Below are 113010 nucleotides of genomic sequence, written 5' to 3'. Positions count from 1 at the left end.
CGACCTCCAGGCCGTCCCCGGGGCCGTCCCCGGCCGCCATATCCGCCCGCGCCGCCTGCACCAGGCCGGTGATCTCCTCGGCGTCCTCGCCGCGAAACCGCAGCAGCATCAGCAACGCACCCACCTGGTGCGGATCCACCTCGCCGCGCAGAATCATCCCGAACGCCATCCGCGCCTCGTCCCGCGTCAGTGCCCGCGACCGGCCGGGCCCGCGCCCCAGCGTGGCGATAAAACCGGCGAATTGAGCTTCGGACGACAAAACGATCAACCCTCCCCCATGCGCGGACGACGAATCGCCAAATGGCACCGACCCCGAAGCGACGCCACCTGAAAAAAACATGCCAGCACAGCACGAATTGACGCCGCCGGACGCAGAATTCACGAACCTGTGACTTTATCGCGACGGCGCCAGCGTATTCAGTCCCGGCGTATTCAGTCACATACGCGCTGCAAACCACCATCCAACCAGCCCGCGCCAAAAGGGACCCCGCCAGGTTGATCTCAGACCGATCCACCCGCTCGGACGCCAACGCCTCGCTCGGTGACCTATTGCGCGACTGGCGCCGCCGGCGCCGCATGAGCCAGCTCGACCTCGCCTGCGACGCCGACATCTCCACCAAGCATCTCAGCTTCCTGGAAACCGGCCGATCCAAGCCCAGCCGGCATATGCTAATGCACCTGGCCGCCTGCCTCGAGGTCCCACTGCGAGACCGCAACGTCATGCTCGGCGCCGCCGGCTTCGCCCCGTCGTTCCAGGAACGCGCCTTTGATGAACCCGCGCTCGGCCTGATCCGCCGCAACGTCGAAATCGTGCTCGGCGCGCACGACCCCAACCCCGCCCTGGCGGTGGACCGGCACTGGATCATGCTGTCAGCCAACCGGGCGGTGGCGCATCTGGTCGGTGGCGCCGAACCGACCCTGCTGCGCCCGCCGGTGAACGTGCTGCGGCTGTCGCTGCACCCGGGCGGCCTCGCCAACCGGATCGTGAACCTGGCGCAGTGGCGCGCCCACGTCATCGCCCGGCTGCGCCGCCAGATCGACACCACCGGCGATGCCGTGCTCAGCGAACTGCTGGAAGAACTGCGCGACTATCCGTGCCCGCCCGCCGCCGGCCCGCCACCGGCCGATGACACCGGCATGATCGCGATCCCGTTCCGGCTGGCCACCATCGACGGCGTGCTGTCGTTCTTCAGCACCACCACACTGTTCGGCACCCCGATCGACATCACAGTCTCCGAACTGGCGATCGAGGCGTTCCTGCCGGCCGACCCCGAAACCGCCGAAACCATGCGCCGTCTCGCCGCCCGAGCCGACCCCCGCCGCGACACCGCCACCGTCCGCGCCGATCGTGCCGTGCTGGTGCCCTGAGCAGCGGATAACCATGCCCTGCGCAAGCCGCCCGTCTGAAGCGACAGCGCCGCGCCTCATGGAGTGTGATCGCTTTTGGTGGCATCACCAAAAGCATGAATCGAACCTCGAACAATGAGTTGCAAAGCATTATCGGTTCAACCTGAACCGATAATGCTTTCACTTCCGAAACACTAAAGCGGGTTTGGTCCGACAATTATCCAGTGATGCCGGGCAAAAAATTGCGCACGTTCATCGTCATTCATCGGCTTCCGCTCCGCGCACCCAGCCGTAGGTGGCCCATGACAGACGTGTCGTCATGATGACCCGCATACGCCCTGCTCGAAAAAACGACGCCGCTCTCCTGTCCGCCGTTGAGCGTTCGGCGGCCCAGCGCTTCCGGATGGTGCCCGGTCATGAGGGGGTCGCCAAAGGCAGCACGCTTGGCGAAGCCGTTCATCTCCGCTGCATTCGTGCCGGAACCTGCTGGGTGGCCGTCGATGAGCACGACGCTCCCATTGGATTCTTAAGCGCTGAGGCAGTAGCAGAGCGCGACCTCCATATTCACGAGACGTCTGTGGATGAGGCATTCCAAGGATCCGGCATTGGGCGAGCCCTCCTTGACGCGGCAATCGAAGGGGCGGTGACCCATCATTTGGCGGCTTTGACGCTGACGACTTTCCGCGATGTCCCGTGGAATGCCCCTTTCTACCGCCGCATCGGTTTCAAGCTGCTGGCCATGTCTGGCCTCGATGAGCGTCTGTCCATGCTGTTGCGGAAAGAGGTCGAGGAGGGATTTGCCGAAGCCACGCGATGCGCAATGCGCCTCCCTCTCGACCATGCCAAAACAAATTTCCGGGTCTAGTAAAACCCGGACGTCTCGGCGGATGCTTTTTTCCCATTGGTGGAGTCCACCCAAACCACCGGCATGAGTAGTGCATTTGTTCCCGAGAGCGCGAGCTTGCCGACCACTTTCACGCAGTGCCCTTGCTCGCCAGAAACGGCCGGGGCGCAAGTCCCGGCCGTGCCGTTGCCTTCTATCCGAGCGTGATTTCGGCCTCGATCACCTCCAGGTCGGCGGTCATGACCATGCCCTTGGTTTCCGGCCCCAAGTAAACCGCGATGATATACACCACCATCGAACCAATCGCGCCGTACATCATCGGCTTGGCAAAACCCATGCCCTGGTTCACCGCGAAGTAAGTCAGGATCGGCGCCACGGCCGCGCCCCAAACCGCGCCCTGGTGATAGACGAAGCCGGCGGCGGTGGCTCGCACCTCGGTCGGGAAGCGTTCCGACAGCCAGCCCGGGTTCAGCGCATCCTTGCCGCTAAAGAAGCAGATAAACAGTAGGAAGAACCCGAGGAAGGCTGTTGGATTGACCTGCGTGATGTACAGCGGAATCAGGAACAAGGAGATGATCGTGGGGATCATCAGCGCCCAGCGCCGTCCGACGCGTTCCGACACCGCGCCCCAGAAGCTGCACGCGAGGAACGTGAGGATGTTGCCCCAGAACACCGGGACTGCCACCTGCGCCGGCGTCCAGCCCAGTTCTTTTGTCAGATAGGTGCCAAGCATCGCCCAGACCGCGTAGTAGACGCAAAAATTCGCGGCCATCCACAGGCAACCCGTCAAGGTGTTGAAAAGGTATTTGCGCTTGAAGATGGCGAACAGCGGCAGAGTCACCTGCTTTTGCGTCGCGTCCTGGATCTTCTTGTTTTGCGTCCAAACCTCCGGCTCTTTCACGTACATCCGGATCCACACGCAAGCCAAGGCAGGCAGCACCCCCAGAATCAGCATCCCGCGCCACCCGTAGCCCTTATGCCATGCTTCCAACGGTCCATACAGGAAGCCATAGGCCAGTCCGGACAGCGCGAAGCCCAACCCCCAGGACCCTTGCAAGACCCCGGACATCAGCCCGCGAGACCGTGCCGGCCAGGATTCCATCGCCAGCGCCGCGCCGGCCGGCCATTCCGCCCCCATGCCGATGCCCAAAATCGCCCGGATCACGAACAGGAAGGTAAAATTGGGCGAGAAGCCGGCGAGGAAATTACAGATTGAATACCACAGAATGGAGATCATCAGTGGCGCCCGGCGCCCCAACCGATCGGCCAACCAGCCGGACGCCGTCGCTCCGCCCAGCCGCATGACCAGCGTGACCGAGAAGATCGCGGTCACATCGATCAGTGGAACCCCGAACTCCTTGGCGATCGGCGCCATGATCAGCAGGAAGACGGTAAAGTCGAAGGCATCAAGCGTCCAACCCATCCAGGCGGCGCCATAGGCGTACCATTGGTCCCGGGTGGGTTCTTTCCACCACGGAACGTTTGCCGCGTATCCCGACATTGTTTGATCTCCCTGTTTATGGCCTGCCTGTCGGATGAGCTTATATTTACCCATTCCGAGCTCAACCTATCAGCGAGTTCAAACCTGACGCAATCAGCCCCATCGTGAGGCCGATGTGGATTCGCCGTGCGCCAGTTCTAAAACCAGCGTCCGACAGAGCAAACGCCGGCGTCGAAGTCGAATCTGTCGACGCTTTCCAACTGTAGATACCGCGCCGCCCGAATAAGCAGAAAGCCTGGCTACAACGCGCGGACGTTTACGCCGCGGCCACCACTCGAACCGAGTCCGATCAGATTCCCAATACATCGGATGGCGCAGTGTTTTTCGTCAGGCTGGACCACGCTCCGTTGGCAGACCCGGCGGAACCGAATAACCGCTTCAGGTCAAAAGCCGCTCTCGGCATCCACTCGCTCGGCGCCTCGCGGATGATTTCCCGCGAACTTTTAGATATACCCAGGAATTTTCGAGGTCCCATATTTCTTGAATATACAAAAGTCTGGTCTCGAACGGACGGACGCCGTCGCAGGTCGCGCGTCGAAACCAGAGAGATGCGACCCCTCTGATCCATGCCCATGGCATGCCCGGCCGGACTGTCTGCCGAGCGCCAGGGTCAAGCCCCACAGCCGCGAACCGATCCGCCACCGGCGGCCGCCGCGAGCTCGGTCATCGGCAGCGGCACAATCGAGTGCATCATCGGTTCGCCAGATCGGGCAACACTGTCCGTCAACTCAAGTCCCGACGTTTACACTTGATATCGGCAAATCGATTGGCAACGCCAATCATGCAGTCGCGCCGCTCACCGGCCAACGACACGCCACCAAACCAACCGTTCGAGCCCGCTGGTCATCGACCCCTGCGCCATACCTCGTCCCAGGTGAAAACCGTCCCCCTACCCAGGCGCGGCCAGCAGCAGACGGTTGATCCGTTCCAGCGCCTCGAACGTCTGCCGCCACGCCTTGGCAAACGCCTCCGGCTTGGTGCCGCGCCCCGCCAGGATGGCGCCGATCTGGCCCACGCTGCGCGCGCCATCGATCAGCGGCAGGATCGCCGAGGCCAGCGGCGGCAGCGCGATCGGCAGCCGCAGCCCGTCGAAGTTGATCAGCATGGTGCCGTCCGGCCCAATCCAGCCCGCCATGGTCTCGCCCGAGGTCTCACGGCACACCGGCACCGCGCTCTCGACAGACGGATCCGGCCGCTGCGGCGCGGCCCCGTCACGCACGCAATAGGCGATGTGCACCGCCATGTTGCCGGCCAGCGCCTCGGCCAGCGCGGCACGCTCGGTCGCATCCATCGCCTCCAGCCTGGCGCGCAGCTTCGGGTCGGGCAGCAACGGTGCCGGGTCGTAGCGGATCGGCTCCACCCAGCAACTCACCCGCAGCCCTGCAGCGGCCAGCAACGCGCTGAACGCCGGCACGGTGAACGCGCGATCCCTGGGGTTGAGCAACAGGTCGTAAAGCCCCGCGTCGCCGCCATTGACGTGATCGTCGAAGTTGCGGTTGATCCGCAGCCATTGCGTCTCCGGCAAATGCCGCATCACCCGCCTGGCCACGTCCAGCCTTTGCTGCGGCGGCTGCTCCGGCGGCGCCAGCCGGCCCAGCGCCTCCTGCACCATGTACACACCAGTGCGCCCATGCGGCGCATACACCATCAGCCCCATACCGCCGCCCGGCGCTAGCACCGACAGCAACGCCCGCAGCCCCGCCGCCGGATCGGGCAAATGGTGCAGCACCCCGCAGCAATCGATGTAATCGAACGGCCCCAGCCCCGACCCCGGCAACTCCAGCAGCGACCGCTGCTCCCAGGCGATGTTGGTCAACCCGCGCGCCTCCGCCCGACCGCGCGCGATCGCCAGCGCCGACGCCGACCGATCGAGCCAGGTCACCCGCCCCGCCCGACCCAGCCGCGCCATCTGCTGCGCCAGCATGATCGTGCCATCCCCGGTGCCGCCCCCGGCGAACAGCGCGTTCAACGCCATCGACGCCGGCCGCGCCGCGCCGAACACCCAGTAATCCACCTCACGCAGGTGACTCGGGCTGCCGACGATCAGCCGTTTCGCCTCCTCCCGAGGATCGCGCTTCGGATACGGATAGGCTTCGTACTGCCCGGCAAGGCGAAGATCGGTGGCGTCGGTCATCGTGTCCGCACTTAGAGTATCCGGCTCCGCCCGGCTACCTCCGCCGCTACTCCATGCTAAATCATAACAAAAACCAAAGCCGCCGAGCCTTCACCGACAATCAGCGCCTCAGTGCGCATCCGCGGGCAGCTTCTTGGCGGGCGCAACCCTGCGCATCCAAGGAACCAACAAGGTAGCAACGACGAAGGCCAGCATGATGGCGCGGAAGGCGTCGGCGAATGCCAGGGTCGACGCTTCTCGATAAGCCAGTGACCAGAGTTGATGCAGCGCCGCCTCTTTGCCGTCGTCAGCGGCACCCGGCAGGGCGCCGTAGCGATCTGCCGTCGCGGAGACAAATCGGGCCATGGCGTCGTTCGCCGGGGAAAGATGCGAGGCGATCCGCAGAAAGTGCAGATTTGTCCGGTCGTTGATGATCGCCGCCCCGACCGCGATCCCAACGGCACCGCCCAGATTGCGCATCATGTTGAACAGACCGCTGGCGTACTTCAAACGATCGGGCGGCAAGCTGCCGAGGCCCAGCGTCACCGCCGGCGCCACCGCGAAAACTTGCGGGAACCCGCGCAGCACCTGTGGCAGCAAGAGCTGGTCACCGCCCCAGTCATCGGTGATATAGCTGTAGCTCCACATCGCCACACCGAAGCTGGCAAGCCCGAACATCATCAGCCAACGTCCGTCGATACGCCTGGCGAGCCAGACATAGATCGGCACGCCAACCAACGAGGCAGCACCGGTGGAGAAAATCGCCAACCCGGTCTGCCAGGCGCTGAACCCGCGCACGTAGCCGAGGAACAGCGGCGTCAGATAGATCGTCGTGAAGATGCCGACCCCGGTCACGAAGGACAGCAAACAGCCGATCGCGAAGTTGCGGTCGGTCATCGCGCGCAGGTCGACGACCGGATTCGAAAAGCTCAGGCTGCGCCAGCCGAACAGCCCGAGCGAGATGGCGGCAATCCAGGCAGTATCGCGAATCGTCGCGTCGTCGAACCAGTTCCACCGCGTGCCTTCCTCAAGGGTATATTCAAGTGTGCCGAGCCCGATAGCCATCAGCAAAATGCCGAGGTAATCCGCGCCGCGCAGCAGCGAAAGATCCGGCTCGTCGATCCTCACCAGGAATGCGGCCAGCACGGTGACCGCAATGCCAGGGACCAGGTTGACATAGAACAGCCAGTGCCAATTCAGGGTATCGGTGATCCAGCCGCCGATGACCGGGCCGAGCGTCGGAGCGATGGAAGCAATGGTACCAACCACCGCCGCCGCATAGACCCGTTTCGGCCCAGGAAAGAAATGGAATGAGGACGTGAATACGGTCGGGATCATCGACGCGCCAAGCAGACCCTGGAGCGCGCGGAACAGGATCATGCTCTGGATATTCCAGGCGATGCCGCACAACATGCTCGCGGCGGTGAAGCCGGCCGCCGAAATGGTAAACAACCAGCGCGTCGACAGCACGCGCGTCAGCCAGCCCGACAGCGGGATCATGATGATCTCCGCGATCAGGTAAGCCGTCTGCACCCAGCTGATCTCGTCCTGCGCCGCGGAAAGACCGCCGCCGATGTCCTGCAGCGAGGACGCAACGATCTGGATGTCCAGCAAGGCCACGAACATGCCGACGCACATCACCACGAACGGCAGCAGCGACGGTGACTTCTCTTCCGGGCTCATTTTGCCGCGGCTTTCACGTTCACCGAGACGGTGGTGGACAGTCCTGGGCGAAGCATCGACAGCGCGCTATCGTCGGCGTCGAGCACGACGCGCACCGGCACGCGCTGAACGATCTTGGTAAAGTTGCCGGTCGCGTTCTCCGGCGGAATGATGGAAAACACCGCCCCGGTTCCCGGCGTGAAGCTCGCAACGTGGCCATGAAATTCATGCCCCGGCAGGACATCCGCGGTCACCTCCGCCGGCTGACCGGGCGCCATATGAGTAAGCTGGTCTTCCTTGTAATTGGCCTCGACCCAAAGCCCCTTCGCCGGTGTGATCGAGATCAGATAGGTACCGGCCTTCACATAGCCGCCGACCTGGGCCGCGCGGTTGCCAACTGTGCCGTCGATCGGCGAGCGGATTTCGGTGTAATCGAGATCGAGGCGAGCCGTCTGCATGTCGGCACGCGCCTGGGCGACCGCCGCATCGGCCTCGGCGATCTGGGATTGCAGGACCGTCAGCTTTTCTCGCGCAGCCTGTAGCCCAGCAACCGCGAACGTAACCGTCGCCCGGGCCTCTCGGTCGAGCGATGCGGACCGTTGCGCGTCCTGCCGTGACCCGGCTGCCGTGACGGCGAGGTCGGCATAGCGCCGTGCGTCCTGCTCCGCGAACGCCGCCTGCGCGCCTTTTGCGACGACATCCGCCTCACTCTGGCGAATCACCGCCTGCTGCAGCGCCGATTGGGCGCGGAAGCTGTCGGCGGCCGCATCGCGCGCCGTCAGCACCGCTCGAGCGTGCGCGAGCGCGGCCTCGGCGTCCCGCGGATCGATCCGGATCAGCACCTCACCGGCGTGAACCGCGGCGTTGTCGGCCACCAGAATCGTCTGAATGAAGCCCGCGACATGCGGGGCGATCGGCGTCACGTTGCCGCCCACATAAGCATCGTCGGTGGTCTCGACGAAGCGTCCGGTGGTCCACCACTCTCGCCCATACAGACCAGCACAGACGAGCAGGACCAGGCCGCCAGCGACCAACAGCACAGGCTTCAGTCGGCTGCGCGGGCGCGTTCCGGCCGCGATGGTATCCTCGTATGCCGCACTAGACATTTTGACTTCCATCGCAGGACAAACCGTCGGCGCAGGACACACCGGCAGAAGACGCCGCCCGCGCGTGACGAGAACGGGTGGTCGCATCGGCGGCGGGGCCAGCAGCGCTGCGAAACTCCGGCGAGCGCAATGGGCGCAGCGTCGCGCGATCGACCAACACAGGGTCCGCGACAGCACCGGTCTCGGCGTCAACCACCCGCACCGCCGGGCCTTCCGGAGCAAAGTGCTTATTGCCCCAGGCGAGCAGGGCCCACATCACCGGCCGGAAGTCGCGTCCGGCCTCGGTCAGCGCGTAATGATCCCGCGGCGGTCGCTCGCTGTAGCGCCGGCGCTCGAAAACACCAGCCTCAACCAGTGCGTTCAGTCGTTTGGTCAGAGTGTTGGGAGCGATGTTCAGGTTCTTGCGGAAGTCATCGAAACGCCGCGCCCCCAGAAACGCCTCGCGAAGAACCAGGATACTCCACCACTCTCCGACCCGCTCCAGGCTACGGGCAATCGGGCATTGCTGATCGCTAAAGCTCTTGTGGCGCATTCGACCCACCAGTCACTTCATTGATGGAAGCGACGTAGGCTGCTTACTTGCATAATGCAAGCCTTTATCGGGACGCGGCGCGCAGCCGCGGAAGCGCTGCGTCCATGAGCCGGACTTGAAAACCATTAAAACGAAGGTCTGTGAGGGCAACCGAGTGCCCAAAGAGTTATCCAGCCGGCCGAGGCCGCACCACAACCATGGCTAGAGATGTTGCGTCGAGGCCACCGCCGTTCACCGACCAGATACGCCCGTCTCGGACACTCTTTCCACCTCAGACGACGAACCGCCGCAGCCCATCGACCAAGCGGGAAGAATGAAAGTTAAACAACAACCCGACGCCAAGCCGGCTCATTCGCAGGTAGCTCAGGATCTGTGCCTCATGCGCCGGGATCAGCGCCGGCACCGCCTTGACTTCAACGATCACCGCGTCCTCAACCACGACATCCGCACGAAACCCTAGCCCGATCGGTATGCCCTTATAGGTCACCGGGATCGCGACCTGACGCCCGAATGCAATCCCCGCCTGGTTCAGTTCCAGGCAGAGACAAGCAGCATAGACCGACTCCAAAAGCCCAGGCCCGACCACACGATGCACCTCAATCGCCAACCCAATGATGCGTTCCGTCAGTGCGCCATGCCGCAACACCATAGATCTCCGTGGCACTCAGTGTCCTCGTCACTTTCTCCGTGCTAAACCTTAACAAAAACCGAAGCAGCAAGGCTTTGTACCGGCGCGTTCCGAACGGATCCGCCACACCCGCACCGACCAGGCCCGCGAAAGCCGTCCGCTCCATCCGCCAGGCGGACCAAATCGCCAGACGGACCAAATCGCCGTGACGCACTCAAATCCCCCCGGACAGATCAACAATCGCTCCGCGCCCACCGATCCCTCCACCGATAACATCCCACCCGAATCCGCGCTAAACCACCGCCATGGTTGAACCCAGGACCCGCGGCTACTTCGGCATCGGCGCCGAGGGAGTCTCCAAGTCGGCCAATATCGGCGCCCTGCTGCGCACCGCCCACGCCTTCGGTGCGTCGTTCTGCTTCACCATCGGCACCGGCTGGGACTCCCGCGCCGCGCGGACCGCCGACACCGCCGATACCCCGCTGCACGTGCCGACCTGGCGCTACCCGACCTTGGACGACCTGTCGCTACCGAACGGCTGCGCCCTGGTCGGGGTCGAACTGCTGCCCGACGCCGTCGATCTGCCCAGCTTCCGCCATCCCTTGGCCGCCGCCTACGTGCTCGGTCCGGAACGCGCCGGCCTGTCGGCCGACCTGCTGGCACGCTGCGATCACGTGATCCGCATCCCGACCCGATTCGCCCTCAACCTCGCGGTCGCCGGCGCGCTGGTGCTGTATGACCGGCTGCTGCAGCACGGCCGATTCGCCGAACGCCCGGTCGGCTCGCGCGGTTCGGCTGTTCCCCTCGCACCCACCGGCCACGGCGCGCCCCGCTTCCGCAGCACCATCCCCGACTGGCTGCACCCCAAGGCCCCATCGCCCGACCCGCCACCGCCCGACCCGGAACCCCCGGACGCGACGCACAATAACGCGAAGAAGCCATGACCGCGCCGCGCTTGGCAGGCGTCCCCGCCGGCCTTATTGCTGCGCCGATGAACACTCGCTCCCGCCGCCTGCTGACCGTTGCCCTGCTGCTGGCCGTGCCGGCCGCCGCCGCCGAGACCAGGAAGACGCCGCCTCCGGCCCACAAAACCACCACCCCAGCCGGCCCGAAAATGATCGGCCGCTACGATGACTGGACTGCCGCTACCCACACCGAATCCGGCCAGCCCGTCTGCTACGCCTTCACCCGAGTGCAAAGCTCGGCGCCCGCGCTGCCCGGCCGCGGCCCCGTCGTGCTGACCGTGACCGAGCGTCCCTCGGGCCGCGACGCCGTCGCCATCGAGGCCGGATTCGCCTACGCCGCCAACGCCACCGTCACCCTGCAGGTCGATCAGAAAGGCCTCGACTTCTACACCTCCGGCCGCAACGCATTCGCCCGCGAAGGCAAGGCCGCGGTCGCCGCCTTCACCAAGGGCAGCCGAGCCATCGCCCGCTCGCCGGCACCGCATGAAGTCACCGATAGTTTCAGCCTGAAAGGCTTCAGCCAGGCCTACGCCGCGATCGTCAAGGCCTGTCCGGCGAAATGACCGACCTGTCCCCCGCCGATCGCGCCCGCATCCTGGCAAAGTCGGCTCTGTTCGACCCGCCGCCGGCCGCGCTGGAAGACGGCCGTCGCGACCTCGTCGGCCTGGACCGCGCCGAACTCGCCGCCGAGATCGCCGCGATCGGCGAACCCGCCTTCCGCGTCAAGCAGTTGTGGCACTGGATCTACCACCAGGGGGCCACCGATTTCGCCGCCATGTCATCGATCGCCCGGCCGCTGCAGGCCAGGCTGGCGGAAAACTTCACCATCGGCCGGCCCGAGGCCGCCATTGTGCAGACCAGCACCGACCAGACCCGCAAGTGGCTGTTCCGCTTCCGCGATGGCCAGGAAGCCGAGACCGTCTACATCCCCGACCCAGCCGAGGATCGCGGCGCGGTCTGCGTTTCCAGCCAGGTCGGCTGCACCCTGTCCTGCCGGTTCTGCCACACCGGCACCCAGACCCTGGTGCGCAACCTCGGCGCCGCCGAGATCGTCGGCCAGTTCATGGCCGCCCGCGACGCCTACGGCGAATGGCCCTCGCCCAAGGGCGAGACCCCCCGGCTGCTGTCCACCATCGTGCTGATGGGAATGGGTGAGCCGCTGTACAACTACGCCAACGTCGCCAAGGCGATGAAGATCGTCATGGACAATGAAGGCATCGGCCTGTCCCGCCGCCGCATCACGCTCTCCACCTCCGGCGTGGTGCCGATGATGGACCGCACCGGGGCTGACCTCGGCGTCAATCTCGCGGTCTCGCTGCACGCCGTGCGCGACGACCTGCGCGACGAACTGGTGCCGTTGAACCGCAAATACCCGATCGCCGAGCTGCTCGCCGCCTGCCGCCGCTACCCCGGCTCCTCGAACGCCAGGCGAATCACCTTCGAGTATATCATGTTACGCGGAATTAACGACTCCGCCGCGGATGCGCGCGAACTGGTGCGCCTGATCGCCGGCATGCCGGCCAAGGTCAACCTGATCCCGTTCAACCCGTGGCCCGGTTCGCACTACCAGCCCAGCGGCAAGGCCGCGCTCGACCGCTTCGCCGCGATCGTCAACGCCGCCGGCTTCGCCGCCCCGATCCGCACCCCAAGGGGTCAGGATATCCTGGCCGCCTGCGGCCAGTTGCGCACCGACACAAGTAGGGACAGCAAACCACCCGGTGCTCGATTATCCCAACCGCTGCGCCAAAGTTGAACCGGGTCCAGCCGCACCCATTGGCAATTGCTCAAGCGCGGCGCGGTGCTTGGTTTCGTCATCTGCTAAACCTACGTCAACCACAACGATCCCACGGCGAGCTTGACCGCGCTCGCCGCCTCGCGAAGCACTTCTCCGCCCCTGCCGCACGAAGTCGGGCAACCTGCGCCGCCACGCCTTGCCCGTCCGTTGGCACCGGCGCACAAGGCCGAACGGAAATGGAGCAGGTAATTTGCGACCGCTGGTTCTGACGTTCGGTCTGCTGCTGGCGCTGTCGCGTCCAGCCTTGGCGACGACCAGTTGCGGTGCGCCTGGGGATAAGCCTGACGGCTGGGAGACGGCTGAACCGGCGAGCGTCGGCATCGATCCGGATATGCTTTGTAGGCTCGCTTTGCGCTTCGGCGAATGGAAGGAGGCGGATTTGCACGCCATCCTCATCGCCAGGCATGGCAAGTTGGTCTTTGAGCAATACTACACTGGCTCCGACCAAGCCTGGGGCAAACCGGCCAAAGTCGTAACCTTCGGCCCAACGGTTTCGCATGATCTCCGCTCGATCACAAAGAGTGTCGTGGCTCTCCTTCTAGGCGTCGGGATCGAAAAAGGTTGGGTGCATGACATCAATCAACCGGTTCTGTCACTTCTTCCCGGCTACTCCGATCTGCGGACACCAGAGAGGGACCGAATAACGGTGCGAGACTTGCTCACCATGTCAGCCGGCCTCGCCTGGAACGAACATCTCCCTTACGGCGACGCTTTGAACAGTGAAACGCGAATGGATAGTGCATCCGATCCATGCCGTTTTGTGCTTGAGCAGCCTGTCGCGAATCCGGCCGGATCGGTTTGGACATATAGTGGCGGCTCCGCCGCACTCATCGCCTGCGTGCTCCGCCAGACAACCGGACAATCGATTGACGAACTGGCGCGTGTAAACTTGTTCGAACCTCTCGGCATCTCCACAGTAAAGTGGGCTCGCTATCCGCTAACCGGAGACCCCGTCGCTGCCTCGGGACTTCGCTTGCTCCCGCGTGACACCCTGAAGTTCGGCAACTCGTTCTGAACAAGGGCAATTGGCACGGTGACCAAGTGGTGCCAGCCGCCTGGATCGATGCGGCGACCACGCCACAGATTAATGGTCCGGGCCTCATGTTTTACGACTATCAATTCTGGCTAGGCCGGTCGCTGGTCGCTCGGCGTGAAGTCGATTGGATCGCCGGGATCGGTTATGGGGGACAGCGATTGTATGTCGTCCCATCGCTCGACTTAGTGGTTCTTATCCACGCTGGCCTTTACACCAACCTAATGCAGGAATGGGTCGGCAACATGCTGCTCAATCGGTTCGTGCTAGCCGGAACCGCTCCTTAGCACCCACCTTTTGCGCCAGCATAAACCGACTGGAAAAACGCAGCGTGCACCGGTCTCGGGAATTTCTTGATTTATGGACAACCGCCTTGCTTGCGTTGTCCTCGGCCACACCAACGCTGCGCAAGGTGTCATTGATTTCGACGACCATGTTGGCCATTTTGCAGCCAATCCCACTCCAACCCTACCGGCTCCATATCGAATAGGTAATTGCTCCCTCCCACCTCACCTGGCGCCGCGATCCCGCCGCGCGCAGTCGAGCTGCTGCACCCCGACCCGCCATCCGGTTCACCCCTCCGCCACACCACCGTTGAACCAACCCACCCCATCGGTCTACCCTTCCACCCATGGCACGCCTCAGCGTCAACCTGAACAAGATCGCCCTGCTGCGGAACTCCCGCCGCACCGGCGTGCCCGACCTCGCCCATTTCGGCCTGCTGGCCCTGCGCGCCGGCGCCCAAGGCCTCACCGTGCATCCCCGCCCCGACGAACGTCATATCCGCGCCGCCGACGTCCCGCTGCTGGCCAACCTGATGCGGCCGTTCCGTCCCGCCAAGGAATTCAACATCGAGGGCTACCCCGACGACCGCTTCATCCGCCTCATGCAGGACCACCGCCCCGAGCAGGCCACCCTGGTGCCCGACGCACCAACCGCGTTCACCTCCGAGGAAGGCTGGAAACTCGATGCCGCCGAGGCCACTCTCGCAACCCCGGCGATCGCCAGGATCAAGGCGCTGGGCTGCCGGGTGATCCTGTTCATCGACCCCGACCCGACGGTGATCGACCGGGTCCGCCAGGCCGGCGCCGACGGCGTGGAAATCTACACCGGGTCCTACGCGGCGGCGTTCCGCGAGCAGCGCCACCAGCCGATCCTGCACCATATCGAACAGACCGCCGCAGCCGCCAGGGCGGCCGGTCTGCTGGTCAACGCCGGCCACGACCTGAATCTGGCCAACATCCCGCCGCTACTGGCCGCAATCCCGTTCCTCGCCGAGGCCTCGATCGGCCATGAACTGACCGCCGACGCCCTGCAAGACGGCTTCGCCACAACCGTCACCGCCTACGCCAAGGCGCTGTCCGCTCAGCCCGGCCGCTGACCCCGCGCCGCCCGGCCCTCCAGGCCAAGCGCCGCCGCTTCATATTCCTCGGCCAGCGAGATCAGCGCATCGACGATCCGCTGATCTGAAACCAACGACACCATGGCCCGATAGCGCTCGGCCTTGGCACGCAGATCGACAGGTGTGGCAGGCTCTGACATCGCTCGATCTCCACCCGTGCAGGTGAAACGTCCGACCGCCGTCCACGTTCGCGCCGGTCGCGCCCGACGCTTTGAGTTGATCGCCCACTTGCCATGATGTAAACAGCTCTTACATCCAGCTCCGACGGATGAGGGCGCGATGTCGTACCTGAACACGCCAACCTACCGAGAGCGCGAAAAGCAGTGGCTGGAACAGGCCGCCGCGCTGCCGCCCGGTCCCGACCGAGATGCCTGCCAGGCTCTCGCCGACGGCTATGGCAATCTGGTCATGCTGCTCGACCAACTCGATGCCCTGGCGACCTGAACCGTATCGGCGGGACACCCCGCAGCGGGATCAGACCCTCGCGCCTTATTCGCCCTAATACCCCGGCAACTCGTTCACACACTGCACCCGCCAGCCATCCGCCAACCGCTGCAACCGGCTCAGCGACAGGTTCTGCACCGACAAATGCAGCGCGCTGTCCGCCCCGATCCCCAGCGCATGCGCGATCGCCCCGCGGATCGCCCCGCCATGGCTGATGATCACCACCTCGCGCCCGGCATGGCTCTTCGCCAGCCGCTCCATCGTCGCACCCACCCGCACGATCACCGCGGCCATGCTCTCACCGCCAGGCGGTTGTTCATCCCCCGCCAGCGGCCAGAAGGCATGCGCCTTGAACCGCAGCCGAGGCGGCAACTCATGGTGGGCCAACCCCTGCCACTCGCCCAGCGATTGCTCGGTCAGCCCCGCTTCGACGCGCAGCTCGGCGGCCGGGTAGCCGTGCGCGAATATCGTCTCGGCGGTGCGCCGGGTGCGCGACAGCGGCGTCACCAGCCAGTCCGCCAAACGCGGCAGCCGTGCCGCCAGCGACCGATACATCGGCGCCTGCTCCAGAAGGGTCGGCTCGCACAGCGGAACGTCCATCACGCCATACAAAAAAGCCCGGGCATTCTCCGCCACCAGCGCGTGTCGGATCAGCCAGAAGCCGGTCTCGATCATTCGCCGATGCTGATCAGCGCGCCGCTGACCCTGGCGGCGTGAAACTGCCGCGCGAACAGCAGCGCCGCCGCGCTCAGCCACACCACGTTCAGCGCGAACGCGGCGCCAAGATGATCCCACCGGATCACGCCATGCAGCAACGCCGCCCGCATCCCCTCGAACACATGCGTCGTCGGCAGCGCCCAGGAGAACGGCCGGATGAACGCCGGCAGCACCGAAACCGGGTAGAACACCGCGGAAAACGGCGCCAGCCCGAACAATATCCCCCACGCCAGCGGTTCGGCGCCCGACCCGTGCCGCAACACCAGTGACACCACCGCCAGCGCCACCGCCCAGCCCATGATCATCAGGTTCATGAAGAACAGGATCAGGACTGGCCCCAGCGAAAACAGGTTGAACGCATAGAACGCCCAGGCCAGCAGGATCGCCGGCATCGTCCCCAGCAGCATGCGTACGATCGACATGGCGATCAGCGCCAACACCATCTCGAACGGCCGCAGCGGGCTGACGAACACGTGGCCCAGGTTGCGCGACCACATCTCCTCCAGGAACGAAATCGACATCCCCATCTGGCTGCGCAGCGTCACCTCCCACAGCAGCACCCCGCCCAGCAGCGTGGCCCCCGCCATCATCGCGGCATTGCCCATCCGAGCGCGCAGGAAGCTGGAGGTGAAGCCCCAGATGCACATGTTCAGCACCGGCCAATAGCCAAGCTCCAGCATGCGCGGCCAGGATCGGCGGTACAGCGCCAGATGACGATACATCAGGCCCCAGATCCGACGCAGCATCGGCCTCACCACCCACCCCCCAGGGTCGGCTCGGCCAGGCACCAGCGCGTGGCCGCCCCAAGCCCGCCGCTCATGCCGCCACCGCCTGGCGCCGGTCACGCGCGATATCCAGGAACACGTCCTCCAGGTCGTGGCGGCCATAGCGGGTCAGCAACTCGTCGGGACTGCCGCGGTCCACCACCTGGCCCTTCTTCAGCATCACCACGTCGGTGCACAGCCGCTCCACCTCGGCCATGTTGTGGCTCGCCAGCAGGATGGTGCAGCCGCTCTCCGCCCGGTATTGCTCCAGCCAACTGCGCACCATGTCACCGGTATCGGGGTCCAGGCTGGCGGTGGGTTCGTCCAGCAGCAGCACCTCGGGCCGGTTGATCAGCGCCTTGGCCAGCGCAACCCGGGTCTTCTGCCCGGCCGACAACTGCCCCGCCGGACGGTCCAGGATGGCGCCCAGGTCCAGCTCGCGCGACAATTCCGCAATGCGCTCGTCCACCTTCGGCACGTTGTAGAAGTGCCCATACACCCGCATGTTCTCCCTCACCGTCAGCCGCGCCGGCAGCGCGACATACGGAGACGAGAAATTCATCCGCTCCAGCGCCGCGAAGCGGTCCTTGCCGATGTCGTGCCCCAGCACCGTGATGCGCCCCGAACTGGGGATCAGCAGACCCAGCAGCATGGCGATCGTGGTGGTCTTGCCGGCCCCGTTGCCGCCCAGCAGCCCGATCGTTGCCCCGGTGCGTGCCACGAAGCTGACACTGTCCACCGCCAGCACCTCGCCATAGCGTTTCGTCAGATTTTCGACCTGAATCGCGTTCATAGCCATCCGATAGGGCGCTTGCGCCATTTCGCCAAGAGAGATTGGCGCGATCGCCCGGTCCGGCCTATCCTGGCCCGGTGATGATCGAATTAAGCGCGGCCCCCGCGACGCTGCCGCCCGGACAGCGTGTCTATGCCGTGGGCGACATCCACGGCTGCCTCGATCGGCTGGCCGCGCTGCACGAAATGATCGCCGAGGACATCGCCGAACGGCCAGTGGCGCACACCACCTTGGTGCATCTGGGCGACTACGTCGATCGCGGCACCGACAGCGCCCAGGTGGTCGACTGGCTGATCAACCGCCCGCCGGTGCCGGCCGACGAAATCGTCAACCTGATGGGCAATCACGAACACATGATGTTGTCCGCCGTGGTCGGCACCGAACGCGAGGCACCCAGCCAATGGTTGGTCAACGGTGGGGCGGATTCGCTGGCAAGCTGGGGCATTGCCCGCACCGTCCCCGCCGCCGAATGGGCCGCCCGGATCCCGCTGCAGCACCTGATGTTCCTGCGCGACCTCGAAATCAGCCGCCGCATCGGGCCCTATCTGTTCGTCCATGCCGGCATCCGCCCGGGGGTGCCGCTGGACAGCCAGTCGCGCCAGGACATGATGTGGATCCGCGAGCCGTTCCTGTCCTCCGCGGCGGATTACGGCGTCGTCGTGGTGCACGGACATACCCCCAAGCGAGAACCCGTTGTGGCGGCCAATCGCATCGCCATCGATACCGGCGCGGTGCTGGGTGGCGCGCTGACCTGCGTGGTGCTGCAGGAAGATCGACTGGGATTTCTGACCAGCTGAACCAGCGGCCTGGAGGACCCTCTCCAGGCCGGGTGAATCACACGACAAAACAAACAACGACCCGGCCCGTCGCAGACACGCTAAGCCGCCAAACGCTTAAGTGTCCGACGCGGCGCGAACAGAGGTTGCACCGTTGTGATCGCCTTGTTACGGCAGCTTGGATGAACCAGATCACGCCCGGCTCCACGCCGCGCCCCGACCAACCGCAGCCCGATCTCGCCGCCGCGGTCCGTCGCCTCGCGCACACCAATGTCCTGGTCATCGGCGATGTCATGCTCGACCGCTACACCTACGGCGAAGTGGCGCGGATCAGCCTTGAAGCGCCGGTGCCGATCCTGGCGATCGACCGCGAGGTCGCGCTTCCCGGCGGCGCCGGCAACGTGGTGCGCAACCTCACCGCGCTGGGCGCCGCCACCGCCTTCATCTCGGTGGTCGGCGACGACCAGGCCGGCTCCGACCTCACCGGCCTGATCGGCGGTCAGCCCAACGTCGAGCCCTGGCTGCTGGTCCAGGGCAGCCGCACCACCACCCTGAAAACCCGCCTGATCGCCGCCGGCCAGCAGTTGCTGCGCGCCGATCGCGAGCAGACCGACCCGATCCACCCCAAGCTGGCCGAACGCCTGCTGCGCATTGCCGTCGACGCCATGGCCGCCACCAGCGTCACCGTGCTATCCGATTATGGCAAGGGCGTGCTCGGCGGCGACGTGGCGGCAAACCTGGTGCAGGCGGCGCAAAAGACCGGACGCAAGCTGATCGTCGACCCCAGGGGCAGCGACTTCGCCCGCTACGCCGGCGCCGACGTGGTGATGCCGAACCGCCAGGAACTCGCCGCCGCCGCCCACATGCCGGCCGAAAACGAGGCCCAGATCGTCGCCGCCGCCGAACACCTGCGGCGCCAGCACGGCTTCGGCGCCGTCGTGGTCACCCGCGGCAACGATGGCATGACGCTGGTCGACGACCACGGATCGCAACATTTCCCGGCCGAGGCCGCCGACGTGTTCGATACCTCCGGCGCCGGCGACACCGCGCTGGCAATGCTGGGCGCGGCGCTCGCCGCCCAACTCGAACTCCCGGTCGCGGTGCGGCTGGCCAACCTCGCCGCCGGCATCTCGGTCGGCAAGGTCGGCGCCTCGGTGGTGCGCGAGGGCGACCTGCTCGCCGCGCTGACACCCCAGCACAGCGCCCTGCGCAAGGTGGTCAGCCGCGAGGAAGCGGTCGAGCAGGCCGAACGCTGGCGCCATCGCGGCTGGCGGGTCGGCTTCACCAACGGCTATTTCGACCTGCTTCACCAGGGTCATATCGCCTTGCTCGAGCAGGCCAGGGCAGCCTGCGACCGGCTGATCGTCGGGCTGAACGCCGATACCGGCGTGCGGCGGCAGAAAGGCGCGCCCCACCCGGTGCAGCCCGAGGCCGCCAGGGCCGCGGTGCTCGCCAGCTTCGCCTGCGTCGATCTGGTCTGCCTGTTCGAGGAAGACTCACCGGAAGCCCTGATCGAGGCGCTGCGCCCCGACGTGCTGATCAAGGGCGCCAACCACGCCATCGAGGACGTCGTCGGCGCCGACCGGGTGCGCGGCTGGGGCGGCCGGGTGCTACAGATCGATCTCCTTGCAGAACAACTTCCGCAGCCGGTGACCCCGGTGAAGGGCTGAGCACGAAAGCAAGGCGACAGTCCGGTCGCGAACCTCAAAGACCTGTCACACCCACCGCGTCGAAACCAACCGCATGGATAGCGCGAACCCCTGACTCGACGACACCGACCGCCCTCGAGCCGCATCGTCCGGAACCGCATCGTCCGGAACCGCATCGTCAGGACGGCGCGAACTCAGGACACCGCCCGCCCTCGGAACCGCATCGTTAGGACAGCGCGAATTCAGGACACCGCCCGCCCTCGGAACCGCATCGTTAGGACAGCGCGAACCCAGGACACCGCCCGCCCTCGGAACCGCATCGTCAGGACAGCGCGAACCCAGGACACCGCCCGCCCTCGGAACCGCATCGTCAGGACAGCGCAAACCCCAGGAAACCCGTCGCCCTCAGAACCGCGTCGTCAGGTTGGTCAGCCACGCCGGCGAGGCCGCCACCAGCACGGTTTCGACCGAACGGTCGGCACCGGTCAGGATCAGCAGCGAAACCACCAACGCGGCGCCCCCCAGCAGCGTCTTGCCGGTCCTGCCGGCGCCGCTCAGCCGCCCCCGCCAGCGGCCGAACGCCTCACGCGACAGCAGGCCGATCAGCAAAAGCGGCACCGCCGTGCCAAGCCCGAACGCGACCATCACCGTCGCCACGCTGCCCAGATCCTTTCCCTGCGACGCCAGCACCGAGGCCGCGCCCAGGGTCGGCCCGACGCACGGGCTCCAGACCGCGCCCAGCAGGATCCCAAGCACGAACTGCCCGCCCGGGCCGTTGAATGTCCGCCCCGTCAGCAGCCGGTTGCCGGCGCTGCCGATGCCGCCGGTGGCGAGCGCAAACCGCCGCTGCAGCCCCCCGCTCAGCAGCACCACGCCAAGCCCGGCCAGCAGCACGGCCGCGATGTCACGGAATACGTCGCCATCCAGGCCGATCGAGAAGCCGATGATTGCGACGAACAGCCCGATGCTGACGAACGACAGCACCAAACCCGCCGCCAGCGCCGGCAACCCCAGGCGGTGGCGGGTCAGCGCCGGACCCAGCACCAGCGGCAGCACTGGCAGCACGCAGGGCGACAGCGTCGACAGCACGCCCGCGGTGAAGCCGAACGCGATGCCGCCAAGCGCCATCGGCGGCTCTAGCCGGCGGCTTTGTCCAGCAACGCCTTGATCGCGCCAGGATCGGTGACGCCGGTGGAGCGGCCTTCCTCGTGGCTGCCGTTGAACACGATCAAGGTGCTCTGCATGGTCGCGCCCATCTCGCGAACCGCATCCTTCTGCGAATCGAAGTCGATATGATAAACCACCAGGTGATCGAACGCCGGTTCGGTCAGCAGTTGCGACAAGATCGGACGCTGCTTGGCGCAGACCGGGCACCACGGCGCGGTGATCTCGACCAGGATCGGCTTGCCGGCCTGCTGCGAGAGGGAAAACGCCGCCTGGCTGAACTTGGCGGCTTCCGGCGCGGCCCAGGATGCGGAGGTCACCAGGACCGAGAGACCAATCGCAAGCAGCGCGGCAGGCAGCAGTCTGATAAAGCGCATGGGGTTCCTCCGTCGGCAGATTGGTGGTTTCGCGACAGCGATTACATCATCGCACTCCTGGTTCGGCAAAGCGATCCCACTCCCCCAGTGTCCTGACCCAGAAGTTCGCCGCCCTTCGCGGCGGACGGATGGGATTAGCAGGCCACTGAAAACAAAGAGCGAGTATCCCATCGCAGAGAAGCATGGGACGCGAACTGTCCACGGTCCGGCCTGCCTCCCGGTCCTGTGCGTCGCCCCCCGCGTCATGGCCGGTCCGGGCCCTGACCCGGCCATCGCTCGCCCCAGCCGTCGGCGAACGCGACCTCCGCCAGCGGCTTGCGCGTCACCGGACCATAGCGGCCGCGCGGATAACCGATCGGCATCAGCGCGAAGCTGAAACTGTCCGCCGGCATCCCCAGGACGGCACGGACGTCATCCTCGTACAGCAGGTGGTTGGTGGTGATGACCGTCCCAAGACCAAGTCCGCGGCAGGCCAGGATGATGTTCTGAATCGCCGGGTAGATGCTCGCACCGCGGATCCGCTCCTGATACGCCAGGTGCTCGCCATAGCGCGCCTGCACCGCCGCCGGCAGCATATCGCGCGGCGGCATCTCGCGCGTGGTCAGGCACGGCACCAGCAGCACCGGAGCATCGCCCAGATGCTGCCACAAATAGGCTCCGGCGGCCATCAGCCGGTCGAACTGGTCCTGCGTCATGTGCGCCGGGCGGCCCCTGGCCGCGTAGATCGCGCCGACCTCATCGGACGCCCGGCGATAGATCGCTCCAAGCTGGCGGCGCTTCTCGGCGTCACGCACCACGATGAACGCCCAGTTCTGCGCATTGCCCCCGGTCGACGCCCGGATTGCGGCGTCCAGCACACGGCTGATCAGTGCTTCGGGCACCGCGTCCGGTTTCAGCCGCCGCAGCGCACGCGCGGTATAAATCGCCTCGAATAGCGCAATATCGCTCATCATGACCTCCGGTGCGGATCGGACGTGATGTCCAGGCAGCACGACCCAACCGTGTCATGACCCGCACGATCCCACTACCCACCACAAGCACGCGGCCAGCCAGTCTCGGGCCGCGCCCACTCCGGGCACCCCCGTCCCCCAGCTCAGACGTCCCCCAGCTCCGCCGCCCCCCGCTGCTCAGCCATCCCCGAACGCCGCCCGCCGCGCCTCGGTCGCCAACTGGTCGGCCCGCTCGTTCAGGTCGTTGCCCTCATGCCCGCGCACCCATCGCCATTCCACCCGATGCACCTCCTGCGCCGCCAGGATGCGCTTCCACAGATCGATGTTCGCCACCGCCTCGCCGGTCGACCCGCGCCAGTTCTTGCGCACCCACCCAGCGATCCAGCGAGTGATCCCATTGCGCAGATACTGGCTGTCGGTGTGCACGATCACGTGGCACGGCCGCTTCAACGACTCCAGCCCCATCGCCGCCGCTGTCAGCTCCATCCGGTTGTTGGTGGTCACCGCCTCGGCGCCAGACAGGTCCTTGACCACGTCGCGGAACGTCAGGATCGCCGCCCAACCGCCCGGCCCCGGGTTCGGCCGGCAGCCGCCGTCGGTCCAGATCTGCACCACCTGCTCAGGATCCGGCGGCAGCGACACCACGATGTCTTCATAAGCCATAGGCGTGACCGTCAATGGCGGTCAGATGAAACCGCAGCCGGCGCAGATACTCCAGCGGGTCCTTCCGGGTCACCAGCGCGCCCGGTGGCGTATTCAGCCAGTCGAACAGCCGGGTCAGCAGGAACCGCATCGAGGCCCCCCGGCACAGCACCGGCAGCGCGGCCTGTTCCTCGGCCGATAACGGCCGCAGCCCGTGATACGCCGCCAGCAGCGCTCGGCTCTTGGTCACGTTGAAGGAAAAATCCGCCTCGAAGCACCACGCATTCAGGCAGACCGCGACGTCATAGGCCAGCAGGTCGGTGGCGGCGAAGTAGAAGTCGATCACCCCCGACAGCTTGTCATTCAGGAAAAACACGTTGTCGGGGAAAAGGTCGGCATGGATGTGCCCGCTCGGCAGCCCCGCCGGCCATGCCTTCAGAATCCCGCCCAGCGCCCGATCCAACTGCTCGGCCAGCCCGTCCTGTACCTGGTCGGCCCCGGCCCGGCAGCGCTCCAGCAGCTCGGCCCACGCCGCCGGCCCCAACGCGTTGCGGCGCCCGGGCGCATAGTCCACCCCGGCCAGATGCAGTCGCGCCAGCGCCGCCCCCACCGGCGCGCAATGCTGCGGCCGCACCCGCCTCGGCCATACCCCGGGCAGGAACGTGGTGATCGCCGCCCACTTGCCGCACAACCGCCGCAACGCCGCGCCGTCGCGCCCATGCACCGGTTCGGGACACACCAGCCCGCGCCTGGCCAGATGCTCCATCAGCCCCAGGAACCACGGCAACTCGTCCGGATCGACGCGCTTTTCATACAGCGTCAGAATGAAGTCTCCGGCCGTGGTGCGCAGCGAATAATTCGAGTTCTCCACCCCCTCGGCGATGCCGCGGAAGGCGATCAGCGTGCCGATGCCGTAGTCCGCCAGGAAAGCGTCCAACGCCTCGTCGGTGACCTCTGTATAGACAGCCATCCCGACGTCAGTGCGTCCAGTTCTCGATCCGGCTGTACTTGAAATTGTCGGCGTAGGCCTTCGGCTTGACATGCCTGGTCTGCGGTAGTTCGACATCGTAGCGGATACCCGCACGTTCGGCGAAGGCGACGGCTTCCTCACGGGTGTCGAACGAAAGCCTCACCTGGGTCTGGGTGTCGCCGCCGCCGGTCCATCCCATCAGCGGATCGGCGCGCCGGCCGTGCGTCGGGATGAACTCCATCGCCCAGTCCTTGGTGTTGCCCCACCCGGACTGCATCGCGGTCTTCGGCGGCTGGAAAATCCGGGCACGCATGCACGTCGTCTCCCTGAGATCGGCATGATCGGCCGGATCATGCACGTAAACACGATGGTCGGGGCGGCGGGACTCGAACCCACGACCTCCTGTACCCAAAACAGGCGCGCTACCAGGCTGCGCCACACCCCGACGAGATCGGCCGGACCCTATGGGTCGCCGCGTTCCGATGCAAGGAACAATCGCCGCCCGCATCGCCCATTCGGGCGCCACCCGCGCCGCATCACCCGCCCGCCGCCATCCCCCGCCATCACCGTTCCCCGGCATCCCCACCACCCCCCCTCCGCGTCCCGCGCCCCCTCAGCGTCCCGCGCCCCCTCAGCGTCCCGCGCCCGCCCAGCGTCCAGGGCGCCCCGCCCAGCGTCCAGGGCGCCCCGCCCCGCCACCGCCGCACCCGCGGCCACCGCCACCCGGTTTTGCCGCCACCGCCCCCGCGCTGTATCCTCACCGCACGGAGGAAGCCCATGCCCGACCCGAACCAATCGCCCACCCCGAACCCACTGCCCGACCTGCGCCAACTCACCGACAAGATCGCCGTTGTCGGCGTCGGCAACACCAAATACGGCAACTTCCCCGAGACCGACGATTACGGCCTCGCCGCGCAGGCATTCCGCAACGCCGTCGCCGACTGCGGCATCGACAAGAACCGGATCGACGGCCTGCTGGTCTCGCGCATCCCGTACTACGCCCGCATGGGCGAAATCCTCGGCCTCAACCCGCGCTGGACCATCACCCTGCCGGGGCACGGCCGCATGTCGGGCATGGGCATCATCGAGGCTTCCATCGCCATCGCCACCGGCCAATGCGATTACGCGGTGCTGCTCTACGCCAATATCGGCCGCTCCCGCCGGGTCAACTACGGTGGCGACGAAAGCCCGGGAGCCTGGGACCCATGGGGCTTCACCTCGCCCGGCGCCGCCCACGCCATGGCGTTCCGCCGCCACATGGAGCTCTACGGCACCACCACCCGCCAGCTCGCCGAGGTCTCGGTCGCGATCCGCCATCACGCCTCGCTCAACCCCGACGCAGTGATGCGCACCCCGATCAGCATCGACGACCACGAAAGTTCTCGCTTCATCACCGCCCCGCTCCGGCTGCTGGACTACTGCCTGATCAACGACGGCGCCGTCTGCCTGATCCTGACCTCGCGGGAACGCGCCCGAGACTTCGCCAAGCCGCCGGTGCTGATCGCCGGCTGGGGCGCGCGCGACACTTTCAGCCCGTCCTCGATCGCCAATTTCGACCTCGATTTCTGGTATCCGGCGATCCGCGACGCCGGCCAGCAGGCCTACCACATGGCCGGCGTCGGCCACGCCGATATCGACGCCCTGATGTGCTACGACAATTTCTCCCCGACCGTGCTGTTCAGCCTCGAGGGCCTCGGTTTCTGCGCCCAGGGCGAATCCGGCGGCTTCGTCGAGCACGGCGCGCTGCGCCGCGGCGGCCGCCTCCCGGTCAACACCGACGGCGGCCACCTGTCGAATTCCTACATGCAAGGCTGGGCGCTGAACGTCGAGGCGGTGCGTCAGCTGCGCGGCGAGTGCGGCGCCCGCCAGATCGCCGACTGCGAAGTCGTGCAGTACATCCAGTCCACGCCCTGCACCCGCTCGATCATCTACCGCCGCGGCTGAACACCGCGGCCGAACGCCGCGCTGAACAAGGAATCCAGCGATGAACTACACCAAGCCATTGCCCAGGCAGGACACGCTGAACCAGCCGTTCTGGACCGCCGCCAGCCAGGGCCGGCTGCTGCTGCAGCATTGTCCGGCCTGCGACCAGCGTCGCTTCCCGCCGACCCCGCTCTGCCCGCAATGCCTGGCCGGCGACCAGGACTGGGTCGAAGCCTCGGGGCAGGGGACCCTGGAGTCCTGGATCGACATGCACCGCGCCTACTGGGACGGCTTCAAGCAAGACCTGCCCTACCGGGTCTGCCTGGTGCGGCTGCAGGAAGGTCCGGTGATGGTCAGCAATCTGGTGGACAACACCGACAACCTGCGCCTCGGCGCCCCCGTGCGAGTGGTTTTCGACCCGGTGACCGATACCGTGACCCTGCCGAAATTCACCCTGGCCTGACCAACCCTGGCCTGATTTACAAAAGTCTGATCTCGACCTCACGGACACTGTCAGAAGCACCGCGTCGAACAGCGTCCGTCAGGTCGAGTCCCGATGTTTACAACTGATCAACCGTGGCCTTCCAAACCGCCGAGGCGCCGCAAAAATCCAGATTCGCGCCATCTCCAACCAACTCGCACCCCATCCCCAACCAACCCGCACCCCGCCACCATGCCCCATCTGTCGCTCCACACCCCGGTCGGAGACATCACCGTATTCGAATCCGACGCCGCCATCGTCGCGCTCGACTGGGGCTGGGTGACGCACCAGGATCCCTCGCCGCTGCTGCGAACCGCCCGCGACCAGCTCGAGGCCTATTTCGACGGCGCCCTCACCCAGTTCGACCTGCCGCTCGCCCCGCTCGGAACCGACTACCGCCGCCAGGTCTGGCAGGCGCTGCAAGCCATCCCCTACGGCCAGACCCGCCGCTATCGCGACATCGCCGAAACCGCAGGGGGCAGTGCGCGATCCGTCGGTCAGGCCAATGGCCACAATCCGATCCCGCTGATCATCCCCTGCCACCGTGTCGTCGCGGCAAGCCACATCGGCGGCTATTCCGGCGGCGACGGCCTGCCCACCAAGCGCTGGCTGCTCGATCTGGAGAATCCGTCCCGGACATCGCTCTGAAACCCGATCGGCCACACCGCGGCCAACGAAGTGCTCTCATCGCCACGCCAGCGCTCGCCAAGGCGCGGCGGGCAACAGACAGTCATCGGCCGCGGCGCCTCGCCATCGCCAGCCCTGCCACTGCGACGACCCGGCCCACTACGGCGACCCGGCCCACTGCGACGACCCGGCCCACTGCGACGACCCGGCCCACTGCGACGATCCGGCGCGGAACCAACGCAAGGCGCGACGAACCGCGCCTCGCGCAAGCGACTCCAATTCGGCTGATCAGGACGCGCGATGAACGGCGCACAGCTTATTGCCATCCGGATCGCGCAGATAAGCGAGATACATCGCACCGGCATCACCCTGGCGCACGCCCGGAGGATCCTCGATCGTGGAGCCGCCGTTAGCGGTCCCCGCCTTGTGCCAGGCTTGAGCTTGTTCCGGCCCGCCCACCAGGAATCCGATCGTGCCGCCGTTGGCGTGACAGGCCGACTTGCCATCGATCGGTTTGCTCACCAGGAAGCGACCGCCGTTAAGCACATAAACCAGACGGCCCTTCGCGTCCGCCGACCCGGCCTCGCCGCCGATTGCGCCAAACACGGCATCGTAGAACCGCTTCGACCGGGTGATATCGTTGCTTCCAACCATGACATGGCTAAACATTTTTTCCCCTCCTCAGCCAGAAACCACGCCGACGAACAAAGCATGCTACCGAGGTCCCGGCAAACCGCGACCGCAAGCCGGTCGAGCGCTCCACCCGCGGCAACGGCAGCAGCGAACCCGAGGCGATCCGGCACCCGCTGGCTGACGCGGCCGCCCTCATTCACCGGCCGGCAACCTGATCACCATTTTCGAAATATCGCCGCTATCGTGCCGAACCGGCACCGCAAGATCATGCTCTCCCCAAACCGCTCGGGCCGCGATCACATGATCTTCCACTCATCGGTCTTGGTGCGGCAAACATTCAGGTTGAACACCCTCTGGTGAGACGGAGAAGCCCGTTTGTAGCGCACCTCCGACCGCAGCCCGCGGCACTCCATGCCCTGCCGCTGAAATGTCTTCTGAACAGAAATGCTGCCGCTATTGCCCGAGGTAGGTCCGGACCAATCCTCGGACTTGCCGACCTCGGCCCGGTCTTCGGTCAACAACTTTTCGGCCGCCGCCCGCCCCGAGGCCAGATCCTCCTTGCTGAGCGTGGGTCCCTTGTATCCCCGAAACGGATTGATCTGCGCATCGGCACCGGTTGGCCAGGCACACAGAAGACCGCCGACAACAACACCGGCGCACAGCCATGACCCCCAGCCGATAAGCCGGGCGTCGATGGAATTTCGTGGGTAGATCACGGCACGATTCCTTGTTCCTTTGATGGAGCGTTCTTATAGGGCCACGTTCACACCCCAGCCAGACAGGCAGCAACACCCACCCGGCAAGTCAACACGGCGCGAAAGCCTTCTTGCAGGCGCCCGACGTCGCCGCCCAAACTGTCACGCCTGAACGTGCGCCCGCGCACCGCCAAAAACCAGCGTGCGCCAATCGCTCCCGACCGGGCCTCGTCGCCCCCCCGGCATCCCGCCGCCGCCAGGACCGGAAAATCCGCCATCGTCCACCGCGCCCGCGCAACGTCCAACCGCCCCTACCGCGCCGCCCGCCTAAACGGCCGCGCCCGCACGATCAGCCAAACCCCCACCACCGCCATCGGAACCGACAGAATCTGCCCCATCGTCGTGCCGAACGCCAAAAATCCCAGAAACGCGTCCGGCTCACGGAAATACTCGCCGATGATCCTGGCGATCGCGTAACCGACCAGGAAAATTCCGGTCAGCGCGCCGAACCGTTCCCGCAGCCCCTCCCGCCGAGACAACACAAACATCACCACGGCCAGCAGCACCCCCTCCATCAACGCCTCGTACAACTGGCTCGGATGGCGCGCCACGCAGACCGTCGGAAACACCGGACAATCCGGCGCGCGTGGAAACTTCATCGCCCACGGCAGCCACGCAGGCGCCGGACGCCCCCACAACTCGCCGTTGATGAAATTCGCCACCCGCCCCAGCCCAAGCCCGATCGGCGCCACCACCGCGATCCGGTCGGCAAACCCCAGCAGAGCGATCCCGTTACGCCGACAGTAGATGATGATCGCGATCGCCACCCCCAGCATGCCGCCGTGAAAGCTCATGCCGCCTTCCCACACCGCCAGGATCAGCGCCGGATGAGCGAAATACAGCTCCGGCTGGTAGAACAGCACGTAGCCCAGTCGCCCGCCCAGCACCACGCCCAGCGTCGCCCAGGTCAGGAAGTCGTCGACCTGCAGCGGCGTCGCCACCGCCGGCGGCTGGCGCACATACCGCCGTACCAGCCGCCAGCCCAGCACCAGGCTGGTGATGTAGGCCAGCGCATACCAGCGAATGGCGAACGGTCCGACCTGGACGATAACCGGGTCGAACTGAGGAAACAGCAGGACCGGGATCATGCGAAGCGATCGGGCCCGGCCAGGTAATCCTGCACGTAGCGCCCGACACCCTCCTCCAGCGGCGTGAACTGCCCGCCATATCCCGCCGCCCGCAACCGGTCCATCGGCGCCTCGGTGAACGACTGGTATTGCCCGGCCAGCCCGGCCGGCATGTCGATGAACTCGACCGCCCGAGGCCGCCCCGCCGCATCCGACACCGCGTGCGCCAGGTCCAGATAGGTCCTGGCCCGTCCGGTGCCCAGGTTGAACAGCCCGCTGACCGACGGCGTCGCCATCAGCCACAGCATCACATCGACCACGTCGCCCACCCAGATGAAATCACGCGCCTGATGACCGTCGGCGAGCCCGGCCTGGTCGGAGCGGAACAGCCGGGCAGGGTGCCCCGCCGCCACCTCGTCGTGCTTGACCTTGACCACCGAGATCATCCGTCCCTTGTGATACTCGTTCGGGCCATAGACATTGAAGAACTTCAGCCCCGCCCATTGCGGCGGATGCTCCCGCCTGGGGATCAGCGTGCGCGCCACCAGCAGATCGAACGCGTGCTTGGTCCAGCCGTACAGGTTCAGCGGCCGCAGCCGTTCCAGCGCCGCCACCGACCCGTCGTCGTCGAACCCCTGCGCCCCGTCGCCATAGGTCGCCGCCGAGGACGCATACACCATCCGCACCCCGCGATCGGCGCACCAGTCCCACAGCCGCCGGCTGAGCTCCACGTTGGTCGCCCAGGTATGATCGCCGTCCACCGCGGTCGTCTCGCTGACAGCGCCCAGATGAAACACCATCTCGATCGGCGGATGCTGGTCCAGGAACCGATCCAGTTCGGCCGGATGCACCACCCGCGCCGGCGGATGCCGCGCCAGGTTGCGCCACTTGCCGTCGCTGCCCAGCGTGTCGGCCACCACCGTTTCGTGCCCGCGACCGGCCAGCGCCGCCTGCAGGTTGGAGCCGATGAATCCGGCGCCGCCAGTTATCAGGATCATGGGGCCGCTCTATACGTCGCCAACACCGGCTACGGAAGCAGCCTCATCAACCCGCCCACAACCTCCCGCAGGAGACACCCATGAGCGACCGACCCAAGTTCTTCGACGACCTCGCCGGTGTGGCCGGCGGCGCGATCTCCGCCATCGCCGGCCTGCGCGAGGAAGCCGAGGCAACCCTGCGCGCCCGCCTCGACGACCTGATCGGCCGACTCGACCTGGTCCGCCGCGAGGAATTGCAAGCCACCCAGGACATCGCCGCCAACGCCCGCGCCGGCCAGGAGGCAGCCGAGGCCAAACTCGGCGGCCTCGAATCCCGTCTCGCCGCACTGGAAGCCCGGGTATCCGCCCTGGAAGCCCCAAACCCAGACGCGGTCGCACCAGACCTCACCTGACCCCTCTCACCGCCGGCGTCGCCCTCGCGCGTCGCCTCGCCAGCTTGGCGGCGACCGAAAAATGGCGACCGGAAAATGCCGACCGGCAGATTTAGGCGCCCGTCGACACCCTTCGCTCGGCACCGATTGCTGAACGCGTTCTCGGCCGATATCAGCCCCAAGTCTCACCGGCCGCCGCGGAGGTCACGCCAGCACGTGGATCAGCAGCGTCCAGAGCGTCAGCAAACCGGCTACCACGCCGCTCGCGGTGGCATATGAACTCAGTTTGCTCCCGTCTTGCGGGTCTCTGTCGTCTGCGGATGGTGGTCGATCCTGTCTCATCGAGTTGGCAACGCGAAACCCCACCGCGGGTTTTGCCCCCGCCCACGTGAACCGCGGCAGACCGGATGGCAGAACCGTAACCAATTCGCCGTTTTCGGATCAGCAACACCGCCCGCGACGGCCGTGCCGTGCGCTGAGGATCATCGGCGAATCGCGCCGCTGCGGCGGGTTCCCGACGTCCGCGAGCGTCGGGCGGGCGTCTGCCTCGCCGCCGCGCGGACCCTCCCGGTCGCCACGTCGGCCGCCCGCGACATGGCTGCCATGCCGCATGGCAAACCTGGGCCAACCCGCCGAGCATCGCAGCCGGGCGATCACGCCTCGGCCTGCCCACCCGGTCTGGATGCTCCAAGACGGGCCACCACAGCCTCGTCGTCCAACACCTTGCCGCGCATCTCGGGCAGCATGATAATCGCCACGACAACCAGCAGGTATGCGAAGCCCGCGTCGATACCGATGGCCGGACCGAGCCCTATCCTGTCGCCCAAAAAGCCCACCAGGTACGGGAAGGTGGCGGACAAGACCCGGCCGAAATTGTAGCAGAAGCCGACACCCGTCCCACGTAGTCCCGCCGGGTAGAAGTTCGCTGAATAGGGCCGCCATGCCGGCCGGGATGCCGGCGGCGAAAAACCCGAGCGGAAATCCAAGGATCAGCATCTCCGAATTAGGCAACGGCGCGAAGGCGTAGATCAGAACCGTGATAACAAAGGCCACTGCGAACCAGGCCGCGTTGGCGCGCCGACCGATCCGGTCGCTGATGTCGTCGCTCGCGACGCAGCCGCGGAAGAACGCCACAATGATCACCCCCAGATAGGCACTCGATCCGAGTATCGGCAGGTGGCGCCCCTCGCGCAGGAAGCCACGCAGGAACGTCGTCAAGGCGGCATAGCCGCCATGAGCCCCTCTGGTGCGCGTGCCAAGCGAACACCAGAAGGCGGCGAGAGCGGCGTCGCGGAGGCCAGCCTGCACGCGCGCCTTGCCGGCGCCACCCGCGGGCGAGCCGCAAATCGCGCTGGACGCCACCAGCCCGACCCGCCAAAACCCGAATCACCGATCCGTCGCCGGCAGACCAGGCCATCGGGCCCAACCCGGCACCGGGCCTCCATCAGCATCGGGCCTCGATCAGCATCGGGCCTCGATCAGCAACCGCCGCGCCAGCGCTGCGCCCGCCGGGTGCAATTCAGTGCCAGTCCCCGGCGGGTGGCTCGCCCCAGGCACCATTCCCGACCACCGACCGCCGACGCTGATCGACCGCTTGTTGCGACAGACAATCACTTTACGCGGCACCATGGGCTTCCACGTCACACCAAGAGACTGTTTCCGCGAAAGTGACGCCGTGCCCCTTGCGGCAGGTGCGAACACGTGGATAGGCTCGACCCGTGGCTAACTCCAGGCGACTCGCACCGCACCGCCCGGCCGTCCCGCGCCCGGCGCCGCCGCGAACCGCCCGGGGATGAAGGCCGCGCTCGGCCTTCCTTTTGACGGGAGACCTCGCATGTCAGCAACGCTGACCACGACGTTCGACAACGCCCCCAACCCCCTCGATGTCATGGAGCAAATCGTCGCCGCCAACGAATGGGAATTCGATCGTCGCAGTGACTCCGAAATGGCCGCCGAGGCCCCCGGTCAATGGTGCCACTACGGCCTCTACTTCAACTGGTCGCACGAAATCAGCGTGCTGCACTTTACCTGCGCCTTCGACCTCAAGGCGCCGGAAACCCAACGCCCCGCGCTCTACGAACTTGTCGCCCTCGCGAACGAAAAACTCTGGCTCGGCCATTTCGGCCTGGAAGGCGAGGACGCCATGCCGGTGTTCCGCCACGCCGTGCTGCTGCGCGGGGCAGGGGGTGCCTCGGCCGAAAGCCTGGAAGACCTGATCGACATCGCAATGACCGAATGCGAGCGATTCTTCCCCGCCTTCCAGTTCGTGCTCTGGGGTGGCAAGCCCCCCGCCGATGCCCTCGCCGCCGCCATGCTGGACTGCGTCGGAGAAGCATGATGCCCACCCACCCGATACCCACCCACCCAGTACCCGCCCGCTCCACGCCCTCCCACCCCTCGCCCGGCCCCACCACGCCCGCCCGCCACATCGCAGCCCATCATCCCAAAGCGGCGGCCACCGCGCATCGCCGCCGCGCACCGCCGATGCAGGCCACCCCCGCATGACCGCCACCTGCGGCGCAATCCCGCCGATCCTGCTGGTCGGGTGCGGCCGCATGGGCGGCGCCATGCTCTCCGGATGGCGAGAACAAGGCCTCGCGCCATCCGTCGCGGTGGACCCCGCCGCCGCCGCGACCGCCTTCGCCGGCCCCGATCTCAGCATCGTCGCCGACGCCGCCGCCATCCCCTCGGGCTTCGCCCCCGCCGCCGTGGTGCTCGCGGTCAAGCCGCAGAATGCCGCCGCGACCCTGCCCGACTACGCCCGCTTCGCCGCCAACACCGTATTCCTCTCGATCATGGCCGGGCGCACCATCGCCGGCATCGGCGCGCTGCTCGGCGGCGCCCCCGCGATCGTGCGAGCCATGCCCAACACCCCCGCCGCGGTGCGTCAGGGCATCACCGTCGGCTGCCCCAGCCCCACCGTCAGCACCCCGCAAAAAGCCCTCTGCGACCGCCTGCTGCAAGCCATCGGCACAGTCGCCTGGATCGAGGACGAAGCCCTGCTCGACCCGGTCACCGCCGTCTCCGGCAGCGGTCCGGCCTACGTCTTCCTGCTCGCCGAACTGATGCAGCAGGCCGCCATCGAACAAGGCATCCCGCCCGACCTCGCCCGCCTGCTGGCACGCCACACCGTGGCCGGGTCCGGCGCGCTGCTGGCCGCCAGCGAAGACGAGGCCGCTGCCCTGCGAACCGCCGTCACCAGCCCGGGCGGCACCACCGCCGAAGCCCTCGCCGTGCTGATGGACCCCGATGCCTGGCCCATCGCCGTCTCCCAGGCCATCGCCGCCGCCACCCGCCGATCCCGCGAACTGGCCGGTTGAGCCCGCCCCCGGCGCACCCCATCTGCATTGCATGAGCGATACCGATTTCGACACCGCCCTGGTCACCGCCGCGTTCCGCCTGGCCGGCGACGAAGGCTGGCGCAGCATCAACGTCGCCAAGGCCGCCCGCGCCGCCGGCCTCTCGGTGGCCGAGGCGCGCGGCAGGTTCCCCTCCCGAACCGCCATCCTGATGCGCTTCGGCCGGCTCGCCGATCAGGCCGCGCTGCTCGATGCGCCGGATGACGGACCCGTCCGCGACCGCCTGTTCGACCTGCTGATGCGCCGCTTCGACGTGCTGCAGACCCATCGCGCCGGGGTCAAGGCGCTGCTGCGCGTCCTGCCCACCGACCCGCCGACCGCGCTGCTGCTGGCCGCTGCCACCCGGCGCAGCATGCGCTGGATGCTGCAGGGCGCCGGCATCAACGCCACCGGCCCAACTGGTGCGCTGCAGGAACGCGGCCTGCTGGCAATCTGGCTGTGGGCGGTGCGCGCCTGGGAACGCGACGAATCGGAAGACCTGTCCGGCACCATGGCCGCCGTCGACAGCGCCCTGCAACGCGCCGACCGCCTCGCCGCTTGGCTGCAAGTCCGCCGAACCGTGCCGCCGCCGCCGCCGCCGCCGATGTCGGACGGCGCCGGTGAACTCGACCCCGCCCACCCGCCACCGTTCGACCCGCCACCCCCCGCAGGCCTGCCACCCCCCGGCCTGCCACCCCCCGCAAGCCTGCCACCATCGGCAACGCCGCCATCGGGAACGTCGCCATCCGCCACACTACCAGCGGCGCCGCCTCCGGCAGCAACGCCTCCAGCAGCGACACCTCGATCCGGCACGCCACCCGCGGCGCGGCCCCCAACAGCAAAACCCCCGACAGCCACACCCCCGACAGCGACACCCCCGACAGCGACACCCCCGACAGCGACACCCCCAATAGCGACACCCCCAACAGCCACACCCCCGACAGCCACACCGCCGACGACGACACCGCCGGGGGGACCACCGCCCGCAGGGCGACCGCCAGCGACCACGCCGCCAGCAAATCCGCCTCCGTCCGACAACCGGCCGTTCAACGAACCCATCGCGTGATCCCGCCGCTGCAAGCCAGACTCGCCGCCGCCATGGACCTCGCCGAACGCGCCGGCGAACTGGCGATGGAAATGCGCCCAGCCCCCGGATCGCCCCAAGCCATCCTCAAGGGCGCCCAGGACTGGGTCACCGAGGCCGACACCGCGGTCGAACGCTTCCTCTCAGACGAACTCGCCGCCGCCTTCCCCGAGGACGGCTTCCAGGGCGAGGAAACCGGCATCGTCCGCCGACCTTTGGGCGTCGAAGCCGCGCTGCGCTGGGTGGTCGACCCGATCGACGGCACCTCGAACTTTGCCCGCGGAGGTGCCCGTTTCTGCGTCTCGCTCGCCTGCCTGCAGGACGACACTCCGCTGATCGGCGTAATCGCCGCCCCCGCCCAGCGAGAAACCGCCTGGGCCTGGCAAGGCGGCGGCGCCTGGCTCAACGGCGATGCCATCCACGCCGCCGACACCAGCAACCTCAGCCACGCCATCATCGAGCTCGGCTGGTCCCGCCGCCGCCCCAACGCCGACTATCTGAAACTCTGCCAGCGCATCCTGGCCGACGGCACCGCACTGCGCCAAGGCGGCTCCGGCGCGCTAGGCCTGCTCGATGTCGCCATCGGCCGCATCGACGGCTACGCCGAACTGCACCTCAACCTGTGGGACGCCGCCGCCGCCCTGGTCATCCTGCGCGAGGCCGGGGCCAAGGCCAACGACTTCATGGCCGAGAACGGCGCCACCAACGGCAACCCCATCCTCGCCTGCGCCCCCGGCCTGGCCGACGCATGGTCAGACCTGCCAGGACTGCCAAAACCGCTGTAGCCCTCGCCCAGGCATCGCTCCAGCGCCCCCCCAACTGGCATCCCCTACTGGCACCCCGCATCCTTGAAGTCCCGTCCAGAAGGCGGTCGCATCTTCCGATCGCAGGCCCAGGTTGACCCGCCGGCACGCGCAAACTCCCGCCGTCCTGACTTGCAAGACCAGGTCCGCCGACCTATCCGATTACCGAGCCAGCCTTCTTCGAGTTGGCCGAGGTCAAGCCTCGCGCGACCGCCGCGGGTGGCCTGGGCTCAACTCTGGCCTGGGCTCAACTCTGGCCTGGGCTCAACTCTGGCCTGGGCTCAACCGGCCTGGGCTCAACCGGCCTGGGCTCGGCCCTGGCCACTTCGACGTAAGCACGATCAGCTTGCCTGGTCCTGCTGATCCGGCTGAATAGGCTGCCGACCCTGATGATACGCCAAAGCAACACGCCTGAACCGCGGTGGTCGTAACAAACCCGCGCGCAAGAGGTGTAACGTTTTACGACAGCTGCAAAGCCCGCTTGCCATCGCGCCCGCACCAAGTGGAGTCGCGGAATACAAGCTAGGTCTGATGCCAATCCCTCATTACATACAAGTGTCATTCAGGGCAAGTCAGTTCGACCTGAAAGCACTCTGTAAAATCTACCGACATGCGCCGAACAACTGGCACCATACTCTTGTATGTAAAAACGCGCGTTCTTGCAGGAAAAAATCGGCACCCAGACCAATAAGTAGAAGCTTTACATACACGAATGTTCGATATGATGCGGAAATCAGTTGGCACGGGATGTGCTTTGTTGCCTGTGTTAGATCAACAGGAGCAAAGCCTACCATGAAATATTCCCTTCTCTCCGCGCTGGCGGTCCTCAGCGGCTTGACCTGCGTAGCCCCAGCTATGGCTGATCCGCTCATTTCCCTCTACGGGGATGAAGACAGCACCAATCCCATACTCCAGTTGCAGAGCAGTAACGGTGCCCTAACTGACTCGAGTACTCAGGAGCCCAATTTTTCCTACATCACGGTCAGTGTTGCCGGGTCTCCGTTCTTGACTCAACCAGACTTGACCTCAACGTCGGTAGATATTCGATCCATCAACGCCGGCACGCTTTACCTGTGGGTTACTGAATCGAACCTGACGACGCCTCAAGGCCCTTTCAACATGCAAAGCGGCTTCACATCCAATAATTGGATCACGCCCAGCAACGTCACGTCGGTACAGGAACTGACCTATCTCGACCCAACCAATAGTGCGGTACCGGGCGGCGGCACTGAACTGGCTTCGTATACATTCACTCAGTCGAACGCCGACGCGGCAAGCTTTATCAACGCCACGCCGGATTTGACCGGGCCGTATTCGGAGACTGAGGAATACATCGTCACAATGTCAGGCCCAGGCGGAGTAACCAACACGATCACCATGCAAAACGTGCCAGAGCCGATGTCCCTGGCGATTATGGGCGTTGGCCTGCTCGGTCTTGGTGCTGTCAAGCGCCGCACTGCCGCACGCGTTTAAAAAAGCTTTGCAATTGTTCGGTGGGCTTTACTTCACGTCTGCAGAACGGCTTCGGTTCAAAGAGGGACTTGACAGGGCCGCCCAGGCCTCCGCTGGGTCCCTCTGAGACCGTTTGATAGTCAATGAATACTACGCGACCGATCCCACCGCCGGTGTTCCCGGCCTCCGATTATCCCAGCCTCCGATTGTCCCAGCCTTCGGTCATCCCGGATCGCCCCCCCTCCGCCGACGCCTGCTCCGGTTCATCCGTTCGGCACGCCGCCCGGTTGGGGCCTACCGTCCACCCCGGCGCCCACCCGGGGCGCCGGACCACATCGGCACAACGGCGTTCACCCGAACAGCTTCACCGCCGTCCGCGCCACCAACTCTCCCTGATGACGCGCCCCGGCAAGCTCGATCCCGCTCGGCTGCCGCGAGCCATCACCGCCGGCGATGGTCGTCGCACCGTAAGGCGCGCCGCCCACCACCTCATCGAGCGTCATCATTGCCTGATGGCTGTACGGCAGCCCGACAATCACCATCCCAAGATGCAGCAGATTGGTGATGATCGAGAACAGCGTCATCTCCTGCCCACCATGCTGCGTCCCGGTCGACGCAAACGCGGCGCCCACCTTGCCGTTCAGCGCCCCGCGCGCCCAAAGACCCCCGGTCTGGTCCAGAAACGCCGCCATCTGCGACGATATCCGGCCGTAGCGCGTGCCGGTGCCCACGATGATCGCGTCATAGCCCGCCAGGTCCGCCACTGTCGCTACCGGCGCCGCCTGCTCCAGCTTGAAGTGCCCGGCCCGCGCCACCTCATCAGGCACTGTCTCGGGCACCCGCTTGACATCCACCGAAGCGCCCCCGGCACGAGCCCCCTCGGCCATGGCGTAAGCCATCGTCTCGATATGCCCGTAGGTCGAGTAATAAAGCACCAGAACCTTCGTCATCGCGTTGCTGCTCCTGTCGATAAGTGACCGCCGTCATGGCCCTGGCCCCGACGCCCCGGCGTCGCTGGCCAAGCCCATCAACAAAGATTAGGAACCATGCAGCGGTTGAAAAACCGACAAACCATCGGTGATCAGGTTCGAATAATTCGACATGTCCTCCGATCCCGGCAGACCCACCCTCGACCAGCTCCGTGTGCTCATCACCGTGGTCGAGACCGGAAGTTTCGCCGCGGCCGCGCGCACCCTGAACCGCGCCAACTCGGTCATCAGCTACACCATCGCCAATCTCGAGGCCCAGCTCGGCCTCACCCTGTTCGATCGCCGCACGACACGTAAGCCAAGCCTCACCCCGGCCGGACGCATCGTACTGACCGAAGCCCGTATTCTCACCACCGGGCTCGACAGCCTTCGCGCCAAGGTGGGCCGTATGCTGCAAGGCCTCGAGGGCGAGCTCCATGTCGCCCTCGACTCCATGCTGCCCAGCGAACGCGTGGTTGACGCGCTGACCGCCTTCGGCGCCGAGTTTCCGACCGTGGGACTTCACCTTCACGTCGAGACCCTGGGCGCGGTCGCAGACCTGGTGCTCGACAAGGTCGCCTCGATCGGCGTCAGCGGCCCGCTCGCGCTTGAGTATGATGCGCTGCACCGGGTCAATGTCGGCACCCTCCGGATGGTGCCCGTCGCCGCGCCAACCCATCCGCTCGCGTCGCCGCCTCCCGGCGGCCTTTCACCGGGCGCGGGACGCGAGCACACCCAACTCGTCATCTACGACCGCTCCGCGCTGACCGCGGGGCGCGATTTCCACGTCATCGGCAATCGCACCTGGCGGCTGGCCGACCTTGCCTCCAAGCACATGCTGCTGCGGGCCGGGTTAGGCTGGGGCGTGATGCCGCGGTGGATGGTGGCCGAGGACATCCGAAAAGGTCGCCTCGTCACGCTCGCCATGCCCGACCTGGCCGCGTTCGACTTCCCGGTGGACGTGATCTACCGCGTCGACACGCCCCTCGGACCGGCGGCGACATGGCTGACGCGGCGCTTCGGTCAACAGGCCCAAGCGAAGCCAGCGCTGCATCGTCTCGCCACCCGGACCGCCGCCACGAAACCGCCCACCCGGCGAACCGCCATCGCCAAGACCGACCGCCACCGCGAAACCGCCCCACCCGGCCAGCCCGCCATTGCCAACACCGGCCCCCGACGCTAACCGCCACCGGACGCACCTCGCGAACCACCCCCGCTTTCGCCGCCCCACATCCACCCCGGAGGCCGCCATGCCCGCCTACGACTTCCACACCGTCAACGTCTTCACCGACCAGCGCTTCGCCGGCAACCCGCTCGCCGTCCTGCCCGACGCCGCCGGCCTGACCGACGCCCAGATGCAAGCCATCGCCGCCGAATTCAACCTTTCGGAAACCACCTTCGTGCTGCCCCCCGCCGACCCGCGCCACCACGCCCGCGTGCGCATCTTCACCCCCGCCCACGAAATGCCGTTCGCCGGCCACCCCAACGTCGGCACCGGCTTCGTGCTCGCCAGCATGGCTGGTGACCCGCCCGAACACTACAGCTTCGAGCAAATCGCCGGCCTGGTCCGCGTCCATATCCTGCGCGACACCGCCGGCGCCATCTCAGGCGCCCGCGTCGCCGCCCCACGCTCGCTCAGCATCGACATCGGCATCCCCGTCGAGGTCGTCGCCGCCTGCGCCAGCCTGACCGATACCGACATCGCCACGCTCAGCCACACCCCGCTGGTCGCCTCCGTCGGCACCCCCTTCGTCATCGCCGAGGTCGCCAGCCCCGAGGCACTGGCCCGTGCCGCCCCCAACCTCGCCGCCTTCCGCGCCGCCGCCGAACGCTTCCCGCAACTGGCCGGACACGTCTCGCTGCACCTCTACACTTGGCTCCCCGGCGATGACCGCCGCATCCGCGCCCGCATGTTCGCCCCCCTCGGCGGCATCCAGGAGGACCCCGCCACCGGCAGCGCCAACGCCGCCCTCGCCGCGCTGCTCACCTCGATCGGCCCGGGCGACAACCTCGACCTGCAATACGCCATCGAACAGGGCGTCGAGATGGGCCGCCCCAGCCTGATCATCGCCTCCGCCGTCAAGGCCGTCGAGGGCCCGGTCTCGGCCAGCGTCGCCGGAACCTGCGTGCCGGTGATGCGCGGCACCCTGCAAGTCTGATGCGCGGCACCCTGCAAGTCTGAAGTCCGCAAAACGCCGCTTCAGCGACCCGCTGCAACCGCCCCCTGAGCCGCCAGCCACTCCAGAAACGCAGCACTGGCCGGATTCGCCGGACCCGCCTGCGGAACATAGGCAAAGTAGCTCCGCGCCGGCAGGCTCACCTCCGGAAACGGCGTCGTCAGCCGCCCCGACGCGAGCTCGTCGCTAACCAGCGCGGTCGGCCCCATCGCCACGCCCAGCCCATCGATCGCCGCCTGTATCGACAGATAGAAGTGATCGAGCGTCACGCTCGCCCCCGGCTGCAAGCCGCCATGCCCAGCCTCCGTCAGCCAGTCGCGCCACAGCCTCGGCATACTGGCGACGTGTAGCAGAGTTACCCGCTCCAGGTCCGCAACGCCGCCCAGCCCCTGCCGCCGGGCAACCGCGGGGCTGCACACCGGCAACCGTCGCTCGCTCACCACCGGATGCGAGACAAAGCCATGGAAACTATCCGGACCGCCGCGGATCACCACGTCGTAGTCCTCCGCCAAGCCATCGATCGGCGCGTTGGACGTGGTCAACCGAACCTCGATGCCGGGATGCTGCTCGCGGAACACCCCCAACCGAGGCAGCAGCCACCGCAGGCTGAACGTCGCCAGCGCGTTGACCCGAAGCACCCTCGCCGCCTGTTCACCGCGCCGCGCCCGGTGCCGGCGCGCCGCCGCTGAGATCCGATCCAGCGCCGGCCCGCACTCGGCCAGCAGCGCATCGCCATCCGTCGTCAGCGCCACCCCACGGTTCAGCCGCTGGAACAGCGCCGGCCCACCCAGCCACGCCTCCAGCAGGGCGACCTGGCGGCTAACCGCGCCATCCGTCACCGCCAGCTCCGCGGCGGCCTGCTTGAAGCTGCCATGGCGGGCAGCAGCTTCGAACGCGCGCACCGCATTCAGCGGCGGCAGCAACCGGCGATGTCCAGGGGAGGGGACCATCACGTGAGTTTTCCTGACCCGACACCGCAGAATAGATCATTTGTCCGCCGCACGAAAGATGGCGATCTCTCCCCCGCGTGAAATTCGCCCCCGCGGCGCCGCATCAGCCAAAGCGGCACAAGAAACAGGGATCGCCGATGCCCCGCCCCGCTATCCTCGAAACCGCCATCGCAAACCCGCCGGCGAAGGCGCGCGCCCGACGAACCCTCGCCCTCGCCAGCCTGGCGCACGCAACCCACGACGGCCTCACCGACATGATCTATGTGCTGCTGCCGGTCTGGCAGACCCAATTCGCGCTGGACTACGGCGCCCTGGCGGTCCTGCGCGCGCTCTACGTCGGCGCCCTGGCCGTACTCCAGGTCCCCGCCGGCCATCTCGCGCGCTATCTCAACGCCCGCACCGTCCTCGCCCTCGGCACGCTGCTGTGCGCCGCAGGCTACGCCCTGGCCGGCCTGTCCGGCAGCCTGGCCGGACTCTGCGCCGCCCTCGCAGTAGCCGGGGCCGGCGGAGCCACGCAACACCCGCTCGCCTCCGCCGCCGTCTCCAGCGCCTACAGCAATGCCGCGCGCGGCCCGCTCGGCACCTACAACTTCGCCGGCGACCTCGGCAAGGCAGCGATCCCGCCCGCCGTCTCCCTGCTGCTGACGGTCACCGACTGGCGCACCACGCTATGGGTCATCGCCGGCCTGGGCAGCGTCGTGGCCCTGCTGATCCGTTGGCTCATGCCCCCGGTCACCAATCCCCCCGCCGTTCGCCAGCCGACGCCCTCCGCCGCCACCGCCGGCAAGGGCGGCTTCGGACTGCTGCTCGCCATCGGCGTGCTCGACAGCGCCGCGCGCATGGGCTTCCTGCTGTTCCTGCCCTTCCTGCTCCAGGCCAAGGGCGCCCCGTTGACCACCATCGGCCTCGCTTTGTCCCTGGTCTTCATCGGCGGCGCCTGCGGCAAGGCCGCCTGCGGCTGGTTCGGAGCCCGCGCCGGCCTGCCCGCCACCGTCATCGCAACCGAGGTCGGCACCGCCGCCGCGATCCTGACCATCCTCGCCTTGCCGCTCGCCCCCACCCTGGCCGCACTGCCGCTGCTCGGTCTGCTGCTCAACGGCACCTCCTCGGTGCTCTACGGCACGGTGCCGGAGTTTGCCGCCAGCGCCAAGCTCCCACGCGCCAAACTCCCACGCGCCAAGTTCCCACGCGCCAAACTCCCACGCGCCAAGGTCGCGCACGCCAGTATTTCGCCCACCAGTGTCGCGGACGCCAGTGTCGAAAGGGCCAGTGTCCAAAAGGCCAGTGTCGCGCCCGCCAAGATCGAGCGCGCCAGTATCGAGCGCGCCTTCGCCCTGTTCTACACCGGCACGCTCGGCTCCAGCGCACTCGCCCCCGTGCTCTACGGTTGGGTCGGCGATGCCGCGGGACCCGCCTGGGCCACCACCACGGCAGCGGCGACAGCCCTCGCCGTCGTGCCGCTCGCGGTTCTCCTGTCGCCCCGATTGGCCTCAGTGGCCCGCGCCGACCATTCTTGATCCACCCGGCAAGACCAGCCCGAACCCAGACCAGCCCGAACCCAGACCAGCCCGCGCCGCTACGCCTTCAGCGGGATCACCGTCCCGGCATTGCCGGTGTCGTTGTCGGTGCCCGCCGTCAGCACCACCCCCGCCGCCACCTGATGTAACTGGATCGCCTGCCCATAAGGTTCGCTCAACCGGACACTGTCGACCACGCTCGCTCCTTTGAACAGCTGCAGCACGCCATTCAGCAACTCCGCGCTGTTCGCCTGCACCCCGGTAAACGTGACATGCCCCAGCGTCACCGGCGACGCCCCAAGTTCGATCGTTCCGGCGAACGCAATCGGCCGGTCGATGGTCAGGTCGGAATGGGCGTTGAGCGAACCCATCAGGAAGGTCAGGCCGCTGCCGACCGCTCCGTTGACCTCTATCGAACCAAGCACGTGATTGCCGCTGGGAATGGCGATGCTGCCCGACCCGGTCAGGTTGGCCGATATCAGCGTCGCGCCCACGAAGCTGTTGGATCCGACGAAATTCACCGTCCCGCCCGATATCGTCGTCGAGGCCGTCGCCAGATTGGCGTTCAGCGTCAGCGTGCTGCCCACCGCGGCGTTGATCCGCACCGTCGCGAAGAACTCATAGTCTGGCGAGTTGGCCGAATCCACGCTCAGCGTCGCCGCCCCGCTGGTGTTGATCACCGTGCTCGCCGCGGGCTGCGCCCCCGCCACCGAAACGATCGCCAGCGTGTCGCCGGCCAGCGCGTTCCCGGCAACGTTGATCGTCCCCGAACCGATCGACAGCACGTCCCCCGGCTCCGGCGCGACACCGGGCGACCAGTCGGCGGCGTTCGAGGCCTGGTTGTTGCCCCCGCCCACCCAGGTCAGCGAGGTCGGCACCCGCCCGCTGCCGTTGAACGGATTGAGCGGGGTTCCCGCGCTCCAGGCATCCGACGGCGCCACCTTGGAATACCACAGCCCGGCCGTGTTCTCCTGCCAGATCACCCCATTGACCAAAGCCATCTCGACCACGTTCGCCGTCGTCGGATCGACCACCCCGTCCACCGCAACCTGCCCGCCGCCACTGCTGGCCAGCGTCCAGGAATTGCCATTGGCATCGGTTAGCCCACCCGCCTCGCCAGGCACGATCCACGACCGATTGGCCGACACCCCGGGGATCGGCACCGGCGCCGCGCCGTTCGGCCACGCTACCCAGCCCGCCGCCGCCGAACTCTTGGAATACCAGTGATTGTCCGCGTTCTTCTGCCAAACCAGGCCGTTATTGTAGGCCAACTCATCGACCCGGCCGGTGGTCGGATCGGCCACCCCGTTCACCGCCACCTGCCCACCCGAGGTAATCGTCCAAACATTGTCGTCGGCATCGGTGACCGACCCCCCAACCCCGGCATAGAAATCGTCGTTCGGTGAAGCCACCCCCACCAGCGGACTGCTCGCCGTCCCATAGGTCGGGCCCCACGCATCGCTCGGCAACGCCTTCGACCACCACAGATCGGCGCTGTTCATCTGCCACACCCGGCCGTTCTCATAGGCCAGCGTCTGTACATGCCCGGTCGTCGGGTCCACCACCCCGTCGACCACAACCTGGCCCGCTGTATCGATGAACCATTGATTGCCGCTGGCATCGGTCAGAATGGTATTCGGCGTCATGATGATTGTATTGTTGGGCGACGCAGCCATGATTTTCCTCCCGCCTGGGCGCGAAATATTGCCTTTACTTCATCATCTGTCAATCCTTACTTAACCCAGATTAGCGGCCAGGACCTGTGATCCAGTTCACAGTTTAGTGGCCACACTGCAATAATCGCCCGCCCGCAGGACGAAATCGCCCGGCCACGACTTCATCGATGCCCACAACAGCGAACCACGGACCGCATCACCCCAAGGGCAATAAGACCGGCACCAAGACCGGCGCCCACACCGGCACCAACACTGGCGGCGGCGCTTCTCGCTACTCGACCGTAACGGATTTTGCCAGGTTGCGCGGCTGGTCCACATCGGTGCCCTTAAGCACCGCCACCTGATAGGCCAGCATCTGCACCGGAATCGCATATAGGATCGGCGCCACGAACGGATCGACCGCCGGCAGCACCACCGTTTCGGCCGCGATCCCACGCAGCTTCGCCGCCCCCGCCGCGTCACTGAACACGATCACCTGCCCACCGCGCGCCGCCGCCTCCTGCAAATTCGACGCGCACTTCTCGAACAGCGGCCCGGACGGCGCGATCGCGATCACCGGCACCGCCGGATCGATCAGCGCGATCGGCCCATGCTTCATCTCCCCGGCGGCATATCCCTCGGCATGGATATAGCTGATCTCCTTCAGCTTCAGCGCCCCCTCCAGAGCGATCGGAAAACAGTTGCCGCGCCCCAGGAACAGCACGTCGCGAGCCTTCGCAATCCGCACCGCCAGCGCCGCGATCGCGGCATCGTTCGCCAGCACCTCCGCCGCCCGCCCCGGCACCTCCAGCAGCGCCGCCGTCATCGCCGCCTCCTGCTCCGCGCTGATCGCCCCGCGCGCCCGCCCGGTCGCCAGCGCCAGGCACGCCAGCACCGAAAGCTGAGCGGTGAACGCTTTCGTGCTCGCCACCCCAACCTCAGGGCCGGCCACCGTCTCCAGCACCGCGTCGCTCTCCCGCGCCATGGTGCTTTCGGGCACGTTCAGGATCGATAGCACCCGCTGGCCCTGGGACCGCATGTAGCGCAGCGCCGCCAGCGTGTCCGCCGTCTCGCCGGACTGCGACACCAACAGCCCCAAGCCCCCCGCCGGCATCGGCGGCGTGCGATAGCGGAACTCGCTCGCCACGTCGCCATCGGCCGGAATCCTGGCCACCGCCTCGAACCACCAGCGCCCGACCAGCCCGGCATAGAATGCGCTGCCGCAAGCGCTCATGCTGATCCGCGTAACCGCCCCGAGGTCGATCCCCAGATCCGGCAGCGCCACCGCCCGGCTACCGGGGCTGACCATCTGGTGCAGCGTGTCGCCGATTACCGCCGGGTGCTCGTGCAGCTCCTTCTCCATGAAATGGCGGAAATTGCCCTTGCCGATCGAGGCCCCGGTCATCCGGGTCTCCTTGATCTCGCGCGCCACCTCAACGCCGTCGGCGCCGAAGAACCGCGCCCCACGCCGATCCACCACCGTCCAGTCGCCGTCCCGCAAGTAAGCGATCCGCCGGGTCAGCGGCGCCAGCGCCAGCGCGTCCGAACCCACGAACATCTCGTCCTCGCCGAACCCCACCGCCAGCGGCGCACCATGCTGAGCGCCCACGATCAGGTCGGGATGCCCGGCAAAGATCATCGCCAGCGCATAGGCCCCCTCCAGCCGCCGCAGCGCCGCCCCGGCCGCCTCGATCGGCGCCATGCCGCGCTGCAAATTCAGATCGACCAGTTGCGCCACCGTCTCGGTATCGGTCTCGGTGCTGAACACCTGCCCCTCGGCCTCCAGTTCGGCCCGCAACTCGGCATGGTTCTCGATGATGCCGTTATGCACCAGTGACACCAGCGCGGTGCCGTGCGGATGGGCGTTGCTCTCGGTCGGAGCGCCATGCGTCGCCCACCGCGTGTGGCCGATGCCGATCGAACCCGCCAGCGCCGTCCGATCCAGCGCCGCCGCCAGATTGCCCAACTTGCCCTCGGCGCGGCGGCGATCGATACGGCCGTTCACCAGCGTGGCGATACCGGCACTGTCGTAGCCGCGATATTCCAGCCGCCGCAGCGCATCCAGAATGATCGGCGCTGCCGAACGCACGCCGATGACGCCAACGATGCCGCACATTCAATTGCTTCCCTTCACCACCGCCGCCGGCGGAAAATCTCCCGCCTGTCCATCCAGCGCCCGCCGCTCCCCCACCTGTCCATCCCCCGTCGGTCGCTCCCCCGTCGGTCGCTCCCCCGCCTGTCCATCCACCGTCGGTCGCTCCCCCGCCGGTCGCTCCCCCGTCGGTCGCTCCCCCACCTGTCCATCCACCGCCGGTCGCTCCCCCGCCTGCCGCTCCTTCACCCGCCGCGCCGCCGCCCGCATCGCCGCCGCCCGCCCCGGCTTCTGCACCTGCCGCCCGCGCGCCAGCGCCAGCGCATCCGCCGCCACGTCCTCGGTGATCACGCTGCCCGCCGCCAGCACCGCCCCATCACCCACCGAAACCGGAGCCACCAGCGCCACGTCCGACCCCACGAACACGTTCGCCCCGATCGTCGTGCGATGCTTGTTGGTGCCGTCGTAATTGCAGGTGATCGTGCCGGCGCCGATATTGCTGCCGCTGCCCACCGTCGCATCCCCGATATAGCTCAGGTGGTGGGCCTTCACCCCCGACCCCAGCCGCGACGCCTTGATCTCGACGAAGTTGCCGACATGCACCTGCGGCTCCAGCATCGCCCCCGGCCGCAGCCGGGCAAACGGACCGATCACGCAGCCCGGGCCGATCCTGGCCCCCTCCAGATGGCTGAACGCCCGGATCAGCACCCCGCCGGCCACGCTTACCCCCGGCCCAAAGAACACGTTCGGCTCGATCGTTACATCCGCCGCCAATTCGGTGTCAGCCGACAGGAACACCGACCCCGGATCGACCATCGTCACCCCCGCCGCCATCGCCGCCCCGCGCAGCCAGCCCTGCAACACCGCCTCGGCCCCCGCCAGCTCGGCTCGCGAGTTGACCCCGGCAAGCTCCTCCGCCGCCGCTTCCACCGCCGCCACCCGATGACCCTCGGCCCGCGCCAGACCGACCACATCGGTCAAATAATATTCCCGCTTGGCATTGTCGCAGCCCACCGCGCCTAGCCAGCGCCGCATATCTCCGGCCCGCCCGCACAGCACGCCGGCGTTGCACAGCCCGAACGCGCGCTGTTCGGACGACGCATCGGCATATTCGACAATGCCCGAGACCAGCCCATCCGCATCGCTGATGACCCGCCCATAGCGCCCCGCGTCGTCGGGTCGAAACGCCAGCAGCGAAAGAGCCCCCGACGCCCGCCCGCCAGAGACTTCGCCCCCAGAGACGTCGCCCTCAGAGATTGCGCCCCCAGAGATTGCGCCCCCAGAGACGTCGCCCCCAGAGACTTCGCCCCCAGAGATTTCGCCCCTCGGCGCGTGGCCGTCCAGCAGCCGGCGCAACGTCGCCGTTCGGATCAGCGGATTGTCGGCATACAACACGGCCACCAGACCATCGCCGAAGTGTCCCGCCGCCTGTAGCGCCGCGTGCGCCGTGCCAAGGCGGTCCTGCTGCACCACGCAGACATGCGGTTCGGCCTCCCGTCGCACCGCATCCATGTCCGGCCCCAGCACCACAACGATCCGGTCGAACACACCCTCGCACGTCGCCAGCAGATGCCGCAGCATCGACCGCCCCGCCAGCCGGTGCAGCGTCTTCGGCATCGACGACCGCATCCTGGTGCCCAGCCCGGCGGCGAGAACGATGGCGGTTGCTTGCATGCGCGGGCCCTGCTTCGATAGATACGCGACCGCGCCGCGCACAGCTTCGCGCAGCCGAGCCGATCGTGCGGTCAAACAAACAGCCAGTATCCGATCACCGGCGCCAGACGACCACGATTCCCAGACGCCCAGCGTCCACGATTCCCAGACGCCCAGCGTCCACGATTCCCAGACGCCCAGCGTCCACGATTCCCAGACGCCCCGCGTCCACGATTCCCAGACGCCCCGCGTCCACGATTCCCAGACGCCCCGCGTCCACGATTCGCGGGGTGAACCAATATTCGAACCAAAACCGGCGTATCGCGCTTCCCTGATGCGCGATACTAGACAATCCTCAGCCTGCACACCGAGGCCGAAAATCGTCTAGCGGTAACGAAGCCGTAATGTCAATTGAACCGTTATGCTGTTGCTTCAATTCACGTATCGGAGTGCAACACAGTGCCGCGCACCCTGCTGCTGGACCTCGACGGCACCTTGGTCGATACCGTCCCCGACCTCGCCGCCGCACTCAACCGCCTGATGGCGGACCGCGGCTTGCCGGCGTTCAGCCATCCCCAGGTCGCCGCCATGGTCGGCGACGGCATCGTCGCGCTGGTCTCCAAAGCCTTCGCCGCCCATCACCGCCAGCCCGATCCTGCCGACCTCGACCAGTTCGCCGCCGACTACGCCGCCCACGCCGCCATCGACAGCAAACTCTTCCCCAACGTCCTGCCGGTGCTCAGCGGCCTCGCCGCCGACGGCTGGCAACTCGCGGTCTGTAGCAACAAACCCGAACGGGCGGCCCGCGCGCTGCTCGATGCCGTCGGGCTGCTGCCGCTGCTGTGCGCGGTCGGCGGCGGCGACAGCTTCGCCGCCCGCAAGCCCGATCCGGCCCACCTGCTCGCCACCCTGGCCCGCGCCGGCGCCAGCCCAGCCACCGCGCTGATGCTGGGCGATCACCGCAACGACGTCATCGCCGCCCGCGACGCCGGCCTGCGCAGCATCTTCGCGCTCTGGGGCTACGCCGCGCCCGGCATGGAGGCCGGCGCCACCGCCGTCGCCCGCGACATCGGGGAAGCCGCCGCCATCGCCCGCCGCCTGCTGCCCTGACCGCCGCCTGCCCTGACCGCCGCCGCGCCGGCCCTGAGGTCGGCGATCGGCGGAGGCACAATCGGGAACACCATCGGGTTGCCAGATCGTCGAACACCGTCCGACGCTCAAGTCCCGACGTTTCCACCTCGGAAACGCAAAACAGACCCGAGTCCCTCGGATTCCGTCACGTTCCCGTGAAACAGACCGTGCAACCGTCTGGTTCGTTCCTTATACCGCTCGATATACCAGCCGCCCAGGACCAGCAGCCGAGTACGGGAGAGACCGCACAGTGTCCGCGACCAACCATCTGACAGGCAAACCACCGACGCCGCCTGGCAACGACACCGCCCACCACACCGCCCCTGGCTGCGAATCGCTCTTCACCACCGCCGGCGGCCAGATGGCCGCCCTGATCGAAGCCACCGACTGGACCAACACCGGCGTCGGACCACGCCACACCTGGCCCCACAGTCTGACCACGGTGCTGCGCATGATGCTCGCCTCGCGCTACCAGATGTGGATGGCCTGGGGCCGCGACCTTACGTTCTTCTGCAACGACGCCTACACCCCCACGCTCGGCGACAAGCACCCCTGGGCGCTGGGCCAGCCGACCCGGCTGGTGTGGTCCGAGATCTGGCCCGATGTCGGCCCCCGCATCGCATCCGTCATCCGCACCGGCCAGGCCACCTGGGACGAAGCCCTGATGCTGTTCCTGCAACGCCGCGGCTATGCCGAGGAAACCTACCATACCTTCTCCTACAGCCCGCTGCCGGACGACGACGGCGGCATCGGCGGCATGCTCTGCGTGGTGATGGAGGAAACCCAGCGCGTGGTCGGCGAACGCCGCCTCGCCACCCTGCGCGACCTCGCCGGCGGCCTCGCCGGCGTGCGCTCCGAGGCCGACGTGCTCGCCGCCGTCGCCACCGCCCTGGCCCGCAACACCCGCGACCTGCCGTGCAGCCTGATCTACCTGCCCGACGGCGACAGCCCGGCCTTGCGCCGCCACCCCGGTACTCCCAGCCCGCCGGCCCCCAGCCCGCCGGCCCCCAGCATGCCGGCCCCCAGCATGCCGGCCCCCAGCCTGGACCCCAACGTGCCGACCGCCAGCATGGCCGCCCCCAACGCGCCGGCCCCCAGCCTGGCCGCCCCCGACCTGATCGACGGCCCCGCCGACCTGCCCTGGCCCGCCGCGGAACGCCCCATCGAACCCCCCGCCGACCACCCTGGCGACCGCCCTGCCAGGGACCTGCGCAACCTCGACGCCGTAGCCGGCGTCCCCACCGGAGCCTGGGACAAGCCGCCACGCCGGCTGCTGATCACCCAGATCCCGGCCCAAGGCCAGCAACCCGGATCGGGCGGCCTGTTCATCGCCGGCCTCAACCCGCACCGCCCGTTCGACGAGGCCTATGCCGACTTCATCGACCTCGTCGCCGCCCAGATCGCCGCTGGCCTCGCCGCCGCCCGGATCTACCAGGCCGAACGCCGCCGCGCCGAGGAACTGGCCGAGATCGACCGCGCCAAGACCGCCTTCTTCTCCAACGTCAGCCACGAATTCCGCACCCCGCTGACCCTGATGCTGGGCCCGCTGGAGGAAGCGATCACCGCCCTCGCCAAGCCCCACCCGCAAGCCACCCACCGGCTGTCGATGGTGCACCGCAACGGCCTGCGCCTGTTGCGCCTGGTCAACACCCTGCTGGAGTTCTCCCGCATCGAGGCCGGCCGCGTCCGCGCCCGCTTCCAGCCGATCGAACTCGGCGCCTACACCGAGGAACTCGCCAGCAACTTCCGCTCCGCCTGCGACCGCGCCGGCCTGCGCCTCGCCACCAACTGCCCGCGCCTCGACCGCCCGCTCTACGTCGACCCCGAGATGTGGGAGCGCATCGTGCTCAACCTGGTCTCCAACGCCTTCAAATACACTCTCTCCGGCGGCATCACCGTCAGCCTCGACATCGCCCCCGATGACGACCGCTGCGCCATCCTTAGCGTCACCGATACCGGCATCGGCATCCCCGCGGCTGAACTGCCGCACATCTTCGACCGCTTCCATCGCATCGAGGGCCAGCGCGGCCGCACCATGGAAGGCACCGGCATCGGCCTCGCTTTGGTCAACGAACTGGTCCGCCTGCACGGCGGCACCATCGGCGTGCAAAGCCGCATCGATACAGGAACGACAGTCTGGGCCCGCCTGCCGTTCGGCCGCGACCACCTGCCGCCCGACCGGGTCAGCGAAACCGCCCGCCTCACCCCTGAGGGCATCGCCGCGGCCAGCTTCGTCGAGGAAGCGCTGCGCTGGCTGCCCGAAGCCGATCCCCCCGACGCCGATGCCCCCAACGCCGAAACCCCCACCGCCGATGCCCCCGACGCCGATACCGCCCGCGCCGATGCCATCCGCGCCGACACCGCCGAAAACATGGAATCCTTCTCCATGCCGTCCGACCTCGGCGGCGAACCCGAGCACCGCGACCAGCCCCGCCGCCACATCCTGCTCGCCGACGACAACGCCGACATGCGCGACTACGTGGTCCGCCTGCTGCGCCCGCGCTATGACGTCGAAGCGGTGCGCGACGGCCAGCTTGCCCTCGCCGCCGCCCAGGCCCGCCGCCCCGACCTGATCCTGTCCGATGTGATGATGCCCCGGATGGACGGCTTCGGCCTGCTCGCCGGCATCCGCGCCGATCCCGCCCTGGCCGACCTGCCGGTCATCCTGCTGTCCGCCCGCGCCGGCGAGGAAGCCCGCGTCGAGGGCCTCGACGCCGGCGCCGATGATTACTTGGTCAAACCATTCACCGCTCGCGAACTGACCGCCCGCGTCCGTTCCAACCTCGAACTCGCCCGCCTGCGCCAGCAGGCTCGGGATACATTACTTGAAGCTAACGAAATGCTGGAGAGCCGGGTCGCCAGCGAAATCGGACGCCGCGCCAAGGTCGAGGAAGCCCTGCGCCAGTCCCAGAAAATGGAGGCGATCGGCCACCTCACCGGCGGCGTCGCTCATGACTTCAACAACCTGCTGACAGTGATCGGCGGCGGCGTCGAAACCCTCGCCCGCATGCTGACCAAGCTTCCGCTCGGCGACGATGAAGCGCGCATCCGCCGCGCCCTCGACATGATCGCCCAGGGCTCCCAGCGCGCCGCCACCCTGACCCATCGCCTGCTGGCCTTCGCCCGCCGCCAGACGCTGGACCCCAAGCCGCTCGATGCCAACAAGCTGGTCGCCGGCATGTCGGAACTGCTGCGCCGCACCCTGGGCGAGGCGGTGGCGATGGAAACCGTGCTCGCCGGCGGCCTGTGGCGCACCGCCGCCGACGCCAACCAATTGGAAAACGCATTGCTGAACCTCGCGGTCAACGCCCGCGACGCCATGTCCCAAGGCGGCAAGCTCACCATCGAGACCGCCAACACCCACCTCGATGACGCCTACACCGCCGCCCATGACGATGTCAGCCCCGGCCAATACGTCATGATCGCGGTCAGCGACACCGGCGGCGGCATGGACGCCGATACCCTGGACCGGGTGTTCGAACCGTTCTTCACCACCAAGGACGTCGGTCATGGCACCGGCCTCGGCCTCAGCCAGGTCTGGGGCTTCATCAAGCAGTCCAGCGGCCACGTGAAGCTCTACAGCGAGCCGGGGCAGGGCACCGCCGTCAAACTCTACTTGCCGCGCCTGCTGGCAGACACTCCGGAAGCCGAATCCCGCCCCGAACCCGACAAGCCACCCCCGGGGCGCGGCGAAACCATCCTGGTGGTAGAGGACGAACCCTCGGTGCGCGAGCACTCCGCCGCCTCGCTGCGCGAACTCGGATATCATGTCCTGGTGGTGGGCGATGCCCATCAGGCCTTGCGCGTGCTGACCCAGGATCCCGCCATCGCGGTCCTGTTCACCGATATCGGCCTGCCCGGCGGCATCACCGGGCGCCAGTTGGCCGACACCGCCCGACAGCGTCGCCCCGGCCTGAAGGTGGTCTACACCACCGGTTACGCCCGCAACGCCATCGTCCACGGCGAGGTGCTGGAACCCGCCACCGAACTGTTGCCGAAACCGTTCAGCTACGCCGCCCTGGCCAGCAAGATCCGCGCCGTGCTCGACCGGTAGCATGATCGCGACATGGCCGTGTCGCAGCGGCCTGCCGCCCACGCCATCCGAGCGCTCACGCAACGCCTAACAGGCTGCTGAAAAACCGCTTGCCCCGACGCGGGCGCATCGGATTCGATAGCACATCGGATTGGCAGCGGGGGGCGGCTTCGGATGCGTGGTTGGGACCAGCGACGGGATGGACTTTTCAGCTATGTCCGGCCGGAGAGCCGGATCCCCAGCAGCCACCCGCTTCGCCTGATCCGTCGCGTCGCCGATGAAGCCCTGGCCGCCCTCGACGCTCCGTTCGCCGCGCTCTACTCGGAGAACGGCCGGCCCTCGATCCCGCCCGAACAACTGCTGCGCGCGCTGCTGCTGCAAGCGTTCTACAGCATCCGCTCAGAACGGCAGTTGATGGAACAACTAAACTACAACCTGCTGTTCCGCTGGTTCGTCGGCCTGTCGGTGGACGATCCGGTGTGGGTGCCGACGGTGTTCAGCAAGAACCGCGACCGGCTGCTGGAGGGCGACATCGCAGCGGCGTTCATGGCCGCGGTGCTGAACCTGCCGCGGGTCAAGGCGCTACTGTCGGACGAGCACTTCTCGGTCGATGGCACGCTGATCCAGGCCTGGGCCTCGATGAAGAGTTTCCGCCGCAAGGACGGCAACGACGAGCCGCCCGCCCCCGGGCGCAACGGCGAACGCAACTTCCACAAGGAGAAGCGCTCGAACGAGAGCCACGCCTCGACCACCGATCCGGATGCGCGTCTGGCGCGCAAGTCCAACGGCGAAGGCGCCAAACTAGCGTTCACCGGGCATCTGCTGATGGAGAACCGCAACGGCCTGGTGGTGGACGCTGGTCTGACGCATGCCACCGGGACGGCAGAACCGGAGGCGGCGCTGGCGATGCTGGAGGCTCTGCCGGACGCCGGCCACAAGACGGTTGGCGCCGACAAGGCCTACGACACCGCCGCCTTCGTCGCCGACAGCCGCGCCGCTGGCGTCACCCCGCATGTGGCGCAGAACATCAACGCCCATCGCGGGTCGAACATTGACGGGCGGACGACGCGGCACGCCGGCTACCGGGTCAGCCAAGTCGTGCGCAAGCGGATCGAGGAAGCCAACGGCTGGATCAAGCAGGTCGGCGGCATGGCGCAAACCAAGCTGCGCGGGGTGAAGCGGGTCGCGTGGATGTTTGTGTTCAAGGCTGCGGCTTACAATCTGATCCGGTTGCCGCGGTTGCTGGCGACAGGATGAGTCTGCCCGGGATCTCCCCAAGGCCGCATCAGCGGCTTTGCCGCACCGGAAAAATCGCCGAAATTTGCCGTGGGAACCGTCAATCGGCTGCAACTACACGCGAAATCCGATTTTCACAGGGCTTTTTCAGCAGCCTGCTAAGGCGGAACACCCGCTCACAGCACCAGCGACCCAGCGGTGAACGCCAGCACGAGGAAGATCAGGAACACCACAAGAGCGATGAAAAACAGCACCTTCGCAATTCCCGCCGTCGCCGCCGACACCCCGGAAAAGCCAAAAAATCCCGAGATGATCGAAACCACAAAGAATATCAGCGCAAGCTTCAACATCACCAAAACCCTCATGCCAGCACAATCCGCGGCTTTCACGGAACGCGCGTCAATCACAACGAACGAACAGCCGGTCTCCTGCCGTCGACCGCAGCCGTAGGGTCGTGAGCGCCCGTAACGCGAACGTCCGGCCTGCCCCCGCCCCAGGCCGCAAAACGCGCCTGCAAGAACGCCGGCAGGTTCACCGTCAGCTCTTCCCCCCGTCACTCCACCCAGCGCCCGGTTCAGCCGAACCGGGCGCGCGCCATCGGCTCAACGCAGAAAGCGCCGCCGCGGCGGTTCCGACGCCAACGGACTGGACGGTGAGTGAATAAAGAACGCAGCCGCGTAGGCGATCGCCGCGATGCCGATCAGGGACAGCAGCGGCTGCTGCTGCACCGTCTGGCCGACATACTGTCCGGCATGGGTCGCGGCGTCATAGGCGGTCTCTCCCGCCTGGCCGGCCTTGCGGCGCACCGCCTGCGCGGCATCGCCCATCGCGCCGCCCGCCCGACCGGCATAGTCGGAGGCCTTGTCCGCCATGCCGCCAAGCTGCTCCTTGGCCGAACCATACTGGCCCTGCACCTTGCCGGCCGCTTGATCCACCTTGCCATCGGCCTGCATGCCCGTATCGCCCGTCAGCCCGCCGGCGGCGTCCTTGACCTTGCCCATGGCATCCCTTGCGGTGCCCTTGATCTCGTCCTCGTTCATGTCGGTCAGCCCTAACCTTGGTTGCAGTCGTTCGGTGTCCGCTATCGGCAGCCGCGCGGCATCCGGGCCCGGCGTATCAGCGAAATCGGCCGCCCGCCAGTGCCCAGCCGCGCCGACCGGCGCCGCGATGCGCGGAGCAGCCAGTGCGCCCCCGCCGCCGGCCGCTATGGCGCCGATCAAAAGCCCGGCAAACCCCAGGAAAGACGCATGCGAGGCCGCCGCCGCGCTCGCTTGCGCAGCCTGTTTCGCGGCCTGCATCGCGGCTTCCCTGTCCTGCTCGAATCTGGCTTGGGCGTCATCGACCCGCTTCTCGGCGTCCGCCTGACTGATATCGGCCTGCGCCGCCACGATCGTGGCAATGCGCTGCTTCGCCGTCGCCATCCTGTCCCCGCCCGCCGCCAGATCGGGCAGTTGCGCCCCGATCGCTTTGATCGCGTCCGCCCGGGACATGCTCGCCGGGTCCGGCGGCGGTTGCAGCAAGCTCTGCGCCTGCTGTTGCAGCATGTTTGGATCGAGGCCGGTGATCCGCTCGATGTTCGGCTTGGCACCCTGGCCCACCGCCGATGCCGCGCCGCCCAGCGCGCTGGCGGCGGCCGAAACGGTTCCCCCGATCACCGAGGACACCCCCCCGATCAGCCCACCCACCGCGGAACCGATCAGCCAGGTCGCCAGCAGCAGGGTCAGCCCCCAGATCACCAGCCCATGCAGCACGCCGTCGAAACGCTGCGCCACCGCCGCCAACCGGGCCGCGGCATAGCCGCCGACGACCAGCGCGATCAGCGTGCTGGCCAGCAACCAGAGACCGACGCCATTGCCGAAAGCGCCAAGGCTGAAACCACTCGCGCTCAAACCGTTGACGTCAGTCGTCCCCCCGGCGTTCGGTGCGACGAAGCCGAGACCGATCCCCGAACCCAGCAGCCCGAGCAGGAGCTCGATGGCGACGACCAGAACCACCCCGGCGAAAATCGCCGACCAGGACATTCTTGGGTGCGTTAGCTCCGGCCCTTCGGCCGACCCCGCCGCACCATACGTCGTGGACATGAAGGAAAACCTTTTCCGATTAAAACGGCCGGCGGCGGCGCGCCGGCACCCGCCCGCCGGATCATCGCGGGTGGCATGACGACCGCCGCCCGCGGCCGATCTTGCCCGCGAGCCGATCATCCGCCAAACCCGCCGCGCCATTGTTTATGCGTCGCTTGTCCGGTGCAACACCCCCGACCCCGGATCCGGAGGTGGTGTCGCCGTCCAGGCCGCCGACCGCACGATGGCCGAGCGCTCCGACGTGCAATGTCGCGGCTTATCGCCCGACAAAACGCGCAGGCGCTGACCCAACCTGCCGACACATCGGATACCGAACCCGGCTTCGTCGGGAGTGGCCGGGGTCAAGCCCCGAGCACGCCGCGGGCGGCTTGGACTTGACGCCGGCTACCCCGACGCAAGCACCAACGTCGGGGTATCAGTGCCGCTCCAAAACAAGCCACCGACGACAAATCGGGGAACTCACGCGGCCGGTGCCACCGACGTCGGGCCGCTCAACCCACAGCCGCCTGGAACGCCGCCAGCACCTCGCCCCCGAAGCAGGCGAACACCACTCGCTCGATCGAGCGGTCATCGGCCAGGAACGCCGCCACCGTGCCAACTGCGATCCCCGCCGCCTCGGCGATCGGATAGCCGTAGATCCCACAACTGATCGCCGGAAACGCGATCGTCCGCACCTGGTGCGCCACCGCCAGTTCCAGGCTGTGCCGATAGCAGCCGGCCAGTTGTTCGGCCTCGCCGAGGTGGCCGTCACGATAGCGCGGCCCGACCGCGTGGATCACGTATTTGGCCGGTAGCCGGTACCCCTTGGTGATCCGGGCCTCGCCAGTCGGACAGCCGCCGAGGGTGCGACACTCGGCCAGCAGTTCTGGGCCGGCGGCGCGGTGGATCGCGCCATCGACCCCGCCGCCGCCCAGCAGCGACTGGTTCGCCGCGTTGACGATGGCGTCAACCGCCAGGGAGGTGATATCGGCCTGTTGCAACACGATCCGCCGCATTCAGAGCCTCGCTTCCGACCCATCCGACAGGGGCCTACCTCTTTGTGACTTTTTATCGTTTAACCTCGCCCGACTTCCGCCCAAAGATATACAGACAGTCGTCCGAATCACCCCGCCGACCGCATGCCCTCGGCGACGATCGGGCGCAATTTCGCATGCAGATGCGGGTTGCCGGCGACAATGTTGCTGGTCTGCCGCGGGTCGCCCTCGGCAACGTCGGTGGCATAGCCGCCCGCCTCACGGACCAGTAAAATACCGGCGCAGATGTCCCACGGCTTGATGCCAAGTTCCCAGTACGCATCGAACCGGCCATGCGCCACCCAGGCGAGATCCAGCGCCGCGGCGCCGAACCGGCGGATGCCGGCGACCTGGGGCATCAGCGTGCCCAAGGTGCGGCCAAACGCGCGCTGGCGCGGGCCCGAGACCGCGCCGAACGGGATGCCGGTGGCGAACACCGCCTCGTGCAGTTCGCGCCGGGCGGAGACCCGCAGCCGGCGCTCGTTGACGAAGGCGCCGGTGCCTTTCTCGGCCCAGAACATCTCGTCGGCGGCGGGGGCGTAGATCACCCCGGCATGGACCTCCGACCCGCCATCGGGCAGCCGGCGTTCCAGCCCGATGCTGATCGCCCAGTGCGGCATGCCGTGCAGGAAGTTGGTGGTGCCGTCGAGCGGGTCCACCACCCAGCGCCAGGTCCAGTTCTCCGAACCCGACGCGCCGGATTCCTCCATCAGGAAGGCGTAGCCGGGGCGCGCCTTGTTGAGTTCCTCCTTCAATGTCTGTTCCGCCCGCAGATCGGCTTGCGAGACGAAGTCGGACGGTCCCTTGATGCTGACCTGCAACTGCTCGACCTCGGCGAAGTCACGCAGCAGCCGTTTCGCCGCCTTCTGCGCGGCGTTGGCCATCACGGTCAGATGCGGGGAGAGACGGAACGCCATCAGCCCTTGGCGCGCTCCACGTAGCTTGCGTCCTCGGTGCGCACCACGACGCGCTCACCGGCCTCGATGAACGGCGGCACGTTGGTCTTCACCCCGTTCGACAGCCTGGCCGGCTTGTAGGACGACGACGCGGTCTGGCCTTTGACCACCGGGTCGGCCTCGACCACTTCCAGCACCACCGAGGCGGGCAGGTGGATCGCCACCGGGTCGCCCTCGACCAGGTCGACCACCAGCTTCATCTGGTCCTGCAGGAACGGCGCGGCGTCGCCCATCAGGGTGGCGGGGATGTGGGCTTCCTCATAGGTTTCGGGGTCCATCAGCACCAGGTTGGCGCCGTCGCTGTAGGAGTAGGTGTATTCTTTTTCCTCGGTGGTCAGCCGCTCGACGGTGTCGGCGGTGCGCCAGCGTTCGTTGGTCTTGTTGCCCGATTTCAGGTCGCGCATCTCGACCTGGATGAAGGCGCCGCCCTTGCCGGGAGTGATGATCTGCTGCTTCAGCACGGTCCAGCGGCGGCCTTCGTGCTCGATCACCTGGCCGGCGCGAATCAGGTTCGCCTGCTGCTTCATGGGATGGGTCCGTGCGGTGATGGGAATGGGGTGCGGGGTTCTAGACCGGGGCGGGTCGGCCGGCAAGGTTGTCGCCCGACCGCTGAGGCGAGACCGCGCGCTCCGCTGGGCCGGCCATGGTTCGGCGTTGGCCGGCCCGATGACCGCGCAGGTATCGAACAAAACACGCTCGGCGGTCTTGCCGCGTTGGGTGATGGTCATGCGGTCGAGCTCGCGATCGATGGTTTCGCTGGTCATTGTGGTCAACCAACCTGAATGGTCGGGCAGGGGGTGGGCCACTTGCGTCAATCCGCGACCGGCGCGTGGTGGCGGCTCCGGGGGACTTCCCAGGGGGCGCTCCAGGGGACGCCCCGCCGTGTTGCGCCGCGGCCGCGCGCAGGCTAGCCGGGCGGCGAGATTCCGAGATGGGGCAGGTCCCACGATGCTGGCCGACCGATGTATGACGTGATCATCCTGGGGGCCGGGGCGGCGGGGCTGATGTGCGCGATCCGAGCCGGGCACCGTGGACGCCGGGTGCTGGTGCTGGATCATGCGCCGCGGGCGGGGGCGAAGATCCTGATCTCGGGCGGCGGGCGGTGCAATTTCACCAACACCGGCACCCAGGCCGAGCGGTTTTTGTCGGACAACCCGGATTTCTGCCGTTCGGCGCTGGCCCGCTATACGCCGGCCGATTTCGTGGCGCTGGTGCGTCGCCATGGTATCGGCTTTCACGAGAAGACGCTGGGGCAACTGTTCTGCGACGGTTCGGCGCGCCAGATCGTGGCGATGCTGCTGGCGGAGTGTTCGGCCGCCGGCGTCGAGTTGCGGCTGGGGCATCGGGTGATCGATGTCGGCCGCGCGGATTCGTTTGCTGTGCAGACCGATCATGCAGGGTTTTCCGCCGCCAGCCTGGTGCTAGCGACCGGGGGGCTGTCGATTCCGAAGCTGGGGGCGTCCGGGCTGGCCTATCGGCTCGCCACCCGGTTCGGGCTGCGGCTGACCGAGATCCGGCCCGGGCTGGTGCCGCTCTGCTTCGATGGCGAGCTGCTGGAGTTGATGCGGCCGCTGGCCGGGGTGTCGGTGGATTGCGAGGTCGGGGTCGGACGGACGGCGTTCCGCGAGGCGGTGCTGTTCACTCATCGTGGGCTATCGGGGCCGGCGGTGCTGCAGGTTTCTTCGTATTGGCGGCGGGGGCCGATCCGGCTCGACCTGCTGGTGGGGGTCGATGCGGCGGAGTTCTTGTTGGCGCGCAAGCGGACCCGGCCGCGGGCGGGGCTGGGTTCGGTCCTGGGGGAACGGTTGCCGGGCCGGCTGGCGAGCGCTCTGTCCGGCGCGGCGGAGGCGACGCGGCTGGCCGATCTGCCGGATCGAGCCCTGCGCGCGGTGGCGGCGCGGTTGTCGGGTTGGCAGGTGATGCCGTCGGGGACCGAGGGTTACGCCAAGGCCGAGGTGACCCGCGGCGGGGTGGATACGCGCGATCTGTCGTCTCGGACGATGGCGGCGAACGCGGTGCCGGGGCTGTTCGTGATCGGTGAGGCGGTGGATGTGACCGGCTGGCTCGGGGGCTATAATTTCCAATGGGCCTGGGCCAGCGGATGGTGCGCGGGGGAGGCGATTTGAGCGGGTTTGGGAGCTGGGTTCAGGCGGCTGGGCTGGGCAGGGTGGCCGGCGACGAAGGGGGTTGCGGGGGCGGGTGTTGCTGGGATGGGCGTTGCGGCGGCGGGCTTTGCGGCGATTGGCTTTCCAGCGGCGGGTTTAGCAGCGGCGGGATTTGCGGCGATGGATTTTGCAGCGGCGGGCTTTGCGGCGGCGGGTTTTTTGGCAGCGGGATTTGCGGCGACGAGCTGTGCGTCGTCGGGCGCTGATGGGATGGGCCGGACGAGGCTGCTGCGGAGAAGGACTGGCGTTGCGGGGATGCAGCGGGCGGGGACGCAGCGGGCGGGGATGCAGCGGGCGGGGGTGGTGACTGCAGGGAGGTGGCGCTGAGCAGGCGGGTTTTCAGCGACGGGTTGCCTCGGGTCAGGGCGCCGGCGGTCCGGGTCAGGGCGTTGATCCGGGTCAGTTCGATGCGCTGCTGGGCGGCGGGAAGGTCGGCCAAGCCGGTGCTGTATTCGGCGGCGACCTCGGTCATCGCGCTGGCCCAGGCCAGGTCGCGCTGGCGCGGGGTGAGCGGTTCGCCGGCGGGGTCGGCTGCCCGGGCCTGGCGGAGCTGGTCGCGGACCTTGCGCAGCTCGGCGATCGCCGAGCTGTGGTGGTCGGCGTCGTCGCGATCGGGTTCGGCGGCCGGGGGTGGCGGGCGCTCCGGAAGGTCGGCCGCGGCGAGCGGCGGGGGATGGGCGCCGGCGGCCGAGACGTTCAGCGAGGTGCGGCTGAGCGCGTTGGCGTTGCCTCGGAGTTTCAGCTTCATCGACAGCGACAGCTCGGGCGGCGCCGACAGCCTGAGATTGTCCAGCGAGGCGATGGCGAAACCGACGATCTGGGAGATGCTTACCAGATTGCCCTGCCCGCCGGTCTGACAGGCGGCGATCGCCTGCAGCGCGGCGAGGCGGGCATCCTGTACGCCCCCGACGGTCAACAGCGGGGTGAGCATGGCGAGCACCACTCCCAGCAGGTGGTCCGCGCGATCCGTCGGGGTGGTCGGGTGGTTTGTCGCCGGGGTCATGGGATCAGGTCGCCGGGGCGGATCGGGCGGATTTTCGGCAGCTTGTGGATGCCCTTGAGGCGGTTCTCCTCGAACTCGCGGCGGTATTGCAGGCCGACGCGGCGGGCCAGATAGGCGGCTTGCTGCGGTGTCGGGTCAGCCATCACGATCATGCCGCCGCCGGGCAGGATGCCCTCGGTATTGGCGATGTCGAGGCCCTCGTTCTCGTGCTCGATGCGCTCGCGTTCGAGGAATTCCTGGGCTGCGGCGAGGAGCTGTTCGGTCCAGGCGGGCGGCGGTTCGGCCTGGTCGTTGGCGGCGTCGCGGCGCTGATTGGCGAGGCAGCGATCGAGCATATGGTCCATCGTGGCGCTGGGGTTATCGTCGGCCGGGGTCCAGATCCGCGGGGTGGGGCGTCCGACCGGCACAGCCAGCGGCTTGACCTGGCGGCGTTCCAGCGCGCGCAGCATGGCATCGAAGGTGCGGGCGGCGGAGGCGGCGGTGGTGATGTGGCGGGTGCTTTCCCCGTTCGGGCGACGCAGGTTCATGCCGATGCGCCAGCAGGCGGAGGCGGCGTGGTAGGCGGCCAAAGCCTGGACGCCGATCATGACCTCGATCTCGTCGCGCGGGTGCAGGGCGGCGAGGCCGAGCAGGGCGGCGTGGGCGCGGCGGTCTTGCCAGGACTGGGGTTCGTCGGGGTCGAGCGGCAGGGTGCGGATCAGGGTGCGGATGGCCTCGGTCATGAAGCTGGGGCTGAACGGGCCGTGGTGGTGGAAGATGGCGTCGCGGTGGTAGGCCGCGATGGGGGTTGGGGTGAGTTGGGGTTGGCTGTCGGGCTTGGGTTTTGTTGGTTTGGGGGTAGGCGTTTCGGAGGCGGGATCTTTGGCGGCGGGATTTGGGGAGGCGGGATCTGGAAAGGTTGGGTCTGGGGAGGCGGGATTTGGGGAGGCGGTGTCTGGGGAGGCGGGGTCTTTGTCGGCGGGGTCTTTGTCGGCGGGGTCTTTGTCGGCGGTGTCTGGGGAGGCGGGATTGCGCATCGGGCTCAAAATTCGTGGTTGAAGTTCGTGATTTGTTCTAAAGTATCGATTGAGGTGGGGAGGGGGGCGGCGGGTGCAAGGGGGTTGGTGCAAGAAATGGCGTGCGGTTGGGGGATTGGGGAGGGGCGAGGCGTTGGGGCTTGCGGCCTGCGCGACCGGTTCCGTCGATCTTCCGGCTTTGCTGGCATTGATCACGAAGCAGGAGAACAGCGACACGGAGTGCCACGAAGGTTGGGCGGTGGACGGGCGCTGTCGCGGGTGGGGACAGGTCTTGTCGGATGGTTATGGAAGATCCGGCGACTGCTGGAAGTGTAAACGGCGGGACCTACCTGACGGACGCCGTTCGGCGATCTGGCGACCCGACGGCCGGGACGATTATCCTTCGGCCGATGACCCGACCTCAAAGGGCGCCGCCGCTGGCGGTCCGCTTCGCGACTATGGGCCGTGATCTCGGCCATCGCCAGAGAGTCCTGCCCGGCATGCCATGGTATGGATCAGTAGGGCCGCGTCTGGTTATTCGACGCGGTGCTTCCGACCAGTGTCCGTGAGGTCGAGATCAGATTTTTGCGCTTCAGTTTTGAAGTTCGAAGATCTTCCGCTTGATGCCGCTGATCGCCTTGGCCGGGTTGAGACCCTTCGGACAGGTATTCGTGCAGTTCATGATGGTATGGCAGCGATACAGCTTGAAGGTATCGTTCAATTCGTCCAACCGCTCTCCGGTGGCTTCGTCACGGCTGTCGACGATCCAGCGATAGGCTTGCAGCAAGACGGCTGGTCCCAGATAGCGGTCGCCATTCCACCAGTAGCTGGGGCACGAGGTCGAGCAGCAGAAACACAGGATGCATTCCCACAAGCCGTCGAGCTTGGCGCGCTGCTCTTTGCTTTGCAGCCGTTCGCGATCCGGCTGGACCGGCGTTTCCGACTGGAGCCAGGGCTGCACGGAGGCATATTGCGCGTAGGCCTTTGACAGGTCGGGAACCAGGTCCTTGATCACCGCCATATGGGGGAGTGGGGTGATCTTCACCGCGCCGGTCACGTCCTCGATTGGCTTCAGGCAGGCCAGCGTATTGGACCCATCGATGTTCATCGCGCAGGACCCACAGATACCTTCGCGGCAAGAGCGTCGAAAGGTCAATGTCGAGTCGATCTCGTTCTTGATCTTGATCAACGCATCGAGCACCATAGGCCCGCAGGCGTCGGGGTCGATTTCGTAGCTATCCATGCGCGGATTGTTGCCGTCATCGGGGTTCCAGCGATAGACCTGGAACTCGCGGACCCGCTTGGTTCCGGCCGCCGCCTTGTAGCTTTGACCTCGCTTGATGCGGCTGTTGGCGGGAAGTCTGAAAGCGACCATCAACTAAACCTATATCGTTTGCGCAGCATCATCATACACCGCCCAGCGGGTCAATCAGGCAGCCACCCGCGTGGCGGACACAATGGGCGCTGGTGCGGTGGTGAACCGGGCCAAGGATGCGCCGTTGCATCTGTTATTTCGGATCGACCGGGCGCGGCGCAAGGCCAGTCGAAGGCACATTGATCTGGCAGCCCTTCAGGGTCCTGGTCGCTGGAATACGCGGCGGTCGTTGGCGAACAGCAGATGCAGAGCGGCGAGACGGGCGGGCAGCGTTCCTGGTTTTCAGTGGCCTGCTGATCCCATCCGTCCGCCGTGGAGTGCGGCGAACTTCTGGGGCAGGAGACTAGCGGGGAGCCAGGTTCTGTTGCTGCACTGGGGCCCGCCCGCTTGACGGCGCCGCCGCGCCATAACCGGCAGGAGCGCCGCCGCTTGAGGGCTGCTGATATTGCGGATAGGGCGGTGCGTAACCGGGGCGTGGCGTGGCCGGGTTTGCGGCGGAGCCGTAGCGGGTCAGCACGTCGCGTAGCGGATCGGCGCCGGGATTGCTGCCCTGCATCTGCATCACCAGTTGGCGCGAAGCGAGCGGCTTGCCGTAGTAGGACTGATCCCAGGCGCTTTGCGCCGCCATCACGCTGCCCTCCAGCGCCACGCCGGCGAACAATCCGCGCGAGGCGGCGAAGGCGACGATATCGGCGCCGACCGCGGTGGTGGTCGAACCCTGGATGCCGGCCCCCAGCGTGGCCACCGCGATGCCGGCGTTGGCGCCCAGCTTGAGCTGGCTGTCGAGCACCGCGTTAAGCCCGCGTTCGGTCAGGATCATCAACAGCAACTCGTTGTCGGCGATGCCGAACTGGAAGCCGAAGCTGCCGCTGCCGATGGTGTAGAACGCCGGATAGGACCAGGTGCCGTTGCCGGCGCGAGCCAGCAGCACGCAGTTGCCGCCCTCACCGCCGAAGAAGAAGCCGGCCTTGAAGATGCGCGGACAGATCATCACCGCCTTGGCGCGGCGCAGCAGGGTGCGGGGGTCGTTCGACACCGTCTGGGTCATGATGTCCTGCACCGTCAGCGCCGAACGATCCACCAGGGTCTGCTGTTCGCCTGGCGTGTTGGCCGAACACGATGCCTGCAGCAGCGCCAGCATCGCCAGCGCGGCCGTTGCCACGAACCGAATCATGCGTCTGTGTCTCCCTGCCGTCGCCGACCATGGCCGGCCTGATCGCGCGCTGAAAATCGTCCCTGGTCGATCGCACGATCGGCGTGCCGCGGACGGTCCGCCCGGGCCGCGACCATGCTCCGACTATTGGCTGCATAGGATGGATCGCCGAGTCGGACCGACCCCGTTCGTGGCGGGCGGTAAATTTTGCCGGGGTGGGCGCGTATCCGCGGCGGCGGCCGGCCTGTGGCTTGCATGTATGTGGCGCACATGGGATCCGGCGCCGAACCGGCCGGTGCCGCCCGTCGGTTCGGCGTGCTAGATGCCGGGGTCGGCCAAGGGAAGGATCGAGGCGACGATGAAGGACCCGTGGAGCAGCGGCATCGGGCGGCGCAAGGCGGCGGTCTTGGCGGGGTTTCCGCTGATGGCGGGGTTGATCGGCAGCGCCCGCGCGGACACCGCGCCCGAGTCCACGTATGACCGGATCCGCCGCACCCAGGTGTTGCGCATTGCCGCGCTGCCAGGGGAACTGCCGTATTTCCAGAAGGACCTCGTCACCGGTCAGTGGTCGGGCGCGGCGATCTCGATGGCGCTGGATATCGCGAAAGTGTTCGACGCCAAGCTGACGTATCTCGAGTCGACCTATGGCAACTCGGTGCTCGACCTGCAGTCCAACAAGGTGGACCTGGCGTTCGCGCTTAATCCGACGCCGCAGCGCGCCGTGTCGATCGCCTTCAGCCGCCCGATGATCATCCATCCGTTCGGCTGCCTGGCGAAGAAGGGTCTGGTGCCGAAGACCTGGGACGACCTGAACAAGCCGGGGCTCACCATCGTGTTCGACATCGGTAGCCTGCACGAGACGGTGGCTCGGCGGTTTTGCCCGAAAGCCAACCTGGTCGGCTTCAAGACGCGCGACGAGTGCACGCTGGCGCTGCAGTCGGGTCGGGCCGACGCGCATATCCAGGCGGCGCTGCTGGGTTTGTCCACCGTCGGCAAGAATCCGTCGTTGGGTCCGTTTTACCTGCTGAGCGACCCGACGGTTGCGCTGCCGAGCTGCATCGGCCTGCAACGGGAGCCGGATTCGCGGTTCCGCGAGGTGATCGACGCGTGGCTGGATATGAACCGCGGCATCGGCCAGATTCGCGAATGGATGTTGCAGGGGCTGGCGAAAGACGGGGTCACCAAGGCTCAGATTCCGCCTGGCCTGACGTTCTGACGGCCGAGCAACGGCGGGGGGGCCGGTTTGCACTATCATTGGGATTTCGTGTTCCTGCTGCGCTACGCGCCGTTGTTGTGGCGCGGCGTGCTGGTCACCTTGGCCTATACCGCGGCGACCATCTTCATCGGGCTGATCATCGGGCTGGCGGTGGGATTGGGGCGATTGTCGCGCTCGCGGTTGGTGAACATCCCGCTGGTGGCGTTCATCGAGGTGTTTCGCTGCACCCCGCTGCTGGTGCAGATCGTCTGGTTCTATTATGCGCTGCCGGTGCTGCTGGGTATCCAGATCCCGGCAGTGGTGGCGGGGATCATGACGTTGTCGTGCTACACTGGGGCGTTCTACGCGGAGATTTTCCGCGGCGGCATCATCTCGATCGAGCAGGGCCAGTGGGATGCGGCCCGAGCGCTGGGGCTGCGGCGGTGGCATGTGATGCGGCGGGTGATCCTGCCGCAGGCGATCCGGCGGATGATCCCGCCGTTCGTCAACCAGTCGATCACGCAGTTGAAGAACACCTCGCTGGTGTCCACCATCGCGGTGCCGGACTTGCTGTATAATGGTACGCTGATCACCGCCGATACGTATCGGCCGCTGGAGGTCTATACCGTGGTAGCGGTGATCTATTTCGTGCTGCTGTTTCCCAGCACGCTGTTGGCGCAGGCGTATGAGCGTCGGCTGGCGGCGCGGCCGCGGTAGAACTTCGCGCCGCGCCAATCTTCGCCGTTCGCGGCCCTTATGCAACGACTCGCACGGTCTGGTATTCCGAGCGCTGCGCTCGTAGCGCGCGGATTGATTGAAGCCATGTCAGGTAATCCAACGCCAGATGCGTCAGGTAATCCAGCGCCAGATACCCGCGGCCCACCCGGAAAGCGGGATGTGAGCCCAGGTGGCGACGAGCCAGACCAGCAGCCCGCCCGCCAAGTCGTGCATGCCGAACCCACCGAGGGTAGCGCGACGCGTGGTGATGGCGACGAACGGCCAATAGCTCGTCTTCGCTTCCCAAGTTTTCCATGTGTCGGGCTGGAGCTGTTCCTTCTTGCGGTCCTGCAGGGCGGAGCCGACCAGGGCCAGGACGGTGATGGCCGATGCGACGACTATGCTCTTGGCAATGGGATAGATCGCGACATGGCATAACCCCCAGAGCGCGACCGCCCACATCATGGGATGGCGGGTGATGGCGAAGACGCCGCGGGCGGCCTCGGGGGCCGGGCCCGGTGCTCCGCCGGTCGGCATCGCCGGATTGCGGATGACCGATCCCATGAGCAGCACCGAGGCCAGCAGCATAACGATGGTGGCAAGAGCCCAGAGTGTGTTGCCGACGGGCCAGAGCGGCGTCGTGACGGGCGCCGCCCAGAACGACCAGCCCAAAGCTGCGAGCGTCACGGCGGCCACGAGGGAATAGACGGCCAGGAATGGGCCCTCGCCGAGCGCGGCGACAAGCGGTCGCCGCAGGGGATGAGACAACAGGAAGTGCGTTCCGACGAACGCAATCGCCGCCACCGCGACCCATGCTGCACTTTCCATGATCTGGAATGGCCTTCCGTTCTCACTCGCTGAGCTTTTAGCACCGCGGCGCGAAGGCTTCGAGTGAGTGGGTCATCGGCCCCGTGGCCAATCATCCGGCACAGCCGCTGCTCAATGTGCCGGCGATTGCGCCGCAGTCAAGAGTTGATGCGTCGGACCACTTGTGGCACGGCCTGCGGAGGCTAAAGGCGAATCCTAGATGCCGTTGCCGGCCTGGCGAACGGCACCAACTGAAGATCACCATGACCCAGAGCTGCTACGTCACGACGCCGATCTATTACGTCAACGGTGCGCCGCATATCGGGCACGCCTATACCTCGATCGCGGCTGATGCGATGGCGCGGTTCAAGCGGCTGGACGGGTATGACGTGCTGTTTTTGACCGGCACCGACGAGCATGGCCAGAAGGTCGAGCAGGCGGCCGCGGCGGCGGGGGTCGATCCGCAGACATTTACCGACAGGATATCTTCTGATTTCAAGGCGATGAGCGACGCCATGGGGGTGTCGTACGATGATTGGATCCGCACCACGGAGGCGCGGCACAAGCGTTCTTGCGCCGAGCTATGGCGGCGGATCGCGGCCAATGGCGACTTCTACCTCGGTCATTACGAAGGCTGGTATGCGGTTCGGGATGAAGCTTTTTATGATGAAGCGGAGCTGACCTTGCGGCCGGACGGATCAAGGGTGGCACCGAGCGGGGCGGCGGTGGAGTGGGTGAAGGAACCGTCGTATTTTTTCCGGCTGTCTGCCTGGCAGCAGCGCCTGCTGGACTTTTATGAGGCAAATCCGGAGTTTATCGCGCCGAGATCACGTCGCAACGAAGTCGTTAGCTTCGTTCGAGGCGGGTTGCTGGACCTCTCGGTGAGCCGCACGACGTTCAACTGGGGGATTCCGGTGCCGGATGCGCCGGGCCACGTGATGTATGTCTGGCTGGACGCGCTGCAGAACTATGTCAGTGCCTGCGGGTTCCCCGATCCGGGGGCGCCGCGCTGGCGCTATTGGCCGGCGGACGTGCATTTTGTCGGCAAGGACATCATCCGGTTCCACGCGGTGTACTGGCCGGCGTTCCTGATGGCGGCGGGGCTGGCGTTGCCGAAGCGGGTCAGTTCGAACGGCTGGTGGCTGATGGACGGCGAGAAGATGTCGAAGTCGCTGGGCAATGTGGTCGAGCCGCGCAAGCTGGCGGACATTTTTGGGCTGGACCAGCTGCGCTATTTCTTGCTGCGGGAGAAGCCGTTCGGCGCCGATGGGTCGTTGAGTCACGCCGCGATCATCACGCGGATCAATGTCGATCTGGCGAACGATTTGGGCAATCTGGCGCAGCGGTCGCTGTCGCTGGTGGCGCGCAACTGCGGCGGCGTGCTGCCGGCGCGCGGTGCGTTGACTGAGGACGACGCTGCGCTGCTGGCCTCGGCCGACGCGCTGCTGGGGGTGGTGCGCGGGCATTTCGACCAGCAGACGTTCCATGACGGGTTGGAGGAGGTCTGGAAGGTGGTGCGCGCCGCCAACGGCTATATCGATCGGCAGGCGCCGTGGGCGCTGAACCGGACTGACAAGGCCAGGATGGGCGTCGTGCTGCGGGTGCTGGTGGATACGCTGCGGGTGGTCGCGACGCTGCTGCAGCCGGTGATGCCGGGCAGCATGGGGCGGATGCTGGATCAGCTGGGCGTGGCGGAGGACGCGCGCGGGTTTGCCTCGCTTGGGGTGGCGTTGACCGAGGGGCAGAGCTTGCCGGCGCCGCAGGGTGTGTTTCCGCGTTATGTGGAGCCGGCGGCCTGATGCTGGTCGATAGCCACTGCCACCTGGATTACTTCACGCCGATGGAATTGCCCGACGTTCTGGCTCGCGCGGCGGCGGCGGGGGTGGGGGAGATGGTGACGATCGGGGTGACGCTGGCGCAGTCGGCGGGGCTGCCGGCGATGGTCGAGGCGGATACCCGGTTGTGGTGCACCGTGGGCGTGCATCCGCATCATGCCGCCGAGGCGCCGGTGCCGACGCCGGAGGCGCTGGCGGCGTTGGCGCGCCATCCCAGGGTGGTGGGGATCGGTGAATCCGGGCTGGACTACTTCTACGACCGCTCGCCGCGCGACGTTCAGGCGGAGAATTTTCGCGCCCATATCCGAGGTGCTAGGCTGGCCGGGGTGCCGCTGTGCATCCATGCGCGCGACGCCGATGACGATATCGCGTTGATTTTGCAGCAAGAGCGGGATCTGGGCGGGGGGTTTGATTTTCTGCTGCACTGTTTCAGCTCGGGCCGGGCGCTGGCGGAGGCGGCGTTGCGGCTGGGCGGGTTTATCAGCTTTTCCGGCATTCTGACGTTTCCCCGATCCGCGGAACTGCGCGAGATCGCGCGCGACGTGCCGTCGGATCGGCTGCTGGTGGAGACCGATGCGCCTTACCTGGCGCCGGTGCCGTTTCGCGGCAAGCGCAACGAGCCGGCTTTTGTCGCGCACACTGCCCGGGTGCTGGCGGAGGTTCGCGGGGTGGCGCCGGATGCGCTGGCGGAGCTGACGACGGTGAACTTTCGCCGGTTGTTCCGGAAAGCCGCTGCATGAAGGTGACGCTGCTGGGCACCGGGGGGTCGGCGGGGGTGCCGATGATCGGCGGGGCGGATGGTGGCGGTGATTGGGGCGCGTGTGACCCCGGGGAGCCGCGAAACCGGCGGACGCGGACCTCGATTGTCGTGGAAATCGTTCAGGGACAGAGGCTTCTGGTGGATACTTCGCCTGATATGCGAGGCCAGTTGCTGGATTGTCGGATTGCTGGGGTGGATGCGGTGCTGTTTACCCATGCGCATGCCGACCACATCACCGGTCTGGACGATGTGCGAATCCTGAACCGGATCGCGGGCCGGCCGTTGGCGGCGTTCGCCACCGCGGAGACGCTGGCGGAAATGACGCACCGGTTTGGCTACGCGTTCAGAGCTTGGGAGCCGCCGCACTTCTATCGCCCTGTTCTTGAAGCAAAGCCGGTGCGGCCGGGGGAGACGATCGAGGCGGCCGGCATATCGGTCAGGCTGTTCGCGCAGAATCATGGCCGGGTCGAGACGCTGGGGCTGCGCATTGGGGATTTTGGCTACTCGACCGATGTGGTGGCGTTGGATGAGGCGGCGTTCGCGGCGCTGGCGGGCGTGGACACTTGGGTGGTGGATTGTTTCCTGCGCGGCGACACGCATTTTTCGCACGCCAACCTGGATACAGTGCTGGGCTGGGTGGACCGGTTGAAGCCGCGGCGTACGGTGTTGACGCATATGGGGACCGAGATGGACTGGGCCTGGATGCGGGATAATCTGCCGCCGGGGGTGGAGGCGGGGTTTGACGGGATGGTGCTGGCGTGCGCCTCGGCTCGCCGATGCGTTTGATGCAAGTTGAGCGCGTGGGGGCCGGTCATGACGGGCAGGCCCCTGTTCCAGGTCCTAGTGACGGCGTTCCATGAAGCCACGCAGGACCGCGTTCATACGGGCCTGCCGCGGCGACGTTTTCGGCCAGGTTCTTGACCCGCGAACCACCCGTGTTGCTCTCGGCGGCATCGCTCCGGTCGAGCCGTTGCAGGTAGTCATCGAGTTTGACGTCGGCCAACTCGATGAACCTCGCCAGCGCCGCGCGGGTGAAATTGCGGTCCTTGTTGTTGACCGCCTTGATCCGGGTACCGTCTACGGCGAGCAGTTCTCGGCTAAACAGATCCAGTTGACGGCACAGCAACACGAACAGGCGGAAGATTGGACCGAAGGCTTTACGGTTGAGGCGCCGGAAGTCGGCAATGGTCTTGAAGTCGGGCTTCAGCTGCCGCTGCAGCCAGATGACCTCGATGTTGCGGTGCGTTTCGGCTTCGAGGCGGGGGCTCGACCGGACGCCGTTGAGGTAGCCGTAGATGTAGAGCTTCGGCAAATCCTTGGGTGCATAACCCGGGCGACCACCCGAGTGAACCTGGCGGCGGTGAGGTCCAGCCGGGTCAAAGGCGTCGATGAAGCGGACAGGGTTTTCCGGACCAACGTATTCATCCAGCGATTCTGGCAGCAGCAGCGTCTGGGCTCGGCCGGGACCGGTGAGGTGCGTCATAGCCCTGATTCTGACGATACGGGATCGATCGGAATCCGTTGCGGATTAGATTTCACCCGGTCTGCTTGAATTATCCAATCTTGTTATGATAGCGCTAGGACCAAGCGGTTCTTAAGGCTTTCTGCGAATTCAACGGCATTTACAAACAGCCCCGGGTCCGGCCACAAATCCACTTGATGATCGTAGCGCAGCCCCTTCACCACTGGGCCGTTGCGACCGCCGTATCCAAAGCTCGTAATGAGCACTCCACTTGATTTGCCCTCTGGATGTTCAAGTAGATGATTTCTGACGTTGCGAACGCCTGTCGCTTCAAAGTTTTCAAGCTTCGGCAATTGCCGAATTATGAAACGAGTGCGCGCTGCAAAACAGTAGAATGCCTCCGTGAAAAACTGTAATGGTTCGGTGAGCGCCAATTCTCGATGGGCTGCGTTCACCACTTCAGGTGTCTTCATTAAATCAAACCACTTGTCCGGCGCTGCTTCACCAGAAATAAATGGCATTGGCGGGTGAGATATTACTCTCAGCGCCGCAGCCTCGGAGAGAAGTAGCTTTATCTGGCGAAGACCCCAAATGAGTTGGCTCACTCGCCTTCTAGCCTCAACACCATGTTCGTTGTGCATCCCTTGAAAAGCCTTATCACACCAACGGTTATAATCATCAAAAGCACTTCGTGCGTCTTCAAAGACTGCGATGCTGCATTCCGCTGCCTCTATATCGGTTGCTGCGTTCAAGTTAGCGGTCTCTCAATTGCAATTGGCGTAAGCGAAGGGGGCTGGTGCCTCCACCTCGGCTATCGAACCTTGATGGTAACCAGCCCAATCGTGCTCGTCTTTTGAATCATGAAGCATACATCTTATATGCGGGTTCGCGCATTTCTACCTTGCCCAAGGCTGTCAGACTTGCTCGCTTATAGACAACCAGCCAACGTGCGCATCCAAGAGGCAAGGGTCTGGCAAATGGAAAAGAAATCTAGGGGGCTGGGGTCAGTGCTTTGGGGAATTCTCACAGATGGTAAAAGCCCCCGCGATACACGATCCGTTCAAACGGAAGCGGGACGGCGAGGATCACAACCCGTGAAAAAGTAGGGAATTCAACGGTCACATGGACAACCGGCGGCGGAAAGAAATCGAGGCGCACAACTAACACGCAGATCGGCAATCGAACTCACACTGATACCAAAATAACCTAGGGCAGGGAGATTCCGAATTTCGGACGGAAAGCTCGCCGTTCCGGTCTTAAGGAGATGCAAATCAGCAGGCTGGCAGCCCACAACAGGGATACGGAAAAGACGTCGGAAAAAGGCTCGCTCACAGAAAGCGATCACACCGCAATGGACAAGTTCCTTGGGACCGTGCTCGACGCATACAAGACTGATCAGGTGGATAGGGCCAATGCCGTCAGCCAGTTAGCTCAGGTTATTGCCGCAATTGACATCAGGAACATCGGATAGGCTCTGGCATGGTTTGCCGCTCCATACCCGCCAGAAGATATTTAAACCGGCCTATAGTTCCGCCAGCCTGAAGCGCCGCCTAGCTAGGCTGTCACGCGCGTGAAGACGCATAAGCCCCAGTGGTTTTGAATATTCACAAAGCGCCAAACGGCACCCGGGAATAAATCCGCACCCTCGCACCCGCTTTGACTGGGTTTAGCGGTGCGCAAGGTTGGGCACAAATACTTCGCGCCGCTCCTGATTACTTATGCCCTCCGCGCCGTCAGTCTGATGGCGGCAATCGTTCGCTGGCCGCCGCCTTGGTAAGCGCATGACGTGCACAGTTGGGAGTTCATGGAAGTCTATCGCAGGGCGCCAACATCAGCCCGGCGACAAAACAGCAGCCAAGCCGCTTCGTCTCACGATTTGCCCGGCACCTCATCCTCGCGTGTTTCGCTGCCCTGACTGCGCTGGGTCGCCGGGCCGGCGTGGGTGTCGAGGTTGAGCGCGGTGTTGATCAGCGCCAGATGCGAGAACGCCTGGGGGAAGTTGCCCAGTTGGCGGCGGCCGATGGGGTCGTATTCCTCGGCCAGCAGTCCGACGTCGTTGGCCAGTGCCAGCAGGCGATCGAACATCGCCTGGGCCTCGAGATAGCGGTTCTGCAGCACGAGGTTGTCGACGTACCAGAAGCTGCAGGCGAGGAAGACGCCCTCGCCGCCGGTCAGGCCGTCCTGGGTTTCGCTGGTGCGGTAGCGCCGGATCAGGCCATCGACCATCAGGTCGCGGCCGATCGCTTCCACGGTGGCGCGGATACGCGGGTCCTCGGGCGGCAGGAAGCCCACGAGCGGCAGCAGCAGCAGGCTGGCATCCAGCGTTTCGCCGCCGAAATACTGCACGAAGCTGTTGCGCTGCTGGTTGAAGCCGTCGCGGCAGATCACGTCGTGGACATGGTGGCGCAGCGTTCGCCAATGCTGCAGCGGGGCCGGCAGGTTGAAGCTTTCGGCGGCGCGGACCGCGCGGTCGAGCGCCACCCACACCATCACCTTGGAGAAGGTGAAGTGGCGTGAGCCGCCGCGCACCTCCCAGATGCTCTCGTCGGGGTTTTGCCAGATCGATTCCAGGTGGGTGATCAGGCTGCGCAGCAGCGGCCAGACTGCCGCCGGGCGGGACAGGCCGAGCACCATTTCCTAGTACATGGCGTCGATCAGTTCGCCGTAGACATCGAGTTGCAATTGGGTGCTGGCGGCGTTGCCGACGCGGACCGGGGCGGCGCCCTGGTAGCCGGCGAGCCACGGTGCCTCCCACTCAGGCACCGAGCGCTCGCCGGCGATGCCGTAGAGGGTCTGCAACTGGGCCGGGCTGCCGGCGACGCTACGGCGCAGCCAGGCGCCCCAGGCCTGGGCTTCCTCGCGGTAGCCTGCGTGCATCAGGGCGAGCAGGGTGAAGGTGGCATCGCGCAGCCAGCAGTAGCGGTAGTCCCAGTTGCGCGACCCGCCGGGCTGTTCGGGCAGCGAGGTGGTCGGGGCGGCGACGATGCCGCCGGTCGGGTAGTAGCTGAGTGCCTTGAGCGTCAGCAACGAGCGCCGCACCGGTTCGTGGTAGGCTCCGCGATAACGGCAGCGGCCGGACCATCCGGACCAGGCGGCGTCGGTGTCGTCCAGCGCCCGGTCGGCCACCGGCGGGGTCGGCAGTTCGAGATGCGAGGCGGCGTGGGTCAGGGTGAAGCGGGTGCGCTTGCCGGGCTCGGCGGTGAACGCGGCGATGGTGGTCATGGCGCGGCCGTGCAGCTTGACGTCGCTGTGCAGCACCACCTGATCGGGACCGGCGATGGCGCGGATGCCGCTGCCGTGGTTCAGCCGGGTCACCCAGGGGATCGCCGACCCGTATTCGAAGCGCAACGACAGGTCCATGTGCATCGCGACCGAGCCAGTGCGGCCCTCGACGATGCGGACCAGGGTGTTGGTTTCGACCGCCAGGAAATCGATCAGCGCGACCGATCCGGACGCGGTTTCGAACAGCGTTTCCAGGATCAGGGTGCCAGGCCAGTAGTGCCGGGTGACCTGGGTCACCGGGTCCTGGGGCATGATCCGCCAGCGTCCGTTTTCAGGTGTGCCGAGCAGGGCGGCGAAGCAGGCGGGGCTGTCGAAGCGCGGCCAGCAGAGCCAGTCGATCGAGCCTTGCTTGCTGACCAGGGCAGCCGTTCGGCAGTCGCCGATCAGCGCGTAGTGCTCGATCGGGGCGGCGTGGCCGGGGGCAGGGTTTTGTCCGGTATCGGATCTGTCGTGGTGGTTAGTGGGCTGGTCTGGGCGGTAGTGGGGCGGGGTGTCGCCAGCCGCCATCAGTTGGCTCGGCCCCACACCCTCTGACCATTGTTGCCCGGGCAATAGCAACTGGCGCCGGTGGCGACCGGGCGTTCCATCGGGCAGACGTAAGGTCCGGCATAGCAGGTTTGACCGCCCGGCGGCGGCTGGTTGTAGGTCTGTTGCGGCGGTGTGTACACCACCGGGGGCGGGGGCGTGTAATAGGTTGGCGGCGGGTAATAGGCCGGCGGCGGATAGTAGTACGGCGCCGGAACAAAGCCGGGGCCGTAGAACGGAATGCCGATGCCCACGAATACCCTGGCGTGGGCCGGCGCGGCGGCCAGACCCAGCAGCGCGGCGCACGGCGCCAGCGCGAGCATGGCGTGGCGAGACAGCAATCTTGACATCATGGCGATTACCCTGGGGCGGGACGGGAGACTTGTTATGGCGGAGGCCGCCGGCGTTATCATCTGGCGGAGCGATTATATGGCGGAGTCTGGCGGATTTGTCGATTACTAAGCCGCCTGCACTAAGCCGCCGGCACCAAGCCGCCGGTGGCAAGCCGCGGGGCACTAAGCTGCGGGGCATTAAGCCACCGGGCACTAAGCTGCGGGGCCGATCGCCTGGGGCGCCGCGCCGCGCCGGAACAGCCGGCCGATCCGCACCGCCAGCGCGGCCAGCGCCGGGGTGGTGGTGGGACGCAGCAGGCGGTGGTCGTAGCCGGCGAAGCGGCGGTCGTTCTCGGTCAGGCAGATCGCCATCAGGTCCAGCGGCTTGAGGTCGATGTCGCTGACCGCCTTGCTGCCGTTCAGGGTAAAGTTGTTGTCCACCGCCGGCTTGTCGCCGCCATCCATGTCCCGCGCCAGGCCGATACGCTCCCACGCCAGGAAGATCCAGGCACGGATGACGCGCGCCTCGAACCGCAGCCGCCGTAGCGGGGCCAGGCGCCGGCGGTGCCAGGCGAGCCAGTTGGCGAACAGCAGGATGTGGCGCGCCTCTTCCTGGATCACCGGTTCAAAGGTGTCGACCAGGGCGGTGGGGAAGTAGCCTGAGCGGCGGGCCACTTCGAACAGGCCGAAGGCGAAGAAGCTGTCGATGCATTCGGAGTAGCCGGTGACCAGGTAGCCCCATTCGGCGTCCGCTGGCAGTTTGTCCGGCGGTTCGGGGACCAGGGCGATGCCGTAGCTGGCGACCAGGTTGGACAGCACCTCCTTGTGGCGACCTTCCTCCCAGCCGTTGCGGCTGATGGCGTCGCGCCAGGCCGGGTCCTCGATGGCCTCGCCGTAGGCCAGCATGCGGGCGCGGGCCTTGGTCTCGGTGGTGACGGCGATGTCCCAGATCGGCAGGCTGGTGAGCCGGTGCAGCGCGTCGGGGTCGAGCCTGGGCCAGGCGATGACGGAGGGCTTGTACGGGTTGAAGGTGTCGTGGAACATCTGGCAGGCGGCGTCGCGGTGACGGTCGGACCCGATCGGCAGCTTGCCTTCGGTCGGCGACTGCCATTCCCGGGCGCGGCGGTCGGCGGCCTCGATTTCGGCCTGGGTGGCGACCGGGGTGGGGGCGGCGCTTGGCGCGGGGATGGCGGCCTGGGCGGCGGCGGCGCTTGGCGCGGGGGGTGGCGTGACCGGCGTCGGATCGGCGGTCTTCGGGTCGGCGGTTGTCGGGTCGGCGGTTGTCGGGTCGGCGGTTTGGTTCTCTAGGGTCATCCGGTGTTGGGTCGGCATCCGATCGTCCTGGGTCAAGAGCCGTGTGATCACGAGACCGTTGGCGACAGCCCACGCGGGTCGCCTATAGTCGTGCCGGCAGCCGCCGAGTCGGCTACTTATGCCGGCACAAGCCGAGTCGGTCGCACGGCGTAACCAAGCGTTAATGCGTCAGGAGTATTTAGCAGCGGAATGTTGGCCGAAGCGATACTCAACGATCCGGCGCAGGTGCTGCGCCAGGTGTTCGGATTTCCGGGCTTTCGCGGCCAGCAGGAAGCGGCGGTCAACCACGTCACCGCCGGCGGCGACGCGCTGGTGCTGATGCCGACCGGGGGCGGCAAGAGCGTCTGCTACCAGGTTCCGGCGCTGTGCCGCACCGGCACCGCGGTGATCGTATCGCCGCTGATCGCGCTGATGGACGACCAGGTGGCGGCGTTGCGCCAGCTTGGGGTCAATGCGGGGGCGCTGCACTCCGAGGTCGATCCGGCGGAGGCGCGTTCGATCACCCGCGACCTGATCGAGCAGCAACTGGACCTGCTTTACGTGTCGCCCGAACGGCTGTTGAGCAACGGCACGATGGAGCGGCTGGGGCATTTGCGGCTGGCGCTGTTCGCGGTGGACGAGGCGCACTGCGTGTCGGCCTGGGGCCACGAATTTCGCCCCGAATACCGCGAACTGGCTCGGATTCCGGCGATGTATCCCGGGGTGCCGCGGATCGCGCTGACCGCAACCGCCGATGCGCGCACCCAGGCGGATATCCTGGCGGCGTTGCGGATGGACGCGGCGAAGGTATTCGTGTCCAGCTTCCACCGCGCCAACCTGCGGCTGTCGGCCGAGGCCAAGGTGGGGGAGACCGCGCAGCTTCTGGAATTCCTGCGCCGGCATCAGGGTGAGTGCGGCATCGTCTATTGCGGCAGCCGGGCAAAAACCGAGCGGATGGCGGCGAAACTGAATCAGCGAGGGTTCGCTGCGGTGGCGTTCCATGCCGGGCTCGATCCTGAGCTGAAGCGGGACTCGCTGGCCAGGTTCCGCTCGGGTGAGGCGCTGGTGGTGGTGGCGACGATCGCCTTCGGCATGGGGATCGATCGGCCGGACGTGCGCTTCGTGGTGCATCTGGACATGCCGGACAGCCCGGAGGCGTATTACCAGCAGATCGGGCGGGCCGGGCGCGATGGCGATCCGGCCGACACGCTGCTTCTGTTCGGCGGCCAGGATGTCGCTCAGGCTCGGCACTGGCTGGCGCAATCGGCCGCTCCGGAGGCGCGCAAGCGGGTGATGCGCACCAAGCTGGAGGAAATGGTGGCGCTGACCGAGGCAGTGAGCTGCCGGACCCAGTCGTTGCTGGGCTGTTTCGGCGAGGCGCTGGAGGTGGGGTGCGGGCACTGCGATAACTGCGAGGCTCCGCCGGTCACGCTGGATGCCACGACCGAGGCGCAGATGGTGCTGTCGGCGGTGTATCGCACGGAGCAGATTTTCGGTGCCGAGCACATCGTGGCGGTGCTGCGGGGTGAGCGGACCGAGGGGGTCATCCGCCACCGCCATGACCGGCTGCGCACCTTCGGGGTCGGCGCCGCGCACGTCGCGACGTATTGGCGCGGACTGATCCGGCAGTTGATCGCGCGGCGTGCGCTGGATGTCGACACCGAAGGCCATGGCGGGTTGTTCCTGGTGCAGGACGAGGCCCGGCCGATCCTGCGCGGCGAAGCGAAGGTGATGCTGCGCCAGGAGCGGGCGCCTGTGGTGCGGGCCGAGCGGGCGGAACGTAGCCGGCCGGGGGTGGGGGGCTCAGTGGGGGTCTCATTGGGGCGCGGGGGCGAGCCGGTGCAGGCGTCGCCGCAGCAGGCATCGCTGTATGAGGCGCTGCGGCTGTGGCGGCTGGCCGAGGCGCGGGGCCAGTCGATTCCGCCCTACGTGATCTTTCATGACTCGGTGCTGCGCGATATTGCCGCGCAGCGTCCGGCGACGCTGCAGGAGTTGGGCCAGATCAAGGGTGTCGGGGCATCGAAACTGGAGCGTTATGGGCGGCCTGTACTGGGGGTGCTGGGGGCGCCGCTGCCGGCGGGGTTGGTCAAGCGCGACGGGTGAGGCAGGGTATTTGAGGTGGTCTCGAATCGCCGCCGCCGCATCGAACGGCAGGATGCGCCCGTCGAGGTCGTCGGCGAAAATGGCCCTGGCCGGGGACTGCAGGGCGATGCGACGACGGCCGGCCGGCAATATCTCAATGCCGGCGAGGAATTCCGCCTGGCAGATGGAGGCGGTAAACAGCGTCTCCTCGGGTTGCGCGGCGACCCAGGCCGCCACTTCGGGCGGCGGCTGGCGGCTCATGATGGAAGACAGGACTTTGGTGTCGAGCACGACCATCAGTCAGACCGAGGCGGGTCACGGGTCGGTTCGCGTCGCGGCAGCTTCAGGTCAATGCCGCCGACCGGATCGACCCGGGCGCGGATACGCGCATAGATTGGTTGCGATCGGGCGCGCCGGGCCAGTGAGAGTGGTCTGCAGAATGCGCCGAACCTCGGCCTCCATCGCGTGACCGTGCTCGGCAGCGCGGCGGCGAAGCCGCTTCTTGATCGCCGGATCGAGGTTGCGGACGGTGATGCTGCTCATGGCTTTCCCAATAGCACGATCGGTCGCGCGCCGGCGGGACGTACGGGCGCTTGGCCTGACCGGGGCCTGACCGGGGCCTGACCGGGGCCTGACCGGGGCGAGGATTGCACGGCTCCCGAACGCCATGGCAATACTCTGCCCGGCTCCCTGCAATCAGCAGGCACGTTTGGGGTGTGTGGTCTCGACCTACTCCAGGCAAACCGGGCTCGGGCAAGGATAACGATCATGGCCAATGACAAGATGATGACGCAAATCCGCGGCAAGGGCGGCTTCATCGCCGCGCTGGACCAGAGCGGCGGGTCGACGCCGGGCGCGCTGCGCCAGTACGGCGTTCCGGAGAGCGCCTACAGCGGCGATGCCGAGATGTTCAAGCTGGTGCATGAGATGCGGGTGCGCATCATCTCGGCGCCGGCGTTCACTGGGGCGAAGGTGATCGGTGCCATCCTGTTCGAGGCGACGATGGACGGGCGGGCGCACAACAAGTCGGTTCCGGCGTATCTGTGGGAGGAGCGCGGGGTCGTTCCGTTCCTGAAGGTGGACAAGGGACTGGAGGCGGAGGCCGACGGGGTGAGCCTGCTGAAACCGATCCCCGGGCTTGATCCGCTGCTGGATCGGGCGGTGACGCTGGGGGTGTTCGGCACCAAGATGCGTTCGGTGATCAACCTGGCGTCCAAGACCGGGATCGCCGCGGTGGTCGAGCAGCAGTTCGACATCGGGGCGCAGATCGGCCGGCATGGGCTGGTGCCGATCATCGAGCCGGAGGTGTCGATCAAGAGCCCGGACAAGGCGGCGGCCGAGGCGATCCTGCTGGCGCAACTGACCAAGCAATTGGACGCCTTGACCGAGGGTCGCCAGGTGATGCTGAAGCTGACGATTCCCGAGGTCACCGACCTGTATGCGCCGCTGGTGGCGCACCAGGGCGTGGCTCGGGTGGTGGCGCTGTCGGGCGGCTACAGCCGGGCCGAGGCGTGCCAGCGGCTGGCCGCGCAGCATGGGGTGGTGGCGAGTTTTTCGCGGGCGCTGGCGGAGGGGCTGCAGCATTCGATGAGCGATGCCGAGTTCAATGCCAAGCTGGCGCACTCGATCGACGAGATCTGGCGTGCCTCGGTCGAGAAGGTTTGAGGGTAGGGGCCTGACGGAGCGACCCCCGGGTCGGCTTGCGTGGTGGGCTGCCGGGCTGTGGTTCGGCCGTGGCTGTGGTTCTACCCGTGCGCGTTGCCGAGCGCGTGCCCATGCCCGTGTTGGGGCCCGTGTGGGGGCCCGTGTTGGGGCCGGCGCACGATCGGTGGGCCGGCCAGGCCGCGTTTCAGCTCGATTCGGTGGCGGCGCAGCATGCGGTAGAGGGTGACCCGCGACACGCTGAGCGCATCGGCGGTGGAGGTGATGTTTTCTCCGGTGCGGTCGAGAGTTGCCAGCAGGGTGGCGCGTTCCTCGGCGGAGCCTGGTTTCGGGGTGGCCGATCCGGCGATCGCGACCGGGGGGTCTTGCAGGCCGGTCAGGGTGGTGGCCTCGATCAACGGTCCGTCGCCGATCACCACCGCGCGGCGCACCACCGACATCAGTTCGCGCACGTTGCCGGGCCAACGGTGACGGCGCAGCGCCGCCATCGCGTCGGCGGTGAAGCCGGACACCGGGCGGTTGAAGTCGCGTGTCGCCAGGCGCAGGAAATGGCTTGCCAGCGCGGCGATGTCGTCGGCGCGGTCGCGCAGCGGCGGCACCGGCAGCGCCAGCACGTTCAGCCGGTAGAACAGATCCTCACGGAAGCGTCCGGCGGCGATGGCGTTGGCCAGGCGCACGTTGGTGGCGGAGACGATGCGCACGTCCAGGCTGAGGGTTTCGCGGCCGCCGACGCGCCTGATCTGACGTTCCTGCAGGAAGCGCAGCAGGTGGCCCTGCAGGTCGATCGGCATGTCGCCGATTTCGTCGAGGAACAGGGTGCCGCCGTTGGCGTGCTCGATCTGCCCGATGCCGCGGGTGACGGCGCCGGTGAAGGCGCCTTTTTCGTAGCCGAACAGTTCGGAAGCGACCAGTCCCGGCGGGATGGCGGCGCAGTTCAGCGCCACGAACGGGCGGTTGGCGCGACGCGAGCCATCGTGGATGGCGCGGGCCAGCAGTTCCTTGCCGGTGCCGCTTTCTCCGCTGATCAGGACCGGTTCGTCGGTTTGTTCGAACCGGCGGAGCAGGGTGGCGACCTGGCGCATCGCCGGGCTGTCGCCGACGATGGCGGGTCGGGTCGGGGTTGCCGCGGGGTTGCGGCGGGATGGCTCTGGGCGGGCTGGCTCTGGGCGGCTTGATGGGGAGGGCTGGGTTAGCGGGGAGGGCTGGGTTAGCGGGGAGAGCTGGCCTGATCGCGGGTGAGAGGATGGTGGGTGGGCTGAAGTGGGGTGATGCGGATCGACGGTTTCGTACAGCCGGGTCAGCAGGGTCGGGTCCTCGGCGGCGCGTTCCAGCAGCAGGCGGGCGAGGCGCTGTGCCGGCACGCGGGCCAGGTCGTCGACGCTGACCCTCAGCATCGAGGTCGCTTCAACGCACGGCGATCGGCGTGTGTCCGTTGAGAGCGGCCGGCTTTCGGACATTCTGGGGCATTTCCGTATGCAGTGGCTGACGATGGCTGTTTCGTCATCTGACGTGTTATCGTAAACCTCTCGCACACGGGATCACGAGCGCGTGCCACAGCATCATCAGAAGGGGAGCGTGACAATCACGCCATCATGGCTTCCCAATTTGGTGGGTTCCCGGCCCGGCCGATGATCGGCGAGGTGTGGTCCGGCGGCGCTCGGGGTTCGGTTCCCTGATTATCCGCCGCCTTGGCGCGATGGTGCGGCGGGGTTTGCAAGCGAGTTGTCCGGGTTGCGGGGCCACACCGCGGGACAATCGAACGCCGGCCGGGGTGGGTGGGAAACAGATTCACATTTGATATGATATTGTAGTGCGATCAATCTGGATGTGATGAGCACAATTTCGTGTATATGGTGGCCGATGCGTTTTCCCGGCTGCCTTGCTGCTGTCCTCATTGTTGCCGCGACCCACGCGGTTTCTGCCGGGGCGATTGCGGGTGAGCGGGTGGCCCGGGTAGCGGTGACGGCGACGCCGTCATTCCGCCCCGTGGTCCGCCCCGTGGCCCGCCCCGAGGTTGGGCGTCCGGTGATGCGAAGGCCGGTGATTGGACGGGTGGCGATCGCCGGCCTGGGCGGGCCGGGCAGAACCGGTGCGGCCGCGGTCCGACCCGAGATGGCGGACCCGGCGGCTCTGTGCGAAGCCGCGGTCACCGCCGCGGAAGCCCGCACGCGCCTGCCGCACGGGTTGTTGGGTGCCATCAGCTTGACCGAGACCGGCCGGATCGGGTCCGTTACGGGCCGCTTGCGGCCGTGGCCTTGGTCGATCAACGTCGAGGGCAGGGGCCAGTTCTTTGCCACCAGGCAGGACGCCATCGCCGCCGTCGGGGCGTTGTTGCGGCGTGGCGTGCGGTCGATCGATGTCGGCTGTCTGCAGGTCAACCTGATGTGTCATCCAAGGGCGTTCGCGTCGCTGCGGGCGGCGTTCGATCCGCGCGAAAATGCCGGATATGCGGCCGCATTCCTCAATGCTTTGTATACCGCGAGCAGGGATTGGCCGAGCGCAATCGCGGCTTATCATTCCGAGACGGCTGCGCTGGGGCGGGCGTACCGGGAGGAGGTGATGGCGCGCTGGCGGGACAGCGAGCCGCTCCGGCCGGCGGGCGAGGGCCCGGTATACGCTGATTTCGCCGAGGTCGGCCGCGGTTCCGGCGCCGGGATGGGCGATCCGGCCTATGCCGCGTTTGCTCCCCGGGATCAGATTTATGGCGCCTTCGCGCCACGGTGATCAGGGCGCCTTCGCGCCAGGCTAATTTTGCGGTTCGGCGAGGGGTGGCGGCGCTCAGGCCAGCGCCAGCATGACCACGCCGATGCAAATCAGCGCCATCGCGCCCAGTTGCAACGCTCCCAGCGGTTCGGCGAAGCCGTAGTGTCCGATCAGGGCGACGGCGACATAGGAGCTCGCGGTGCACGGCAGCGCCACTGACATCGGGATGCGTCGCAGTGCGACGATATAGAGCAGCGCCGCTCCGCCGTACAAGCCGAGACCGACAAGGGTGCGCGGATCGAACAGTTGCGAGACGAAGTCGGCCGACCCGGCGGCGGCCTTCAGCAGCGTCTGCCCGAGAACACTGGTGACGATGGCAGCCGCCAGGACCGTCCAGTAAAGCGTCATGCCGGTCGCGGTCCGCCGCCGACGTGCCGGCGGTGGCGACAGGGCGCGGGCTGGCGGATCGGGCGCGCGTTGCGGTTTGACCAGATTCGATACGTCCGCCTATCGCGCATCGTTGACGCTCGATACGTCGGTCTTAGTTGGAAGTAGCCGATTCACGCATAGAAGCGTGGCCGCGTTGCGACTCACGCTTCTATGCGATCGGATACTAGAGTTTCGTGCGACAGGGAGCATCACCATGAACAGAGCTGAATTTGAGGCTGCGGTCCGCCGCGAGGGGTATGACATCCGCGACGGCGAGATCAAGCCGGACGAGCACCGCAAGTCCCACGCCCATGACTTCGATGCTCGGCTTTTCGTGCTGGACGGTCACCTGACGCTGGTGCGCGGTGACCAGCGCGAGACCTTCGGGCCAGGGGACAGCTGCACCGTTGCGGCGGGCACTCAGCATGAGGAGCACACCGGGGCGGATGGCGCGCGCTACCTGGCGGCGCGCCGGTCGCCGTCATCGGCGGCTGCCGCGGAGTAGGGCAGGTTTTGCCGGACGATCGCCATCATCGGCGTCGTCGTCGGGATTGTCGGGCGAGCTGGTGCGGCGGGGCGCGCCGTCGAGGCACGCTAGACGAAGCGGTGCGGCTGGGTGGGGATGTCGGCGAGGCCCGGGGTCAGGTGTCGAGGGGATCAGGTGTCAAGCAGGTAGGGGAGAAAGATGTCCTCGATGCTGAAGCGGCGCCGGGTGATTCCCTGCTGGTAATTGTAGCGCGGCACGGCACCGATCGCGTCCCGGTTGGCGGCGATGCCATAGGGCCACCAATCCTCGCCCAGCAGTTCGCGGTCCTGGGTGACCAGGCGGGTCAGCCAGGGGATCATCGTGTCCATGTTGTTGAAGGTCATGCCCTGGGCGATGTGTTAGGCCATCATGTCATTGGCTTTGCAAAATCCCAGGTAAACCGCCTTGACGACATCCGGCTCCCGAGCCGCCGGCTCGCGGGTGACGACGATGGTGTGCATGATCGGAAGATGCCGGTGCGGCGGTAGTAGTCCCGCTCCACAGTATCGAAATCGGTGGTATTTGGAAATCGGTCTGCCGAGCTTTTTGCCTGTCGATCGCTATGGAGTGGCGGGTCATAGCCGGCGTATCCCGTGCTCCAAGTGTGCCTAAGCTGCTTGGCAGATTGCTACGAGCTTCTGTCGTAACCAGCGGTGGCCCGGATCGGCGTCGAGGCGCGGATGCCACATGGCGCTGATCGCCAGTTCCGGCGTCGGCACGGGCAGGTCGAACGCTTGAAGCCCCTGCGCCACCATGTCCTCACCGCGGATGCAGGAGCGCGGCACAAGCGCGATCAAGTCCGAACGACGCGCGATATTCAGCGCGTCGAGAAAACTCGGTACGATGGCGACGACCTCGCGCCGCAGACCAAGCTCGGCCAAGGCGTCATCTACCGGTCCCTTCCATATGCCCCGACGTGACGCGACAACGTGACCGCAAGCAGCATAGAGTTGCGGCGTCATCGTTTCCGCCAGCAGCGGGTGGTGCAGGCGTACCGCGCCGACGAAGCGGTCGCGGAAGACAAGCTGGCGGCGTACCTCCGGTGCGGAGGGGGCCGTCGTCCCGATTTCGAGGTCGATCGCCCCATCACGCAACGGGGTCGCATCCTTGTTGGGCTTGGGGGCGAAGCGAAGGCGGACGCCGGGCGCTGCCTCAATGATGCCTACGACAAGAGCGGGGGCAAACAGTGCCACGAACCCTTCGTTGGCGCGGATCGTGAACGTCCGTTCCAACAAGGCCGGGTCTATGTGGCCCGCGACCGGCGTCAGCACCGCTTGCGCTTCCTGCGCGAGCGCATGGACGCGGCTCGCCAGTTGCTCCGCATAAGGCGTCGGTGCAAGCAAACGCCCCGCTTGCACCAGCAGTGGATCGCCGGTTGCGGATCGAAGCCGCGCCAAGGTCCGGCTTGTCGCGGATGGGCTTAGCCCAAGCCGCTTGGCCGCAGCCGTGACGCTGCGTTCGGCTAGCAGCACGTCGAGGGCGAAAAGCAGATTCAGATCAGTGGTTGCCATACGGAGGGTATAGCCGCGCGCTCACGTCTGCCATAGCGTTTGGTGCAATCGTATTTTGCGTTTCGTGCGTCTGGCGCCTTCCACCACTGCGACCACATTTGAGACGAGCAGCGAAAGGGCTACGCCATGACGAACCATTTCGATCAGCAATCCCGTACCGTCCTGCTGGTCGGTGCATCACGCGGCCTCGGGCAGGCCATGGCGGCCGAGTTCGTGAAGAAGAGCTGGCACGTCGTCGGCACGGTCCGCGAAGATGGATGGACCGGTCTACACGACCTCGCCCAAGGCCACCCCGATCAGGTCACGATCGAGCAGATCGACATCACGGAACCCGACAAAATCGCAGCCTTGCGCGACCGGCTCTCGGGCAGCGCCTTCGACATGCTGTTCGTCAATGCCGGTACTGCCAACAACGATCAGGCAGAAACCATTGCGGAGATTTCTACCGGTGAGTTCGTGCGGGTCATGCTCACCAACGCGCTCGGCGTGATGCGTGCCGTGGAAGGGTTGCAGGATTTGGTGCGTCCTGCCGGGCTGATCGGCGTCATGTCGTCAGGTCAGGGCAGCATCGCCAACAACGAGAAGGGCGGGCACGAAGTCTATCGAGGGAGCAAGGCCGCGCTGAACCAATATATGCGGAGCTACGCCGCCCGCCATGCCGACGATCGGCGGGCGATGGTGCTGATGGCGCCGGGCTGGATACGCACGGAGCTGGGCGGGCCGGAGGCGCCGTTCAGCATCGGGGAAACCATCCCGCGGTTGGTCGACACGCTTGTCGCGCAACAGGGGACGCCGGGCCTGCGCTTCATCGACCGCCACGGCAAAACCGTGCCGTGGTGATCGTGACAGGCGACGACGGAAAGACGCGCATGAAGCTGATCGGCATCGAGGAGCATTATCTGACGGCAGACCTGCGCGACGCTTGGGAGGCGATTGGGCTGGCGGCGACGGACCCGAGCGTCGCGGTACATTCCGGCGAGATCGAGCGGCGACTAATTGACCTTGCCGGCGACCGGCTCGCCCTTATGGACGAAACCGGCCTCGATGTTCAGGTCCTGTCGATCACCACGCCTGCGTTGCACGACCTGGGACGGGTGAGCGTCGATCTGGCCTGCCGCGCCAACGATGCCGTGGCGGAAGCCACCGCCCGATGCCCGGACCGCTTCCAGGCGTTGGCCGCTTTGCCGGTCGGGATGCCGGACGAGGCGGCGCTGGAACTGGAACGCTGCGTCCGGGCGCTCGGCTTCAAGGGAACGATGCTGTGCGGCCGGGTCGGGGACCGTAACCTCGACCACCCGGACCTGAGGCCGGTCTTCGAGAGTGCCTCCACGCTCGGTGTACCAGTCCTGCTCCATCCGCGCACGCCTGCCCCGGCGGTCCGGTCGGCCTATTACTCGGGGTTCACGCCGGAGGTGGATGCAGCCTTCGCCATGTACGGCCTTGGCTGGCACTACGATGCCGGCATCCAGTTCATCCGCTTGGTGCTTTCAGGCACATTCGATCGCCTGCCCGGCCTACAGGTAATTCTCGGTCACTGGGGCGAGGTGGTGCTGTTCTATGCCGAGCGTCTGGCGGCGATGGACCGCGTGTCGGGCCTGGAGCAGCCGATCGCGAGCTACCTGCGCCGTAACCTGTATGTCACCGCCAGCGGCATGTTCAGCCCCAACTATCTGGCGCGTGCCGCTGCCATCGTCGGGACGGACCGGCTGCTGTTCTCCACCGACTACCCCTATCAGTATCGGGCGGGCGGGGACGCGCGGCGGTTCCTGGCGGAATCTGGGCTGGAGAGCGCGGACAAGGCCGCCTTCGCCCATGAAAACTGGGAGCGGCTGACAGCAGTCGAAAGGATTTAGCCTCTATGCGGCGCAACCCTCGTCGCGCAGCAGGTCGAGTACCGCCTCGCCGGGCACGTCTGCGCTGGTGAACGCCTGACCGATGCCGCGGGCCAGCACGAAGTGCAGCGCCCCGTCGCGCATCTTCTTGTCGCGCCGCATGTGGCCGATCAGGGTCTGGGCGGAGAACCGGCGGTTCAGCATCGACAGATCCGCCGGCAGGCCGACGCCAGCGACATGGGCGATCACCCGTTCGGTGTCGGCCGGCGGGCACAGGCCCAGGCGGGCGGAGAGTTTGAAGGCCAGGCCGAGGCCGACGGCGACGGCCTCGCCGTGCAGCAGGCCGCCGTCGTAGCCATACTCGGCCTCCAGCGCGTGGCCGAACGTGTGTCCGAGGTTGAGCAGGGCGCGGCCGTCGTTGGGTTTTTCCTCGCGTTCGTCGTCGCCGACGATTGCGGCCTTGAAGGCGCAGGCGCGCTTGATCGCCTCGGCCTGGGCGTCAGGCGCGCCGTCGATCACGGCCTGGCCGTGGCGTTCGCACCAGGCGAAGAAGGCGGCGTCGCCGATCAGGCCGGCCTTGGCGATCTCGGCGTATCCGGCCTTGAGTTCGCGCGGCGGCAGGGTGGCCAGGGTCGCGGTATCGGCCAGCACCATTTGCGGCTGGTGGAAGGCGCCCAGCAGGTTCTTGCCGTGCCTGGTGTTGACCCCGGTCTTGCCGCCGACCGAGGAATCAGCCTGCGCCAGCAGCGTGGTGGGAATCTGGATGAACGGCAGTCCGCGCAAGGTGGTTGCGGCGGCGAAGCCAGCGAGGTCGCCGATGACGCCACCGCCCAGCGCGATCACCGCGGTGCGGCGCTCGACGCGGGCTTCGAGCAACTGGTCGGTGACGTCGAGGTAGCTGTCCATGCTCTTGGACGCTTCGCCGCCCTTGACGATGATGGAACTGGCCGCGATCGCGGTTTGCGCCAGGCCGTCGAGCAGCGTGGCCAGGTGCAGATTGGCGACGGTCTGGTCGGTGATTATCACCGCGCGTTTCTGCGCCAGCCTGGGTGCCAGCAAGGCGCCGGCACGGGCCAGCAGGCGATCGCCGATGACCACGTCGTAGCTGGTGCTGGGCAGCACCACGTGCAGCCGTCGCGGCGGTTTCCAAGCCGCCAGCGCGGTCATTACGGTAGCGGTGGTAAAGTCGGGTGGCTCGTCGCCGCAATCGACGATCAGGTCGGCCTCGGCGTAGATCGGGTGGCGCTGTTGCATCAGCCGGCGGAGGGTTTCCTCGCGGTTGACGCCATTCAGCAGCGGCCGGTTGTCGCGCGTCGCCACCCGCCGGACCAGGGTGGGCAGCGAGCAGCGCAGCCAGACGGTGAGCGCGTCGGTTCGCGCGGTTTCCCGGGTGCGGTCGTCGATGAAGGCACCGCCGCCGAATGCCACGACCATGGGATCGCCGGCCAGCAGGCGGCGGATCACCCGCCGCTCGCCGTCGCGGAACGCGGCCTCGCCGTAGCGGGCGAACAACTCGGGGATCGAGCAGCCGGCGGCCAGTTCGATTTCCTGGTCGGCGTCGCGGAACGGCAGGCTGAGACGCGCGGCGAGGCGGCGCCCGATCGAGGTCTTGCCGGCGCCCATCAATCCGACCAGCACGATGCTACGCCCGGCGATGGTGTCGGGGACCGGTGTCGTCTCCCGCAGAGCGGTGTTGCGTGTCATGATGGCGGACGTTAGCACAGCGGTCGCGGACCAGGCGATTGGGCGATTCGGTTTGGCCGGATGGGATTTGGCCGGATGGGATTTGGCTGGGTGGGATTTGGCCGGATGGGATTTGGCTGGGTGGGGTTGGGTTGGTTTGATCTGGCCGAGTGGAATGGCCGCGAACCTGAGCGGCCGTGGCTGGCGGCGTCGGGAGTCCGCGTGCAGGAGCCTGAATGATCCGGATTTTCTTTTTCGTTGTGCTGGCCGGCCTGGTCGCCATCGCCGGGGGCGTGTTGATGCTGGGTGCGTTTCCGCCGGCGCCGCACCAGCAGGCGGTGGAGAAGACGGTGCCGAACGACACCTTCACCGCCCACTGAGTGATGGCGATGGACCCTGAGTGATGGCGATGGACCCGGCGGTCGATGCATTCCTGGAGATGCTGACGGTGGAGCGCGGGGCGGCGCGCAACACCATCCAGTCCTACAGCAACGATCTGGACGATTTCGCCAGCTTCGCGGCCGGACGGGGGCAGCGCGCGGCGGCGGCGGACGCGGGCTGTTGTCAGTCCTATATGGCCTCGCTGCATGCTCGCGGCCTGTCGGCGCGCACCGCGGCACGGCGGTTGTCGGCGTTGCGCCAGTTCCACCTGTTCCTGCTGAAGGAGGGGATGCGGGGCGACGATCCGACCAGCCAACTGGATACGCCGAGGCTGCCCAAGCCGTTGCCGAAGTTCCTGACCGAGGCGGAGGTTGATGGCCTGATGGCGGCGGCGGCGGAAAAGCCCGGGCGGCCGGGGGTGCTGGGCCGGGCGGCGCTGGAACTGCTGTATGCGACCGGGATGCGGGTGTCGGAGCTGTTGTCGCTGCCTCGGGCCGCGGTGGGTGCGGGCGCGGAGGTGATGATCATCAAGGGCAAGGGCGGCAAGGAGCGGATGGTGCCGCTGTCGGCGGCGGCGAAGCAGGCGGCGGCCGCGTTGCTGGCGCTGGCGGGTGCGGACAGCCGGTTTCTGTTTGCCGGACGCGATCCGCGGCGGGCGCTGACCCGGCAGGCGTTCTTTCTGTTGCTGAAGCAGATCGCGGTGCGGGCCGGGCTGGATCCGGCCCGGGTGTCGCCGCACGTGCTGCGGCACTCTTTCGCGTCGCACATGCTGGCGCGGGGGGCCGATCTGCGCAGCCTGCAGATGCTGTTGGGTCATGCCGATATCGCGACGGTGCAGATTTACACCCATATCCAGGCCGAGCGGCTACGCCGGGTGGTGGAGGAGCACCATCCGCTGTCGGGTGGTGTCGCGGCCGCGGACGCGGTGCGCTCCGATGGCTGATTGGGGTTGCGTCGGGATGGCCGGCGTCAAGCCCGGGCCGGCTTCGGCGGTCGGTTGGCCTGCGGCTGCGGCCGGGCCACACCGACGAAGCGAGGCTGGCCGGTCGGGTCGGCTTGTTGGGCGGACGGCGTTGGGCGATGGGGTCCTGGCGCGGTTACGGGCGCTTCCGGGACGGCGATCGGATCGGCGTGCCGGCGGCGGACGACCGGTGGCGAAGCGGACGCAACCGGAGCGGGTTCCTGGCGCTTAGGTCGGGTGTATCTGAACACCCAACGTTACCATCCTGGACAATTGCATGAACCGCGGTGCTGAATTGTGACCCAACAACCCCCGCCGGCCGCCAGCCGCGACGCCCTGGAGGCCAGGCTGCACCAGCAGGCGCTGCTGGCTGAATTCGGCCGCCGCGCGCTGGGCTCGGTCAGCTTCGACAGCCTGCTTGACGAGGCCACGCGGATGACCGCCGTCGGCATGCAGGTGCGGTTCTGCAAGGTGCTGGAATATCTGCCCGGGGAGAACCGTTTGCTGGTTCGGGCCGGCGTGGGCTGGCACGAAGGCGTGGTCGGGCAGGTCAAGATCGGCGCGGAAATGAGCTCGCCGGCGGGGTATGCGCTGCATACCGGCAAGCCGGTGATCTCCAACCATTTACCGGGTGAGGAACGATTCACCACGCCGGACCTGCTGTTGGACCATGGGGTCAAGCGCGCGCTAAACGTGATTCTGCTGGGTGATGGGCAGCCGTTCGGCGTGCTGGAGGCCGATAGCGAGGCGGCGGGTGCGTTCGACGACCACGACATCGACTTTCTGCAGGCGGTGGCCAACCTGCTCGGGCTGGCGCTGGAGCGGCGGCGGGCCGAGGACGCGTTGCGCCAGATCAACGAGACCCTGGAGCAGCGGGTCAGCGCCGAGGTCGCCGAACGCCGTCAGGCCGAGGACGCGCTGCGGCAGGCGCAGAAGATGGAGGCGGTCGGGCAGTTGACCGGCGGCGTGGCGCACGATTTCAACAATCTGCTGCTGGTGATCATGGGCAACCTGGAGTTGCTGGGGCGGGCGGTGGCGGCGGACGAGCGGCTGTCTCGGCTGGTGGCGACGGCGCATAAGGGGGCGACGCGGGGGGCTCAGTTGACCAGCCGGCTGCTGGCGTTTGCCCGGCGCCAGACGTTGCGGCCGGAGCGGCGGTTGATCAATGACATGATCCGCGAGCTGGATGTGCTGGCGACCCGCATGCTGAACGAGTCGGTGGCGGTGGAGTTCGCGCTGGATCCGGCGGTCGGCGCCTGCGAGGTCGATCCGGCGCAGTTCAGTTCGGCGCTGCTCAATCTGGTGGTCAATGCGCGGGACGCGATGCCGGACGGCGGCACGTTGACGGTGTTCAGCCGGCAGCTTGTGCTGGATGCGCGCGGCGCGGCGCGGCATGCCGATGCCCAGGCCGGCCGCTATGTGGTGGCGGAGGTGGCCGATACCGGGTCGGGCATGGCGCCGGAGGTGGCGGAGCGGGCGACGGAGCCGTTCTTCACCACCAAGCCGGCGGGCAAGGGGACCGGGCTTGGGCTGAGCCAGGTCTATGGGTTCGTGCGCCAGTCGGGCGGCTTTCTGAGCATCGACAGCGCGCCGGGTCTGGGGACGCGGATCGGCATCCACCTGCCGGAGGTTGCCGGGCAGGCGGCTGAACCGGAGGTCGCGCCGGCAGCGCAGACGGGTGCGGGGGTGATCCTGGTGGTGGAGGACGATGCCGACGTGCGCGAGCTTGTGGCGCTGCAGTTGGAGGATCTTGGCTACGCCTCGATCATCGCCGGGTCAGGGCCGGAGGCGCTGGAGATCCTGGCGGCGCCGGGCACGCCGGCGATCGATCTGCTGTTGACGGATGTGGTGATGCCGGGGGGGATGAACGGGGTGGAGCTGGTGGCCGAGGCGCGGCGGGCGCGTCCTCGGCTGAAGGCGCTGCTGACCTCGGGCTACACCGCGGGGCATGGTCCGGGGGAGCGGGGTGCGGCAGCGGCGGATCTCGGGTTGCTTTCGAAGCCGTATCAGCAGGCTGATCTGGCGCGGGCGATCCGGGAGGCGATCGGGCGGGGGTGAGGCGAGCCGGGGCTTTGCTTATTGTTGTAGGGGGCGATTCACCGTTTTGGTGATGCCACCAACACCGATCGCGCGCTATGCCGCGGCGGCCCGGGGTGCGGCGGCGCGGCGGCGGAGCATGGCTTCGAAGGCGGCGAACACCTTGCGCATCTGCGGCTGTTTGTAGGGGAACAGGTTGGGCGGGTCCATCAGGTGGATGATGGCGGCGGCATCGGCCTCGAACACCAAAAGGCGGCCGTCTGGGGTCTCGGCGCAGTCGATCGAATAGAAATCGAAGCCGAGGCGTTCGTGCAGGGCGGCGAAGGCGGCCTGGTGGCGGCGGGCGAAGCCGTGGTCGAATTCGGCCATCGCGGCGGCTTCCTCGGCGCGTTTGGCGGCGGATTCGGTCATGTCGGCGTTGAGGTAGTGCACCATCCAGTGTTGCGAGATCGCCATGTGGCAGAGGAACGGCTGGCGGTCGATGAAGCCGACGCGGGATTTGCGGTACAGGCCGTCGGCGCCCTGGTAGTCGTGGAATGCGGTGAGGAAGAACTGCCGGTCGAAGCAGAACCGCAGGTAGTTTGCCAGCTCGGCCGGGTTGGTGACGCGCGAAAGGCCGGCGCCGGCGTGCGAGCCGATCGGGCGGATCAGGCAGGGGTAGGGTCCGGTTGGTGTGTCGAAGCCTTGGATCGGGCAGCCGGTGTCGAGATGGGCCTGTAGCGCGGCGCGGGAGGTGGCGACGGCGGTCGGGCTGGCGATGCTGGCGATCCCGGCCAGCGAGCGGGACAGGGTGTCGCGTTCCAGCGCCGGCAGGAAGCTTGGGTCGTTCAGCACTGGCCTCGGCCAGGCGGCGAACAGGCGGCGGAGCCGTGCAAGGGTGGCGGGGTCGGCCTCACCCAGGGCGAAGAAGGCGGCGTCGTGGTCGGGGATCGACGCCGGCAGGGGGCGGTCGGGCAGCAGATACAGCAGGTCGAGCCGGACGTTCAGGTGGTTGGTGAGGAAATCCAGCGGGGTGTTGGTCATCAGGTCGCCGGGGCCGACCAAGGCAAGCAGCCGCAACGCGTCCCGGGGAGCGCCTTGGGGAGCGCCGCCGACGCGCCAGAGCGGGCTGGCGTCGAGAGCGGTGTCTTGCAGGTTCAGGCCCTCGGCGCGGCGGAAGCCGAGTTGCAGGGCGATGGCGGCGTCGTAGGTCTGGGCGGCCTGGCGGGCGAGGGCCGGGTTGGGCGCGGTGCTGGTCTCGATCCGCTGCATCAGCGCGTCGTGGTCGTTGCCCTGGTAGGCGAAGCTGGTGAGATCGGCGGTGCCGCGCACGATCGGCGGGACCAGCGTGTCGCTGAGCGCGGGCAGGGTCTGGTCGATCAGCGGCATGGTTTTGTCACCCTGGGGATTTTCGACTTGGCGTGCGGCCCGCATGGTCGCAGCGAAAGCTTAATGAAACCTTTCCCGGCGTGATCGGGGCGGGGCGCGAGGGGGCGGCGAAATTGGTGCCTTGCCGGTGGGCGTGCCAACATCGGGGTTGGCCGCCGGCGGCGTGGTCGATGCCGGGTGGATGCTGGGGCGCGGATGCCGGGGTGGATGCTGGGGCGCCGGCGGCGAGGTGGGTGATGCGGTTGGATAACGATGTGGCTGGGGGCAGGGCGAGGGGGATCACGGATGCCGATCGAGTATGAGAAAAGGGACGGGGTCGCCTACATCACCCTGAACAATCCGGCGAAGGCCAATATCCTGGACAAGCAGACCTCGGACGCGATCTCGGCGGCTTGGGTCGATCTGTGGGAGGATCGGGCGATTCGCTGCGCTATCGTCACGGGTTCGGGGGAGCGGCATTTCTGTGGCGGGCACAATCTGGCGCCGCGCCCCGATCTGAGCGCGGAGGATCGCGAGTATCTTCGCACCCAGCGGATCTACTGGCCGTTGGCGGGCACGGTGCATGGCCAGAAGACCGGGGTGGACGGGCGGATGGGCGACCACTATCCCCGGGTGTGGAAGCCGGTGATCGCGGCGATCAACGGCTGGGCGGCGGGGGCGGGGCTGTACATGCTGCTGACCTCGACCGATATCCGCATTGCCAGCGCGGAGAATGCGCGCTTCAAGTTCTCGTTGCTGACCCAAGGGTGGCTGGGCAACGGTCCGGGGGCGAGCATGCTGGTCAAGCAACTTCGTTACATTGACGCGATGAAGATCCTGTTGACGGACGAGGCGTTCGATGCGGCCGAGGCGTTGCGGGTCGGGCTGGTCAACGAGGTCGTTCCCCACTCGCAATTGATGGCCCGGGCTGAGCAGTTGGCGCGCCAGATCGTTACGCTGCCGCCGGCGGCGGTGCGGATGATGAAGGAGTTTGTCGTCCGGTTCGGCAACCTGCCGGATGATCAGGCGTGGCATGTGCAGAATCTGATGAACTCGCTGTTGATCCAGACCACGATGGATGGCGAGGAGGGGCGCACCGCGTTCAACGAGAAGCGGGCGCCGAAGTTCAGCGGGACGTTGCGCAAGCGTGGCGAGGCGTGGCCGGAGCCGTCGGAGGAGGAGGCGCGTCGGTTGGACGAGGCTTATCGGAGTGGGGAGTTTTGATCAGCCGAGACCAGTTCCAGCCCGACCCTGCTCCAGGGCCCCGACGTCGCGCAGGTGGCGGATCTGGTCGGGCGATAGTCCGAGGATCCGCCTGAGCACTGGGTCGGTATCGGCGCCGAGGGCGGGCGCCGGGCCGGTGGCGCGGCCGAAAGACGCGCGCCACGGCAGGCCGGGCAGCAGGCCGGTGGCGTTAGGGTCCCAGAAACCTCGGGCTTGCAGGTGTTCGCTGTCGACCAGGTCGGTCGAGCGGGCCAGGGCGGCGGCGGCGGTTCCGGCCTGGGTGAGTGCGGTGGCGGCTTTGGCTGCGTCCGGTCCGTTGGGCCGGGTTTTCGGCGCGGGGTCGACGGCGAGCCAATCGTCGGGGCCCGCGGCGCGATAGACCGCGGATGACGGCGGCGGCGGGTCGGTGTGCAGTTGTTCCGACAGCAGCGGGTCGGCCATGGTCCAGAGCATTGCCTCCAGCATCGAGAAATCGACCCGCGCCACGGCGCCGCGTTGGCGCCGCCACAGGCTGGCGGCGGTGATGAACGCCAGCATCAGGCCGCACATCGGATCCAGCCACGCCATGCCGACGCGTGGCGGCAGGCCCTCGTGGCGGTTCAGGCCGGCGAAACCAGCGTAACATTGAAGTAACGTTCCATAGGCGACCGCGTGCGCTTCCGGGCCGTCGCGGCCCAGGCCGGAGGCGGAGACGTAGATCAGTCCGGGGTTGATGGCGCGCAAGGTCTCGGCGCCCAGGCCGAGGCGGTCCATCACGCCGGTGGCAAAATTCTCCACCAGCACGTCAGCCTGGGCGGCGAGGGCTTTGGCGACCGCGATCGCCTCGGGCTGTTTCAGGTTCAGCACGACCGACTGCTTGGCCTGGCCGAGCACGGTGTGTAGCTCGGAGGCGCGGGCGGGATCGCCGGCGGGGGCCTCGATCTTGATTACCTCGGCGCCCATCGCGGCCAGGTAGCGCGTCGCGGTGGGTCCGGCGATCACCCAACTGAAGTCGAGCACGCGCACGCCCGATAGCGGCAGCGGTCCGGGGTTGGGGGGGCCGGCGGGGCGAGCGGGGGTGAGGTGCAGGCCGAATGGCGAGCCGGGCACTTGCACCTTCTGTCCGGACAATGTGGCGGCGTGGAAGAAACCGCGATGGCGGAGTTGTTCCGATGCCAGATGTTCGGCGGGTTCGCACAAGGCGAAGCTGGGGACGTGGGCGGCCTGCGCGGTGGCGGCGATCCACTGCCTGGGTTTGTTCCGGCTCCAGTCCGACATCAGGGCGTACAGGGTGTCCCAGTTGGCCACGCGGTCCTGGCGGGTGGCGAAGCGCGGTTCACTTCCCCACGCAGGCTGGCCCATCACGTTCAGCCACGCGGTCCATTGGTGGTGTTCTCGTGGCGAGATCGCGGTGTAGCCATCGCTGGCGGGCAGGATGCAGACGGTTGCGCCGTTGCCGTCGGCCACGCGTTGGCGCGACCAGCTTTTGCCGGGGGGGCTTTTGCCGGGGGGACTTTTGCCGGGGGGACTTTTGTCGGTGAGGCTTTTATCGGGGGGGCTTTTGCCCGTTTGGCCGGCTCGGGTCAGTTCGGTTATTGCCAGTGTCGCCAGCGCTTCGTGGATGGAGACGTCGATCACCGGGCCGGGGTCGCGGGTTTCATCCTGGGCCGGGTTGCCGAGCGCGGCGTGCATGCCGGCACAGGCGGCGGCGAGGCCGCCGATGAAGGCGGACTGCTCCCCCACCGGACGCATCGGCGGTTCATTCAGGTCGATGAGCTGGCCGGTCAGCATGCGGGCGATGCCGCTTTCGAACATCAGCGTCAGGTCGGTGGCTGGTTGCTCGGCTTGCGGCCCGGTCTGGCCGAACGGCGAGATCAGTACGATGGCGGCGCGGGCGTTGCGGCGGCGCAGGCTTTCGATGTCGCGCCCGGTGCGGCGCAGGGTGGCTGGGCTGCCCTGGCAGACGATCAGATCGGCGGCGGCTGACGCGTCGTCGTCGATGGGATCGCGGTTGAGGTGAAGGGCGAGTGGGGTTGCGGTGTCGGGATCGATGCGGGTGATTGTGGCGCCGACATCGGCCAGCAGGCGGGCGCACACGGCGGCGGCCAGGCCGGGTCCTATCTGCAGCACTCGAAACCCGTTGAGCAGCATCATCGCAAGGCGTCCCGACCGACAGGCAGCGGACGATGCAGGCAGACGTTTGATTTTACAAATCGGCGGTTTGTTCGCACGATATCGGAACAGGGAGTTCAACAGATAAAGTCCGGGAGCTAATGCAATGCTTGGCCTGATGCAAAGCCGCCCGCTGCTTGTTTCCAGCTTGATCGATTACGCCGCCGGTTGGCACGGTGGCACCGAGATCGTGTCGCGCGATCCCGAGGGCAACATCCATCGGAGCAATTACACCGAGATCGCGCGGCGGGCGAAGCGTCTGGCGCACGGGTTGCAGACGCTGGGTGTGCAGTTCGGCCAACCGGTCGCAACGTTGGCCTGGAACAGTTATCGCCATCTGGAGCTTTACTACGGGGTTACCGGCAGCGGGCGGGTCCTGCACACGGTCAATCCGCGGCTGTTCGCCGACCAGATCCGCTACATCATCAATCATGCCGAGGATGGCTACGTGTTCTTCGATCCGGCGTTCGTGCCGCTGGTCGAGCAATTGGCGCCGCATTTGCCGCTGGTGCGGGGCTGGGTGGTGCTGTGCGACGCGGCCGCGATGCCGGCGGTGAAGGTGGACAATCTGCTGTGCTACGAGGACATCCTGGGCGCCGCGGCAGAGGATTACGCGTGGCCGGCGTTCGATGAGAACGCTGCGTCCACGCTGTGCTATACGTCCGGCACGACGGGCAATCCGAAGGGCGTGCTGTACAGTCATCGGTCCACCGTGCTGCATGCGTTCGCCGCGTGCGCGGCGGATGCGTTCGCTTTCACCGCCAGGGACTCGATCCTGATGGTGGTGCCGTTGTTTCACGCCAACGCCTGGGGGGTGCCGTTCTCGGCGGCTCTGAGCGGTGCCAAGATGGTGTTGCCGGGGCCTCGGCTCGATCCGGAGAGCATTTATCTGCTGCTGCGCCAGGAGGGCTGCACGGCGGCGGGCGGCATTCCGACGGTGTGGCTGAATTTCCTGGCCTGGGTGGAGCCGCGGCAGGCGGAGTTGGAGCGGTTGCGGTTGAAACGGGTGTTCTCCGGCGGCACGGCGGTGCCGCGCAGCATGATCGAGCGGTTCCGCGACATGCTTGGGGTGTATCTGATGCACGCCTGGGGGATGACGGAGACCAGTCCTCTGGTGACGGTCGGATCGCCGCTGGGCAAGCACCAGGGGGCCAGCGCCGAGGAAATGATCGATATGCAGGTGATGCAGGGACGCCAGGTGTGCGGGGTGGAGGTGAAACTGGCCGATGCCGCCGGCGGGCGGCTGCCGCATGATGGTCGATCCGTCGGCGAACTGATGGTGCGCGGCAACTGGGTGATATCGGGCTACTTCAAGGGTGAGGGCGGGCAGGTCGTCGATGCGGATGGCTGGTTCGCCACCGGGGATGTGGCGACGATCGACGCCGACGGCTACGTGCGGCTGACCGACCGGCTGAAGGACGTGATCAAGTCGGGCGGGGAGTGGATTTCCTCGATCGAGATCGAGAACCTGGCGGTTTCGCATCCTGACGTGTTCGAGGCGGCGGTGATCGCGGTGCATCATCCGGTCTGGCAGGAGCGTCCGCTGCTGCTGGTCCAGCCGAAGCCGGGGTGTGAGCCGAACCGGGAGTCGATCCTGGCGTTCCTGGCGGCGCGGATCGCGAAGTGGTGGCTGCCGGAGGACGTGGTGTTTGTCGATAGCCTGCCGCATACCGCCACCGGCAAGCTGCTGAAGACCGAGTTGCGGGCGCGCTATCATGGGCATCTGGCGGTCAGCGGGTGAGGCATTGTCTTTGGGTGAAGCGCTCAGCGGGTGAGGCGGCCGGTGGGTAAGGCGGTCGGTGGCGGGGGCGGTCAGCGGCTGACCTGGCGTCTGACGATTACCGCGATCGGTCCGCCGCCGTCGGGGCCTTGGTGTTCGGCGCCCCCGGACACGAACAGGTCGGTTCGCCCGGTCAGGCCGGCGAGCACGCCGCCGACCAGGGCGCGGGCGTGGCGGGTGGCGTTGATGTCGCTGTCGTCCAGCATGATGTGGCGGGCGCCTCGGATCTGGCCGCTGGTGGCGGGATCGGCTTTCGCCAGCACCGCCAGGAGGTGGTCGGCGGCCTGCTGGTCGAGTTGACCGGTGACGGCCAGATCGCTGACGGCGAGGCCTGCATCGGCCAGCGCGGCCGACGCGGCGGGCAGATCGATCGCGTCGCGCATGACCCGGTGGGCGATGACGGCATCGCTGGCCCAGGACGGGCTGTTGCCCAGCACGATGACCTCGTTGTGCATCAGTTCGATCCCGGCTGAGGCGCTGGCTCGGCCGGACCACAGGTCGAGGCGGCGGCAGACGGCGGTGTCGTCGAGTGCGTCGGGGCTGATTTCCTTCAGTGCCAGGGCGACGCCGAGGGCGGAAGCGCCGCGCGAGACGGCCATCGACTTGTAGGCGTCGGCGGTTGCCACGGTGTGGCCTCGGGCGGCGGCTTGCGCGACGCGTTCAGCGGTCAACAGCGGACATTTTACTTGAACGTAATGAACATCTTCGCCGCGGGTGATGTCGGCTTGCGTCATGGCGGTCGTGACGGCCTCGGCGGTGGCCTTGATCTGGGAGATGCGGCCGATTTCCTCGGGCCTTAGCGCGCGGGTGGCGGCTTTGCCGATCGCCAGGCTTTTGCCAATTGGGGGTTTGCCGGTTGGGGGTTTGCCGGTTGGGCTTTTGGCTGTCGCGAGGGTCCCGGCTGGGTGGGCGACGGGCGCGGATTCGGTTTCGGTGAAGACGAGCAAATGCGGCGACAAGCCGCCTTCGGTGCCGCCGGACATCACCATGGCGATGCGGTCGCCGACGTGGTCTGGGTGGCAAGCCAGCGGATCGGACAGCGCAGTGCGCAGGGCGCTGAGGGCATAGGCTCGGGTGAAGTCGTTGACGCAGCCGTTGCCCTCGGTCTTGCCCAGGATGGCGCGGATGTCGTGGGCGCGGATGCGGCCGGACCCGATCAAGGCGAGCAGGGCGCCGACGTCGGCGGGGTGGGCGGTGGGTAGGCGGAATACTTCGCAGCGTCTCATGCTATCGTCCCCGTGGTCTCTGTCTGTTGTAGGCCATGTTGGGAAGGAGCAGGGTGTTGGCGATACCGATCATTGTTGATTGCGATCCGGGCACCGATGACGCGGTGGCGATCCTGCTGGCGCTGGCCTCGCCGGAACTGGCGGTGCTGGCGGTGACGGTGGCGGGCGGCAATGTCGGGCTGGGTCATACCCTGGCCAATGCGCTGGCGCTGACCGCGCTGGCGGGGTCGGACGTGGCGGTGCATGCCGGGGCGGAGCGGCCGCTGCTGGGGGCGTTCACCAGCGAAGTCCGCATTCATGGCGAGAATGGGCTGGGCGGGGTGGTGTTGCCTCCGGGCGGGGCGGCGGCGCCGGGTCTGGCTTGCGACGTGATCCGGCGGATCCTGCGCGAGGCGGCCGAACCGGTGACGCTGGTCGGCATCGGGCCGGCGACCAACCTGGCGCTGGCGCTGACCAGCGAACCGGCGCTGACCGGTCGGGTGCGGCAGATCGTGCTGATGAGCGGGGCCTGGGGCGAGGGCAATGTCACTCCGGCGGCGGAATTCAACGCCTGGAGCGATCCCGAGGCGCTGGCGATCCTGCTGGCGAGCGGCTGCCGCGTGGTGTTCGCGACCTTGGACCTGACGGCGCAGGCGCTGGTTACTCCGGCCCGCATCGCGGCGTGGCGCGAGCGGGGTTCGGGGCGCTGTTTGCGTGCGGCGTGCGATATTCAGGCCAGCGTGCCGTTGCTGGACCGGTTCGGCGATTCCGGCACGCCGCTGCACGATCCGTGCGCACTGGCATGGCTGATCCGGCCTGATCTGTTTGCTGTGCGCGACTGCTCGGCGCGGATGGATCTGGGGCCGGGACCGAGCCGCGGGCGCACGCTGATCGACCGTTGGGGGCGGACCGGCGATGCGGTCAACGCCGCGGTTCTGGAGACGGTGGATGCGGATGGGCTGTTCCGGCTGCTGGGCGAGAGGCTCGCGCTGTTGCCTTGAACGTGGCACGGTTTGGCGAACCTTTTGGAGCAAGCCGCATGGACCCCAACGCGTTGCCGTTCGATGCCGACGCCATGCTGAGCGGCCTGCGCGAATGGGTGGAGTGCGAGAGTCCGACCTTCGATGGCGCCTCGGTCAATCGGATGATGGACCTTGCGTCGCGCGCACTGGTGCTGGCGGGGGCTCGGATCGAGCGGGTGGCCGGGCGGATGGGGCTTGGCGATTGCGTGCGCGCGACGTTCGCCCATGCCACGCCGGAGGTGCCGGGGATTTTGCTGATGGGCCATCTGGATACGGTGCATCCGGTCGGCACGCTGACGAAACTGCCGTTCCGGCGCGAGGGCAACCGGGCGTGGGGGCCGGGCATCCAGGACATGAAGGGCGGCAACTACCTGGCGCTGGAGGCGATCCGGCAACTGGCGCGTGCCGGCCTGCGCACTCGGCTGCCGGTGACCGTTTTGTTCACCAGTGACGAGGAGATTGGCAGCCCGTCCACCCGCGACCTGATCGAGGCCGAGGCTGCGCGCCATAAATACGTTTTGGTACCGGAACCGGCTCGGCCTGATGGCGGGGTAGTGACCGGGCGTTATGCGATTGCGCGATTCAACCTGGCGGCGACCGGGCGGCCGAGCCATGCGGGGGCGGCTTTGGCGGCGGGGCGGTCGGCGATCAAGGAGATGGCGCGCAAGCTGATCGAGATCGAGGACATGACCACCGATGACTGCACCTTCAGCGTCGGGGTGATCCATGGCGGGCAGTGGGTCAACTGCGTTACCACCCATTGCACGGGCGAGGCGTTGTCGATGGCCAAGCGGCAGGTTGACCTCGATCGTGGGGTGGCGGCGATGCTGGATTTGCGGGCTTCGTCCAACGAGGTGCAGTTCCGGGTAGCGCGCGGGGTTACCCGGCCGGTGTGGGAGCCGGATGGGCGTGGCATGGCGCTGTACGACACCGCGCGGCGGGTTGCCGAAGGGTTGGGACTGACCATCAGTTCGCAGAGTTCGGGGGGCGGGTCGGACGGCAATTTCACCGGGGCGATGGGGGTTGCGACGCTGGACGGGCTGGGGGTGGCGGGGGCGGGGGCGCATACGCTGGACGAGCACATCCAGATCGACAGCCTAGCGTATCGCGGCAGGCTGATGGCGGGGTTGTTGATGGCGCTGGAGTGAGGGTGGCTCTCTGCGTTCAGGGCTAGACGAGCGACTTGCCGCAGCTTTGCGATGTGCGGCAATCAGGCCCGGCTGGGAGACTGGCGCAAGGTCGCGGTGTATCGGAGGCTACCGCCGGTATGGCCTCAGATCAGGGTGACGACACAGACGTCGGAAAGGCCACGCGCGCCATGGATCTGGAAAAGGCACGCTCTGCCAACCAGCCTCCTCGATCGCGTGCCGGACGGCGCGCGGTATGACATCCTCATCACCCGCAGCTAGAGGCTGGAACGCGGGCTTGGTATGAACGTTGCAAGACTGGCGCGCTTACCCGTCTTCCCACCTGCTCCACGGAAGTTTCGAATGTCGCACGTTTCGGCTGGGTCCGATGAAAGCTCGCCCGCGGAAAGCTCGCTGCCACTGTTGCAAGATCGGAATTTCTTGCTGTTTTTCTCGGCCTTCAGCGTTTCAACGCTGGGGACGGCGACGATCCCGGTTGCCATCACGTTCGCGCTTCTCGGCTCGGGATATCCAGCGTCCGCCGTGGGGCTGGTGATCGGCGCTCAGACAGCGCCGATCGTGCTGCTGATGTTGGCCGGTGGGGTGGTCGGTGATCGGTGGGCGCGTCGGCACCTGATGATCGCCGCTGATCTGCTGCGGTGCTGCACGCAGGCCACACTCGCGACGTTGCTGGCAACCGGACATCCGGGCCTGCCTGTTCTCCTGGGTCTCGCGGCATGTGGCGGTATCGGGACGGCCTTTTATGGACCGGCCGAGAGCGGCGTGCTGCCGCAACTTGCGGGCCTTGACCGGCTGAAGCGTGTTAACAGCGTGTTGAATCTCTCCGGCTCGCTGATGGCGATCGTCGGGCCTGCGCTCGGCGGTGTCCTGGTGGGCTTCGGTGGAGCCTCGGTTGCCATCGGACTAGACGCCGCTTCCTATGCGGTGAGTGCAACCTGCATCTCATTGGTCCACATCGCGCATCACAGCGCATCGCGCCGATCTTCATTGCTGGACGACCTCAAGTCTGGCTGGAGTGAGTTCAACCGCCACCGCTGGCTGCAGCTTGTCACCGTCCAGCAGGGGGTGCTCAATTTGCTGGCGTTCGCGCCGTTCTTTGTTCTCGGACCGATGCTATTCTCGGCGGTGCAAAATGGGGCGCGGACTTGGGGCATCATCGCCTCGGCGACGGGAGCGGGCGGCATTGTGGGGGGGCTGCTCGTCCTGCGGGTCCATGTTCCACGTCCGATCCTGGTCGTTCAGCTCGCGATCGCGTTGCTGGCGACGCCGCTCGTGCTGCTGGCGCTTCATGCCTCGGTGATTCTGCTCGTGATCGGGAGTGGCGTGTTCGGCGTTGCCCTGGCGGTCGTCAACATCCTGGTGCAAACGTCCTTACAGGAAAGTATACCCAACGCCGTGTTATCTCGTGTCGCCTCCATTTATAGTCTCGCGGCGATGGGTCTAGGCCCGATCGGCTTTGCGATGTCGGGCTATGCGGCGGAATTTTTCGGCGCTGAAGATGTGCTCTCGGTTGGCGCCGCGTCGCTCCTGGTCAGCGTTGCGCTGGTTTTGACATCATCCGATGTGCGCCGCTTTGAACGTCATGGAGGGACACACGATGAGGAACCCCTGGCTTAGGAAAAACCCGGCCATGAGCCTATTCCTGAGCGCGGCAAACGCTTGGGCCGGTGCGGTTCGCGGTCATGCATCGGCGGCGGCGAGGCGGAACATGGCGGCGGCGATGAAGCCGCCGGCGAGGAAGAAGCGCAGGAAGCGCCGTTTATACTAGGCCAAGGCGTGGAAACGTCGCTGCGAGTTACTTGTCGAGAGGATGAAGTGGCGGCTTCTCGCCAGCTTAGCCGCTGTGAGCCCGGTTCTGTGACCGGACAGTTTCAGCATCGCGAGTTCCTGTAATGCTCTGATGGGCCAGAGCCGCGTTGCGAGCCGCGCGCCGACGTGGCAATTCCCCCGACAGCAGCGCTGATCGCTGGGAGCACGACAACAGGGAGAATCACCGTGACCGACCTGCGCATGGAAACCGATAGCCTGGGTGAGGTGGGGGTTGCCGCCGACCGACTGTGGGGAGCGCAGACCCAGCGGTCGCTGGAGCATTTCAGTATCGGGCATGACCTGATCCCGCGCGAGATGATCACCGCCTATGCGATCCTGAAGAAGGCGGCGGCGCGGGCGAACCATGCCGGCAAGCGGATCGACGACGCGAAGTTGCGGCTGATCGAGCAGGTGTGCGACGAGATCCTGGGCGGGCAGCACCATGACATGTTCCCGCTGCACGTGTGGATGACCGGCAGCGGCACCCAGTTCAACATGAACGTCAACGAGGTGATTTCTAACCGCATCTGCCAGATTGCCGGCACGCCGCTCGGCAGCAAGGCGCCGGTGCATCCGAACGACCATGTCAACATGTCGCAGTCGTCGAACGATACGTTTCCCTCGGCGATGTATATCGCGGCGGCGGTGGGGGTGGCGCAGCGGCTGGTGCCGTCGGTGCGGGCGTTGCACGACGCGATCGCGGCCAAGGCGACGGAGTGGGACGGCATCGTCAAGATCGGGCGCACCCATATGCAGGACGCGACGCCGATCACCTTGGGGCAGGAATGGTCGGGCTATGCCGGGGCGCTGTCCGACAATCTGCGGCGGATCGAGGATGCGCTGGGCGATGTCCATCACCTGGCGCTAGGCGGCACCGCGGTGGGCACCGGGATCAACGCGGCGCCGGGTTTCGCCGAGGCGGCGGCGGCGGAGATCGCGGCGCTGACCGGGTTGGCGTTCGTCACCGCGGCGAACAAGTTCACCGTTCAGGGGGCGCATGACGCGCTGGTGCAACTGTCCGGGACGCTGCGCACGCTGGCGGTTTCGTTGTACAAGATCGGCAACGATATCCGGCTGCTGTCGTGTGGTCCGCGCGCCGGTTTCGCCGAACTGATGATCCCGGAGAACGAGCCCGGGTCGTCGATCATGCCGGGCAAGGTCAATCCGACCCAGGCCGAAGCGCTGACGATGATCGCGGTGCAGGTGATGGCGAACGATGTCGCGGTGGGCTTCGGCGGTGCCAGCGGGTACCTGGAGATGAATGTCTACAAGCCGCTGATGATCTATAACCTGGCGCACTCGGTCACGCTGTTGACAGATGGCTGCGCCAACTTCCGTCGGTTCCTGGTCGAGGGCACTCGGCCCAACTTGACCAAGATCCAGGAATATGTCGATCGGTCATTGATGCTGGTGACGGCGCTGGCGCCGGTGATCGGTTATGACAAGGCATCGAAGATCGCGCACCACGCGATGGATCACGACCTGACGCTGAAGGCGGCGGCGCTGCAGCTTGGGTTTGTCGATGAGGCGGAGTTCGATCGGGTGGTCGATCCGGCCAAGATGGTCAGGCTGTATGTCGCCGAGGGCCAGTGAGCGGCGGTGACGCGGCTGGGCGGGTCATCCGGTTCGGTGGGGCGGGCGGCGGTGGGGCCACCGGTCGCGGCGGATGATGCGCCCGGGGCCGGTGCGGCGGATGATGCACCCGGGGCCGGTGCGGCGGATGATCTGATCCTGCGCGCCGCCACGCTGCTGTTCGTCAACGGCCAGACCACGGAACGGACCATCGAGGCGACCGAGCGGCTGGCCGCGGCGCTGGGGCGCGGGGTGACGCTGCTGCCTCGGTGGGGCGAGCTGAGCTTGCGCGTGGTGTACGATCGGGGCGCCCGGGTCGAGGTTGGGGCGGCCGATCCGGTCGGGGTCGACATGGGCAGGGTGGCGGCCACCAACCGGGTGATCGATGGGTTCTGTGACGGCCTGAGCGACGCCGGCGCGGTCGCTGAGGGGTTGCGTCGGATCGCGGTGCGGCCGCCGGTGTCGCTGCGACGGTTTGCCTGCATGGCGGGCTTGGGTGCGGCCGCGCTTGGGGTGATCTTCGGGGCCGCGCATCCGCTGAGCCTGGCCCTGATCGCGCTGAGCGCCGGGGCAGGGGCGTGCCTGCGGCGCGGCCTGGCCGGCATCAGCCGCAATCCTTTGATCCAGCCGTTCGCCGCCGCGCTGCTCGCCGGGGGGTTCGGCGGCGTGGTGGCGTATGCGCATGTGAGCTCGATGCAGCTTCTGGTGGCGGTGTGCCCGTGCATGGTGTTGGTGCCCGGGCCGCATCTGCTGAACGGCGCGATGGACCTAGCTCGGGCGCGGGTCGCCTTGGGCGCGGCGCGGGTGGGGTTTGCGGGGCTGGTCATCGTGATGATCTGTGCCGGACTGCTGCTGGGGCTGTCGATCGCGGGGATCAGCCTGCCGGTTTCCGGGTCGGCGGTGCCGGTGCCGCTGGCCTGGGACGTCGCCGCGGCCGGCGTCGCGGTGGCCGCCTATGGGTCGTTTTTCGATATGCCGTGGCGGTCGCTGCCGATCCCGATCGGTATCGGCATGCTTGCTCATGCCGGACGGTGGATGGTGGTCACGCTGCTGGGCGGCAGTGTCGAGGTCGGGGCGTTCGTTGCCTGTCTGTTGGTCGGGATCGCTATCACTCCGATCGCGGATCGGTTGCGGCTGCCGTTCGCGGCTTTGGCGTTCGCGTCCGTGGTGTCGCTGATTCCGGGGGTGTTCCTGTTCCGCATGGGCGGCGGCCTGGTGGCGCTGGCGACGGCGGGGGCGAAGGCGCCGGCGGGGCTGCTGCTGGGCACCGTCGCGGACGGCAGCACCGCAGTGCTGATCATCCTGGCGATGACGTTCGGGCTGATCTTTCCCAAACTGGCGATCGAGCACTTTGTTGGGTCGCCGCCGGTCGGTGGCTCGGGTCGGGGCGTTGGAGGCCAGCCACGCTGAGGGTTTGATGGCGTGGGAGCGGGCGCCCCGGATTTAGGCGTGGGAGCGGGCGACCCGGATTCAGGCGTTGGCGCCGATCGGGCGGAATCGCACGGTTTCCATGGTGCGCTGGACCACGGCGGTGCGATAGATCGCCACGGCGAGGCGCGGATCGTCGGCGATATCGTGCAATTCGTGATTTTGCACCCAGCAGCCTTCCAGCAGCGCTTCTTCGATCAGTTCGGCACTGATCGGCACTACGGTGCCGCAAGTGATGGCAAATTCATCCGGCGAGTAAAGCCTGGCGGCGAACGCGCTGCCCGGTGCGACGCTGGCGGTCATTGCTTCGTCGATCAGCCAGGTTTCGCGTTCGCTAAGGACATCCTCGATCACCAAGCCGGCCACGTCGTGGTGGCGTAGAACGCGCCAGAGCGAGAAACGGGCGTGACGGATCGCGTCCAGCGTGCGGGTCTCGTCGGCGTCGGCGCGGGAAGCCGCCTTGGCGTAGCGATCGATGGCTCTGGAGCGACCGCGTTTGGCGGTGTGGACCGCGAGGTCGAACACCAGCGCCATTTCCATGTCGCTGTCGGTGGTGAGGATGCCTTGATGGGTCAGGCCGAGATGCTTTGCTCGTTCCATGATGGTGGTCTGGGGGACGTGATCGAGGGCGGCCTGATGATGGCAGTTGCCGATTTCGCGCAGGTGGCGATAGCGGTCGAGAATGTCGTGCTGGTGCATGATCCCTCCGGGCGGGCGGGGCTTCGGTGGAGTGCGAAGGATAGCCTGTCGGGGTCGAGTCGGGGCAAAAGCGGCGCCCCGCGGGGGGGGGGTCCCGATCGGGGTCGGTGGGGCCGAGCGTGGCGGGAGGCCGGACGCGGAATTCGTTCATCGGAGGTGCCGTCACATCTCGGGCGTGGGACCCTGGTAGCGAGCGCGGGGCCGGATGAGATTGCCGGAGCTGATCTGCTCCATCGCGCGTGCGGCCCAGCCGACGCTTCCCCCGAGCATGAAGAGCCAGAACGGGGCGTGTTCGGGCAGCGCGCGGGTGCTAGCCAGGGCGAGGAGGGCGAAGTCGATCGTCGGCTGTCTTCCGGTGACGGCTTCGACGGTGCGCCGCAGCCGGGCCAGGAGGGGATCGATGTGCAGGCCGTGTAGCAGCGTTGGCGGCGCGGGCGTCGCTGGCGCGGACCGCGCGACGTTTGGGGCGGCCGGCGATGTTTTCTCCGAGACCGGGTTGGAGCTACGGACAGGGACTATTCGGCTGACGTCGAGCCGACGGGTTGGGAGCCTGCGAACCGTGTTGTGCCGCCGGCTATCGTCGCGGGTGTCGATCTGTTTTGGGATCGGGGCGCACGCGCCTGGGTTCGGCGGATGCTGTCTGGCTGGGTCGGGGTTGCGCTGATCCGGTTTGAGCGCGGGGGCCGGACGGGCGCGGGGATCGGGTGGTTTATCGCACCGCCAGGCGCACCAGTGCACCGGTGACGTCGAACAGGTCGAGCAGGCGGGCGACGTAGTGATCGTGCACCGCGAAGCCCGGCGCGGTGGGATCGTGGGTCTGGCGTTCGAGCGCATCCAGCATACGGCGCAACCGGTGCTGGTGCAGGCCGACCTTGCGCTGCACCGGGTCGGAGATGATGCCGGCGAACGCCGAGGCGACGGTGGATGCGGCCAGCAGGCCTCCGGTGAGGCCGGCCACCAGCAACGCCGAGGGTGCCACCGGGAACATGGCGTACCACAGCGAGCCGATTGCTCCGCCCATCGGGAACGACATCACCGCGGCGCGCTGGGCGATCGCGGCGGCCAGGGTGGGGCCGAGCGACATCGCGCCGGGGGTGATTTTCTGCAGTGCCACGGCGCCGCTGCCGAGGGTGAACAGCGCGGTGGTGATCTCGGTCGCGGCGGCTCGGGTACGGGTGTATTCCGCCATCGCGGCTTCCAGCCGCTGGCGCAGCGCTGGATCGTTGCCGTTGGTTGCGATGGCGTCGAGCGCCGGGGTCAGCGCCGCGACGACGCGGGGATCGGACAGGATGGTCTCGGCCAGCGCGTCGCGTGTGGTGATCCGGTCACCGCAGCGATAGGGCAGTTCCAGGAGGTCGGCGTGGAGGCGCCAGGCGAGCTCTTTTCCGACCTCGGTATCGACCAGCAGGCGGGTGTTGCCGAGGCGGTCGGCGATGCGCCTGGCGCCGAGCTTGCGGGCAGCGTGGGAGGCGACCAGGAGGCCGACCTGGGGTGCGGCCATGGTCAGGTTCAACGGCGCGCGGGCGATGTCCCAGCCGAGTGCGGCGCGGTGCAGGCGGAGTGAGCCGGACAGCGAGAAGTTGCGATCGACGAACGGTTTGACGCGGTCGCGGCGAGCGTCGAAGTAGCGGCGCACGCCGTCCTGGACGATCTGTGTGGCGAGCGTCCGGTCCGGCTTCGCCGCGGCCGGGGAGGTCGCTGGGGCCGGGGAGGTCGCCGGGGCCGGGGAGGTCGCGGGGGCCGGGTTGGTTGTGGGGCTCGGGCTGGTGTTCGGGGCCGGGTTGGCGGGCGTAGCCGGGCTGATCGGCGGCGAGACGGTGGTTTGCAGGGGCATCTTTTTACCTCGGCCGCAGCGCGGCTGCCCGGGCGGGACCGGACTTGGCGCGACGCGTCAAGTTGGAGCGCTTGATATGTCCATGCCGGTAAGCGGCGACAAGGTTCTAGTGTCCCGAGTCCGAAGTTCGCCATATCGGGCGAACATCAGGCTCGCGACACTCGCTCTTTGTTTTCAGTGAGCTGCTGATCCCATCCGTTCGCCGTGAAGTGCGGCGAACTTCTGGGGCAGGACACGAGCGATGGTCGTGATGCGGCCGGCGGACGGTCAGGGCGGGGGAAAGCCGGGCAGCGGTGGGCAGCCGGGCGATGCGATCGCCATGGCCTTGAATAGATGACCCATGGCGTCCGGGTCGGCCAGCCGGCGCGCCGCCGCGACCGGCGCCGCCAGGTCGTCCCCCGGGTGATCCCGGGCCAGTCGTTCGGCACGTCGGAACAATCCGAGCGCGGTGAGGAATTCGCCTTGAGGCACCGGCCCTTGCACTGCGGCGCCGCGGTCGCGCGCCACGCCGGTCAGGTCGGCGAAATCGACATGCGCCGTCAGATCGGCCGATCCCGCCGCTCGCAGCGGATCTGTCGGGCGTTTGCGGGCGAGGGCCTGCAGGCTGTCTCCGGCGGCGCTGCGTTCGGGTCCGTAATCGAGCAACAGTGCCACCGCCGGGTTCAGGGCCGCGCGCTGGCTGAAGGTGGCGACGAAGCGGCGGGCGGATTCGTTGAGTTCGACGATGTCGCCTTCGGCGGCGGCGCGGCCTTGGGGCACGAGGCTGGGCGCCAGGCCTGGTTCGACCGGCTGTTCGACCCATTGCCCGGCGGCGACGAACCGTTCGGTCCAGCGGGAGCCTCGGCGGACAAACTGGCGGATCGGCAGGGCGTCGAGGAACTCGTTGGCCAGCAGGATCGTCGGCTGAGCGGGCAGTGTTGCCAGATCGTCGTGCCAGGCGGCGCCGGGCACCTGGGCGGCCTGTGCCGCTTTCAGCCGGGGCGAGGTCTCGATCAGGTGGACGCGCAGCGCGGCGGCGAAATCCGGCGCGGTCCGGCGCACCGCGCGCAGTGCGTCGGCCATCAGCGTGCCGCGGCCGGGGCCGGCTTCCGCCAGCGATACCGGGGTGGGGGCGCCGAGCAGTTGCCAGGTCACGGCGGCCCAGAGTCCGAGGATTTCGCCGAACATTTGGCTGATCTCGGGTGCGGTGGTGAAGTCGGCGAACGGGTCCTGGGTGGCGTAGTAGATCGCGTTGGCCCGGGCCATGAAGGCGTCGAGTCTTTCGGGCGGGTGGTTGGCAGGGGGGAGGTTGGCGGGCATTGCTGTGTCTCTCCGTCCTGGTCCGACGCGCGGTGGGAGGGAGAGCGGGACCGTTTTCAGGCCGCGCCGTCAACCCCGAACCCTCAAAGTGCGTGAAACACGCAATCAAACAAAGAGTTAGACCATTTTCAGCGTGCACAGTCATGCTGATAATGGTCTAGAGACGGTGGCATGGGACCGCGGGGAATTTGCGTGCCGGCTTTGAAGGACAAGCGACGCGGGCGGCCGGTGTCGCCGCGCCGGCGGTTTGTCTGGATCGCGCTAGGGCTGTCGGTGGCGGTGCACATCGTGGCCGCGCTGCTGATCGTGCTGCTGCCGCGCGTGCTGCCGAAACAGCCGGTTTCGCGCGAGAGGGGCACCGTCGAGTTGTTGATGGTGGAACAGAAGGGTGCCCAGCCCGGCGCGGCGCCGCGACCGGCGCCCAAGCAGGTGGCGCGGGCCCAGCCGAGGCCGGCGAGGCCGGCCCAGCCGCCGGCGGTGAAACCAGCGGCCCAGCCGCCGGCGGTTAAACCAGCAGCGGCCCAGCCGCCGAAACCGGCGATAAAGCCGCCCGATCCGGCGCAGGAGGCGGCGGGTCCGATGGTGCCTCGGAGCCCGGATGTGGCGGCGCCGAAGCCG

At 67.1% G+C, this 113010-nt stretch carries 103 protein-coding genes, 1 tRNA gene and 2 pseudogenes (2 of these 106 only partly in view); 50 read left to right on the top strand and 56 right to left on the bottom strand.

Annotated features, from left to right (window positions below; genetic code table 11):
- Positions 1-259 carry the beginning of a glycosyl transferase family protein gene (locus ACQY4Y_RS21955; RefSeq protein ID WP_428492697.1) on the bottom strand. The gene continues 752 nt to the left of window position 1, outside the view, so the window shows 259 of its 1011 coding nt (coding positions 1-259); it begins with the start codon at positions 257-259; its stop codon lies off the left edge, out of view.
- A gap of 236 nt (positions 260-495) precedes the next feature.
- On the opposite strand from ACQY4Y_RS21955, the gene ACQY4Y_RS21950 reads away from it, so the two are divergent.
- Positions 496-1368, top strand: coding sequence for a helix-turn-helix domain-containing protein (locus tag ACQY4Y_RS21950; RefSeq protein WP_428492696.1), 873 nt, complete (start codon positions 496-498; stop codon positions 1366-1368).
- Positions 1369-1666: 298 nt separating this feature from the next.
- On the top strand, positions 1667-2212 hold the full coding sequence (locus ACQY4Y_RS21945) for a GNAT family N-acetyltransferase (protein ID WP_428492695.1): 546 nt from the start codon (positions 1667-1669) through the stop codon (positions 2210-2212).
- A gap of 172 nt (positions 2213-2384) precedes the next feature.
- Here ACQY4Y_RS21945 and ACQY4Y_RS21940 read toward each other — a convergent pair whose 3' ends face one another.
- The 6 genes from ACQY4Y_RS21940 to ACQY4Y_RS21915 all read right to left on the bottom strand — a co-directional run bounded on the left by ACQY4Y_RS21940 (position 2385) and on the right by ACQY4Y_RS21915 (position 9769).
- Positions 2385-3692 carry an MFS transporter gene (locus tag ACQY4Y_RS21940; RefSeq protein WP_428492694.1) on the bottom strand — a complete coding sequence of 436 codons (1308 nt, stop codon included), beginning with the start codon at positions 3690-3692 and terminating at the stop codon, positions 2385-2387.
- 889 nt (positions 3693-4581) lie between these two features.
- Positions 4582-5826: a class I SAM-dependent methyltransferase gene (locus ACQY4Y_RS21935; RefSeq protein WP_428492693.1), complete on the bottom strand. Its 1245-nt coding sequence runs from the start codon at positions 5824-5826 to the stop codon at positions 4582-4584.
- Positions 5827-5934: 108 nt separating this feature from the next.
- On the bottom strand, positions 5935-7488 hold the full coding sequence (locus ACQY4Y_RS21930; RefSeq protein WP_428492692.1) for a DHA2 family efflux MFS transporter permease subunit: 1554 nt from the start codon (positions 7486-7488) through the stop codon (positions 5935-5937).
- Positions 7485-8573 (bottom strand): HlyD family secretion protein, encoded by a 1089-nt coding sequence (locus tag ACQY4Y_RS21925; protein ID WP_428492691.1) that lies wholly within the window; start codon positions 8571-8573, stop codon positions 7485-7487. Before ACQY4Y_RS21925 ends, ACQY4Y_RS21930 begins: the two co-directional genes overlap by 4 nt.
- Positions 8566-9105, bottom strand: coding sequence for a winged helix-turn-helix transcriptional regulator (locus ACQY4Y_RS21920; protein WP_428493694.1), 540 nt, complete (start codon positions 9103-9105; stop codon positions 8566-8568). Before ACQY4Y_RS21920 ends, ACQY4Y_RS21925 begins: the two co-directional genes overlap by 8 nt.
- A 271-nt stretch (positions 9106-9376) precedes the next feature.
- A complete protein-coding gene (locus ACQY4Y_RS21915; RefSeq protein ID WP_428492690.1) occupies positions 9377-9769 on the bottom strand; it encodes a GxxExxY protein in 393 nt (130 codons plus the stop codon).
- 269 nt (positions 9770-10038) lie between these two features.
- On the opposite strand from ACQY4Y_RS21915, the gene ACQY4Y_RS21910 reads away from it, so the two are divergent.
- The 4 genes from ACQY4Y_RS21910 (at position 10039) to ACQY4Y_RS21895 (ending at position 13508) form a co-directional block, all read left to right on the top strand.
- Positions 10039-10677, top strand: a complete 639-nt coding sequence (locus ACQY4Y_RS21910; protein WP_428492689.1) for an RNA methyltransferase — start codon at positions 10039-10041, stop codon at positions 10675-10677.
- Positions 10674-11261 (top strand): invasion associated locus B family protein, encoded by a 588-nt coding sequence (locus tag ACQY4Y_RS21905; RefSeq protein ID WP_428492688.1) that lies wholly within the window; start codon positions 10674-10676, stop codon positions 11259-11261. The genes ACQY4Y_RS21910 and ACQY4Y_RS21905 overlap by 4 nt, the downstream gene beginning before the upstream one ends.
- Complete coding sequence (gene rlmN, locus ACQY4Y_RS21900) at positions 11258-12451, top strand: 23S rRNA (adenine(2503)-C(2))-methyltransferase RlmN (protein WP_428492687.1); 1194 nt, start codon at positions 11258-11260, stop codon at positions 12449-12451. Before ACQY4Y_RS21905 ends, rlmN begins: the two co-directional genes overlap by 4 nt.
- A 232-nt stretch (positions 12452-12683) precedes the next feature.
- Positions 12684-13508 carry a serine hydrolase domain-containing protein gene (locus tag ACQY4Y_RS21895; RefSeq protein ID WP_428492686.1) on the top strand — a complete coding sequence of 275 codons (825 nt, stop codon included), beginning with the start codon at positions 12684-12686 and terminating at the stop codon, positions 13506-13508.
- Between the two features lie 270 nt (positions 13509-13778).
- Here ACQY4Y_RS21895 and ACQY4Y_RS21890 read toward each other — a convergent pair whose 3' ends face one another.
- A complete protein-coding gene (locus ACQY4Y_RS21890) occupies positions 13779-13970 on the bottom strand; it encodes a hypothetical protein (protein ID WP_428492685.1) in 192 nt (63 codons plus the stop codon).
- Between the two features lie 187 nt (positions 13971-14157).
- Here ACQY4Y_RS21890 and ACQY4Y_RS21885 point away from each other — a divergent pair, with 187 nt between their 5' ends.
- Positions 14158-14907 carry a pyridoxine 5'-phosphate synthase gene (locus ACQY4Y_RS21885; protein WP_428492684.1) on the top strand — a complete coding sequence of 250 codons (750 nt, stop codon included), beginning with the start codon at positions 14158-14160 and terminating at the stop codon, positions 14905-14907.
- Here ACQY4Y_RS21885 and ACQY4Y_RS21880 read toward each other — a convergent pair.
- A complete protein-coding gene (locus ACQY4Y_RS21880; RefSeq protein WP_428492683.1) occupies positions 14892-15068 on the bottom strand; it encodes a hypothetical protein in 177 nt (58 codons plus the stop codon). The two genes, ACQY4Y_RS21885 and ACQY4Y_RS21880, sit on opposite strands and share 16 nt — an antisense overlap.
- Before the next feature lie 139 nt (positions 15069-15207).
- Here ACQY4Y_RS21880 and ACQY4Y_RS21875 point away from each other — a divergent pair, with 139 nt between their 5' ends.
- Complete coding sequence (locus tag ACQY4Y_RS21875; RefSeq protein WP_428492682.1) at positions 15208-15372, top strand: hypothetical protein; 165 nt, start codon at positions 15208-15210, stop codon at positions 15370-15372.
- Positions 15373-15426: 54 nt separating this feature from the next.
- Here ACQY4Y_RS21875 and ACQY4Y_RS21870 read toward each other — a convergent pair whose 3' ends face one another.
- From ACQY4Y_RS21870 to ACQY4Y_RS21860, 3 genes are read right to left on the bottom strand one after another with little or no spacing between them, the layout of a single operon-like run.
- On the bottom strand, positions 15427-16047 hold the full coding sequence (locus tag ACQY4Y_RS21870) for a histidine phosphatase family protein (protein ID WP_428492681.1): 621 nt from the start codon (positions 16045-16047) through the stop codon (positions 15427-15429).
- Positions 16044-16934 carry an ABC transporter permease gene (locus ACQY4Y_RS21865; protein WP_428492680.1) on the bottom strand — a complete coding sequence of 297 codons (891 nt, stop codon included), beginning with the start codon at positions 16932-16934 and terminating at the stop codon, positions 16044-16046. The genes ACQY4Y_RS21870 and ACQY4Y_RS21865 overlap by 4 nt, the downstream gene beginning before the upstream one ends.
- Positions 16906-17646: an ABC transporter ATP-binding protein gene (locus ACQY4Y_RS21860; protein ID WP_428492679.1), complete on the bottom strand. Its 741-nt coding sequence runs from the start codon at positions 17644-17646 to the stop codon at positions 16906-16908. The genes ACQY4Y_RS21865 and ACQY4Y_RS21860 overlap by 29 nt, the downstream gene beginning before the upstream one ends.
- 80 nt (positions 17647-17726) lie before the next feature.
- Between ACQY4Y_RS21860 and ACQY4Y_RS21855 the strand changes: the two genes are divergently transcribed.
- Both ACQY4Y_RS21855 and ACQY4Y_RS21850 read left to right on the top strand, forming a co-directional pair.
- Positions 17727-18443, top strand: coding sequence for a metallophosphoesterase family protein (locus ACQY4Y_RS21855; RefSeq protein WP_428492678.1), 717 nt, complete (start codon positions 17727-17729; stop codon positions 18441-18443).
- A gap of 161 nt (positions 18444-18604) precedes the next feature.
- Positions 18605-20092 carry a PfkB family carbohydrate kinase gene (locus ACQY4Y_RS21850; protein WP_428492677.1) on the top strand — a complete coding sequence of 496 codons (1488 nt, stop codon included), beginning with the start codon at positions 18605-18607 and terminating at the stop codon, positions 20090-20092.
- A 384-nt stretch (positions 20093-20476) separates the two neighbouring features.
- Here the strand turns inward: ACQY4Y_RS21850 and ACQY4Y_RS21845 are convergent, their stop codons facing one another.
- The 7 genes from ACQY4Y_RS21845 to ACQY4Y_RS21815 all read right to left on the bottom strand — a co-directional run bounded on the left by ACQY4Y_RS21845 (position 20477) and on the right by ACQY4Y_RS21815 (position 24619).
- Positions 20477-21199 (bottom strand): cytochrome c biogenesis CcdA family protein, encoded by a 723-nt coding sequence (locus ACQY4Y_RS21845; RefSeq protein ID WP_428492676.1) that lies wholly within the window; start codon positions 21197-21199, stop codon positions 20477-20479.
- A gap of 8 nt (positions 21200-21207) precedes the next feature.
- Positions 21208-21612 carry a thioredoxin family protein gene (locus ACQY4Y_RS21840; protein WP_428492675.1) on the bottom strand — a complete coding sequence of 135 codons (405 nt, stop codon included), beginning with the start codon at positions 21610-21612 and terminating at the stop codon, positions 21208-21210.
- Positions 21613-21854: 242 nt separating this feature from the next.
- Positions 21855-22562 carry a nitroreductase family protein gene (locus tag ACQY4Y_RS21835; RefSeq protein ID WP_428492674.1) on the bottom strand — a complete coding sequence of 236 codons (708 nt, stop codon included), beginning with the start codon at positions 22560-22562 and terminating at the stop codon, positions 21855-21857.
- A 177-nt stretch (positions 22563-22739) separates the two neighbouring features.
- Positions 22740-23225, bottom strand: a complete 486-nt coding sequence (rnhA, locus tag ACQY4Y_RS21830) for a ribonuclease HI (protein ID WP_428492673.1) — start codon at positions 23223-23225, stop codon at positions 22740-22742.
- The gene (locus ACQY4Y_RS21825) at positions 23215-24174 is read right to left on the bottom strand and encodes a homoserine kinase (protein ID WP_428492672.1); all 960 of its coding nucleotides are present in this window, start codon (positions 24172-24174) and stop codon (positions 23215-23217) included. Before ACQY4Y_RS21825 ends, rnhA begins: the two co-directional genes overlap by 11 nt.
- Before the next feature lie 7 nt (positions 24175-24181).
- On the bottom strand, positions 24182-24487 hold the full coding sequence (locus tag ACQY4Y_RS21820) for an ETC complex I subunit (protein ID WP_428492671.1): 306 nt from the start codon (positions 24485-24487) through the stop codon (positions 24182-24184).
- A gap of 55 nt (positions 24488-24542) precedes the next feature.
- Positions 24543-24619: transfer RNA gene (locus ACQY4Y_RS21815), tRNA-Pro, on the bottom strand.
- Between the two features lie 332 nt (positions 24620-24951).
- On the opposite strand from ACQY4Y_RS21815, the gene ACQY4Y_RS21810 reads away from it, so the two are divergent.
- The 3 genes from ACQY4Y_RS21810 (at position 24952) to ACQY4Y_RS21800 (ending at position 27226) form a co-directional block, all read left to right on the top strand.
- Positions 24952-26118: a thiolase family protein gene (locus ACQY4Y_RS21810; RefSeq protein WP_428492670.1), complete on the top strand. Its 1167-nt coding sequence runs from the start codon at positions 24952-24954 to the stop codon at positions 26116-26118.
- A gap of 40 nt (positions 26119-26158) precedes the next feature.
- The gene (locus tag ACQY4Y_RS21805; RefSeq protein WP_428492669.1) at positions 26159-26560 is read left to right on the top strand and encodes a Zn-ribbon domain-containing OB-fold protein; all 402 of its coding nucleotides are present in this window, start codon (positions 26159-26161) and stop codon (positions 26558-26560) included.
- Positions 26561-26770: 210 nt separating this feature from the next.
- Complete coding sequence (locus ACQY4Y_RS21800; protein WP_428492668.1) at positions 26771-27226, top strand: methylated-DNA--[protein]-cysteine S-methyltransferase; 456 nt, start codon at positions 26771-26773, stop codon at positions 27224-27226.
- Positions 27227-27493: 267 nt separating this feature from the next.
- On the opposite strand, the gene ACQY4Y_RS21795 is transcribed toward ACQY4Y_RS21800, so the two are convergent.
- The 4 genes from ACQY4Y_RS21795 to rfaD all read right to left on the bottom strand — a co-directional run bounded on the left by ACQY4Y_RS21795 (position 27494) and on the right by rfaD (position 30658).
- Positions 27494-27874, bottom strand: a complete 381-nt coding sequence (locus ACQY4Y_RS21795; RefSeq protein WP_428492667.1) for a VOC family protein — start codon at positions 27872-27874, stop codon at positions 27494-27496.
- Between the two features lie 260 nt (positions 27875-28134).
- Positions 28135-28554, bottom strand: coding sequence for a hypothetical protein (locus ACQY4Y_RS21790; RefSeq protein ID WP_428492666.1), 420 nt, complete (start codon positions 28552-28554; stop codon positions 28135-28137).
- 290 nt (positions 28555-28844) lie between these two features.
- Complete coding sequence (gene lgt, locus ACQY4Y_RS21785) at positions 28845-29681, bottom strand: prolipoprotein diacylglyceryl transferase (protein ID WP_428492665.1); 837 nt, start codon at positions 29679-29681, stop codon at positions 28845-28847.
- Entirely contained in the window at positions 29678-30658 is a 981-nt protein-coding gene (gene rfaD / locus ACQY4Y_RS21780) for an ADP-glyceromanno-heptose 6-epimerase (RefSeq protein WP_428492664.1), read from the bottom strand. Before rfaD ends, lgt begins: the two co-directional genes overlap by 4 nt.
- Before the next feature lie 80 nt (positions 30659-30738).
- On the opposite strand from rfaD, the gene ACQY4Y_RS21775 reads away from it, so the two are divergent.
- Complete coding sequence (locus tag ACQY4Y_RS21775) at positions 30739-31050, top strand: accessory factor UbiK family protein (RefSeq protein WP_428492663.1); 312 nt, start codon at positions 30739-30741, stop codon at positions 31048-31050.
- A gap of 632 nt (positions 31051-31682) precedes the next feature.
- On the opposite strand, the gene ACQY4Y_RS21770 is transcribed toward ACQY4Y_RS21775, so the two are convergent.
- Positions 31683-32015 carry a hypothetical protein gene (locus tag ACQY4Y_RS21770; RefSeq protein ID WP_428492662.1) on the bottom strand — a complete coding sequence of 111 codons (333 nt, stop codon included), beginning with the start codon at positions 32013-32015 and terminating at the stop codon, positions 31683-31685.
- An 848-nt stretch (positions 32016-32863) separates the two neighbouring features.
- On the opposite strand from ACQY4Y_RS21770, the gene ACQY4Y_RS21765 reads away from it, so the two are divergent.
- From ACQY4Y_RS21765 to ACQY4Y_RS21740, 6 genes are all read left to right on the top strand, one after another.
- On the top strand, positions 32864-33367 hold the full coding sequence (locus ACQY4Y_RS21765; RefSeq protein ID WP_428492661.1) for a YbjN domain-containing protein: 504 nt from the start codon (positions 32864-32866) through the stop codon (positions 33365-33367).
- Positions 33367-33534 carry a hypothetical protein gene (locus ACQY4Y_RS21760; RefSeq protein WP_428492660.1) on the top strand — a complete coding sequence of 56 codons (168 nt, stop codon included), beginning with the start codon at positions 33367-33369 and terminating at the stop codon, positions 33532-33534. Before ACQY4Y_RS21765 ends, ACQY4Y_RS21760 begins: the two co-directional genes overlap by 1 nt.
- Positions 33531-34349 carry a pyrroline-5-carboxylate reductase gene (gene proC / locus ACQY4Y_RS21755; RefSeq protein WP_428492659.1) on the top strand — a complete coding sequence of 273 codons (819 nt, stop codon included), beginning with the start codon at positions 33531-33533 and terminating at the stop codon, positions 34347-34349. Before ACQY4Y_RS21760 ends, proC begins: the two co-directional genes overlap by 4 nt.
- 31 nt (positions 34350-34380) lie before the next feature.
- Positions 34381-35433 (top strand): hypothetical protein, encoded by a 1053-nt coding sequence (locus ACQY4Y_RS21750; RefSeq protein ID WP_428492658.1) that lies wholly within the window; start codon positions 34381-34383, stop codon positions 35431-35433.
- Entirely contained in the window at positions 35430-36236 is an 807-nt protein-coding gene (locus ACQY4Y_RS21745) for an inositol monophosphatase family protein (protein ID WP_428492657.1), read from the top strand. Before ACQY4Y_RS21750 ends, ACQY4Y_RS21745 begins: the two co-directional genes overlap by 4 nt.
- Before the next feature lie 810 nt (positions 36237-37046).
- Complete coding sequence (locus ACQY4Y_RS21740; RefSeq protein ID WP_428492656.1) at positions 37047-37727, top strand: PEP-CTERM sorting domain-containing protein; 681 nt, start codon at positions 37047-37049, stop codon at positions 37725-37727.
- Between the two features lie 329 nt (positions 37728-38056).
- Here the strand turns inward: ACQY4Y_RS21740 and wrbA are convergent, their stop codons facing one another.
- On the bottom strand, positions 38057-38656 hold the full coding sequence (gene wrbA, locus ACQY4Y_RS21735) for an NAD(P)H:quinone oxidoreductase (protein ID WP_428492655.1): 600 nt from the start codon (positions 38654-38656) through the stop codon (positions 38057-38059).
- Between the two features lie 151 nt (positions 38657-38807).
- Between wrbA and ACQY4Y_RS21730 the strand changes: the two genes are divergently transcribed.
- Positions 38808-39857, top strand: coding sequence for a LysR family transcriptional regulator (locus ACQY4Y_RS21730; protein WP_428492654.1), 1050 nt, complete (start codon positions 38808-38810; stop codon positions 39855-39857).
- Between the two features lie 67 nt (positions 39858-39924).
- Positions 39925-40833, top strand: a complete 909-nt coding sequence (locus ACQY4Y_RS21725; RefSeq protein WP_428492653.1) for a PhzF family phenazine biosynthesis protein — start codon at positions 39925-39927, stop codon at positions 40831-40833.
- Positions 40834-40874: 41 nt separating this feature from the next.
- Here the strand turns inward: ACQY4Y_RS21725 and ACQY4Y_RS21720 are convergent, their stop codons facing one another.
- Positions 40875-41801 carry a LysR substrate-binding domain-containing protein gene (locus tag ACQY4Y_RS21720; RefSeq protein ID WP_428493693.1) on the bottom strand — a complete coding sequence of 309 codons (927 nt, stop codon included), beginning with the start codon at positions 41799-41801 and terminating at the stop codon, positions 40875-40877.
- Positions 41802-41938: 137 nt separating this feature from the next.
- On the opposite strand from ACQY4Y_RS21720, the gene ACQY4Y_RS21715 reads away from it, so the two are divergent.
- Complete coding sequence (locus tag ACQY4Y_RS21715; protein ID WP_428492652.1) at positions 41939-43318, top strand: MFS transporter; 1380 nt, start codon at positions 41939-41941, stop codon at positions 43316-43318.
- 59 nt (positions 43319-43377) lie between these two features.
- Here the strand turns inward: ACQY4Y_RS21715 and ACQY4Y_RS21710 are convergent, their stop codons facing one another.
- From ACQY4Y_RS21710 to ACQY4Y_RS21700, 3 genes and pseudogenes are all read right to left on the bottom strand, one after another.
- Entirely contained in the window at positions 43378-44994 is a 1617-nt protein-coding gene (locus ACQY4Y_RS21710) for a hypothetical protein (protein WP_428492651.1), read from the bottom strand.
- Between the two features lie 271 nt (positions 44995-45265).
- A complete protein-coding gene (gene glmS / locus ACQY4Y_RS21705) occupies positions 45266-47089 on the bottom strand; it encodes a glutamine--fructose-6-phosphate transaminase (isomerizing) (protein WP_428492650.1) in 1824 nt (607 codons plus the stop codon).
- Positions 47090-47329: 240 nt separating this feature from the next.
- Positions 47330-48739 (bottom strand): annotated as a pseudogene (locus ACQY4Y_RS21700) (NTP transferase domain-containing protein); the annotation flags it as partial.
- 438 nt (positions 48740-49177) lie between these two features.
- Between ACQY4Y_RS21700 and ACQY4Y_RS21695 the strand changes: the two are divergent.
- The 3 genes from ACQY4Y_RS21695 (at position 49178) to ACQY4Y_RS21685 (ending at position 55139) form a co-directional block, all read left to right on the top strand.
- A complete protein-coding gene (locus tag ACQY4Y_RS21695) occupies positions 49178-49828 on the top strand; it encodes an HAD-IA family hydrolase (RefSeq protein ID WP_428492649.1) in 651 nt (216 codons plus the stop codon).
- Positions 49829-50099: 271 nt separating this feature from the next.
- Positions 50100-53903 carry an ATP-binding protein gene (locus ACQY4Y_RS21690; protein WP_428492648.1) on the top strand — a complete coding sequence of 1268 codons (3804 nt, stop codon included), beginning with the start codon at positions 50100-50102 and terminating at the stop codon, positions 53901-53903.
- Positions 53904-54056: 153 nt separating this feature from the next.
- A complete protein-coding gene (locus ACQY4Y_RS21685; RefSeq protein WP_428492647.1) occupies positions 54057-55139 on the top strand; it encodes an IS5 family transposase in 1083 nt (360 codons plus the stop codon).
- 155 nt (positions 55140-55294) lie between these two features.
- On the opposite strand, the gene ACQY4Y_RS21680 is transcribed toward ACQY4Y_RS21685, so the two are convergent.
- The 5 genes from ACQY4Y_RS21680 to efp form a co-directional block, all read right to left on the bottom strand.
- Positions 55295-55483: a DUF1328 domain-containing protein gene (locus tag ACQY4Y_RS21680; protein ID WP_428492646.1), complete on the bottom strand. Its 189-nt coding sequence runs from the start codon at positions 55481-55483 to the stop codon at positions 55295-55297.
- Between the two features lie 237 nt (positions 55484-55720).
- Positions 55721-57199, bottom strand: coding sequence for a CsbD family protein (locus ACQY4Y_RS21675; protein ID WP_428492645.1), 1479 nt, complete (start codon positions 57197-57199; stop codon positions 55721-55723).
- 491 nt (positions 57200-57690) lie between these two features.
- The gene (locus tag ACQY4Y_RS21670; RefSeq protein WP_428492644.1) at positions 57691-58194 is read right to left on the bottom strand and encodes an O-acetyl-ADP-ribose deacetylase; all 504 of its coding nucleotides are present in this window, start codon (positions 58192-58194) and stop codon (positions 57691-57693) included.
- A gap of 107 nt (positions 58195-58301) precedes the next feature.
- Entirely contained in the window at positions 58302-59129 is an 828-nt protein-coding gene (locus tag ACQY4Y_RS21665; protein WP_428492643.1) for an inositol monophosphatase family protein, read from the bottom strand.
- Entirely contained in the window at positions 59129-59695 is a 567-nt protein-coding gene (gene efp / locus ACQY4Y_RS21660; RefSeq protein WP_428493692.1) for an elongation factor P, read from the bottom strand. Before efp ends, ACQY4Y_RS21665 begins: the two co-directional genes overlap by 1 nt.
- Before the next feature lie 435 nt (positions 59696-60130).
- Between efp and ACQY4Y_RS21655 the strand changes: the two genes are divergently transcribed.
- Positions 60131-61294 (top strand): NAD(P)/FAD-dependent oxidoreductase, encoded by a 1164-nt coding sequence (locus ACQY4Y_RS21655; protein WP_428492642.1) that lies wholly within the window; start codon positions 60131-60133, stop codon positions 61292-61294.
- Positions 61295-61313: 19 nt separating this feature from the next.
- Here ACQY4Y_RS21655 and ACQY4Y_RS21650 read toward each other — a convergent pair whose 3' ends face one another.
- The 4 genes from ACQY4Y_RS21650 to ACQY4Y_RS21635 form a co-directional block, all read right to left on the bottom strand.
- Positions 61314-62336 (bottom strand): hypothetical protein, encoded by a 1023-nt coding sequence (locus ACQY4Y_RS21650; protein ID WP_428492641.1) that lies wholly within the window; start codon positions 62334-62336, stop codon positions 61314-61316.
- Positions 62333-63352: a hypothetical protein gene (locus tag ACQY4Y_RS21645; RefSeq protein ID WP_428492640.1), complete on the bottom strand. Its 1020-nt coding sequence runs from the start codon at positions 63350-63352 to the stop codon at positions 62333-62335. The genes ACQY4Y_RS21650 and ACQY4Y_RS21645 overlap by 4 nt, the downstream gene beginning before the upstream one ends.
- Positions 63353-63923: 571 nt before the next feature.
- The gene (locus tag ACQY4Y_RS21640) at positions 63924-64706 is read right to left on the bottom strand and encodes a succinate dehydrogenase iron-sulfur subunit (protein ID WP_428492639.1); all 783 of its coding nucleotides are present in this window, start codon (positions 64704-64706) and stop codon (positions 63924-63926) included.
- A gap of 343 nt (positions 64707-65049) precedes the next feature.
- A complete protein-coding gene (locus ACQY4Y_RS21635) occupies positions 65050-65880 on the bottom strand; it encodes a lipid-binding SYLF domain-containing protein (protein ID WP_428492638.1) in 831 nt (276 codons plus the stop codon).
- 301 nt (positions 65881-66181) lie between these two features.
- Between ACQY4Y_RS21635 and ACQY4Y_RS21630 the strand changes: the two genes are divergently transcribed.
- On the top strand, positions 66182-67075 hold the full coding sequence (locus tag ACQY4Y_RS21630) for a transporter substrate-binding domain-containing protein (RefSeq protein ID WP_428492637.1): 894 nt from the start codon (positions 66182-66184) through the stop codon (positions 67073-67075).
- Positions 67076-67102: 27 nt separating this feature from the next.
- A complete protein-coding gene (locus ACQY4Y_RS21625) occupies positions 67103-67771 on the top strand; it encodes an amino acid ABC transporter permease (protein WP_428492636.1) in 669 nt (222 codons plus the stop codon).
- Between the two features lie 132 nt (positions 67772-67903).
- Here ACQY4Y_RS21625 and ACQY4Y_RS21620 read toward each other — a convergent pair whose 3' ends face one another.
- Positions 67904-68599, bottom strand: coding sequence for an NnrU family protein (locus tag ACQY4Y_RS21620; protein ID WP_428492635.1), 696 nt, complete (start codon positions 68597-68599; stop codon positions 67904-67906).
- Between the two features lie 242 nt (positions 68600-68841).
- On the opposite strand from ACQY4Y_RS21620, the gene metG reads away from it, so the two are divergent.
- Genes metG through ACQY4Y_RS21605 form a run of 3 tightly spaced genes read left to right on the top strand, consistent with a single transcriptional unit; the run spans position 68842 to position 71959 of the window.
- Complete coding sequence (gene metG / locus ACQY4Y_RS21615; protein ID WP_428492634.1) at positions 68842-70377, top strand: methionine--tRNA ligase; 1536 nt, start codon at positions 68842-68844, stop codon at positions 70375-70377.
- Complete coding sequence (locus ACQY4Y_RS21610; protein WP_428492633.1) at positions 70377-71153, top strand: TatD family hydrolase; 777 nt, start codon at positions 70377-70379, stop codon at positions 71151-71153. Before metG ends, ACQY4Y_RS21610 begins: the two co-directional genes overlap by 1 nt.
- Entirely contained in the window at positions 71150-71959 is an 810-nt protein-coding gene (locus tag ACQY4Y_RS21605; RefSeq protein WP_428492632.1) for an MBL fold metallo-hydrolase, read from the top strand. The genes ACQY4Y_RS21610 and ACQY4Y_RS21605 overlap by 4 nt, the downstream gene beginning before the upstream one ends.
- Positions 71960-71984: 25 nt before the next feature.
- Here the strand turns inward: ACQY4Y_RS21605 and ACQY4Y_RS21600 are convergent, their stop codons facing one another.
- Together ACQY4Y_RS21600 and ACQY4Y_RS21595 are read right to left on the bottom strand one after the other, a co-directional pair.
- Positions 71985-72656 carry a transposase gene (locus ACQY4Y_RS21600; RefSeq protein ID WP_428492631.1) on the bottom strand — a complete coding sequence of 224 codons (672 nt, stop codon included), beginning with the start codon at positions 72654-72656 and terminating at the stop codon, positions 71985-71987.
- 83 nt (positions 72657-72739) lie between these two features.
- Positions 72740-73387, bottom strand: coding sequence for a hypothetical protein (locus tag ACQY4Y_RS21595; protein ID WP_428492630.1), 648 nt, complete (start codon positions 73385-73387; stop codon positions 72740-72742).
- A gap of 512 nt (positions 73388-73899) precedes the next feature.
- On the opposite strand from ACQY4Y_RS21595, the gene ACQY4Y_RS21590 reads away from it, so the two are divergent.
- On the top strand, positions 73900-74106 hold the full coding sequence (locus ACQY4Y_RS21590; protein WP_428492629.1) for a hypothetical protein: 207 nt from the start codon (positions 73900-73902) through the stop codon (positions 74104-74106).
- Positions 74107-74504: 398 nt separating this feature from the next.
- Here the strand turns inward: ACQY4Y_RS21590 and ACQY4Y_RS21585 are convergent.
- The 3 genes and pseudogenes from ACQY4Y_RS21585 to ACQY4Y_RS21575 all read right to left on the bottom strand — a co-directional run bounded on the left by ACQY4Y_RS21585 (position 74505) and on the right by ACQY4Y_RS21575 (position 78106).
- Positions 74505-76424, bottom strand: a pseudogene (locus tag ACQY4Y_RS21585) (glycoside hydrolase family 15 protein).
- Positions 76424-76795: a hypothetical protein gene (locus ACQY4Y_RS21580; protein WP_428492628.1), complete on the bottom strand. Its 372-nt coding sequence runs from the start codon at positions 76793-76795 to the stop codon at positions 76424-76426. Before ACQY4Y_RS21580 ends, ACQY4Y_RS21585 begins: the two are co-directional and overlap by 1 nt.
- Positions 76796-76987: 192 nt before the next feature.
- Positions 76988-78106 (bottom strand): ferritin-like domain-containing protein, encoded by a 1119-nt coding sequence (locus ACQY4Y_RS21575; RefSeq protein WP_428492627.1) that lies wholly within the window; start codon positions 78104-78106, stop codon positions 76988-76990.
- A gap of 171 nt (positions 78107-78277) precedes the next feature.
- On the opposite strand from ACQY4Y_RS21575, the gene recQ reads away from it, so the two are divergent.
- The gene (recQ, locus tag ACQY4Y_RS21570) at positions 78278-80170 is read left to right on the top strand and encodes a DNA helicase RecQ (protein WP_428492626.1); all 1893 of its coding nucleotides are present in this window, start codon (positions 78278-78280) and stop codon (positions 80168-80170) included.
- A 327-nt stretch (positions 80171-80497) separates the two neighbouring features.
- Here the strand turns inward: recQ and ACQY4Y_RS21565 are convergent, their stop codons facing one another.
- On the bottom strand, positions 80498-80692 hold the full coding sequence (locus ACQY4Y_RS21565; protein ID WP_428492625.1) for a FitA-like ribbon-helix-helix domain-containing protein: 195 nt from the start codon (positions 80690-80692) through the stop codon (positions 80498-80500).
- A 225-nt stretch (positions 80693-80917) separates the two neighbouring features.
- Here ACQY4Y_RS21565 and ACQY4Y_RS21560 point away from each other — a divergent pair, with 225 nt between their 5' ends.
- The gene (locus ACQY4Y_RS21560; RefSeq protein WP_428492624.1) at positions 80918-81814 is read left to right on the top strand and encodes a fructose bisphosphate aldolase; all 897 of its coding nucleotides are present in this window, start codon (positions 80918-80920) and stop codon (positions 81812-81814) included.
- Between the two features lie 80 nt (positions 81815-81894).
- Here ACQY4Y_RS21560 and ACQY4Y_RS21555 read toward each other — a convergent pair whose 3' ends face one another.
- Entirely contained in the window at positions 81895-83205 is a 1311-nt protein-coding gene (locus ACQY4Y_RS21555; RefSeq protein WP_428492623.1) for a sigma 54-interacting transcriptional regulator, read from the bottom strand.
- Between the two features lie 550 nt (positions 83206-83755).
- On the opposite strand from ACQY4Y_RS21555, the gene ACQY4Y_RS21550 reads away from it, so the two are divergent.
- Positions 83756-84535: a hypothetical protein gene (locus ACQY4Y_RS21550; RefSeq protein ID WP_428492622.1), complete on the top strand. Its 780-nt coding sequence runs from the start codon at positions 83756-83758 to the stop codon at positions 84533-84535.
- Positions 84536-84589: 54 nt separating this feature from the next.
- Here ACQY4Y_RS21550 and ACQY4Y_RS21545 read toward each other — a convergent pair whose 3' ends face one another.
- Positions 84590-84922, bottom strand: a complete 333-nt coding sequence (locus ACQY4Y_RS21545; RefSeq protein WP_428492621.1) for a DMT family transporter — start codon at positions 84920-84922, stop codon at positions 84590-84592.
- A gap of 235 nt (positions 84923-85157) precedes the next feature.
- Between ACQY4Y_RS21545 and ACQY4Y_RS21540 the strand changes: the two genes are divergently transcribed.
- Positions 85158-85448 (top strand): cupin domain-containing protein, encoded by a 291-nt coding sequence (locus ACQY4Y_RS21540; RefSeq protein WP_428492620.1) that lies wholly within the window; start codon positions 85158-85160, stop codon positions 85446-85448.
- A gap of 152 nt (positions 85449-85600) precedes the next feature.
- Here the strand turns inward: ACQY4Y_RS21540 and ACQY4Y_RS21535 are convergent, their stop codons facing one another.
- A complete protein-coding gene (locus ACQY4Y_RS21535) occupies positions 85601-85798 on the bottom strand; it encodes a hypothetical protein (protein ID WP_428492619.1) in 198 nt (65 codons plus the stop codon).
- 279 nt (positions 85799-86077) lie between these two features.
- On the bottom strand, positions 86078-86980 hold the full coding sequence (locus ACQY4Y_RS21530; protein WP_428492618.1) for a LysR family transcriptional regulator: 903 nt from the start codon (positions 86978-86980) through the stop codon (positions 86078-86080).
- Positions 86981-87106: 126 nt separating this feature from the next.
- On the opposite strand from ACQY4Y_RS21530, the gene ACQY4Y_RS21525 reads away from it, so the two are divergent.
- Both ACQY4Y_RS21525 and ACQY4Y_RS21520 read left to right on the top strand, forming a co-directional pair.
- The gene (locus tag ACQY4Y_RS21525; protein WP_428492617.1) at positions 87107-87820 is read left to right on the top strand and encodes an SDR family NAD(P)-dependent oxidoreductase; all 714 of its coding nucleotides are present in this window, start codon (positions 87107-87109) and stop codon (positions 87818-87820) included.
- Between the two features lie 29 nt (positions 87821-87849).
- Positions 87850-88833: an amidohydrolase family protein gene (locus tag ACQY4Y_RS21520; RefSeq protein WP_428492616.1), complete on the top strand. Its 984-nt coding sequence runs from the start codon at positions 87850-87852 to the stop codon at positions 88831-88833.
- Positions 88834-88836: 3 nt separating this feature from the next.
- Here the strand turns inward: ACQY4Y_RS21520 and aroB are convergent, their stop codons facing one another.
- The gene (gene aroB, locus ACQY4Y_RS21515; RefSeq protein WP_428492615.1) at positions 88837-90516 is read right to left on the bottom strand and encodes a 3-dehydroquinate synthase; all 1680 of its coding nucleotides are present in this window, start codon (positions 90514-90516) and stop codon (positions 88837-88839) included.
- Positions 90517-90731: 215 nt separating this feature from the next.
- Here aroB and ACQY4Y_RS21510 point away from each other — a divergent pair, with 215 nt between their 5' ends.
- The 3 genes from ACQY4Y_RS21510 (at position 90732) to ACQY4Y_RS21500 (ending at position 93895) form a co-directional block, all read left to right on the top strand.
- Positions 90732-90875: a hypothetical protein gene (locus ACQY4Y_RS21510; protein WP_428492614.1), complete on the top strand. Its 144-nt coding sequence runs from the start codon at positions 90732-90734 to the stop codon at positions 90873-90875.
- Between the two features lie 29 nt (positions 90876-90904).
- The gene (locus ACQY4Y_RS21505; RefSeq protein WP_428493691.1) at positions 90905-91819 is read left to right on the top strand and encodes a tyrosine recombinase; all 915 of its coding nucleotides are present in this window, start codon (positions 90905-90907) and stop codon (positions 91817-91819) included.
- A 315-nt stretch (positions 91820-92134) separates the two neighbouring features.
- Positions 92135-93895 (top strand): ATP-binding protein, encoded by a 1761-nt coding sequence (locus ACQY4Y_RS21500; protein ID WP_428492613.1) that lies wholly within the window; start codon positions 92135-92137, stop codon positions 93893-93895.
- Between the two features lie 75 nt (positions 93896-93970).
- Here ACQY4Y_RS21500 and ACQY4Y_RS21495 read toward each other — a convergent pair whose 3' ends face one another.
- On the bottom strand, positions 93971-95242 hold the full coding sequence (locus ACQY4Y_RS21495) for an ATP-grasp domain-containing protein (protein ID WP_428492612.1): 1272 nt from the start codon (positions 95240-95242) through the stop codon (positions 93971-93973).
- A gap of 285 nt (positions 95243-95527) precedes the next feature.
- Between ACQY4Y_RS21495 and ACQY4Y_RS21490 the strand changes: the two genes are divergently transcribed.
- The gene (locus ACQY4Y_RS21490; protein WP_428492611.1) at positions 95528-96445 is read left to right on the top strand and encodes an enoyl-CoA hydratase/isomerase family protein; all 918 of its coding nucleotides are present in this window, start codon (positions 95528-95530) and stop codon (positions 96443-96445) included.
- On the opposite strand, the gene ACQY4Y_RS21485 is transcribed toward ACQY4Y_RS21490, so the two are convergent.
- Positions 96446-98578: a CoA transferase gene (locus ACQY4Y_RS21485; RefSeq protein ID WP_428492610.1), complete on the bottom strand. Its 2133-nt coding sequence runs from the start codon at positions 98576-98578 to the stop codon at positions 96446-96448.
- A gap of 124 nt (positions 98579-98702) precedes the next feature.
- Here ACQY4Y_RS21485 and ACQY4Y_RS21480 point away from each other — a divergent pair, with 124 nt between their 5' ends.
- Complete coding sequence (locus ACQY4Y_RS21480; protein WP_428492609.1) at positions 98703-100337, top strand: long-chain-fatty-acid--CoA ligase; 1635 nt, start codon at positions 98703-98705, stop codon at positions 100335-100337.
- Between the two features lie 71 nt (positions 100338-100408).
- Here the strand turns inward: ACQY4Y_RS21480 and ACQY4Y_RS21475 are convergent, their stop codons facing one another.
- Entirely contained in the window at positions 100409-101602 is a 1194-nt protein-coding gene (locus ACQY4Y_RS21475) for a ring-opening amidohydrolase (protein ID WP_428492608.1), read from the bottom strand.
- A 56-nt stretch (positions 101603-101658) separates the two neighbouring features.
- Between ACQY4Y_RS21475 and ACQY4Y_RS21470 the strand changes: the two genes are divergently transcribed.
- From ACQY4Y_RS21470 to ACQY4Y_RS21450, 5 genes are all read left to right on the top strand, one after another.
- Complete coding sequence (locus ACQY4Y_RS21470; RefSeq protein ID WP_428492607.1) at positions 101659-102582, top strand: nucleoside hydrolase; 924 nt, start codon at positions 101659-101661, stop codon at positions 102580-102582.
- A gap of 38 nt (positions 102583-102620) precedes the next feature.
- Entirely contained in the window at positions 102621-103751 is a 1131-nt protein-coding gene (locus ACQY4Y_RS21465; RefSeq protein ID WP_428492606.1) for a M20/M25/M40 family metallo-hydrolase, read from the top strand.
- Positions 103752-104093: 342 nt separating this feature from the next.
- The gene (locus tag ACQY4Y_RS21460; RefSeq protein ID WP_428492605.1) at positions 104094-105368 is read left to right on the top strand and encodes an MFS transporter; all 1275 of its coding nucleotides are present in this window, start codon (positions 104094-104096) and stop codon (positions 105366-105368) included.
- Positions 105369-105761: 393 nt separating this feature from the next.
- The gene (locus ACQY4Y_RS21455) at positions 105762-107153 is read left to right on the top strand and encodes a class II fumarate hydratase (protein ID WP_428493690.1); all 1392 of its coding nucleotides are present in this window, start codon (positions 105762-105764) and stop codon (positions 107151-107153) included.
- A gap of 6 nt (positions 107154-107159) precedes the next feature.
- Positions 107160-108542 carry a threonine/serine ThrE exporter family protein gene (locus tag ACQY4Y_RS21450; RefSeq protein ID WP_428492604.1) on the top strand — a complete coding sequence of 461 codons (1383 nt, stop codon included), beginning with the start codon at positions 107160-107162 and terminating at the stop codon, positions 108540-108542.
- Positions 108543-108602: 60 nt separating this feature from the next.
- Here the strand turns inward: ACQY4Y_RS21450 and ACQY4Y_RS21445 are convergent, their stop codons facing one another.
- The 3 genes from ACQY4Y_RS21445 to ACQY4Y_RS21435 all read right to left on the bottom strand — a co-directional run bounded on the left by ACQY4Y_RS21445 (position 108603) and on the right by ACQY4Y_RS21435 (position 112392).
- Positions 108603-109259 carry a hypothetical protein gene (locus ACQY4Y_RS21445; RefSeq protein ID WP_428492603.1) on the bottom strand — a complete coding sequence of 219 codons (657 nt, stop codon included), beginning with the start codon at positions 109257-109259 and terminating at the stop codon, positions 108603-108605.
- 709 nt (positions 109260-109968) lie between these two features.
- Positions 109969-111093, bottom strand: coding sequence for a DUF6635 family protein (locus tag ACQY4Y_RS21440; RefSeq protein ID WP_428492602.1), 1125 nt, complete (start codon positions 111091-111093; stop codon positions 109969-109971).
- Between the two features lie 267 nt (positions 111094-111360).
- Positions 111361-112392 (bottom strand): class I SAM-dependent methyltransferase, encoded by a 1032-nt coding sequence (locus tag ACQY4Y_RS21435; protein WP_428492601.1) that lies wholly within the window; start codon positions 112390-112392, stop codon positions 111361-111363.
- A gap of 192 nt (positions 112393-112584) precedes the next feature.
- On the opposite strand from ACQY4Y_RS21435, the gene ACQY4Y_RS21430 reads away from it, so the two are divergent.
- A protein-coding gene (locus ACQY4Y_RS21430) for an energy transducer TonB (RefSeq protein ID WP_428492600.1) crosses the window boundary here: on the top strand, positions 112585-113010 show its beginning. The gene runs 447 nt beyond the window's last position; only the first 426 of its 873 coding nucleotides appear in the window; it begins with the start codon at positions 112585-112587; the stop codon falls past the right edge of the window.

Origin of the sequence: Rhodopila sp. (genome assembly GCF_965277165.1) — a bacterium.
GTDB lineage: Bacteria > Pseudomonadota > Alphaproteobacteria > Acetobacterales > Acetobacteraceae > Rhodopila.
Note: the sequence above shows the minus strand (reverse complement) of the source record. Positions and strands in the feature narration are given on the sequence as shown.

Bases quoted from the DNA above. Each gene is read 5' to 3' on its own strand.
- ACQY4Y_RS21715 (WP_428492652.1), top strand. From the start codon at position 41,939: ATGCCCCGCCCCGCTATCCTCGAAACCGCCATCGCAAACCCGCCGGCG.
- wrbA (WP_428492655.1), bottom strand. From the start codon at position 38,656: ATGACGAAGGTTCTGGTGCTTTATTACTCGACCTACGGGCATATCGAG.
- ACQY4Y_RS21880 (WP_428492683.1), bottom strand. From the start codon at position 15,068: ATGTCAGAGCCTGCCACACCTGTCGATCTGCGTGCCAAGGCCGAGCGC.
- ACQY4Y_RS21670 (WP_428492644.1), bottom strand. From the start codon at position 58,194: ATGCGGCGGATCGTGTTGCAACAGGCCGATATCACCTCCCTGGCGGTT.
- ACQY4Y_RS21680 (WP_428492646.1), bottom strand. From the start codon at position 55,483: ATGAGGGTTTTGGTGATGTTGAAGCTTGCGCTGATATTCTTTGTGGTT.
- ACQY4Y_RS21685 (WP_428492647.1), top strand. From the start codon at position 54,057: ATGCGTGGTTGGGACCAGCGACGGGATGGACTTTTCAGCTATGTCCGG.
- ACQY4Y_RS21610 (WP_428492633.1), top strand. From the start codon at position 70,377: ATGCTGGTCGATAGCCACTGCCACCTGGATTACTTCACGCCGATGGAA.
- ACQY4Y_RS21600 (WP_428492631.1), bottom strand. From the start codon at position 72,656: ATGACGCACCTCACCGGTCCCGGCCGAGCCCAGACGCTGCTGCTGCCA.
- ACQY4Y_RS21835 (WP_428492674.1), bottom strand. From the start codon at position 22,562: ATGAGCGATATTGCGCTATTCGAGGCGATTTATACCGCGCGTGCGCTG.
- ACQY4Y_RS21505 (WP_428493691.1), top strand. From the start codon at position 90,905: ATGGACCCGGCGGTCGATGCATTCCTGGAGATGCTGACGGTGGAGCGC.
- ACQY4Y_RS21435 (WP_428492601.1), bottom strand. From the start codon at position 112,392: ATGCCCGCCAACCTCCCCCCTGCCAACCACCCGCCCGAAAGACTCGAC.
- ACQY4Y_RS21820 (WP_428492671.1), bottom strand. From the start codon at position 24,487: ATGCGTGCCCGGATTTTCCAGCCGCCGAAGACCGCGATGCAGTCCGGG.
- recQ (WP_428492626.1), top strand. From the start codon at position 78,278: ATGTTGGCCGAAGCGATACTCAACGATCCGGCGCAGGTGCTGCGCCAG.
- ACQY4Y_RS21775 (WP_428492663.1), top strand. From the start codon at position 30,739: ATGAGCGACCGACCCAAGTTCTTCGACGACCTCGCCGGTGTGGCCGGC.
- ACQY4Y_RS21560 (WP_428492624.1), top strand. From the start codon at position 80,918: ATGGCCAATGACAAGATGATGACGCAAATCCGCGGCAAGGGCGGCTTC.
- ACQY4Y_RS21465 (WP_428492606.1), top strand. From the start codon at position 102,621: ATGGACCCCAACGCGTTGCCGTTCGATGCCGACGCCATGCTGAGCGGC.
- ACQY4Y_RS21760 (WP_428492660.1), top strand. From the start codon at position 33,367: ATGCCCACCCACCCGATACCCACCCACCCAGTACCCGCCCGCTCCACG.
- ACQY4Y_RS21645 (WP_428492640.1), bottom strand. From the start codon at position 63,352: ATGCGCAATCCCGCCTCCCCAGACACCGCCGACAAAGACCCCGCCGAC.
- ACQY4Y_RS21510 (WP_428492614.1), top strand. From the start codon at position 90,732: ATGATCCGGATTTTCTTTTTCGTTGTGCTGGCCGGCCTGGTCGCCATC.
- ACQY4Y_RS21575 (WP_428492627.1), bottom strand. From the start codon at position 78,106: ATGCCGACCCAACACCGGATGACCCTAGAGAACCAAACCGCCGACCCG.
- ACQY4Y_RS21740 (WP_428492656.1), top strand. From the start codon at position 37,047: ATGAAATATTCCCTTCTCTCCGCGCTGGCGGTCCTCAGCGGCTTGACC.
- proC (WP_428492659.1), top strand. From the start codon at position 33,531: ATGACCGCCACCTGCGGCGCAATCCCGCCGATCCTGCTGGTCGGGTGC.
- ACQY4Y_RS21580 (WP_428492628.1), bottom strand. From the start codon at position 76,795: ATGATGTCAAGATTGCTGTCTCGCCACGCCATGCTCGCGCTGGCGCCG.
- ACQY4Y_RS21495 (WP_428492612.1), bottom strand. From the start codon at position 95,242: ATGCCGCTGATCGACCAGACCCTGCCCGCGCTCAGCGACACGCTGGTC.
- ACQY4Y_RS21655 (WP_428492642.1), top strand. From the start codon at position 60,131: ATGTATGACGTGATCATCCTGGGGGCCGGGGCGGCGGGGCTGATGTGC.
- lgt (WP_428492665.1), bottom strand. From the start codon at position 29,681: ATGATCCCGGTCCTGCTGTTTCCTCAGTTCGACCCGGTTATCGTCCAG.
- ACQY4Y_RS21480 (WP_428492609.1), top strand. From the start codon at position 98,703: ATGCTTGGCCTGATGCAAAGCCGCCCGCTGCTTGTTTCCAGCTTGATC.
- ACQY4Y_RS21930 (WP_428492692.1), bottom strand. From the start codon at position 7,488: ATGAGCCCGGAAGAGAAGTCACCGTCGCTGCTGCCGTTCGTGGTGATG.
- ACQY4Y_RS21945 (WP_428492695.1), top strand. From the start codon at position 1,667: ATGATGACCCGCATACGCCCTGCTCGAAAAAACGACGCCGCTCTCCTG.
- rfaD (WP_428492664.1), bottom strand. From the start codon at position 30,658: ATGATCCTGATAACTGGCGGCGCCGGATTCATCGGCTCCAACCTGCAG.
- ACQY4Y_RS21455 (WP_428493690.1), top strand. From the start codon at position 105,762: ATGGAAACCGATAGCCTGGGTGAGGTGGGGGTTGCCGCCGACCGACTG.
- ACQY4Y_RS21535 (WP_428492619.1), bottom strand. From the start codon at position 85,798: ATGGACACGATGATCCCCTGGCTGACCCGCCTGGTCACCCAGGACCGC.
- ACQY4Y_RS21640 (WP_428492639.1), bottom strand. From the start codon at position 64,706: ATGGTCGCTTTCAGACTTCCCGCCAACAGCCGCATCAAGCGAGGTCAA.
- ACQY4Y_RS21750 (WP_428492658.1), top strand. From the start codon at position 34,381: ATGAGCGATACCGATTTCGACACCGCCCTGGTCACCGCCGCGTTCCGC.
- ACQY4Y_RS21825 (WP_428492672.1), bottom strand. From the start codon at position 24,174: ATGGCTGTCTATACAGAGGTCACCGACGAGGCGTTGGACGCTTTCCTG.
- ACQY4Y_RS21805 (WP_428492669.1), top strand. From the start codon at position 26,159: ATGAACTACACCAAGCCATTGCCCAGGCAGGACACGCTGAACCAGCCG.
- ACQY4Y_RS21810 (WP_428492670.1), top strand. From the start codon at position 24,952: ATGCCCGACCCGAACCAATCGCCCACCCCGAACCCACTGCCCGACCTG.
- ACQY4Y_RS21870 (WP_428492681.1), bottom strand. From the start codon at position 16,047: ATGATCGAGACCGGCTTCTGGCTGATCCGACACGCGCTGGTGGCGGAG.
- ACQY4Y_RS21850 (WP_428492677.1), top strand. From the start codon at position 18,605: ATGAACCAGATCACGCCCGGCTCCACGCCGCGCCCCGACCAACCGCAG.
- ACQY4Y_RS21555 (WP_428492623.1), bottom strand. From the start codon at position 83,205: ATGCTGAGGGTCAGCGTCGACGACCTGGCCCGCGTGCCGGCACAGCGC.
- ACQY4Y_RS21565 (WP_428492625.1), bottom strand. From the start codon at position 80,692: ATGAGCAGCATCACCGTCCGCAACCTCGATCCGGCGATCAAGAAGCGG.
- ACQY4Y_RS21910 (WP_428492689.1), top strand. From the start codon at position 10,039: ATGGTTGAACCCAGGACCCGCGGCTACTTCGGCATCGGCGCCGAGGGA.
- ACQY4Y_RS21710 (WP_428492651.1), bottom strand. From the start codon at position 44,994: ATGGCTGCGTCGCCCAACAATACAATCATCATGACGCCGAATACCATT.
- ACQY4Y_RS21875 (WP_428492682.1), top strand. From the start codon at position 15,208: ATGTCGTACCTGAACACGCCAACCTACCGAGAGCGCGAAAAGCAGTGG.
- ACQY4Y_RS21795 (WP_428492667.1), bottom strand. From the start codon at position 27,874: ATGTTTAGCCATGTCATGGTTGGAAGCAACGATATCACCCGGTCGAAG.
- ACQY4Y_RS21445 (WP_428492603.1), bottom strand. From the start codon at position 109,259: ATGCACCAGCACGACATTCTCGACCGCTATCGCCACCTGCGCGAAATC.
- ACQY4Y_RS21460 (WP_428492605.1), top strand. From the start codon at position 104,094: ATGTCGCACGTTTCGGCTGGGTCCGATGAAAGCTCGCCCGCGGAAAGC.
- ACQY4Y_RS21925 (WP_428492691.1), bottom strand. From the start codon at position 8,573: ATGTCTAGTGCGGCATACGAGGATACCATCGCGGCCGGAACGCGCCCG.
- rnhA (WP_428492673.1), bottom strand. From the start codon at position 23,225: ATGGCTTATGAAGACATCGTGGTGTCGCTGCCGCCGGATCCTGAGCAG.
- ACQY4Y_RS21605 (WP_428492632.1), top strand. From the start codon at position 71,150: ATGAAGGTGACGCTGCTGGGCACCGGGGGGTCGGCGGGGGTGCCGATG.
- ACQY4Y_RS21590 (WP_428492629.1), top strand. From the start codon at position 73,900: ATGCAAATCAGCAGGCTGGCAGCCCACAACAGGGATACGGAAAAGACG.
- ACQY4Y_RS21630 (WP_428492637.1), top strand. From the start codon at position 66,182: ATGCCGGGGTCGGCCAAGGGAAGGATCGAGGCGACGATGAAGGACCCG.
- ACQY4Y_RS21765 (WP_428492661.1), top strand. From the start codon at position 32,864: ATGTCAGCAACGCTGACCACGACGTTCGACAACGCCCCCAACCCCCTC.
- ACQY4Y_RS21935 (WP_428492693.1), bottom strand. From the start codon at position 5,826: ATGACCGACGCCACCGATCTTCGCCTTGCCGGGCAGTACGAAGCCTAT.
- ACQY4Y_RS21840 (WP_428492675.1), bottom strand. From the start codon at position 21,612: ATGCGCTTTATCAGACTGCTGCCTGCCGCGCTGCTTGCGATTGGTCTC.
- ACQY4Y_RS21860 (WP_428492679.1), bottom strand. From the start codon at position 17,646: ATGAACGCGATTCAGGTCGAAAATCTGACGAAACGCTATGGCGAGGTG.
- ACQY4Y_RS21885 (WP_428492684.1), top strand. From the start codon at position 14,158: ATGGCACGCCTCAGCGTCAACCTGAACAAGATCGCCCTGCTGCGGAAC.
- ACQY4Y_RS21440 (WP_428492602.1), bottom strand. From the start codon at position 111,093: ATGCCCCTGCAAACCACCGTCTCGCCGCCGATCAGCCCGGCTACGCCC.
- ACQY4Y_RS21920 (WP_428493694.1), bottom strand. From the start codon at position 9,105: ATGCGCCACAAGAGCTTTAGCGATCAGCAATGCCCGATTGCCCGTAGC.
- ACQY4Y_RS21855 (WP_428492678.1), top strand. From the start codon at position 17,727: ATGATCGAATTAAGCGCGGCCCCCGCGACGCTGCCGCCCGGACAGCGT.
- ACQY4Y_RS21520 (WP_428492616.1), top strand. From the start codon at position 87,850: ATGAAGCTGATCGGCATCGAGGAGCATTATCTGACGGCAGACCTGCGC.
- efp (WP_428493692.1), bottom strand. From the start codon at position 59,695: ATGAAGCAGCAGGCGAACCTGATTCGCGCCGGCCAGGTGATCGAGCAC.
- ACQY4Y_RS21665 (WP_428492643.1), bottom strand. From the start codon at position 59,129: ATGGCGTTCCGTCTCTCCCCGCATCTGACCGTGATGGCCAACGCCGCG.
- ACQY4Y_RS21725 (WP_428492653.1), top strand. From the start codon at position 39,925: ATGCCCGCCTACGACTTCCACACCGTCAACGTCTTCACCGACCAGCGC.
- ACQY4Y_RS21545 (WP_428492621.1), bottom strand. From the start codon at position 84,922: ATGACGCTTTACTGGACGGTCCTGGCGGCTGCCATCGTCACCAGTGTT.
- ACQY4Y_RS21940 (WP_428492694.1), bottom strand. From the start codon at position 3,692: ATGTCGGGATACGCGGCAAACGTTCCGTGGTGGAAAGAACCCACCCGG.
- ACQY4Y_RS21675 (WP_428492645.1), bottom strand. From the start codon at position 57,199: ATGTCCACGACGTATGGTGCGGCGGGGTCGGCCGAAGGGCCGGAGCTA.
- ACQY4Y_RS21540 (WP_428492620.1), top strand. From the start codon at position 85,158: ATGAACAGAGCTGAATTTGAGGCTGCGGTCCGCCGCGAGGGGTATGAC.
- ACQY4Y_RS21475 (WP_428492608.1), bottom strand. From the start codon at position 101,602: ATGAGACGCTGCGAAGTATTCCGCCTACCCACCGCCCACCCCGCCGAC.
- ACQY4Y_RS21720 (WP_428493693.1), bottom strand. From the start codon at position 41,801: ATGGTCCCCTCCCCTGGACATCGCCGGTTGCTGCCGCCGCTGAATGCG.
- rlmN (WP_428492687.1), top strand. From the start codon at position 11,258: ATGACCGACCTGTCCCCCGCCGATCGCGCCCGCATCCTGGCAAAGTCG.
- ACQY4Y_RS21525 (WP_428492617.1), top strand. From the start codon at position 87,107: ATGACGAACCATTTCGATCAGCAATCCCGTACCGTCCTGCTGGTCGGT.
- ACQY4Y_RS21730 (WP_428492654.1), top strand. From the start codon at position 38,808: ATGTCCTCCGATCCCGGCAGACCCACCCTCGACCAGCTCCGTGTGCTC.
- ACQY4Y_RS21485 (WP_428492610.1), bottom strand. From the start codon at position 98,578: ATGATGCTGCTCAACGGGTTTCGAGTGCTGCAGATAGGACCCGGCCTG.
- ACQY4Y_RS21650 (WP_428492641.1), bottom strand. From the start codon at position 62,336: ATGACCCCGGCGACAAACCACCCGACCACCCCGACGGATCGCGCGGAC.
- glmS (WP_428492650.1), bottom strand. From the start codon at position 47,089: ATGTGCGGCATCGTTGGCGTCATCGGCGTGCGTTCGGCAGCGCCGATC.
- ACQY4Y_RS21490 (WP_428492611.1), top strand. From the start codon at position 95,528: ATGCCGATCGAGTATGAGAAAAGGGACGGGGTCGCCTACATCACCCTG.
- metG (WP_428492634.1), top strand. From the start codon at position 68,842: ATGACCCAGAGCTGCTACGTCACGACGCCGATCTATTACGTCAACGGT.
- ACQY4Y_RS21845 (WP_428492676.1), bottom strand. From the start codon at position 21,199: ATGGCGCTTGGCGGCATCGCGTTCGGCTTCACCGCGGGCGTGCTGTCG.
- aroB (WP_428492615.1), bottom strand. From the start codon at position 90,516: ATGACACGCAACACCGCTCTGCGGGAGACGACACCGGTCCCCGACACC.
- ACQY4Y_RS21905 (WP_428492688.1), top strand. From the start codon at position 10,674: ATGACCGCGCCGCGCTTGGCAGGCGTCCCCGCCGGCCTTATTGCTGCG.
- ACQY4Y_RS21890 (WP_428492685.1), bottom strand. From the start codon at position 13,970: ATGGCCAACATGGTCGTCGAAATCAATGACACCTTGCGCAGCGTTGGT.
- ACQY4Y_RS21620 (WP_428492635.1), bottom strand. From the start codon at position 68,599: ATGGAAAGTGCAGCATGGGTCGCGGTGGCGGCGATTGCGTTCGTCGGA.
- ACQY4Y_RS21530 (WP_428492618.1), bottom strand. From the start codon at position 86,980: ATGGCAACCACTGATCTGAATCTGCTTTTCGCCCTCGACGTGCTGCTA.
- ACQY4Y_RS21800 (WP_428492668.1), top strand. From the start codon at position 26,771: ATGCCCCATCTGTCGCTCCACACCCCGGTCGGAGACATCACCGTATTC.
- ACQY4Y_RS21635 (WP_428492638.1), bottom strand. From the start codon at position 65,880: ATGATTCGGTTCGTGGCAACGGCCGCGCTGGCGATGCTGGCGCTGCTG.